Here is a 115,343-nt window from a genome sequence, read left to right as displayed (position 1 = left end):
CATCAGCGGCGAAGTGTTCCAGCTGCCGGCTGGCGCCCTGGGCGTGGCCGCTGGTATCGAACACCGCACCGTGGAAGGTGAAGACCTGCCGGGCGAATTCCAGCGCTCGGGCTTCTCGACCGACCTGGCCGGCAACCCGACCAGCGGCCGCTACACCGTGCGCGAAGCCTACGCCGAGCTGAACATCCCGATCCTGAAGAACAAGCCGTTCATCGAATCGCTGAATGTCAACCTGGCTACCCGTTACTCGGACTACAGCAACTTCGGTTCGACCAACAACAGCAAGGCCAGCCTGACCTACCGTCCGGTCAAGGACGTGCTGTTCCGCGGCACCTGGGCTGAAGGCTTCCGCGCACCGACCGTGGGCGACACCTTCGGCGGCGGCCAGCAGAGCTTCGACAGCTACCTCGATCCTTGCGACACCGTCTTCGGCGATGCAGCGCGCAACACCACCGTGCTGGGCCGCTGCAACGCGGGCCTGGGCGGCGTGTCCGGCACCCCGGCAGGCTTCCGCCAGAAGACCCAGACCGGCGCCAACATCACCTCCAGCTCGAGTGTGCAGAGCTCGGTGCCGTTCAACGTCGGCGCCGGCAATGCATCGCTGCAGCCTGAAACCGCGGTCACCCGCACCCTGGGCATGGTGTTCAACCCATCCTTCGTGCCTGGCTTCTCGGCCGCGGTCGACTGGTACAGCATCCAGATCGACAACCGCATCGTCGGCGTGTCGTCGAACTACATCCTGGGCGAGTGCTACAACCAGGGCCAGGCCAACTTCTGCGGCCTGATCAAGCGTGACGCCACCGGCATGGTCATCGACCTCCAGCGCGGCAACGCCAACCTGGGCCAGATCAAGACCGAGGGCGTGGACGTCGAACTGCGCTATCGCCTGCCACGCTTCTCGTGGGGCCAGGTCAACCTGAAGAGCGAAACCACCTACCTCGACGAGTACTCGACCAAGAGCAGCGCCACCGCGCAGTGGATCGATTTTTCGGGTGACTACGACTTCCACCGCTGGAAGTCGAACTTCACCACCGATTGGTCGCTGGGCAACTTCAGCGCCACCTGGGGCGTGCGTTACCTGAGCGACGTCACCGACAGCTGCCTGAGCATCCCGAACCGCTGGCAGTGCAACGAGCTGACCACCCGCCGTCCGGGTGCCACGTCCGACGGCGCCAACCGCCTGTCCTCGCTGGTGTTCCACGACATCAGCCTGGGCTACAAGCTGCCATGGAACGCCAACGTCCGCGTCGGCGTGAACAATGCCTTCGACAAGAAGCCACGCTTCACCGTGCTGGGCGCCGCATCGTCGACTTATGTCGATGCCGACCTGCCAATCGATCGCTTCATCTACGCACGCTACAACCAGGCCTTCTGATTTCCTACTACGATCAGATGATCTGACGCAATTAAATTGCGTATAAAACCCGCCCGGCGCAAGCCGGGCGGGTTTTTTTCTTGATTTGCGACAGTTACATTAGTCAATAGTGAAATTGTAGCGTGCGCGTAAGTACACAATTTTGCAACAATTGGGAGAGTATTGACGCTGATTACATTGACAGGTATGCATGCCGGATGATCTTATTGCTGACTTGAAAGTAACTTCGATTGCGAAATTGACTACCTTCAAAGGTCGAACAGACCCCTTCCCAAGTGGCAGTGCCGCCGAGCGGTACGGCCGAGTTTTCACCCTAGGAGTTTAGCAACATGATGGAAAAAATCTTGTCCCGGTCGGTCCGCGCGATCTGCCTGGGCGGCATGACCCTCGGTATGACCGCCGCTATCGCCCAAGAAGCTTCGGCGCCGCTGCAGCGCGTCGAAGTGACCGGCTCGCGTATCCGCCAGGTCGACCTGGAAACGGCCCAGCCGATCCAGGTCCTGAACCAGGAACAGATCCAGAAAACCGGCCTCGTCACCGTCGGCGACATCCTGAACAACCTGTCGTCGGCCGGCGCGCCCGACTTCAGCCGCAGCGGCTCGCTGACCTCGAACACCGAAGCCGGCGGCCAGTACGTCAGCCTGCGCAACCTCGGTTCGAACCGCCTGCTGGTGCTGGTGGACGGCAAGCGCTGGACCCAGACCGTTGCCGGCTACACCGATCTGTCGACCATCCCGTCGGCCATGATCGAGCGCATGGAAATCCTGAAGGATGGCGCTTCGTCGATCTACGGCTCGGACGCGATCGCAGGCGTGGTCAACATCATCCTGAAGAAGAACATGGAAGGCGGCCAGCTGAGCCTGTACACCGGCGCCTTCGAAGAAGGTGACGGCCGTAACAAGGACTTCTCGCTGACCTACGGCGCCGGCAACGACAAGGCGTCGCTGATGTTCGGCCTGGCCCACACCACCCAGGGCCGCGTCGACACCCAGACCCGCGAGATCACCGCGACCTCCTACGGTCCGGCCCACCTGACCGACGGCTTCGGCACCTCCCCATGGGGCCGTATCCGTCAACTGACCCCAGGCGGCAGCCCGACCGGCTTCAACCAGATCATCAACCACACCGGCAGCTACGACGGCAAGGGCACCAGCTCGCCATCGCGCAACCCGAACAGCTACCACCCGTACGCCGGCGCCGTCGCCGACACGTACAACTCGTCCCAGGACATGGACCTGCTGTCGCCGAACAAGCTCGACACCCTGTTCGTCAAGGGCGAGATCGCCCTGCCGAAGGACATGCGCCTGAAGACCACCGCGATGTACTCGCAGCGTGAGTCGACCCGCCAGATCGCCGGCTATCCGCTGCAATCGGCAAGCCAGGCCAAGTACCCGGTCTACATCGACAAGGACAGCTACTTCAACCCGTACGGCAACCAGGTTGCCGGCGCCGGCCTTGGCCAGGACCTGTACTTCTACCGCCGCACCATCGAGCTGCCGCGCATCACCGAGAACGAAAACCGCACCCTGCACATCGACGCCACCCTGGAAGGCGAGTTCACCTTCCGCGACCTGGCCTGGAACTGGGACGTCGGCTACAACCACAACAAGGTGTCGGGCGTCTCGCGCGACAGCGGCAACATCAACCTGCTGACCCTGAAGCGCGCCCTCGGCCCGTCGTTCATGAACGCGTCCGGCCAGGTCCAGTGCGGCACCGCGGCCTCGCCGATCGCCTTCGCGGATTGCACCCCGTTCGACATCCTGGGCGGCCCATCGGCCTCGACCCCGGAAGCGCTGAAGTACATCAACACCTCGGGCGCCAAGACCTACGGCTCGACCATCAACAGCGCCACCGCCAACATCGGCGGCGAACTGTGGCAGCTGCCGGCAGGCGCACTCGGCCTGGCAGTCGGTATCGAACACCGCGAAGTCAAGGGTTCGGACGTGCCTGACCAGTTCTCGCAGTCGGGTTACTCGACCAACCTGTCGGGCCTGCCGACCTACGGCCGCTACACCGTGCGCGAAGCCTACGGCGAGCTGAACATCCCAGTGCTGAAGAACCAGCCTTTCGCTGAACTGCTGAGCTTCAACCTGGCGACCCGCCACTCGGACTACAGCAACTTCGGCGTGACCAACAACAGCAAGGCCAGCTTCATGTACAAGCCGGTCAAGGACGTGCTGGTCCGCGGTACCTGGGCCGAAGGCTTCCGTGCCCCGACCCTGGACGACCTGGCGGGCGGCGGTTCGCAGTCCTTCGACACCTTCCTGGATCCATGCGACACCCGCTTCGGCGAAGCGTCGCGCAATCCGGCAGTGGCGGCACGTTGCGCCAGCGGTTTCGCAGGCGTGCGCGGCACCCCAGCCAGCTACCGCCAGCTGCTGCAGGCAGGCACCCCGATCACCAGCACCAACGGCACCCAGTCGCTGGTGGCCTTCCAGTCGGGCGCCGGCAATTCCTTCCTGTCGCCGGAAACCGCGGTCACCAAGACCGCCGGCTTCGTGTACAGCCCGTCGTTCGTGCCTGGCCTGAGCGTGGGCCTGGACTGGTACAACATCAAGATCGACAATCGCATCACCGCGATCGGCGCGACCTACGTGGCCAACCAGTGCTTCATCGAAGGCGTCAGCAACTTCTGCAGCTCGATCCAGCGTGACCCGGTCACCGGCCAGATCAACCAGCTGGCACGCGGCAACGCCAACCTGGGCGAGATGGAAACCGAAGGCCTGGACCTGGCGATCAACTACCGCTTCCCGCGTAGCGCCTACGGCCAGTTCGGCCTGCGCAGCGAAACCTCGTACACCGACAAGTTCCGCACCCGCAGCGGCGCCGACCAGGAATGGAACGAGTATGCAGGCGACTACTTCTACAACCGCGTGAAGTCGAACAACACCATCGACTGGACCAAGGGCAACTGGAGCGCCAGCTGGGGCTTCCGTTACTTCAGCCCGGTCAAGGACCAGTGCTGGGACGTCGACCTGGGCGTGGAATGCAACATGCCTACCGTCGAAACCGCCAGCTTCGGCACCGGCGCCAACAAGCTCGGCTCGGTCACCATCCATGACGTGAGCGTCGGCTACAAGACCTCGTGGAACGGCAACATCCGCGTCGGCGTGAACAACGCCTTCGACAAGAAGCCGCGTATCGCCTACAGCACCCAGGCGTCGGCTTCGGCGGTAGATGCCGACATGCTGCTGGACCGCTTCTTCTACGTCCGCTACAACCAGAACTTCTGATGATGTAGCGTGCAGGGCCCGAAAAGGGTCCGCATGACGACCATGCCCGCCAGGTTCGCCTGGCGGGCATTTTTCATTGGGGGCGGGTATCATGGCGGATTGCGCACTCAGCTGAAGAATGGAATGGCAATCAAATTCAAGAACGACAAGGACATCGCGAAACTGCGCGTGGCCGGCCGCCTCGCCGCCGACGTGCTGGCGATGATCAAGGAACACGTGGTGCCCGGGGTATCCACCGAAGAACTCGACCGCCGCTGCAACGAATACATCCGCAAGGTGCAGAAGGCAACCCCGGCCAACGTCGGCTACCACGGCTTCCCGAAGACCCTGTGCACCTCGATCAACGGCGTGGTCTGCCACGGCATCCCGAGCGAGAAGGAAGTGCTGCAGAATGGCGACATCGTCAACATCGACGTCACCGTGATCAAGGAAGGCTGGCACGGCGACACCAGCCGCATGTACTTCGCCGGCACCCCGCGTCCCGAGGCACAAAAGCTGGTCGACACCACCTACCAGGCCATGATGGCCGGCATCCGCCAGGTCCGCCCCGGCGCGCGCCTGGGCGACGTCGGCAACGCGATCCAGAAGCTGGCCGAAGCCGCCGGCTACTCGGTGGTACGCGAATACTGCGGCCACGGCATCGGCCGCGTCTACCACGAAGACCCGCAGGTGCTGCACTACGGCCGCCCGAACACCGGCCTGCTGCTCAAGGAAGGCATGACCTTCACCATCGAGCCCATGATCAACATGGGCGGCGCCGACGTCGACCAGCTCGACGACGGCTGGACTGTCGTCACCACCGACGGCTCGCTGTCGGCCCAGTGGGAGCACATGGTGGCGGTAACCAAAAACGGCGTCGAGATCCTCACCCCCTGGCCAGACGCCTGATCCCCCCACTTCGTAACTTCGGGGTCAGGTCTGACATTCAGACACGAGCTCTGCCGTGAGCGGCAAATCAATGCCGCACGGCCAGTGAAATCAATACTTAATTAGCGAGACCGGCCTTGTACGGATGAGGCCGTGTCCAAATGTCAGACCTGACCCTGAAGTTGGGGCGAAAAAAAACCCGGCCGGAGCCGGGTTTTTTTATGCTGGAACGCTTAGAACGAGTACTTTGCCGACAGGCTGAAGTAACGGCCGTAAGGGTTGTGCAGGCCGGCGTTGTAGCCGCTGGCGCCGATCGCGCCGTAGCGTGGATCGTACGGTGCCGCTTCGTCGAACAGGTTCTGGATGTTCGCGGTCAGCGACAGGTTCTTGATACCGGTGTAGGTGTAACCCACGCCGATACGGACCCATTCCTTGACTGCGCAATCCGGGAACGCCTTCAGGTAGCCGGCGATCGCACCGCTGGCGCTCGGGAAGTTCGCGGTGGTGGTGCTGTTCACCAGTGGCGCGTAGTGGCAGAACGGCATCGCGTAGGTCACGTCCTTGTCGAACTTGCGGCGCAGCGAGACTTCGCCGGTGTAGTTCATGTTGGCGCTGAAGGCGTGGGCGCCGCGGGTCAGCGAGACCGACATATTGGTCTTCCAGCGCGGGACATCCAGGCCGCTCGACAGGTTCCAGTCCACCAGGCCGGCGTTGTAGCCAGCGATGTTGTGCTCTGGATCGCCCTTTTCCTGCGCCAGGTAGTAGGCGTGGACGTAGGTCGAGACCAGCTTGGCGCTGAAGTTGCCCATCGAACCCAGGTTCTTGCGGAACGACGCTTCGAGATCGACGCCGCGGGTTTCCATTGCACCCTGGTTGATCCAAGGCTCGCGCACGGCCAGCAGCGGACCGGTGCCCGGGATCGGACGACCTTGTGCATCGAGCACGAAGTTGGCTGGGTTCTGGTCGCGCACGATCAGGCCTGGGTTGTTGTCTTCGTTACGCAGTGCGTCGAAGGCCGAGCCCAGGGCCACTTCGTCTTCCTTGCGGATCTTGAAGAAGTCCAGGCCGAAGTCCCAGTTCGTGGTCGGCGAGAACAGGATGCCGAACGAGTAGGATTTCGAGGTTTCCGGCTTCAGGTCCGGATTGGCGCCACCGGTGCCCGATGCCGACTTGCTGCAGTCAACTTCGCTGGCGCCTGGTTTCGGGGTCTTCTCGTCCTGCTCGCAACGCTTCGGATCGAACAGGCCGCTCAGGAAGAACTGGGCGCCGCCCGGGGTCACTTGCGACAGGGCCGGTGCGCGGAAGCCTTCGGCGTAGGTGCCGCGGAATGCCAGGGTGCTGGTGGCGGTCCACTTGGCGCCGACCTTCGGCACGAAGTTGGTTTTCATGCCTTCGTACTTGTCCCAGCGGCCGGCGAAGTCCATCTCGAAGTTCTTGTAGAACGGCGTACGGAATTCCACGAAGCCCGATTTGACGTCGCGCTCGCCGTCGATGATGACGTTGGCCAGGCCGAAGATGTTACCGGCTGCCAGTTCGGCGTCCGGACGCATCTTCAGGGTTTCGCGGCGGAACTCGGTACCGATCGCCATGCCGATTTCACCGCCCGGCAGCTTGCCGAAGGTGGTCGATGCCTTGGCGTCGATCTGGGCGATGCGCGAGCGGTCGTCGCTGCGGGTGCTGCGGAACAGGTTTGGATCGGCAGCGACCGATGCGATGGTGGCGCCCTGGTTGATCTTGCGCAGGGTTGGCAGGTGCAGGCGGCCGTTGTAGCCGTCTTCCTTGCGTGCTTCGTTCAGCAGCAGCGCGGTTTCCCAATCCCAGTTGAAGTTCGAGCCCGACAGGCCGGTCAGCAGGCGACCGGTCTGGTTGATGGTCTCGGTGCCGCTCGGGGCGTTCTCGAAGCGGTAGGCAACCGAAGCGCGCGCGGTCGGGAACGGGTTGTCCGGGTGGCCGATCGGCAGGATGGTCTGGTACGACGGCGCCACGCCGGCGGCGGTGAAGTTGGTGGTCACGCCGGTGCTGATGGCGATCGGCGACGAGGTGTACTGGCGCTCGGTGCGGGCGTAGGCCACTTCGGCGAACGCGCGGACGTTGTCGCCCAGCTTGATCACGCCACGGGTCAGGAAGCTGCCGTCCTTGCCCTTGCTGGTGCCTTCCAGGTTCTGGCTGGTGTCGTAGTTACAGAAGGTGCGGCCGAAGAACACGCTGGTGGCGGTGAAGCCCATCGACGCGTCGCCGGTCAGGCGGCGTTCTGCCGGGCAGTTGTCCAGCGGAGCGCGGAAGCGGTCGGCGGCGTTGGCCGGGGTCGCGGTGAACGAACCCGAACCTGGGGCGCTTTCGCGGTAGAACAGCGGTGCGCGCGAGATGTTGCTGCCGTATGGGCTGGCGTAGCGGTTCTGCAGGCGCTTGTATTCGTCGAACTTGATGTCGCGCACTTCGTCGCGCTGGGTGCGGCTGCGGTCCGAGACGTCGGCCGTGAAGAACACGTTGTAGCCGTCGGCTTCGACGTCGCCCAGGCCGGTGAAGAAGGTCGCGCCCTTGCGCGCGAATTCGCCGTCGTCGTTGGCGCTGGCGCGCACGCTCAGCTCCGAGCCGCGGAAGGCCGACTTGGTGATGAAGTTGATGACGCCGCCGATCGCGTCGGAGCCGTACACGGCCGATGCGCCATCCTTCAGGATCTCGACGCGCTCGAGCGCGTTGATCGGGATCTGGTTCAGGTCATACAGGGTCGAATTGCCGTTGTTCGGGTCGGCGTAGGCCGATGGCGCCATGCGGCGGCCGTTCAACAGGATCAGGGTCGAGGTCGACGACAGGCCGCGCAGCGACGCGGTCGAGACGCCGCGCGAGAAGCCGCCGTCATTGGTGTCGAGGTTGTTGTCGGTACCCATGGCCGGCACCAGGCGGATCAGCTCGGTAACGGTGGCGGCGCCGGACTCGCGGATTTCCTTGGCGGTGATGGTCTGGATCGGCTGGGTGCCTTCCTTGTCCGTACGCTTCAGGTTCGAACCGGTCACGTAGACGGTGGCCGCTGGTTCCGAAGCGGCATTTTGCGCGATGGCGAACGGTGCGATGCCGACTGCCAGGGCAACTGCGACAACACTGTGTTTCAGGAGTGGTTTATTCACGTTTTCTCGTCCCTACGGATTTATAGTTTTTGCTCAATGCAGATGATATGCACTTGGTGCATACGAAATAAAGTCTCGCAGAGACTTGCATGGAAGAAAACAGTTTTCGTAAAGATTCGCAAAAAAACTTGATGTCTGTTGTTTTTCCTCAACGCAAAATATTCTTCTGCCCTTTCCGCATATGGCTATGTAAAAAACGATGCTGCGGTGCATTTTTAACGAATGAATGTACTTACGCCTCAAATGGGTGCAGAAGCACGCCCGTGCTGCATTTGCGACCAACGCGGGACAATATCAACGAAACCGATGCCTTCTGTAGCAAGTTGCGGCCATTCGCACGACCGGCACGCCGTGCTTGCGTTACTGGCGCCCCGCGCAGGCGAAAAAAAACGCCTCGCGAAGAGGCGTTTTTCCGTTGCGCCAGCTGCCGCGGTATTACTTCGCGTTCATCAGCGCGACGGTGGTGTCGAGCATGCGGTTCGAGAAGCCCCACTCGTTGTCGTACCACGACGACACTTTCACCAGGCGGCCCGACACCTTGGTCAGGGTCGAATCGAAGTTCGACGAGGCCGGGTTGTGGTTGAAGTCGATCGAGACCAGCGGCTCGGTCTGGTACGTCAGGATGCCTTTCAGCGCGCCTTCCGAGGCGGTCTTGAGGATGGCGTTGACTTCGTCCACCGTGGTGTCGCGCTTGGCGATGAAGGACAGGTCGACCAGCGACACATTGATGGTCGGCACGCGGATCGCGAAGCCGTCCAGCTTGCCGTTCAGCTCGGGCAGAACCAGGCCGACCGCGGCGGCGGCGCCGGTCTTGGTCGGGATCATGCTCATGGTGGCCGAACGGGCGCGGCGCAGGTCTTCGTGCATCACGTCCGACAGCACCTGGTCGTTGGTGTAGGCGTGCACGGTGGTCATCAGGCCGGTTTCCAGGCCGATCGCATCGTTCAGCGGCTTGACCAGCGGGGCCAGGCAGTTGGTGGTGCAGGAGGCGTTCGAGATCACGGTGTCGGTCGACTTGAGCACGTCCTGGTTCACGCCGAACACGATGGTGGCGTCGACATCCTTGCCGCCAGGTGCCGAGATGATGACTTTCTTGGCGCCGCCCTTCAGGTGGGCCGAGGCCTTTTCTTTGGTGGTGAAGAAGCCGGTGCATTCCAGCACGACGTCCACGCCGAGCTCGCCCCATGGGATCTCGGCCGGGTTGCGGGTCGCGAACACGCGGATCTTGTCGCCGTTGACGATCATGTTGTCGCCCTCGACCGTGACGGTGCCCGGGAACTTGCCGTGGGCAGTGTCGTAGCGGGTCAGGTGGGCGTTCGATTCGGCGTTGCCGAGGTCGTTGATCGCCACGATCTGGATGTCTTGCTGTTTGCCGCCTTCGTAGAAAGCGCGCAGGATATTGCGGCCGATGCGGCCATAACCGTTGATTGCAACTTTGATCGTCATTGCTTTGGCTCCTGATTAGAAAAAAACTTTTTTCGTACCCTAGAAATAAAACGGGCCGCCATGAGGCAGCCCGCAGAAAATCTTAAGCCGCGATGACGACCTTGGCTTTCGCCACCACGTTCTCGACGGTGAAGCCGAAGTGCTTGAACAGCACCGGCGCCGGCGCCGATTCGCCGAAGGTGTCGATACCGACCACGGCGCCTTCCAGGCCCACATACTTGTACCAGAAGTCGGTCACGCCGGCTTCGATCGCCACGCGCGGCACGCCGCGGGTCAGCACGCTTGCTTTGTAGCTGGCATCCTGGCGATCGAACACGTCGGTCGATGGCATCGAGACCACGCGCGCGGCCACGCCTTCGCTGCCCAGGGCATCGGCGGCCTTCATCGCCAGTTCGACTTCCGAACCGGTGGCGATCAGGATGACCTTCGCGTCCGCCGCGTCGCGCAGCACGTAGCCGCCCTTGGCGACGTTGGCGATGGTGGCCGCGTCGCGTTCCATGTACGGCAGGTTCTGGCGCGAGAAGATCAGGGTCGACGGGCCGTCGCGGCGCTGCACTGCCGCGCCCCAGGCCACTTGCGATTCGACGGTGTCGCATGGACGCCAGTTGTCCAGGTTCGGGATCAGGCGCAGCGACGACACGTGCTCGACCGACTGGTGGGTCGGGCCGTCTTCGCCCAGGCCGATCGAGTCGTGGGTGAACACGAACAGCGAGCGGATCTTCATCAGCGCCGCCATGCGCAGGGCGTTGCGGCTGTAGTCCGAGAAGGTCAGGAAGGTCGCGCCGAACGGCAGGAAGCCGCCGTGCAGGGCGACGCCGTTCTGGATCGCGGCCATGCCGAATTCGCGCACGCCGTAGTTGATGTGGTTGCCCGGGATGCCCGAACGAACCGCGACCGATTCCTTCCAGTTGGTCAGGTTCGAGCCGGTCAGGTCGGCCGAGCCGCCCAGGAATTCCGGCAGGCTTGGCGCCAGCGCCTGGATCGCATTTTGCGACGCCTTGCGGGTCGCGATGGTTTCCTTCTTGTCGACGCAGGCTGCGATGGCAGCGTCCAGCACGTCGCTGAAGTTGCCTGGCAGGTCGCCCTTCATGCGGCGCTCGAATTCGGCGGCCAGCTCAGGGTGCTTGCCGCGGTAGCCGGCGAACAGGGTGTTCCATTCGGCTTCAAGCTGCGCGCCGCGTGCTTTCGCGTCCCAGGCTTCGTACAGCTCGGCCGGGATGTCGAACGGAATCGGGTCCCACACCAGGTGCTGGCGCACGGCTGCGATTTCCTTGTCGCCCAGCGGGGCGCCGTGGACCTTGTCGCCGCCTTCCAGGTTCGGCGCGCCCTTGCCGATGATGGTCTTGCAGCAGATCAGGGTCGGACGATCCGAACCCTTGGCCGCTTCGATCGCCGCCGAGACGGCGCCGACGTTGTGGCCGTCGACGTGCGGGATCACGTTCCAGCCGTAGGCTTCGAAACGCTTCTGGGTGTCGTCGGTGAACCAGCCTTCGACCCGGCCGTCGATCGAGATGCCGTTGTCGTCGTATAGCCAGATCAGTTTGTTCAGGCGCAGGGTGCCGGCCAGCGAGGCGACTTCGTGCGAGATACCTTCCATCAGGCAGCCGTCGCCCAGGAAGGCGTAGGTGTAGTGGTCCACCACGTCGAACCCGGGGCGGTTGAATTCATAGCCCATCAGCCATTCTGCCAGCGCCATGCCGACCGAGTTCGCGATGCCCTGGCCCAGCGGGCCGGTGGTGGTTTCCACGCCCGGGGTGATGCCCACTTCCGGGTGGCCGGCAGTCTTCGAGTGCAGCTGGCGGAAGTCGCGCAGGTCATCCATCGACAGGTCGTAGCCGGCCAGGTGCAGCATGGCGTAGTGCAGCATCGAGCCATGGCCGTTCGAGAGCAGGAAGCGGTCGCGGTTGAACCAGCCTGGATTGGCCGGGTTGTGGCGGTAATGCTTGTCCCACAGCGCGACGCCGATCTCGGCCATGCCCATCGGCATGCCCGGGTGGCCGGAGTTGGCTTTCTGGACAGCGTCCATCGCCAGCGCGCGGATCGCGTTGGCCATCAGGGTAGTGGTTTGGGTAGATTTCATGGGTGACTATGAATGCGATGGTATGGATGGGGAAGCGGTGGCGATGAAAGGCCGTAACCCGGTATTTTACCAGAGCAGCACCCTGCCGAATTAAAATGCAGGGTTTACAGCCTCCCCCTTTGTCTCCAGGAACCGCATGCCCCGCTTCTACTGCCCTGCCCCGCTCGCTACCGGCGCGACCGTCGACCTGCCCGAATCCGTCGCCCACCACCTGCACGTTGTAAGAATGCAACCGGGTGCGGCGCTGACCCTGTTCGACGGGCGCGGCGGCCAGTATGCGGCGGTGCTGGCCGACATCGGCAAGAAGCGCGCGAGCGCCACCGTGCTGGCCCATGAAGCGGTGGAAGTCGAACTGCCCTACGCCGTCACCCTGGCCCAGGGCCTGCCGGAAGGCGCGAAGATGGACTGGATCATCGAGAAGGCGGTGGAGCTGGGCGTGGCGGCGCTGCAGCCGCTGGCGGCCCAGCGCAGCGTGGTGCGGCTGTCCGGCGAGCGCGCCGAGAAGCGCCACGCGCACTGGCTGGGCGTCATCGAAGCGGCTTCGGAGCAGTGCGGGCGCAACCGGCTGGCGCAACTGGCGCCGGTGAGCGACTTCCAGCGCTGGCTGGCGGCGGCGAGCGCCGCGCCGCAGCCGCGCATCCTGCTCAGCCCGCGCGCCACCACGTCCCTGGCCGCGTGGGCGAAGGACGGCGGCCCGCGGGCGCTGACCCTGATGGTCGGGCCGGAAGGCGGCTTCACCCGCGAAGAAGAGGAGGCCGCCCTGGCCGCCGGCGCACTGGCCCTGTCGGTCGGCCCGCGCGTACTGCGCACCGAAACGGCGGCGCTGGCAGCACTGGCCATGCTGGGTGGGGCATGGGACGGCATGTAATTTTTTACCAACCGGTCAAAATCCGGCATCCCTCCCTGCCGGCCACGGACCGCGTAAAACGCCCTCGCATTTCATGCGACATGCATATTTGTAAATACGTTGTTGTATGTATGCCACCCTCCGTCAAACTTAACATTGACACAATGCCGCTCAGAATGTTCTGATCGTTCCACGTTTTCCCGAGAGAAAAATTACTTTACCCATGCGATGAGCCCTTCATCGCGAGGAGGGTGATCTTTTGTCCGGCGAAACACCTGTTGTGAGCTGACCGGGCTTTCTGGCGTCCAGCTGTCTTGTTGTCGCATTGCTCTGATTTAAAGAAGAAATTTATCCAATAGATTTGATCGGGAGAATATGTTGCATACAGTAAAACAAACCTCGAGGGTGGCCATGCTGCGCCGTTCCGCTATTTCGGTGGCAGTCGGCATGTGCTTCGTTGGTGCCGCACTGGCAGCCGAAACCGGTGGCCTGCGTATCTCGGTGACCAATCCCCAAGGCAAACCAGTTGCTGGCGCGACCGTGAAAGTCAGTTCGCCAAGCAGCCTGGTGACCAAGACAGCCGTGACCGAAGCCGATGGCTCGGTCCGTATCGCCGGCCTCGATCCAGCCACCGACTATAAAGTCGAAGTGGTCGCACCTGGCCTGCCAACCTACACCGCCACCGACGTGGCCGTGGTCAGTAACCAGAACCCGAGCCTGACCTACTCGCTCGGCGCCGCTGCGAACGGCGCCCAGCAGGTCGTCGTCACCGGCTCGCGCCTGGTGCGCGTGGATACCACCTCGGCCACCGTCGGCACCGTGCTTAACCTGGGCGTGGTGGAATCGCTGCCGACCGGCCGTAACTACCAGAGCTACCTGCAGCTGGTGCCTGGCGTGAAGCCTTCGTCGGGCGGCAACCCGTCCTCGAAATCGGGCGTGAACTATTCCGACATCGGCGGCGCCACCGGCACCTCGTCCGACAACGTGTACATCCTCGACGGCGTCGACGTGACCGACCCGAGCACCGGCACCTTCGGTTCGAACATCAACTCCGAGATCATCCAGGAACAACAGATCCTGACCGGCGGCATCCCAGCCGAATACGCGGGCGGTTCGGGCCTGGTCTCGAAGGTCATCACCAAGTCGGGCTCCAACGAGTTCCACGGCTCGGTGAACTACTACTTCCAGAACGACAACCTGGTCGCCGACAACAAGCACAACACCGCGTCCGGCTTCTCGACCTACGATGCGGCCGTCACCCTGGGTGGCCCGATCATCAAGGACAAGCTGTGGTTCTTCGGCTCGTACCAGAAGAAAGCCCGCGAGACCGACGTGGTCAACGCCGGCACCGGCGCCTTCATGCGCCAGGTCAACCGCGACGACAAGCTGGGCTTCATGAAACTGACCTGGCAGGCCACCGAGAACGACCGCCTGGTCGCCTCGTTCTTCAATGACCCGACCACCACCACCGGCACCACCCTGGCCACCACGCTGAACAACCGTGACCAGAGCCGCAAGCAAGGCGGCGACAACTACAACATCCAGTACTCGCGCGACATGGATAACCTGCGCGTGAGCGCGTATGCGTTCCGCCACATCGGCGAACTGTCCGATTTCGCGGCGGACCAGAGCACCCGCAACAACGTCGCTTTCCGCAACAACCCGGGCGCGACGCTGGAACAGCGTAACCTGGGCGGCTTCGGCGTCGACACGATTTCGGAGCGCAACCGCGACGAAGTCGGCATCAACGCCGAGTACTTCTGGGAGACCGCCAACGCGGGCACCCATACCATCAAGTCCGGCTTCCTGGTCTCGAAGAACGAGTACTACGAAGATGCCCAGTACACCGGTACCGAGCGCGCGCAATACACCTCGATCGCCGCCGCAAACAACGGCGTGACCTTCGCCGAGTTCCTCGGCTCCGGCTGGACCGGCTCGCGCGCCATGGCTGCAGCCGACGTACCGCGCGTGATCACCGCCATCAACGGCTCCTCGGCTGCCGAGCGCGCTTACTACCTTGGCCTGCTGGACACCAACCGCGACGGCGTGATCAGCGATCCGGAAGTGCGCGCAGTGCGCTTCAACAGCACCACCGGCAACCCGGGCGGCCAGGTCAACCAGTACCGCGTCGTCGAAACCCAGGCTGCGCCCTACAGTGTGGAAGCAACCGGCAAGGCCTTCTTCCTGCAGGACACCTGGACCAAGGACAAGTTGACCATCGGCGCCGGCGTGCGTGCCGAAGAATGGGTGCACAAGGATTCGAAGGGCAACCAGTCGGCCAAGTTCGAATGGAAATTCGCACCGCGCCTGAACGTGGTGTATGACCCGACCGGCGAAGGCCGCACCAAGATCTGGGGCTTCCTGGGCCGCTACTACGACCCGATCCGCACCAACATGTCGGACTTCGCGGGTAACCTGACCGGCCCGATCCAAGAAGAGCAAGTCCGCCTGGGCGACCGCTGGCTGACCTTCCGCACCCGTGGCGGCGAGAAGACCCCGGATGCGATCTTCGCACCGTCGACCAAGACCCCGTTCACCGACGAGTTCATGCTCGGCTACGCAACCAACCTGGGCCGCGACTACACCGCCTCGATCGCCTACACCAAGCGCCGCACCCGCGACATCCTGGAAGACTACGACCTGCACCTGTACTCGGATCCGACCAATACGCCAAGCATGGAAGGCTATGCCGCGCCGACGTCCTTCCTGTACCTGCCGTACTCGTACTTCGGTTTCCCATCGCAACCGAACGCGAACTACGTGCTGGGCACGCTGGCCGGCGGCAAGCGCGACTACCAGGGCGTCGAGATCAGCCTGACCAAGGCCAAGCGCGACAACTGGATGGGTTCGGCGTCCTACACCTGGAACCAGGCCAAGGGCAATTCGAACTCGGATAGTAACGCCGACTTCCAGGGCGACTGGCTGGCACTGGACCCACGCGCACCGAACGCCTACGGCCCACAGCCAGGCGACATCAAGCACCAGCTCAAGGGCTATGCCACCTACTACTTCAACAATGGCCTGGAGCTGAGCGCCGTGGCGAACTGGAACAGCGGCATGCGCTACACCCGTGCACAGCTGATTTCCGGCCGCTACCTGCCGGAGATGGACGATGCCTACGTGGTCGGCAATACGCTGGACACCTGGATCAAGCCAGGCGTGATCGGCGCAGAAGTCGGCCCATCGCACTACACCTTCGACATGCGCCTGAAGTACACCTACAAGCTGGCAGGCAGCCAGAAGGTGGAGTTCTTCCTCGACGTCTTCAACGTCCTCGACAAGCAGTCGGGCACGTCGGCGATGGCTCTGACGGCAGGCAATGGCGTGTACAAGTTCGGCGAATCGAATGCCTTCGTCGAACCACGCCGCCTGTACGTCGGCGCGCGTTACTCGTTCTAAACCAGCAGCTTGCACTAGCTGAAACCGGCCCCGCAAGGGGCCGGTTTTTTATTGTCCGTCGAAACACCGTAGGGTGGGCGGGGCGAGGCAGCCTACGCATTATCCATATTCCCGCCGCACCAAACAACAAGCCCCGGTGCAGGAAAAACCTGCCCGGGGCTTCTTTTCAACCCAGCGGCATCGCTGCCGCTGCGCATGTCACATCAGCTTAGAACGTGTAGTTCACGCCCAGGCTGAAGAAGCGGCCGACCGCGCCTGGCTGGTGCAGCGAGGCGTTGTACGAAGTGCCGGCGCCCGAGTTGCCGTAGGTGGCGACGTCGTACGGTGCTTCCTTGTCGAACAGGTTCAGGATCGCACCGCGCAGGGTCAGGTTCTGGGTCAGCTTGTACTGGACGTTCAGGTTCGTCGAGGTGAACGAGGACACGTTGCAGTACTGGGCTGGCTGGATCAGGCCTGCGAAGTACAGGCGGCCGCCGACGTGTTCCGCCGTGGTCGCGCAGTCGGTTTCACCCAGTGCCGGGTCGATGGTCGAGAAGCCGCTCGTGTAGTTCACGGTGGCGGTCACGTCCAGCGGGCCCCGGTTGTAGCCGAGGGTGAACTGGCCTCGCTGCTTCGGATTACCGGTGGCGCCGCCGACCGACGACGGGCCCTGGGTGCCTGCCAGCTGGTACTCGCTGCCGGCGACCGCGGTCTTGTAGCCGAAGGTGTGCGCGGCCGACAGGGCTGCCGACACGGTGCCCATGTCGTTGGCCAGGCGCCAGCGGTAACGCACGTCCGCTTCGATGCCGTGGGTCTCGGTGCTGCCGGCATTGATGTACGGCGACTCCGCGTACAGGATCGGACCCGCGCGTGGCGTGCCGACGACCGTACCGGTGCCGACTCCGGTGGCGATGTCGATCGGCGCGACCGGACCGCGCACCCAGTTCGGCACGAAGCTCGGATCGTTACCGGCACGGGTCACGACCAGGTTCTCGATCTTGATCTTGTAGTAGTCGAGGGTCATGTTCAGGCCGCGCATCGGTTCATAGATGATGCCCAGCGTGTACGACTTCGACTTTTCCGGTTCCAGGTTCGGGTTGGTGGTCTGCAGGTACGGCGGTGCGAAGCTGCACGCGGTCGGCACGTTGCCGGCGGTGGTGCGGCTGCCGTTCGGGCAGTTGATCGGGTCGGCGATCGAGTTGAAGGTGAAGGACGAGCCGGCATTGCCCACCTCGGCCGGGTTCGGCGCGCGGAAGCCACGGGCGAACGTACCGCGCAGGCCGAAGTTCGACACCGGGGTCCACTTGAAGTTGGCGGCCGGGGTGAACGAATTGCCGTAGGTGTCGTAGTGGTCATAACGGCTCGACACGCCCAGTTCGACGTTCTTGATCGGGGTCGCGCGCAGTTCGGCGAAGATTGCCGTATTGGTTTCGTCGCCGATGGTGAAGGCCGAGGTGTTGTTTACGGCGCCGATCGCGGTCAGCGAGGATGGCGGCGCGTTCTGCTCACGCTTGTGCCAGTGCGCGCCGGCTGCGAAGGACAGCGGGCCTGCGCCGAAGGACGGCAGGATCTCGCGCGAACCGACCAGGTCGGCATAGCTCAGGGTCGATTCCAGGCTGTTGTTGAATTGCGGCGCGACGGCGTCGACCAGCGATGGTGCGTTACCGCCCAGCACGTTCCAGCTGCCGTTGCGGATTGCGGTGTACAGGTTCTGGCGGTTGATGTTGCCGCTGTAGTCTGCGTCAACCTTGACCTTGGTCCAGCCGGCGGCGGCGCTCACGTCCCAGCCATAGGCGGAGCCGGTCAGGTCGGCCGAGACACGCGAGGCGGTCGACTTGTTGTCGGTGCGCAGGGTTGGGCCGATGTCGGCAATGTAGCCGTACAGGCGGGCGTTCTGGGCGAACGGGTTGGTGAAGCCGCTGCCGACGCGTGCGCCCGGTGCGAACAGGGTGCTCGGGATCGCGCCGACGGCCGGGGTGACCTGGCCGTTGCGCACCACGTTGAAGCCGTTGAAGGCGGTCGGGTTGTAGGCTTGCGGGGCGGCGTTGCGGTTGTTTTCGCTCTGGCGCTGGAAGAGCGAGCCCTTCAGTGCCAGTTCCCAGTTGTCGTTCAGCTTCTTGGTCATGCCGACCAGCAGGTTGACGTTCTCGGTCGCCGGCTGGATGTTCGATTCGCGGTCGTTGACCTGGCAGCCGCCTGCGCGGTACAGCTGGAAGTTACACTTGGTCGGGTCCAGGAACACGTAGTTGGCCGGATTGTCGACGTTCGACACGCCGGCCGGATTGGCCGGGTTCGACGGGTTGTACAGGAACGGGGTGTTGGTCGGGGTCAGGAAGCTGTTGACCGCGGTTGGCACACCCAGGTTGATGTTGTTGCCGCCGCGTGCGCGCCAGTCGCGGTTCGCATAGCCGAACTGCTCGCGCTGGTAGACCTTGATGTTGTCCTGCTTGCGGGTTTCCAGGGTGACGAAGGCGTTGTAGCCGTCCGCATCGATGTCGCCGATGCCGCTGCTGATCGACGCGCGGCGGGTCTTGCCGCCGCCGTGCTGGGTGTCGCCGTACTCGGCGCTCAGGCGGGTGCCGGTCAGGTTTTTCTTGAGCTTGATGTTGATCACGCCGGCGATCGCGTCCGAACCGTACAGCGACGAGGCGCCGGACTTCAGGACTTCGATCGAGTCGATCGCGTCGAACGGGATCGAGGACACGTCGACGAACTGGCGCTGGGCGTCGTCCGACAGCGGGTAGCCGGCCATGCGGTGGCCGTCGATCAGCACCAGGGTGGCGCCGACGGTCAGGCCGCGCAGCGAAATGCCCGATGCGCCGTTGGCGAATGCGCCGGCGAAGCCGGTGCCCAGGGTACCTGCGCCGTTGGCGGCGAGGTCGGTCAGCAGTTCGGCGACCGAGGTCTTGCCGCTCTTCTGGATGTCGGCCGAGGTCAGCACCTGCACCGGGGTCGGGGTTTCGGTGTTGGTCCGGCTGATCAGCGAGCCGGTCACGACCACCCGCTGAGGCGCAGCTGCGGCTTCAGTCGTTTGGGCGAAGGCCGGTGCGGTACCGACCAGGGCGCCGCTTGCAACGATCGCGGCAACCGCGAACGGCAGCGACTTCAATTTGAACGTCATGGATACTTCTCCTTCTGGGCTCTTCTTGGGGTTATTTTTGCCACCGTGCGGCGCTGGTGGCGCCGCTCGGCAATCTCCTGCAAACCGCCCGGCCGGCGCGCCTCGCCTGCTGCGCGTGGTCGGAAGGCATTCATTTACTATTTGCAACAAAACGTCTGTATGTCTCAGCTTTTCGAGGGCGGCATGCTACCGGACCTCATCAGCTAGTATGCATAGCCTCAAATAACAGGAATGTTGAAAGAATTGTTATTTGATGAACGCATAAAACCATAGGGGGCGGAAAAGTGTCAAATGAACGCGCGGCGGGCCAAGATGGAAATACAACATATTTATCTATGGAATCAAATACATACGTCTAGCCAGGCGAACTCATCGATGATGAATTGCAATATTTACGATACATGGTAAATACGCGCGGGTTAGCGCGAGAAGCATATCTATTGACCGTAATTAAGTGCATCAACGCTGCGATGTCTGCATGTGTCAAATCCGTGCTTTTGCGCGACAGAATGGCTTACAGGACACACTTTGAGAATTTGTCACTGCCCCCCTTGCTCGTTGCAAACATACAACGTTGACTTGATAGTTAGTCAGATGCCGGTTCAACCGAGGATGCCGAGCGAGGCCTCGCCGGCTTCTTCCACCAGGGCGACCGCGCGTGCGTTGCGCACGTTCAGCACGGCCACCGTCAAGGTGGTGCCCTTCAAGCATTTCGGCTGACGGTCCCGGCGGCGGCGCGGCCGACAATATCGCCGGCCGAGTTCGAGGCGGCGATGGCGCTGCCGCGCGCCGCTTCCCCCTGGCAGGGGGCCGTTTTTTGTGCGGTTTGCGCAACGGCGGCTCCATGAAAAAAGCCGCCCGAAGGCGGCTTTTGCAAGCTCAAATCCTGAAGAACTTAGAACTCGTACTGCGCCATGAAGCGGAAGGTACGTGCATTCTGGATGCCCAGGGGTTGCAGGTAGGTCGGGCTTGGGGTGCCCAGCGCGGTCTCGCCGCCTTCTTCCACCGAGGTCACGCCGCGGTCATTGAAGACGTTGAGGACGTCGACCTGGAAGGTCGTGCCCTTCATCCACTTCGGCTGGTAGGTTGCCTGCAGGCCCAGTTCACGGGTCCACTCCAGGCGGCCCAGGGTGCCGCGTGGGTTAGGCTTGCCGGCGCAGTAGAACGACGCTGCGCCGTACAGGATCGACACTTCATCCAGGGTACCGTTGTAGTAGCCCAGGCAGTTCAGCGGACGGCCGCTCTGCAGGATGAAGTTGGCGCCGACGCGCCATTCCGGCAGCACCTGGTAGGCGCCAAACAGCTTGACGGTGTGGCGACGGTCGTTCGGCAGGTAGCCGCTCGCGCCTTCCATCAGGCCTGGGTAATCCCAGTCCTGGCTGATGCCCGAGTCATCCTGGCCGATGTCCGACTTGACGTAGCCTTCGGTGTTGCCCTTGCTCTTGGCCCAGACGTAGGAACCCTGCAGGTTCCAGACGCCGTCCCAGGCGCGCTCGAAGGTCGCTTCCACCGCGTTGTACTTGCGCTGTGGCTTGTCGAAGCCCAGTGCTTTCGACGGGATGGTGATGGTGGTCAGGCCCTTGCCGTCTTCCAGGTCGACGTTGGCGGTCAGGTCGCCGCCCGGGTTGTACAGGAAGCAGTGGTCGATGGCGCCGCCGATCGCAGCTGCCTGCGAAGCGTTGAAGCCATTGCCCAGTGCCCACTGTTCAGCGCCAGGGCCGTTACACATATCGTCCATCACCTTCTGCAGCTTGCGATGGGTGTACTTCAGGCCGACGGTCCAGCGGTTCGCCAGCGCCTGCTGCATGCCGACGATGAATTCATCCTGGTACATCGGCTTGATGTTCGGGTCCACCACCGAGCGTGGGTCGCCGGCTTCGCCGTTCGAGCTCGTTGCGCGGCTGCCCAGCATGGCGCCACGGCCCGGACGCTGGAAGGCGTCGCTGCTGTTGCTGCCGGTGTAGGCATAGAACTCGCGGTAGTCGAGTTCGGCGCCCGACAGGCGGACGTTGGTGTTCGACATCACCGGGATGTAGTAGCGGCCGGCGTTGGCGAAGACCTTGGTCTGCTGGTCGCCACGCACGTCCCAGCTCACGCCAAGGCGTGGAGCGATCGTGTTGGTGACCTTGATGAAGGTCTTGTCTTCGGCGTTCAGGTTCTCGAAGGACTCGCTGCGCACACCGATGTTGGCCACCAGGTTCTTGGTGACCTGCCAGTTGTCTTCCAGGTAGAAGGCCGAGTTCTTGGTGGTGAAGGCGCCGCCGTTTTCGAAGTGGCGCACTTCCACGTACGACTGCGGCGCGCCGGTGTTGTTCACGTAACCGTTCGACAGGCGGCTGCCCACGCCCAGGTTGCGGATCCAGACCCGTTCGCCACCCGAGGTGAAGGTGCCGTCGACGACCTTGTATTCCTCATGGTCCATGCCGAAGCGGATGCCGTGGTCGCCCAGGCTGTACTCGGCGTCGATGCGCAGTGCGCGGCGTTCGTCGTTCGCGTTCGGGTCGGTGATGTTGACCGTGGTCGCGCAGCCCAGCACCAGGGCCGGGGTCACGCGGTTGTCGGTGGTGTACGGGCACTGGGCCGACTGGATGTTCGACTTGCGGTTGTAGCGGCCAAGGCCCGCCAGTGCCGAGACGGTGAAGTCGTCGGTCAGCCAGGTGGTGTACTTGGCGATGTAGTTCTCGCCGCCGCTGGTGTATTCGTCGGTGCCGCGGTCGGCGCCGCGCGCGGTCTGGTAAGGACGCAGCGACGCGTAGTTCTGGACCTTGTCCTTGCTCTTGTCGCTGAACGCGGTCAGTTCCAGCAGGTTCGAGTCGTTGATGTTCCAGTCCATCTTCAACAGGTAGCGCGGGGTGTTGTTCTTGACAACTTCCTGGGTGTTGTTGAAGTAGGATTCGCGCTTGATGTCGGCGCCCTGGATCAGGCCGAAGACGAACAGCTTGTCCTGGATGACCGGACCGCCTGCCCACAGGTTGCCCTGCAGGTCATCGGTGCCGCCCGGACGCTCGAGCAGGTTCCAGCGGCCGCTGGTCGGGCTCTTTTCGGCGTACACCGACTTGGCCTGGAGCGATTCCGGCGACCAGATGACGTTGGCGCCGCCTTTCCATTCATTGGTGCCGCGCTTGGTCGTCACCGACAGCACGCCACCCAGCGAACGGCCATATTCCGGGCCGTAGCCGCCGGTCTTGACCTGTTGCTGTGCGATGCCTTCGAACGGCACCTGGTTGAACGCCACGCCGTTGAGCGAGTTGGTGACGTTGAAACCATTGATGTAGTAAACGTTTTCCGCCGGCGATGCGCCGCCCAGCGAAGGCACGTTGCCCGAACGCAGGGCGGTCTGGCCGATCCGGGTATCGCCACGGGTCGCGCCCGGGGCCAAGAGGGCCACGGCGGTCACGTCGCGGGTCACCGGGATACGGTCGATCGCCGCTTCAGTGAGGACCATGCTCGATTCCGGCGACTTGACGTCGATCCGGTTCAGGCGGCCGGTCACGACGACGGTGTTGGTGCTCGCCTCGAAGTTGGCCGAGCTGCCCTGGCCGGCGGCGACGGCGACTTCGCGCACGTCTTCCGAGCCATCCGGACGCTTGGCGCGCACGGTGTAGGTACCTGGCGGCAGCATGGTCAGCTGGTAGTCGCCGTTCTTGTTGACGGTCAGGGTACGGGTCAGGCCGATCGACTTGTTCTCGATGGTGATCACGGTACCAGCTGCGGCGCGGCCGACGATATCGCCGGCCGAGTTCGATGCGGCAAAGGCGACGCCTGGTGCGACGACGCTACCGACCGATGCGGCGAATGCGATGGTGAGCGCACGTGCCAACACTGTCTTTCTCAACATGTTCTATTCCTTTTGTTAGCAGGCCCGAGAAACGGCCCGCTGTGGTTTTGTTATACATCTCCAGCTGCAAAGCTTCCCGCCCGTGGGCGCTGCCAGCAATCCAACACTTTTCCAAGAAAATAATGTTGAACGAATGCAATGACATCATGCATATTTATTCATGTCAATGCGCACCGCATCGTATGTACGCCGAGATGCAACACCTTGATTTCATTACCCTTTTTTAATACTTACTTTGGTGCAATGCAGCACTGGCATGATGCGCGCCCGCACCATAATGATGCATAACTTTCAATATTCCTCATGCATACAATTTGCCGCACTGCAGCATGAAATATGGCGGCGCCCCCAGTCGGCAAACCTTTCCCTGGATGACTTAGGTAAAATAGCGGTCTTGCATTTCCCGCCCTTCCCCTTGTTGCCTCACTAGCGACCACTGCCAATCCATGCTCCGAATCAACGAACTCAAACTCCCCCTCGACCACCCGGAAACCGCCCTGCGCGCCGCCGTCCTGGCCCGCCTCGGCATCCCTGACGCCGACCTGATCGACATGTCCGTCTTCAAGCGCAGCTACGATGCGCGCAAGAAGTCGGCGATCATGCTGATCTACTCGATCGACGCCGAAGTGCGCAACGAAGCCGCCGTGCTGGCGCGCCATGCGAAGGACCAGTACATCGGCCCTTCTCCCGATACCGGCTACAAGTTCGTCGACGCCGCCCCGCCGGCGGCCGGCACGCCGCGCCCGATCGTGGTCGGCACCGGCCCCTGCGGCCTGTTCGTGGCGCTGATCCTGGCCCAGATGGGCCTGAACCCGCTGGTGCTCGAGCGCGGCAAGGTGGTGCGCGAGCGCACCGTCGACACCTTCGGCTTCTGGCGCAAGCGCAAACTCGATACCGAGTCGAACGTGCAGTTCGGCGAAGGCGGCGCCGGCACCTTCTCGGACGGCAAGCTGTACAGCCAGATCAAGGACAAGAAGCACTACGGCCGCAAGGTCCTCACCGAGTTCGTGAAGTCTGGCGCGCCGGAAGAGATCATGTACGTCAGCAAGCCGCACATCGGCACCTTCCGCCTGGTCAAGATGGTCGAGCAGATGCGCGCCGAGATCACCGCGCTGGGCGGCGAGATCCGCTTCCAGACCCGGGTCGAAGACATCATGGTCAGCGAGGAAAACGGCGTGCGCCAGGTCACCGGCGTGCGCCTGGCCGGCGGCGAGGAAATCGCCACCCGCCACCTGGCCATCGCCATCGGCCACAGCGCGCGCGACACCTTCCAGATGCTCTACGAGCGCGGCGTGTATGTGGAAGCCAAGCCGTTCTCGATCGGATTCCGGGTCGAGCACCCGCAGTCGCTGATCGACGTCTGCCGCTTCGGCCCGAACGCCGGCAACAAGCTGCTGGGCGCGGCCGACTACAAGATCGTGCACCACGCCTCCAACGGCCGCTCCGTGTACAGCTTCTGCATGTGCCCGGGCGGCACCGTGGTGGCCGCATCGAGCGAAGAGGGGCGCGTGGTCACCAACGGCATGAGCCAGTACTCGCGCGCCGAGCGCAACGCCAACAGCGCGATCGTGGTCGAGATCACGCCGGCCGACTTCCCCAGCCAGCACCCGCTGGCCGGCATCGACCTGCAGCGCGAGCTCGAGTCGCGCGCCTACGTACTGGGCGGCAGCAACTATGACGCGCCGGGCCAGCTGATGGGCGACTTCGTCGCGGGCAGGCCGTCGACCGCCTTCGGTTCCGTCACGCCGTCCTTCAAGCCGGCCGTGCACCTGACCGACCTGGCGCCGTCCCTGCCCGACTACGCGATCACGGCGCTGCGCGAAGCCTTCGTCGCCTTCGACAAGCAGATCAAGGGCTACTTCAAGGAAGACGCGGTGCTGACCGGCGTCGAGACCCGCACCTCGTCGCCGATCCGCATCAAGCGCAACGACGACGACTACCAGAGCCTGAACACGCGCGGCCTGTTCCCGGCCGGCGAAGGCGCGGGCTACGCCGGCGGCATCATGTCGGCGGCGGTGGACGGCATCCGCGTGGCCGAAGCGATGGCGCTGGCGATGGCCGCCAGGTGAAGGCGGCCGGGCTGGTGGCGCAGGGGCCGCTGGGGCCGGGCCTGGCGATCCTGGCCTCGATGGTGTCGGTGAACGCCGGCGCCGCCTGGGCCAAGGGGCTGTTCCCGCTGGTGGGCAGCGAAGGCGTGACCGCGGTACGGGTCGGCCTGGCCGCCGTGCTGATGCTGGCCATCGTGCGGCCCTGGCGCAGCCTGCCCACGCGCCGCGATGCGATCAACCTGGCCATCTATGGCCTCATGCTCGGCTGCATGAACCTGCTGATCTACGGCGCCTTCGCCCGCATCCCGATCGGGGTGGCGGTGGCCATCGAAGTGGTGGGCCCGCTGGCGGTGGTGGTGCTGTCCTCGCGCCGCGCGCGCGACTTCGCCTGGGTGCTGCTGGCCGCCTTCGGTTTGTGGCTGCTCGCGCCTGTGCATGCGGGCGTGCCGCCGCTCGACCCGGCGGGGGTGGCCTATGCGCTCGGCGCGGCCTTCTGCTGGGCCATGTACATCGTGTTCGGCAAGCGTGTCTCGTCCCTCGGCGGCGGCCAGGCGGTGGCCTGGGGCATGCTGGCCGCCAGCCTGTTCACCGTGCCGATCGGCGTGGCGACGGCCGGCAGCGGCCTGCTGGCGCCCTCGGTGCTGGCGGGCGGACTGGCGGTGGCGGTGCTCTCCAGCGCCCTGCCCTATTCGCTCGAGATGGCGGCGCTGGCGCGCCTGCCGCAGCGCGTGTTCGGCATCCTGGTGAGCGCCGGCCCGGCCTTCGCGGCGCTGGCCGGCTACCTGGTGCTGGGCGAGCGGCTGACCGGCCAGCAGTGGCTGGCGATCGTGCTGGTGGTGCTGGCCTGCGGTGGGGCGGCAGCGACGGCAAAACGGTAGGGTGGCCGGCTGCGCCCGCCACCCTACTAGATCCAGCCGGCTTTCTTGAAGCGCCGGTACAGGTAGAAGCACACGCCGCCCATGGTGGCCAGCGCCAGCGGGTAGCCGTACTTCCACTTCAGCTCCGGCATGAACTCGAAGTTCATCCCCCATATCCCCGCAAAGGCCGTGAACACGGCGAAGATCGCCGCATACGCCGCCAGCTTCTTGCTGATGTCGTTCTCTTCGATCGCCACCATCGACAGCGTCACCTGGATCGCGGTATTGATGGTGTCGCGCACGGCGTCGAGCCGGCCGATGATGCGCAGCAGGTGGTCGTGGACGTCGCGGAAGTAGTCCTGGGTTTCCAGCACCACGCCGGGCACGCGCCCGCCGTGCAGGCGGCCGATCGCGTCCATCAGGGGAATCACGGCGTGGCGCAGCACCTGCAACTTGCGCTTGAGGGCGTACAGGCGTTCGACGTTGGCGCGCTGGGCGCCGACCTGGCCGAAGATATGGTCCTCGATCGATTCGAGTTCGGATTCGAGCATGTCGACCACCGGGAAATAGCGGTCGACCACGGCGTCGACCAGCGCATACAGCACGAAGCCCGAGCCTTTGCGCAGCTGGTGCGGTTCGCGCTCGGCGCGGGCGCGCACGCCAAGGAAACCCTGGTTGGCGTCGCGCCGCACCGACAGCACGTAGTTGGGGCCGGCGAAGATGGCCAGTTCGCCGGCAGTGAGTTCGTCGCCATTGAGTTCGACGATGTGCACGATCACGAACACGCAGTCGCCGTACTCCTCCATCTTGGGGCGCTGGTGGCCGCGCGCCGCGTCTTCCACCGCCAGCTCGTGCAGGTTGAATTCCTCCTGCATGGTGCGGATCTCATCCCCGTCCGGGTCGCGCAGCGCGACCCAGACGAAGGTCTCCGGCAGTTTCAGGTACTCGCTGATATCGACGACGGGGATATCGGACAGCTTCTTGCCTTCCTGGTAGGCGACACAATTAATCAGCATGGATGACAGGGTAAGGGACGCACGAGGCGCCAGCTTACACCATCGGCCCTACTCGTCCCGCGCGCCGTCGATCCCGAGCTCGACGATCTTGCGCGTAATGGTATTGCGGCCGATCCCGAGCCGCATCGCGGCATCGTTCTTGCGCCCGTGGGTGTGCTTGAGCGCTGTGCGGATCAGGGCCGTCTCGAATTCGCGCCCGAGCTTGTCCATCACGTCCATCTCGCCGGCGCTGAGCATGCCGGCAGCCTGCAGCGCGAGCAGGCCGATCCAGCCTTCGGGCGAGGCCGGCCCCGCCGGTACGCCCAGCGCGATCGGGGCGGCGGCGGGACTGGCGGCGGCAGCCGGCATCCCGGCCAGGGCCGCGTCCTGCAGGGTCGCCATCACCGGCTGTCCATGCGTCAGTTCGCGCGGCAGGTCCTTGACCTCGACGGTCTGGCCGGGCGCCATCACGGTGATCCAGTTGCACAGGTTTTCCAGCTGGCGCACGTTGCCCGGCAACTCCAGCCCCGACAGGCAGCGCACTGCTTCCTCGCTCAGGCGTTTCGGTTCCACGCCCAATTGGCGTGCGCTCTGCACCAGGAAGTGGCGCGCCAAAATGGGGATGTCGTCGCCGCGCTCGCGCAGGGAGGGCAGGCGCAGGCGGATCACGTTGAGGCGGTGGTACAAGTCTTCGCGAAACAGGCCGTCGCGCACGCGCTGTTCCAGGTTCTGGTGGGTGGCGGCGATCACGCGCACATTGGCCTTCACCGGCTGGTGCCCGCCGACGCGGTAGAAGTGGCCGTCCGACAGCACCCGCAGCAACCGGGTTTGCAAATCAAACGGCATGTCCCCGATTTCATCCAGGAACAGGGTGCCGTTCTCGGCCTGCTCGAAGCGGCCGCGCCGCATCGCCTGGGCGCCGGTAAACGCCCCGCGTTCGTGGCCGAACAGTTCCGACTCCAGCAAGTCCTTCGGGATCGCCGCCGTGTTCAGGGCGATGAAGGGCTGCTGCGCGCGCGGGCTGTGCTTGTGCAGGGCGCGCGCCACCAGCTCCTTGCCGGTGCCCGATTCGCCGGTGATGAGCACCGTCACGTTCGACTGCGACAGGCGGCCGATGGCGCGGAACACTTCCTGCATGGCCGGCGCCTGGCCGAGGATCTCGGGTGTCTCGGCGGGCGCCGCTTCGACGCTCGCTTCGCGCAGGCTCTCTTCCAGCGCGCGCCGGATCAGGGCGACGGCCTTGTCGATGTCAAACGGCTTGGCCAGGTAGTCGAAGGCGCCGCCCTGGAACGAGGCGACCGCCGAATCGAGGTCGGAGAAGGCGGTGATGATGATGACCGGCAGGCCGGGATGGCGCGCCTTGACGGCGGCCAGCAGGTCGATGCCGGATTCGCCCGGCATGCGGATGTCCGATACCAGCACCTGCGGCGTGTCGGTTTCGAAGGCGGCGATGGCGTCGCGCGCGTTGGCGAAGCTGCGGGTCTCGAGGCTTTCGCGCGCCAGGGCTTTTTCCAGCACCCAGCGGATCGATGCGTCGTCGTCGACAATCCAGATTGGTTTCATGTATTCGTGGTTCCCGTCTTTCGCGCAGGTCGATGTAATGGGGACTCACGGCGGCTGCTACTGCCCGGCTTATGGCAGGGGCAGCAGGATCCGGAAATCCGTCAGTCCAGGCCGGCTTTCGCACTCGATCACACCCAGGTGCTGTTGCACGAAGGTCTGCGCCAGCGTCAGCCCGAGCCCGCTGCCGCCTTCACGCCCGGATACGAGCGGATAGAAGATGCGGTCGCGGATCTCGGGCGCGATGCCCGGTCCATTGTCGATGATATGCAAGTCTAATGCCAGCCCATAACGGACCTTGGCCAGGGTGACCTGGCGCGCCACGCGGGTGCGCAGCACGATCTCGGCGTCGCCCGCCGCGATGCGCAGTTTCAGGGCCTGGGCGGCGTTGTGGGCGATGTTCAGCACCACCTGGATCAGCTGTTCCATGTCGCCCCTGAACTCGGGAATCGAGGCGTCGTAGTCGCGCCGGATGGTGAGACCGGTCGGGAATTCGGCCAGGATCAGGCTGCGCACGCGCTCGCACACTTCGTGGATGTTGACGTCGCCGACGATGTGGGGCTTGCGGTGCGGCGCCAGCAGGCGGTCGACCAGGGTCTGCAGGCGGTCGGCTTCCTTGATGATGACTTGCGTGTATTCCGACAGCTCGAGCAGGTGGTGGGGAGGCAGTTCGAGTTCGAGAAGCTGGGCCGCGCCGCGGATGCCGCCCAGCGGGTTCTTGATCTCGTGCGCCATGTTGCGGATCAGTTCCTTGTTGGCCTGGCTCTGGTCGAGGATGCGCTCCTCGCGGTCGAGTTTCAATTGCTGGACGTTCTCGCGCAGCTCGATCAGCAGTTCGCCGCCCTCGCCCAGCGCGCTGACGCTGCTGATCACGTGCAGCGGCTCGCGCCCGGGGCGCTGCAGGCTCAGGTCCTGGCGCAGGTCGGCGTACTGGTGCGCCAGCGCCTGCGCGCACAGGGCCGACAATTCGGCGCCGTTGGCGAACAGCTCGGGCAGGCGGCTGCGCTGCAGCGACTTGAGCGACAGTTCGAGCAGGTTCTCGGCGGCCGGGTTGGCGTAGCGGACCGCGATGTCCGGGCCCACCAGCAGCACGGCCGTGGCCAGCAGCTCGAGGCCGGCGAAGCGCGCAGGCGCGCCGGCAGGAGCGATGGATGGAGCGCCGAATCCCGTCATCGGACGTTCGTGATCTCGCGCCGCAGCGCTTCGATGTTGCGCTCGGTGCGGCCGATCTCGTCGCGCATGCCGGCCACGCGTTCCTGGTACTTGGCGTAGTTGCGCTCATTGCCCTGGCGTTCCGGCTCGCCGCCCTTGAAGTCGCCGCGCAGCTGCGCCAGCTTCTTCTCTTCCTCGCGCAGCTCCTCGTTGAGGATGGCGCGGCGGTCGTCGTCGCGCGCGCGCTGCTGGGTCGCATCGACGCGCGGGAAGCTGGCCGGGCTCACGGTGGGCGCAGGCCCTGCCGACGGCGGGCGCACGGCGGGAATCGGCGCCGACGCCCGTACCGGCGCGGGCGACGAGAAGCCTTCGAGCAGCTTGCAGCCGCGGCGGTTCTGGTCGGTGAATTCGACCCGGTTCTGCTCGTCCACGCATTTGTAGATGGCGCCCTGGGCCTGGGCCCCGGTGTGGAGCGCGGGGACCAGCAGGAAGGCGGCGGCAAGCACGGCGGCGAAGCGGCGCGCGGCAAAGCGGAATGAAGTAATTGTCGTTCCCATCAGTAATCAACCTGCACAATAAACGAGCATGCATTGTAGTCCGGCCCGACTATACATCAAGCATGAAAAAAGGCGGGGAAAGCCCTCGCTTTCCCCGCCTTTGTCACAGCGCAATGCACCCATTGATGCCTGAGTGCAAACGCTTGTTGTCGTTCAGATCAGCACGAATAGTACATGTCGAATTCGGCCGGGTGCGGGGTCATGCGCATGCGCTGCACTTCGGTCATCTTCAGTTCGATGTAGGCATCGATCATGGCGTCGCTGAACACGCCGCCACGGGTCAGGAACTCGCGGTCCTTGTCCAGGGCGTCCAGCGCTTCTTCCAGCGACGAGCACACGGTCGGGATCAGCTTGTCTTCTTCCGGCGGCAGGTGGTACAGGTCTTTCGTTGCCGCTTCGCCCGGGTGGATCTTGTTCTGGATACCGTCCAGGCCGGCCATCAGCAGCGCGGCGAAGCACAGGTAGACGTTGGCCAGTGGATCCGGGAAACGGGTCTCGATGCGGCGGCCTTTCGGGTTCGCCACGTGCGGAATGCGGATCGAGGCCGAACGGTTGCGCGCCGAGTAGGCCAGCTTGACCGGGGCTTCGTAGCCCGGCACCAGGCGCTTGTACGAGTTGGTGCCCGGGTTGGTGATGGCGTTCAGGGCGCGTGCATGCTTGATGATGCCGCCGATGTAGAACAGCGCGGTTTCCGACAGGCCGGCATAGCCGTCGCCGGCGAACAGGTTCTTGCCGTCTTTCCAGACCGACTGGTGCACGTGCATGCCCGAGCCGTTGTCGCCGTTGATCGGCTTGGGCATGAAGGTCGCGGTCTTGCCGTAGCTGTGGGCCACGTTCCAGATCACGTACTTCATGTTCTGGGTCCAGTCGGCGCGCTCGACCAGGGTCGAGAACCTGGTGCCGATTTCGTTCTGGCCGGCGCCGGCCACTTCGTGGTGGTGCACTTCGACCGGGATGCCCATCGATTCGAGGATCAGCGACATTTCCGAGCGCATGTCCTGGAAGGAATCGACCGGTGGCACCGGGAAGTAGCCGCCCTTGACGGTCGGACGGTGTCCGCTGTTGCCGCCTTCGATTTCCTTGTCGGTCGCCCACGAGGATTCATCCGAGTCGATCTTGACGAAGCAGCCCGACATGTCGATCTTCCAGCGGATCGAGTCGAAGATGAAGAATTCCGGTTCCGGGCCGAAGAAGGCGGTGTCGCCGATGCCGGTCGACTTCAGGTAGGCTTCGGCGCGCTTGGCGATCGAGCGCGGGTCGCGGTCGTAACCCTTGCCGTCCGACGGTTCGATCACGTCGCACTGCATGAACAGGGTGGTTTCTTCCATGAATGGATCGAGGTTGGCGGTCAGCGGATCCGGCAGCAGCAGCATGTCCGACGCTTCGATGCCCTTCCAGCCGGCGATCGACGAACCGTCGAAGGCGTGGCCCGACTCGAATTTGTCTTCGTCGAAGTGCGAGACAGGAACGGTCACGTGATGTTCTTTGCCGCGCGTGTCGGCGAAGCGGAAATCAACGAACTTGACTTCGTTGTCTTTAATCATTTGCACTACGTCTGCAGCCGTCTTTGCCATGCGTATCTCTCCTGATTGAAAAGGGGGTGTCGGGGGAAGCTCGGGGCATTCGCCGGCGCGACATCTTGCTGTACTTCAAAGCATGAACCATGCCAGTGCTTCGTTATGAGTAAATGCACAATGCTTCTTTGGAAATCGCTCGGTGAGGTCCTACAATCATTTCATCCAGCGATCCAAGGTGGATGCACCGTTGCACCAACTTGGTGCGGATTCGACAAGGATGCACCACCGCAGCGCAGGATACACCGAACCAAGTTGGTGCACTGATCTTCTCGCCAATTTTACTTATTCACCGGACCATGCCATGACCACCACCGACACCATCCTCGCCAGTGCGCGCCAGCGCGCGCCGGGCCAGCCCTATGCCGGCGCCGTCACGCCCGAAGAAGCCTTCACGCTGCTGCAGGGCGATGCGCGCGTGAAGCTGGTCGATGTGCGAACCAATGCCGAGCGCGACTGGGTCGGCCGGGTGGCAATTCCCGAAGCCCAGCACGCCGCGGTGCAGTGGGCCACCTACCCGGGTGGGGCGCCGAATCCCGCATTCGGTGCGCAGCTGGCCCAGGTGGCTCAGCCGGACGAGGTGCTGCTGTTCCTGTGCCGCTCGGGCGTGCGCTCGCGCCACAGCGCCCGCGTGGCCACCGAACTCGGGTATATCCAAAGCTACGACATCCTCGAAGGCTTCGAAGGCGACCGCGACCTGGAAGGCCACCGCAAGACCCTCGGCGGCTGGTGCAAGGCCGGCCTGCCCTGGATTGGCGCCTGAGGTTTTGACCGAGCTCTTCATCAACCTCGGCCTGGGCGCCCTGCTGGGCCTGGTGGGCGGCCTGCTGGGCATTGGCGGCGGCCTGATCGCCATTCCCGTGCTGGGCATGTTGTATGGCATGGACCAGCACCTGGCCCAGGGCACGGCGCTGGTGATGATCACGCCCAATGTACTGATCGGCTTTTACCGCTACCACCAGAAGCATGCGGTCGACCTGCGCGCGGTCAGCGCCATGGCCGTGTTTTCGATGGCCGCCACCTGGATCGCCGCTAAATTTGCCACCAGCCTGGATCCGCGCACCCTGCACGTGGCGTTCGCGCTGTTCCTGGTGGCGCTGGCCCTGTATTTCGGCCTGCGCCGCGGCCCCGCCACCCCGCACCCTGCAGCGGCGAAAAAGATGCCGCGCGCCGCCCTGCCCCTGCTCGGCATTGCCTGCGGCCTGATGTCGGGGGTGTTCACGATCGGCGGCGGGCTGGTGATCGTGCCGGCCCTGATCAGCCTGTTCGGCATGCAGCAGACCCGCGCCCAGGGCATGGCGCTGGCGCTGGTGGTGCCCAGTTCCGTCGTGGCGCTGTTCGGCTATGCCCAGGGCGGGCACGTGGACTGGGCCACCGGCGTACCGCTGGCGCTGGGCGGCGTCGCCACCGTGTCCCTCGGCGTGATGCTGGCGCACCGGTTTTCGCCGCTGCGCCTGCGCTTGCTGTTTTGCGCGGTCCTGCTGGGCACCGCGGCGATGATGCTGATCTCGTCGACCTGAGTCAATGCGCCGGCATCACCATTACCTGCACGCCTGACGCCGCGCCCGGCGCGCGGTACACGCGCTGGGTCGCCTTGACGAAGTCTTCCGGTTTCGCTTTCGGGATGTGGACGAAACTCTGCGGGTTCAGGTCGATCAGCGGGAACCACGAGCTTTGCACCTGCACCATGATGCGGTGGCCGCGGCGGAAGGTGTGGCTGACTTCGCCGATGTCGAAACGCAGCGCTTCCTGCTTGCCCGGCGTGAAGGGCTCCGGCTTCTCGTAGCTGTTCCGGAACTTGCCGCGCAGCGGGTTGCCGCGTACCAGTTGCTGGAAGCCGCCCAGCTTGGTCGCCGGCGGGCCGGTGTCGTTGCCCTTGCGTTCCATGGCGGGCGTCGGGTACTCGGCCGGATAGACGTCGATCAGCTTTACCACCCAGTCGGCGTCGGTGCCGGTGGTGGAGACGAACAGCTTCGGCTCCACCTTGCCGGCGATGGTCACGTCTTCTTCCAGCACCTCGCTCTGGTAGACCAGCACGTCGGGACGGGTGGCGGCGAAGCGCTGGTCCGAGACCATGTATTCGCGCGGCACGCCAGTGGCAGCGTAGCCGATGAAGGGCACCGGTTTGCGCGGGTCGGCCACGTATTCGTCGTAGCCTGCCCCAGTGCTGGCCGGCTGCTGCCAGCCGAGCGTGCCGTTGGCGCCGAAGTACAGCGTGCGCGCCTTGGCCGGCGCCGGCGGCCACGCCGCATACGTGCGCCACACATTGGTGCCGGTTTCAAACGCGGTGACGTTCGCCACCGCGCGCGCCGGCTTGACGCCCTTCAGGTGCTGCTCGAAGAAGGGGAACTGGATCTCCTTGCGGAAGTACTCGCTCGTCTTGGCGTCGAAACCCACGTGGCCCAGGCGCGCGCCGTCGCTGCGCGCCCAGCCGCCGTGCACCCACGGGCCCATCACCAGCGCATTCGGCGTGGCCGGATTGTGCTTGCCCACCGCCTGGTAGATTGCGAACGGGCCGGCTGGGTCTTCGGCGTCGAACCAGCCTCCCACCGTCAGCACGGCCGCCTTCACGTTCTTCATGTGCGGCGTGATCGCGCGCGAGCGCCAGAATTCGTCGTAGGTATCGTGTTCGATGGTGGGCTCGAGCAGCTCGCGTTGCTCCGCGCTCATGCTGGCCAGGATGTTCGGCAAGCTCAAGCGTTTCAGGAAGAAGTCGTAGGCGTCGGCTTCGCCGTACTCGAAGCGCGAACGCTCCTTGTTGCCGATGGTCGGGTTCTTCTGCGGCAGGAAGGACGAGTAGAAATCGAAGTTCGCCGACAGCATGAAGGCGCCGCCGTGGTAGGAGTCGTCGCCCATGTACAGGTCAGCGATCGGCGCTTGCGGCGAGGCGGCCTTGATCGCCGGGTGCGAGTCGATGATGCTGGCCGCGGTGTAGAAGCCCGGGTAGCTGATGCCCCAGATGCCGACCCGGCCGTTATTGTTCGGGACGTGCTTGAGCAGCCATTCGACGGTGTCGTGCATGTCTGCGCTCTCCTGCCCTTCGCCCTTGCCGCGCTTGGCGTTCAGGTGCGGGGTCATCTCCTGCCAGGCGCCCTCGGACATGTAGCGCCCGCGCACGTCCTGGGTCACGAAGATGTAGCCCGACTCTTCCAGTTCGCGCGAGCTGCTGATCGCTTCGGGGAACCAGTCCACGCCGTAGCGCTGCTCGCCTTGCGCATACACGCCCGCGCTGTAGGGCGTGCGCGTGACCAGGAAGGGATAAGGCCTGGCGGCGTCCTTGGGCACGTACACCGTGGTGAACAGCTTCACGCCGTCGCGCATCGGGATGCGGTACTCGTACTTGGTGTAGGCTTCGCGCGCGCTGCGCTTTTGCGCGGGAGCCTCAGGCGCGGCGGCGGCTTGGGCGGCATGCGCGCCGGCGCTGCAGGCCAGCAGCGCACCCAGCGCAAGGACGGACAGGGAGTGAGGAATCATGGCTTCTTCGGGATTCTGGACAAAGAGCGCCAGTGTAATCCGTTCCGAAGCAAGTTTGTTATTTCGCCAAGCTGGCGGTAGCGACGCCGTGCTGGTCGATCGTGCCGCGCACCCGCTCGCGCACGAAGTTGATGTGGCTGCGCAGGCGGTACAGTTCTTCCGCATAGGCCAGCGGGATCGAGATGTGGTTGACGCTGTCCTCGATCCCGTCGAGGCGCTGCATCAGGCCCGCGCGCGCCGCCTCGCGTTCTTCCGGCGCGATCGCCTCCAGCGCCTGCTCCACCTTGCGCAATTCGCCGTACCAGCGGTAGACCCGCGAGCGCACCCGCCACACGTAGATCGGCGGCACGATTTTCGACAGCGGTATCAACAGGGCCGCCAGCGCCACCGCCACCACCCACAGGCGCTCGAACAGGTTGGCCAGCCAGAAGCGCATGTAGCGCTGCATGAAGGGCGGGCCGTCGCGGTAGTAGCGGGCCGCCTCGCGCGCCACCGGGATCTCGGTGTACTTCGGCGACGGGAACTGGCCCTGCTGCTGGAACCAGCCGGCCTTGCCGTGGATCTCGCCGGCCGACTTGACCAAGAGGCCCACCAGCGCCGGGTGCAGGTCTTCGCGCGCCACCAGGGTGGCGGTAGGGGCGATCAGGTGGTAGTCCTGGGCCGGGATGTCGCGCCCGAGGTCGACGATCCCGCGCGGCAGCACCACATGGGTCAGGAACGGCAGGCGGCGCGTGTAGGCGTCGGCCTGGCTGAAGTTGAACAGCTTGATGCCGGGGGTCTGCAGCAGCATCTGGATCAGCGGCGCTTCCGGCGCCGAGCTGAATACCAGGCCGTCGATGGTCCCGGCCAGCAGCGCCATCGTGGCCGGCGTGTTTTCCAGCGCGCCGATCTTCAGTTCATTGGACTCGATGCCGTTGGCGTCCAGCACCTGGCGGAACAGGCGCGGCACGCCGGTGCCTTCCGGCCCCAGGTTGATGCGTTTGCCTTTGAGGTCCGTGAAGTGGGTGACCTTGGCCGACTCGCGCAGGAACAGCCAGACCGGCTCCGTAAACAGGCTGCCGAGCGACACCAGCCCGGCCTGCGCGGCTTGCGCGTCTTCGGTCGAGCCGCTTTGCACGAACGCGATGTCGGCCTTGCCGTCGAGGAGGCGCTGCAGGTTTTCGTGCGAGCCCAGCGAAGGCTGGAGGGTGAGCGCGATCTCGTCGCGCGCCAGCAGGGACGCGTACTGGCGCCCGAACTCCTGGTAGGCGCTGTTGAACTGGCCGGTGGCCATGGTGAGGCGCCGCGGCGGCGCCGGGTCGACCCACAGGTAGGCCAGCACCGCCACCGCCACCACCGCCAGCAGCGTCGGCCCGGACGCCACCAAGAGGTCGCGCAGGGACACGAAGCTGAACTGGCGCACTTTTGAAACCGCGCGCTTGACCGCCTTGGTACTTCCCTTTATCGGACGCACTGTCGCTGGGCGGCGATGCTGCCCGGAGGCGGTTCGATCATCGGCATCAGGCTCGGCGCCAGCGTGACCAGCAGCTGCACCGGCAGCGCGCTGGTGAAGTCGTAGTTACCCGACTGCGGGCCGTGCACGTAGGCGGTCATGCTGCCGAAGAAGCGCTCGCCGATGTTGAAGACGAAGGTCGCCGACCGGTTCACGTAGCGCGACTCGATCACGCGCCCACCGCGCGCATAGACTTCGAAGCGCTGGTCGCCGGTGCCGGTCTTGCCGCCCAGGGCGATGATGCTGCCATCGGCCTGCTTGAAGGCGGTCTTGACGCGCTTGGCGGTACCGTCCGAGACCACGCCCTGGATGGCGTCGGCCACGGCGCGCGCGACTTCCGGCGCCAGTACCTGCTCCTTGCCGCCGCCCTTGCTGCGCTTGACCAGGGTCTCGTACGGCGTGTCCTTGGCGAAGTGCAGCGAATCGATGCGCTCGACCGGTTTGCGCACGCCGCCATTGACGATGATGCCCATCAGCTCGGCCAGCGAAGCCGGACGGTCGGCCGAGGCGCCCAGGGTGGTGGCGTAGGACGGCACCAGCGAATCGAAGGGGTAGCCCATCTTCTTCCACTGCGCGTGGATCTTGAGGAAGGCTTCGACTTCGAGCAGGCCGGCGATGCGGTTGTCCTGGGCGTGCTTGCGGTGGGTCTTGAACAGCCACGAATACACTTCCTGGCGCTCCTTGACGCTGGCATTGGTCACTTCGGTCCAGCCGGCCTTGGGGTGGGTGCGCAGGTAGCTCACCAGCCACAGTTCCAGCGGGTGGACCGAGGCCACGTAGCCGCGGTCGGCCAGCGACATATTGCGCGGGTCGTACATCTCGTACATCTTGGGGATGCGGTCCGGGTCCATGTCGGTGGACGAAGGCAGCGACTTGTCGATGAACTCGGCGAACTGCGCCAGCGTGGCGTTCGGCGCGATGGTGCGGTGCGCCGCGGCCAGCTTCGAGGCCATCGGACGCACGCCCGAGAACAGCAGCGCCTCGACCTCGGCCGGGGTCTTGTTCTTGTACTTGTTCCAGAACTTGGCCATGAAAACCTTGCCCTCGTTGTCGGCGAAGCGCGCCAGGTACATCTGGCGGCGCGGGTCGTCGGCATCGGCCAGCAGCTGGGCCGAGGAGCCCGGCAGCTGGAACATGTAGTAGCGCACCACATCGCGCATCATGCGCACGAACACCAGGTTGGTCGAATTGCGCAAGGCCTCGGTCACCGTCATGATCTTGCTGTTGTCGAGCTTGCTGAAGTTGCCGAAGGTGTGGATGCCGCCGCCGGTGAAGAAGGCTTCGCCCGGGTTGGCCGAATACTTGCGCTCCAGTGCGGCGGCCAGCATCGGCGCCAGGCCGCGGTCGCCACCCCGCGGCAGGGTGCGGAAGTATTCCAGCGCCCATTGCGACATGCGGTCCTTCGCGTCGACTTCGACGCCCATCAGGCCGATCTCGTCCATCGGTTCGAAGCGCTTGTGCAGCTGGTCGACGATGTCGAGGTAGGTCACCAGGGTGCGCAGCTTGGCGGTGGAGCCCAGGTCGAGCTTGGCGCCTTCGTTGATGTCGAGCGGCTGGTCGTAGTTGTCGGTCTGGACCCGCAGGTAGTTCACGTGCTCGCCGCGTTCCATCAGGGTGAAGCTGTAGACCACCTGGGACGGGTCGCCGTTGCCCAGCAGGCCCTTGCCGGTCAGGCCGGCCTCCTTCGCGTGCTCAGCGTCGGTCAGCTTGCGCAGCGCATCGGTGACCGCCGCCTGCACCTGGGCGTCGAGGGTGGAGACCACCGACAGGTCGAGGCGGTCGAGGTTGTACAGGCGCGAGTCGCCCACCAGGTAGCCGAGGTGGTTGCGCACCGCGTTGGCGGCCTTGCGCGACACGAAGGCGTCGGCGCCCGGCGCGGCCACGCCCGAACCCTGGGCCGGGTGCAGCTTGGCTGTCAAGGCGGCGTCGCGCAGCTGCGGCGAGATCACGCCCACTTGCGCCAGCACCCGCAGGTGGCTGTTGGTCAGGGTTTCCAGGTCTTGCTCGCCGTCGCCCAGGTAGTAGGCGGGGCGGCGCTGCGCGATCATCAGCGACAGCGCTTCCTTGTAGGCGGTGACGGCGTCCGGGTTGTCCATCGGGCCGCGCAGCATGGTGCTGAGCTGGCCGAAGTCGCGGCCGTACCAGACCCACATGCCGTCGCCAATGCCATTGACTTCGCCGTAGCCCGGCTTGGCCGACAGCGGCACGGTGTTGAGGTAGTCGAGCACGATCTGGCGCCGCGCCTTGGTGGTGTCTTCGCCGTCCTGGTAGGCGCGCAGGGTGGCCGAGGCCATCTGGATGAGTTTATCCTGCAGCGAGCCGGTTCGCCCTTCGGGCGAGTGGCGGTACTTTTCGATTTGCGTCGCCAGCGTGCTGCCGCCGGCCACGCGCCCGCCGCCGCCCAGGCCCACGCTGCTCAGGGTCTTGTCGAACACGGCTTTCGAGAAGCGGTCCCACTCGACCGCCGGGTTGCGGTGCGGGTAGGCCGGGTCGAGCAGTTCGCGGTTTTCGATGAACAGCAGGCTTTGCACCAGCAGCGGCGGCGCATCGTCGAACTTGTGATAGAAGCGTTCGGGGAAGCGCGAGGCGAACAGCGGCTGGGCGCGGCAATCGAGGATCTCGAGGCCGACCTTGGTCTTCTCGTGATAGGTGGCGTACAGGCCGCGGTCGGCCATCTCGGCCATTTTCGGCGAGATGCGGGCCTGGGCGTCGATCAGGTAGCCGCGCGACTCCAGCTTCTGCAGGTAGGCCGGCATGCTGGCATAGCCGAGCCGGGTGTCGTAGGGGCTCGCTTGCGGGAAGCGGATCGACTTGCTCGGGCCCTTCTCCATGCGGTAGGTGAGGTCGGCGGCCATGCCGGCGAAGACCTTGGCCTGCAGGCGCGAGCTGCGCACTTCGAGCGCGCCCCAGCCGCCCAGCAGCACGAGCAGGATCAGCAGGATGACGTAGAACCAGATCCGGAAGCGGCGCTTGCGCGGCGCCGGGCTCGGCTTGCCTTCGGGTGTGCCTTCGCTGTCGGGCGGTTCCGGCGGGGGCACGGGTGCGCCGCCGGGCGCGCCGCCGACGGCGGCCAGGTGCGGATAGGCCTCGTACAGGGGCACGTCGTTCCCGGCCGCGGACGCGAGCACGGGTGCGCCGCCAGCCATGGCTGGGGCATTGCGGCCGCGCCACTTACCTACTGCGCGGAATACATTACTGGGCCGTCCGAGACGGCGAATACTTTCCATGATGGCTCAACCGGTTTGAATCATTGCTCGCTCAATCCCCGCAACCTGCCCGCCATCCTTGCTGCTTGTCCGTTCGAGTGATGAGGTCCTCGTCAGTACTGCAAAAATGCGCGGCGCAAACTCACTCAGGATTGCACCTCTCACAGGTATCATTCCACCACATCAATACGACACGCGCGAGACGGCGTTTGACAATTTTGATTCGTGCGAAGTATTTTCGCAAAAAAACAACGGCAGAGTTAGAAGCGCGGCGTGTAGTCCTACAAAGTCGATATTTTCGCGACAAGTCCGGACGGTTCTGCCCGCATAACGCCGCATGCGCCATGCGCGTTGACCCAGCCCGTTTCAGGCCCGCACGGCCGGCGCCGCAGCGCTTCCACGCAGATCTTCCAGCGCGCCGAGGCAGTAGTACTGGAACCATAGTCCGGCGAACAGGAAGATCATGATGTACAGCCACAGCGACAGCATCGCCAGGAAGGGGAACAGCACCACCGACAGCAGCGCCCCGCCCATCCACGCGATGCCCGGCAGCGCGCCGGCCAGGCCGGAGGCGAAGCCGATGCCCAGCAGCGCGCCGCGGTGGCGGCGTTTGAGTTCCTGCCGTTCTTCCGCGCTGGCGTGGGCGGCCAGCGCGTCGTAGCTCATCACGCGCGAGGTCACCCAAGCCCACAGGCAGGCCTGCACCAGCCAGGCCAGCGGCGGCACCGCGTACAGCGGCAGGGTGAACAGCCACAGCACCGCGAACACCGCCGTGCTGCCGAGGTTGATAGCCACGCTCCCCAGGAAGGAGCCGCCCTGCTTCTTCTCCAGCAGCGGGTACTGGGTGGCGCCGACATGGCGCTCGATCGCCGGCATCGCGATGGCGCCCATGAACAGCAGCGCCGAGCCGATCATCAGCGGCAGCAGCACGGCGATCGCCAGCAGCGGCACCACCATCACCTTGAGCATGCCCAGCCCCAGCATCGCCAGCAGGCTGCTGCTCGACTGGAAGATGCCGTAGTCGGCGAAAGACGCGTGCAGCCAGTCCAGCAGCGGCTGCAGGCCGGTCCACAGCAGCGCGCCCCACAGCAGCAGCGACAGCACCAGCGGCGCGCCGGACAGCAGCAGCATGCGGCGCGAGAACTGGGCGCGCAGCGCGCGCCGGTAGGCCAGGCCGACGCCCCTCATGGGCGTTCCCTGTGGCGGGCTGGTGAGAAGGGGGACATCGCGGCTCCTTGTCTGGATTCCAATATTGCCATTCTACGCATTCGGCCCCGTTGGCGCGGCACGGGGCGATGCACTACAATCGCCGTTCAACTTGAACAACAGGGAAGACCATGTCCACCACTACTACTGATTCCGGCCTGCAATACGAAGATACCATCGAAGGCACGGGCGCCGAGGCGAAAGCCGGCCAGCACGTCACCGTCCACTACACCGGCTGGCTGCGCAACGACGACGGCAGCACCGGCTCCAAGTTCGATTCGAGCAAGGACCGCAATGACCCGTTCCAGTTCTCGCTGGGCGCGGGCCACGTGATCCGCGGCTGGGACGAAGGCGTGCAGGGCATGAAAGTCGGCGGCCAGCGCCGCCTGACCATCCCGGCCAGCCTGGGCTACGGCGCGCGCGGCGCCGGCGGCGCCATTCCGCCGAACGCCACCCTGATCTTCGACGTCGAACTGCTGGCGGTCTAGGAAAAACAGGCGGCGCCAATCGCGGCGCCGCCTGAGCATCCCCTCTAAAGTTCCCCGCATTTGGGCGTCAACGCCCGCCTCCTGCGCTAAGATGGCCGCATTGGCACCTTGCCATATTGCCAACGCAACCACACACAGGAGTATTCATGAGCTTGCAGGAACAGTTCGCCCAGGCCCAGGCCGAATCCAAGAATCTGCCGGAACGCCCGGACAACATGACCTTGCTGAAGATGTACGCGCTCTTCAAGCAGGGTTCGAGCGGCGACGCCACCGGCGAGCGTCCCGGCATGACCGATTTCGTCAACCGCGCCAAGTTCGACGCCTGGGCCGCGCTGGCCGGCACCTCGCAGGACGAGGCGATGCAGCAGTACGTCGACCTGGTCGAAGAACTCAAGGGCTAATAACCCTGACGGCCGCCCCGCGGGCGGCCCCTGCCCGGCCCGTACCTCAGGCCGGCACGAACACCTTGCGCATCTTTTCCGCCACCTTCGCTTCGATCGCCGACGCAAACGCGGCCATGAAGAATCCCAGGCGGATCCGCATCGCGGCGCGCTGGCCCTCGAGCGTCAGCGCCCCTTCCACGCCGCTGCGCTCGAAGCGCAGCACGTCGCCATCCCACTGGCAGGCCAGGCCGTATTCGGCGGCCATCCGTTGCGCGACCTGCTGGGCGGCGCTGCGCGCCTGTTCCGGGCTGAGGCTGTGTTCCTGGACGATGCTAATTTCCGACATGCTCGCTAATCCTTCCTGATCCAATGCAAAACAGCCCGCCATGATGCCAGTTCGTGGCGAACTCGGCCAGTGCAGCACATGGAATCGGCCTCGGCCCAGACAATTGACGCGACTCAATGTCTACTGCTCAGGTCGCGCGACCATGGAGATGCCGCCCGACATTTCGCAAGGAGCCGTCATGGAACCAGGTGCCCTCTTGCCGGCCGAACTGGACACGCCCACGCGTGACCAGACGCCGGTCCGCTTCATTCCCACGCCCAGCGCGCCCTACCAGCAGCAGCATCGCATCGCCCGGCTGCTCGAGCAGCCGGCCGAGCCCGGCGGCGAGCCGCAGGCCGTGGCCGCGGCAGAGGCCGACGACGAGGGGGCCGACGCGCCGCCGCTGCCGCATGCCTTCGGCGCACGCGTGCTGATGTGGAAGCAGGACCCCTCGGTGGGCGAGATCGGCACCCGCCGCGCCTACCTGCCCGGCCCGGTGCTGGCGGGCCCGCGCGACGCCCGCATCGCGCCCGGCTCGCCCGGCATCGACGCGGTGGAACCGAACGCCTTCGGCGACTTCGTCACCCAGCCCGACACGCCCCAGTTCGACGCGGTGCACACCTTCGCCGTGGTGCGCCAGACGCTGACCATGTACCAGCGCGCGCTCTTGGTGGCCGGCCTCCAGATGCCGCTGCCCTGGCAATGGAACACCAGCATGGACACGCGCCCGCTGGCGGTGTTCCCGTATGGCTTGCCGAACGTGATGAATGCCTTCTACAGCCGCACCCAGGGCTGCCTGAAGTTCGGCGATTTCGTCCCTGCGGGCGAGGAGGCGCGCGTGTACACCTGCCGTTCGTTCGATATCGTGGCCCACGAGACCGCCCACGCGGTGCTGGACGGCCTGAAACCCCAGTGGCTGCTGGCCGACGCCCCGCCCCAGACCGGCGGCCTGCACGAAGCCTTCGGCGACCTGACCGCGATCTTCCTGGCCCTGTCGCAGCTCGACCAGTGCGAGGCGGTGGTGGCCCAGACCAAGGCCCACCTGCACGACAAGACCTTCTTGTCCGACATCGCCGAGCAGTTCGGGCTGGCGCTGGGCGGCAGCACAGGGCTGCGCAACGCCGACAACGACCTGACCCTGGGCCAGGCCGGCACCCAGGTGCACGCGATCTCGCAGGTGTTCACCGGCGCCATGTACGACGTGCTGGCCGACATGTTCGCCTACGAGCGCAATCCCCTGCTGGACGACGACGCGGCCGTGCTGCACCGGGTCGCGGCCTACCTGCGCGGCCTGCTGCTGCGCGCCCTGATCGCCGCCCCGGACAGCGCCGCCAGCTACGTGGATGTGGTCAACGAGATGCTGCGCATCGTCGCGGAAGACGGCCGGCCGGCGCCGTATGCGGCCTTCATCCGCAACCAGTTCGCGCGCCGCGACGTGGTCGAACAGCCGCAGTCCGCCGCCGGCGCCGCGCCCGCCGCCGGGCCGCTGGCGCCGAAGGTGTGCGACAAGCCGGGCGCGCGCCAGGACCGGCGCGCTTGCTGCGGCACCATGAACCTGCCCGAATACCACCGGGTGGACAAAGTGCTCGACGGCGAGGCCCGCGCGCTGGCGCGCTGGTGCGCGGCCAACGGCCGGATGGGCGAATGCGTGGTGCCGGTCGTGGCGGAACCCGCAGCGGCGGACCGATCATGAAAATCAGCGCCCGCGCCTGCGGCGGCTTCGCCGGCCTGGCCGAAGCCTACGACCTCGACACCGCCGCCCACCCGGTCGGCGGCGAGCTGGAGCACCTGCTGGACCGGCTCGATTTCTTCTCGGCCGCACCGAGCTGCCCGGTCGGCGCCGACTTGCCGCGCTGGGAAATCACGGTCGAGGATGGCCAGCGCTGCCACACCGTTTTCCTGCGCGAAGACGGCAGCGGCGGCGACTGGCAAGCCCTGCTCGACCGCCTGCGCAGCAGCGCCTGAACGGCTGCCCGCAAAATGGCGTCGCCCTCCTGTGCGACGCCATTCATCACATTTGCTTATATATATTGTGTCTAAGGCCAATTTGTAGGAAAACCCGAATTGCCCTAAAATACAGTGCTTTGCCATGTCCGGCCGGCCCACTGCGCGCCCGGCGACGCGACACCTCACTAATAGGACTGTTATGACCCACGTTGTCACCGAATCGTGCATCCGCTGCCGGTATACCGATTGCGTCGATGTATGCCCGGTAGATTGTTTCCGGGAAGGCCCGAATTTCCTCACCATCGACCCTGACGAGTGCATCGATTGCGCCGTCTGCGTGGCGGAATGCCCGGTGAACGCCATCTACGCGGAAGAAGACGTGCCGTCCGACCAGCAGCAGTTCATCAAGATCAATGCCGACCTGTCGCGCTTCTGGCCGTCGATCACCAAGACCAAGCCGGCCCTGCCGGATGCGGAAGAGTGGAAAGACGTCAAGGACAAGCTGGACCAGCTGGCCCGCTGAAGCCCCATGGCCGGGTCCGCCAGGGCCCGGCCACAGCGCAGGTTCGTCAATCATGGCACACTAGCGGCCATCGCCCCACCACATCAAAAAAACCACAGGATTTAAGCGCATGACTATCAGTGCCTCCCACGAAGCGGGCAGCATCGCTCCCAACAGCTCGTTCGCCGGTGCGATCGAAGCCGATGCCGTGATCATCGGCGCCGGCCCGGTCGGCCTGTTCCAGGTCTTCGAACTCGGCCTCCTCGAAATCAAGGCCCATGTCATCGATTCGCTGCCGGCCGTCGGCGGCCAGTGCGTGGAACTGTATCCGGACAAGCCGATCTACGACATCCCGGCGGTGCCGGTGTGCACCGGCCAGGAACTGACCGACAACCTGCTCAAGCAGATCGAGCCCTTCGAGCCGACCTTCCACCTGGGCCAGGAAGTCACCACCGTGCAGCGCCGCGAAGACGGCCGCTTCAATGTCGAGACTTCGCTGGGCACCCAGTTCATCACCAAGACCATCTTCATCGCTGCCGGCGTCGGTTCCTTCCAGGCGCGCACGATCAAGGTCGACGGCATCGAGAAATTCGAGAACAGCCAGCTGTTCTACCGGGTCAAGGATCCGGCCATTTTCGAAGGCAAGAACCTGGTCATCTGCGGCGGCGGCGACTCGGCGCTGGACTGGGCCCTGAACTTCGTCGGCAAGGCCGAATCGGTCGTGCTGCTGCACCGCCGCGAAGACTTCCGCGCAGCCCCGGCCTCGGTGGCCAAGATGAAGGCCCTGTGCGACGAATACGAGATGCAGCTGATCACCGGCCAGGTCACCGGCTTCGACGAAGCCGATGGCAAGCTGACCGAAGTGAAAGTCACCGGCGCCGACGGCGTCACCCGCCGCGTGCCGCTGGACATGCTGATGGTGTTCTTCGGCCTGTCGCCCAAGCTCGGCCCGATCGCCGAATGGGGCCTGGACATCGAGCGCAAGCAGCTCAAAGTGGTCGACACTGAAAAGTTCGAGACCAATGTCCCGGGCATCTTCGCGGTGGGCGACATCAACACCTACCCGGGCAAGAAGAAGCTGATCCTGTCGGGCTTCCACGAAGCCGCGCTGGCCGCCTTCGGCGCCGCGCCCTACATCTTCCCGGACAAGAAGATCCACATGCAGTACACGACGACCTCGCCGAAGCTGCACAAGATCCTCGGCGTCGAGACCCCGGTCTTCGACTGATTTTTTTTACCGGCTGGTAAAAAAATGCCGCCCGGCGCAAGCCCGGCGGCATTTTTCATTCGGGCAGGCGAGGCGCTGTTCTGTAACCGGATTGCGACGAACACGGAACCGGCAGCAAGACTTTCGGACTATGTGGGGAGCCTCACCGAACGGTGGTGCGCAAATATGCTACAAGTAATCCGTGAGCGTTAGGCCACCAAGGGAAAGTGAAAACGACTGTTTCCACAAGTAAATGACTATCCCCTATAATTACCTGCAGTTACGCGCATAACGATTGCGACGCGCCTAGTCTACCCGAAGGAAAAATTTATGCTTTACCAACTGCACGAGATGCAACGCTCCTTCCTGACCCCACTGATGCAGTGGGCCGATGCGTCTTCCAAGCTGTTCTCGAACCCGGTTTCCCCGTTCGCGCACACCCCATTTTCCCAGCGTATCGCCGCAGGCTACGAACTGATGTACCGCCTGGGCAAGGATTACGAAAAGCCGGCCTTCGGCATCAAGACCGTGCGCATCAACGATGCCGAGGTCGGCATCAATGAACAGACCGCGGTCGAAAAACCGTTCTGCAAGCTCCTGCATTTCAAGAAAGACCTGACCGAGCAGGCCATCGCCGAACTCAAGCAGCCGACCGTGCTGGTCGTGGCGCCGCTGTCCGGCCACCACGCCACCCTGCTGCGCGACACCGTGCGCGCCCTGCTGGTCGAACACGACGTCTTCATCACCGACTGGACCGATGCGCGCATGGTGCCGCTGAAAGACGGCGCTTTCCACCTCGACGACTACATTTTCTACGTCCAGGACTTCATCCGCCACCTGGGCCCGGACGTGCACGTGATCTCGGTGTGCCAGCCGACCGTGCCGGTGCTGGCCGCGATCTCGCTGATGGCCTCGGCCAACGACCCGAAGCTGCCGAAGACCATGACCATGATGGGCGGACCGATCGACCCGCGCAAGTCGCCCACCGCCGTGAACGACCTGGCGGTGGAGAAGCCGTTCTCGTGGTTCGAGAACACCGTGATCTACTCGGTGCCGGGCAACTACCCGGGCTTCGGGCGCAAGGTGTATCCCGGCTTCCTGCAGCACGCCGGCTTCATCGCCATGAACCCGGGCCGCCACGCCCAAAGCCACCGCGAGTTCTACTCGCACCTGGTGCAGGGCGACGACGATTCGGCCGAAGCGCACCGCCAGTTCTACGATGAATACAACGCCGTGCTCGACATGCCGGCCGAGTACTACCTCGACACCATCAAGACCGTGTTCCAGGAACACCGCCTGCCCAAGGGCACCTGGGAAGTCGGCGGCAAGCTGGTGCGCCCGCAAGACATCAAGACGGTGGCCCTGTTCACCGTCGAAGGCGAGCTCGACGACATCTCCGGCGCCGGCCAGACCCGCGCGGCGCACGACCTGTGCAGCGGCATTCCCGCTGACATGCACCTGGACTTCGTTGCGCCGAAATGCGGGCACTACGGGATCTTCTCGGGGCGCCGCTGGCGCGAGATCATCTGCCCGAAGATCGGCGAGTTCATTCGGGCGCATGCTTGAATGATGTGAGGTGATGTGAAAAACGCCAGGGCTTGCTCTGGCGTCTTTTGTTTGGGCTGTCGATACGCGACGAACTTAGGTCCGGCCTGCGCCGGGACGACGGTTCATCCGCAGTCGGTACTCTCAGCACGTCGTTCCGGCGCAGGCCGGAACCCAAGTTCCCATGTGTACCAACAGCGCACGATCACTGCCCCACCAATACCTCCGTCACCACCCCCGTCGCAATCGCCACCAGCGCATAATCGCTCCCCGCCTGCACCCACTGGTGCCCGCGCGGCGGTTCGCTCAGGCGGTGCGCCTGCCAGTTTTCCACGACATAGTGATGCGTGCGGTACCTTGGCGGCAGCTGCTCGCCGCGCTTGAGCTGGCCGCTGGCTTCCACGCTGCGGTAGCGGCCGGCCTTGGCGACCTGCTTGGCCTGGACGGCGCGGGCTTCCTGTTCGCCGCGCTGCTGCACCTGTGCCGCGGCGCCACCGGCCAGCACCGCGGCGACGAGGGCCGGGACAAAGTATTTGTTCATGTGAGCTCCTGGGTTGGGCGTCGATGAGCCAGTACACCATGCACGCCTCGCCCGGTCTGTTCGCTCACCCACGCACATTGCGGCACCGCCTCCGCGTTTTGGCGGATAATGTCGGCTTTTACCGCACCCGCGCGCCGTGACCAAGACCCTCGCCGACCAGATCGAAGACCTGCTGCCGCAGACGCAATGCACGAAGTGCGGCTATCCCGCATGCCGTCCGTATGCGGAAGCGATCGCCAGCGGCGAAGCCGAGATCAACCAGTGCCCGCCGGGCGGCATCGAAGGCGTGCGCCGGCTGTCCTCGGTCACCGGGCGCCCGGTCATCCCGATCAACCCGGCCAATGGCATCGAGCGCCCGCGCCCGGTTGCCTTCATCGACGAAGCCCTGTGCATCGGCTGCACGCTGTGCATCCAGGCCTGCCCGGTCGACGCCATCCTGGGTGCGGCCAAGCAGATGCACACGATCCTGCCCACCCTGTGCACCGGCTGCGACCTGTGCGTGGCGCCCTGCCCGGTCGACTGCATCTCGATGCTGCCAGTGACGAACGAGACCGGCTGGGACGCGTGGTCGCAGGAAGCGGCCGACGCGGCGCGCGCGCGCCACGACTTCCGCAGCGAGCGCCTGCGCCGCGAGCGCGAAGAGAACGACGCGCGCCTGGCCGCCAAGGCGCTGGAGAAGATGCGCGAAGTGACGCTCGAGCCGACCAACACGCCGGAAGAGCTGGCCGAGAAGGAGCGCAAGCGCGCCATCATCGCAGCGGCCATCGAACGCGCGCGCCAGAAGGCCGCAGGCAATCCGCCAGACAAACAGTAAGCCCATGAATCCCGCCAAACGCCTCGAGATCTTCACGCGCTTTCGCGCCGCCAACCCGCACCCGACCACCGAACTCGAATTCAGCACGCCGTTCGAATTGCTGATCGCGGTACTGCTGTCGGCGCAGTCGACCGACGTCGGCGTGAACAAGGCCACGCGCCGGCTCTACCCGGTGGCCAATACGCCGCAAGCCATCCTCGACATGGGCGTGGACGAACTCAAGACCTATATCTCGACCATCGGCCTGTACAACAACAAGGCCAAGAACGTGATCGCCACCTGCCAGATCCTGGTGGAGCAGCATGGGGGCGAGGTGCCGCGTGCGCGCGAGGCGCTCGAAGCCCTGCCGGGGGTGGGCCGCAAGACCGCCAACGTGGTCCTCAACACCGCTTTCGGGGAGGCGGCGATGGCGGTCGACACCCACATCTTCCGGGTATCGAACCGCACCAATATCGCGCCGGGCAAGAACGTCGACATCGTCGAGCAGAAGCTGCTCAAGTTCGTGCCGAAGGAGTTCCTGGTCGATGCCCACCACTGGCTGATCCTGCACGGCCGCTACACCTGCGTGGCGCGCAAACCCAAGTGCTGGAACTGCCTCATTAGCGACCTGTGCGAGTACCGCGAGAAGACGCCGGCGCCCGCCGGCGTGCTGGACCCCGCGGTGCAGGCGGCCGTCCAAGTGGCCGAGCTGGGGTAAGGGCGCAAAAAAACGCACCGGGACGCGGTGCGTTTTCTATTGTGCGTAGGGTGGTCGGCTCTGCCGACCGCGCGTTCAATTCCCCGATGCGCAGTAGCCACGCATGCCGGAGCCGGACGCGCGGTCGGCGAAGCCGACCACCCTACGCAGTCAACCTCGCCGGCGCACGCGCCGGAATCGCCTTGCGCGCCTCGCGCGCGTCTTCCAGCTTGAACACAGCCACCACGTCGTTGAGCGCCTGCGTCTGGTCGCGCAGCGATTGCGCAGCCGCCGCCGCTTCCTCCACCAGCGCCGCATTCTGCTGGGTGACGCTGTCCATCTCGCTCACCGCCATGTTGACCTGGGCGATGCCGGCGCCCTGCTCCGCGCTGGCGGTGCTGATCTCGCCGATGATGTCCATCACGCGGCGCACGCTGGTAACGATCTCGCCCATCGTGGCGCCGGTTTCGCCCACCAGGCGGTTGCCGGCGTCGACCCGCAGCACCGAGTCATTGATCAGTTCCTTGATCTCCTTGGCGGCGGTGGCGGAACGCTGCGCCAGGTTGCGCACTTCGCTCGCCACCACGGCAAAGCCGCGGCCCTGCTCGCCCGCGCGCGCCGCTTCCACCGCGGCGTTCAATGCCAGGATGTTGGTCTGGAACGCGATGCTGTCGATGACACTGATGATGTCGACGATCTTGCGCGAAGACTCGGTGATCGAGGCCATGGTGCCGACCACCTGCTCGACCATGTGACCGCCCTTGGCCGCCACGTCGCAGGCCGAGATGGCCAGCTGGTTGGCCTGGCGTGCGCTCTCGGCGTTCTGCTGCACGGTCGCGGTGATTTCTTCCATCGACGACGCGGTTTCCTCGATCGCGCCGGCCTGCTGCTCGGTGCGGCTCGACAGGTCCAGGTTGCCGCGTGCGATTTCGTCCGACGCCACGGCGATGGTCTCGGCGCCGCCGCGCACCTGCGCCACGATGTTCTGCAGGCTGCCGGTCATGTCCTTCAGGGCCTGCAGCAGCTGGCCGGTCTCGTCGTTCGAGCGCACATCGATGGTGGTGCGCAGGTCGCCCGCCGCCACGCTCTGCGCGGCCTGCACGGCGTCTTCGAGCGGACGCGTGATCGAGCGCGACACCAGCACGCCGGCCACCACGGCCACGACCGCGCCCAGCAGCATCAGGGTGGTGCTGAGCAGCGTGGCGCGCTTGCCGACCACCTCGGCATCGGCGACGGTGCCCTTGGCTTCCCGGCTCATCGCATCCTCCGCCTTGTCCAGCAACTCGGCCGGCGCCCGGTCCAGGCCCTTGACGGCGGTGTCGCCGGCGGCCGGGTCGAAGCCGGCGGCGGTGAACTCGCCGAAGCCGCGCCGGTAGCCTTCACCCATCTTCGCGTGCGCCTGGCCGAACTGGCCCAGCAGCTCACGGGTTTCCCCGGCAGGCAGGACGGCGACCAGGTCCGCGACTTCCTTCGCGACTTCCGCCTCGCTCTTCTGGAAGGCGTTCCAGTACCTGGTGCGCTGTTCCTCGTCCTTGCCGCGCAACAGGGTGTTTTTCCATTCCTGGGTTTGCAGGCGGAAGCGCGACAGCAGGGCTTCCACCTGCTGCGCGTGGCCGGCCTCGACCAGGGCGACGTTGTAGGTGTCGACCGCATGGTTCATCTGGCTCATGCCAAAGAAGCCGGCACAGGCGACGACCAGGGTGACGGCGGCAAATCCAAGGGGTAGCTTACGGCTGAGTTTCATGGCTGGTCTCACAAGAGCGGAAAGAATGGCGTGCACGCGCAGGGTTGCTGCTGTGCACAATCCACCATCAGTCTACGATTCTTGTAACCAATCGGCAAAAATTTGAGCTAACACAAGAGCGATTCATCCCGTTTGTGTAGCTCAACAGCAACGAGCGCACCCGCCGGGTGCGCCACTCTTACAGCAGACTTACAGGATGACCATATTGTCGCGGTGGACCAGTTCCGGCCCCTCGACGTAACCGAGGATGCGTTCGATCTCGACCGACGAATGGCGCATGATGCGCCGCACTTCGCTGCTGGTGTAGTTGGTGAGCCCGCGCGCCAGTGGCTGGCCCGCTTCGTCGATGCAGGTGATCACCTGCCCGCGCCCGAACTCGCCGCGCACGGCGATGACGCCGATCGGCAGCAGCGATTTGCCCTCGCGCGTGAGCTTTTGCGCGGCGCCGGCGTCGATCACGACTTCGCCGGTGGTGTGCAGGTGGTCGATCATCCACTGGCGGCGCGCGGTGAGGCGGCCGGTGGGCGCGGTGAGCTGGGTGCCGATCGCCTCGCCCGCGGCCAGGCGCGTGAGCACGTCGTCTTCGCGGCCCCAGGCGATGATGGTGTGGGCGCCCGAGCGGGCCGCGCGGCGCGCCGCCAGCACCTTGGTCAGCATGCCGCCGCGCCCCAGGCTCGAGCCCGCGCCGCCGGCCATCGCTTCCAGTGCCGGGTCGCCGGCCTGGGCTTGCTGGATCAGGTGCGCCGCTGGGTCCTTGCGCGGGTCGGCGGAGAACAGGCCGCGCTGGTCGGTCAGGATCACCAGCGCATCGGCCTCGATCAGGTTGGCCACCAGCGCGCCGAGGGTGTCGTTGTCGCCGAACTTGATTTCGTCGGTGACCACGGTGTCGTTCTCGTTGATGATCGGGACCACGCCCAGGCGCAGCAGGGTGGTGAGGGTGGAGCGCGCGTTCAGGTAGCGCTCGCGGTCGGCCAGGTCGGCGTGGGTCAGCAGCACCTGGGCGGTCTTCACGTCGTGGGTGCGAAAACTGGTCTCGTAGATCTGCGCCAGGCCCATCTGGCCGACGGCGGCGCAGGCCTGCAGTTCGTGGATGTCGGTGGGGCGCGCCGCGAAACCCAGGCGCAACATGCCTTCGGCGATCGCGCCCGAAGACACCAGCACGACTTCCTTGCCCAGGCTGCGCAGCGCGGAAATTTGCGCGGCCCAGCGGGCGATGGCGGTGTGGTCCAGGCCCCTGCCGTCATTGGTGACGAGCGAGGAACCGACCTTGACGATGATGCGGGAGGCTTGCTGGAGCGTTGGGTTCATGGCGACAGGAATTTTCCTCGCGGCCGCAAAGCCAGCAGGGACATTCCCGCCACCAGTTCGACCGCGCAGACAGCTAATAATACCCCCTTCGGCAAACCGATCGCGAATGCCGCGACCAGGCGCCCGGCCGGCTGGGCCAGGAGGAACAATGCGGTAAGGTCGCCGAGGATGGGCTGGTCGCCCTGCCTGGCTGCCAGCAGCGCCAGCATCGCGGTAGCGAGGCGCACTCCGACGTAGATGGCGTAGAACTGGCTATAGCCGTTCACGCCAACCAGAAAAATGCCCATCGCCGACGCGATGCGGTCGGGATCGAGCACGGCCACCAGGGCCGCCAGCGAGCTGGCGGTGGCGACCAGTTGCAGGAGCTGGCTACGCAGCCGGCCGCGGCCGGTGTTGGACACTCCTGCGGCCAACTCAGTCTTCAAGAATCTTGAAGCGCGGGTCTTCCGGATCGATGGAAGAGATGCCGCGCGCTTCCTCGGTCATCGAGGTTTCTTCGGCGCGCTGCGCGCTGTGGCGCTTCTCTTCCAGGTGCAGGTAGATCGCGTTGATCAGTTCCTGGCAGCCTTCGCGGTTCAGTGCCGAGATCTCGAACACCGGCCCTTTCCAGGCCATGCGCTTGACGAAGTCTTTCACGCGCTTCTTGCGCTCGGCCTCGTCCAGCACGTCGAGCTTGTTGAGCACGATCCAGCGCGGCTTGTTCAGCAGCTCTTCGTCGTACTTTTCCAGCTCCTTGACCAGCGCCTTGGCTTCCTTGACCGGATCGACATCGGTCTCGAACGAGGACAGGTCGACGATGTGCAGCAGCAGGCCGGTACGGGCCAGGTGGCGCAGGAACTGGTGGCCCAGGCCCAGGCCTTCGGACGCGCCTTCGATCAGGCCCGGGATGTCGGCGATCACGAAGCTGCGCTCGTGCGACACGCGCACCACGCCCAGGTTCGGGTGCAGGGTCGTGAACGGGTAGTCGGCGATCTTCGGCTTGGCGTTCGACACCGCGGTAATGAAGGTGGACTTGCCGGCATTGGGCATGCCCAGCAGGCCGACGTCGGCCAGCACTTTCAGTTCCAGGCGCAGGGTGCGGCGCTCGCCTTCCTTGCCCTCGGTCTTCTGGCGCGGTGCGCGGTTGGTCGAGGTCTTGAAGTGGATATTGCCCCAGCCGCCCTCGCCGCCCTTGGCCAGCAGTTCGCTCTGGCCGTGTTCGGTCAGGTCGGCGACGATCTCGCCGTTGACGTCGTCGATGATCAGGGTGCCCACCGGCATGCGCAGGTAGACGTCTTCGGCGCCCTTGCCGTAGCAATCGGAGCCGCGGCCTGGTTCGCCGTCCTTGCCGTGGTGGGTCTTCGAATAGCGGAAGTCCACCAGGGTGTTGATATTGCGGTCGGCCACCACGTAGATCGAGCCGCCCTTACCGCCGTCACCGCCGTCCGGGCCGCCGAACGGGCGGAACTTCTCGCGCAGGAACGAGGCGCACCCGTTGCCGCCGTCGCCGGCGATGACTTCAATTCTTGCTTCGTCGATAAACTTCATGATGGTAACCGCTTAAAAACTAAAAAGGCCCTACCGTGGGCAGAGCCTTTCGATGGAAGGCTTGCGCCTTACAAAGAGCGCCGCTTGCGCGGCGCGATGCGTGACCTAAATGATTTAGGCTGCGACTGCTTCGCTGGCAACGACGGTCACGAACTGCTTCGAGCCCACGCCTTGCTTGACGAACTTGACGGTACCATCGACCAGCGCGAACAGGGTGTGATCCTTGCCGGTGCCGACGTTGGTGCCGGCGCGCACTGGGGTGCCGCGCTGACGAATGATGATGCCGCCGGCGTTGATCGCCTGGCCGCCGTAGACTTTCACGCCGAGGCGCTTGCTTTCTGAGTCACGGCCGTTGCGGGTAGTACCGCCGCCTTTTTTGTGTGCCATTTATTTACTCCTTGATGACTGACTGATGGACCAGGTCGGCGATTAGCCGTTGATCGACACCACTTGGATTTCGGTGAAGTTCTGGCGGTGGCCCTGACGCTTCTGGTAGTGCTTACGACGACGCATCTTGAAGATACGCACTTTGTCGTGACGACCGTGGGAAACCACTTTCACAAGAACCGTTGCACCTTCGACCAGTGGAGCACCAAACTTAATGCTATCGCCCGCGCCGAGGGCGAGGACCTGATCGATCGTGAGTTCGGAACCAATGTCAGCAGGTATCTGTTCTACTTTGAGTTTTTCACCAGCGACAACTTTATACTGCTTGCCACCGGTTTTTATGACCGCGTACATGATTGAAACCTCATCAAATGTTTAAAGAAATCCCGCCGGCGTCGAGACGCTGGACTGTTTAGAAGCCGGGGAACAGGGGATTATACATAAGTCGCTGCAGCGCGTCAAAAGCCCTTGACGTTTATCTTCAGCTGGTGTTGTGTTCTTGGCGGAATGCCAACATCAGTGCCGGTACGCCCCTGCCGTCCCTAACCGACGCACGAGTCAACAGTCGGACGCCTCACCCTGCATGTCGTATAATCACCACTTAACCAAATACTCACTGTTTATTGCAGAGTTCGCCTTGTCAGCCGCCACCCAACACGCACAGAACACCATCGCCCAATCGATCGCCACCGACATGGATTCCGTGAACACGGTGATCCGGCAGCGACTGCACTCGGAAGTGAGCCTGGTTAACCAGATCGCCGAGTACATCATCAGTGCAGGTGGCAAGCGGATCCGTCCGGTGCTGGTCCTGCTGCTGGCCAACGCCTACGGCTACCGCGGCACCGCCCACCACGAGCTGGCGGCGGTTGTCGAATTCATCCACACCGCCACCCTGCTGCACGACGACGTCGTCGACGAATCGTCGATGCGCCGCGGCCGCCAGACCGCCAACGCCCTGTTCGGCAATGCCGCTTCGGTGCTGGTGGGCGACTTCCTGTACTCGCGCTCGTTCCAGATGATGGTCAGCCTCGACAACATGCGCGTGATGCGCATCCTGTCCGACGCCACCAACGTGATCTCCGAAGGCGAAGTGCTGCAATTGCTGAACATGCACGACCCGGACGTCACGCACGAGAACTACCTCGCCGTGATCCAGTCCAAGACCGCCAAGCTGTTCGAAGCCGCGGCCGAGCTGGGCGCGCTGATCGCCGGCGCCAACGATGCGCAGATCGCCGCGGCCGGCGAATACGGCCGCTCGCTGGGCACCGCCTTCCAGCTGATCGACGACGTGCTGGACTACGCCGGCGACGCCGCCGAGATCGGCAAGAACCTGGGCGACGACCTGCGCGAAGGCAAACCCACCCTGCCGCTGATCTGGCTGATGGAAAACGGCACGCAAGCACAGCGCGAGCTGGTGCGCAACTGCATCGAGCATGGCGACGAAGAACAATTCGACGCGGTGCTGGCGGCCGTCACCTCGAGCGGCGCCCTCGACTACACCCGCCAGCAGGCCAACCAGGCCGCCCGCCGCGCCGCCGACGCCATCGCCGACCTGCCCGACAGCGTGTACAAAACCAGCCTGCTCCAGCTCTGCGGTTTCGCTGTTGACAGGAACCACTGAGTAAAATTATAGTTATTCCATCCCGAGGCGCTGGCATCTCGCGCCTCGAATCGTCGGGGTGTAGCTTAGCCCGGTAGAGCGCTACGTTCGGGACGTAGAGGCCGGAGGTTCGAATCCTCTCACCCCGACCATATCACTTCCTCAGCGGCCCAGCCCGCGCTCCAGCCGACTGCGGTCCAGCTTTCCGGTCCAGGCGGCGATCGCCATGCACGACACCCCCACGCTGACCAGGTTGCCCACCGGCCTGCACTTCATCAGCCGCTCCACACTGAACAGCAGCACCATGCCCTCGGCCGGCATCGCCGGCAGCATCGCCACGGCCGAGGTCACGGTCATGAAGGCCGATCCGTTCATGGGCGAGGCGGTTCGGGAGCACAGCAGGCCGATGGCGAACATGGCCGCGTAGTCGGCCGCGCCCAGCGGGATGTGGGCGACCTGCGCCAGGAAGGGCAGCGCGACGCCGAGGTAGACAGCGCTGCCGCCCAGGTTGAAGGCATACCCGGCCGGCACCAGTACCCGCACCGCCTCCGGCGCGCAGCCGGCCTCCACCAGCTTGTCGACCAGGCGCGGCATCGCCGCCAGCGACGAGGCCGTGCCTACCGCCAGCAGCAGCGCATCGGCGATGGCGCGCATGAAGCGCCACAGGCTGAAGCCGGTCAGGCGCGCCAGCGCGCCCAGTACCAGCGCCATGAACAGCGCGGTGCCGAGATAAATGCCGAGCAACAGGTCCATCGCGCGCGCCAGGCCTTCGATGCCATGCCGCCCCACGGTACTTGCCACGCCGGCAAAGGCGATCAGGGGCGCGATCCGGACGATGTGGCGCGCCAGGGCGAAGCCGGCGGTGGCGATCGACCCGATGCCGTCCGCCAGGCGCTGGCCCGCGTGGCCCGCGAGCGCGAGCGCGGTGCCGGCCGCCAGCGAAGCGGCGAGCAGCCACAGCATGAAAGCGCCCGCGCCCACCACCAGCGGGTTCGGCGCCACCGGCGCGCCGGCGGCCAGCACCAGCCCCTCGCCCGGCCGCAGCACAATCGCCACCGCCATCCCGGTGAGCAGGGCCAGCGCCGACACCATGGTGAAACACAGCAGGGCCTTGGCGCTGGCCATGCCCGGGTTCACCAGGTGGCGCAAGGAGGCCACGCCATGCGCCACCGCGCAGCACATTACCGGCAGCATCAGCCAGCGCAGGACCGTGATGAAGCTTTCGCCGACCGGACGCAGCTGGCGCGCCTGCTCCGGCCACGCCATCCCGGCACACAGTCCCAGCGCGATCGCCAGCAGCAGGTGCGTGGCGGGATTAGTCAGTATTTTTTTCATGGATATTGTCGCTTGCCTCGCAACAACAATATCCGAACATGCCCCGCGAAGATAGTCCGGCCACGCGAGTGGGCCCGCTCACGGCCGCGCTTCGCCGCGCGCCATGATGGCCGGGATGCTGTCCCACAGCGCGCAGCGGTGCGCCTTGCGGTAGGCGGCAAGCGGCCGCAGGCCCACGCTGCCTGGCAGGTAGGCCAAATAGGCGGCGCCCTCCTGCACCGCCGCCCAGCCGGGCCGGCCGGCGCGCACGAAGCGGCCCCAGTCGGCGCGCATGCGGCGCGCCAGGGCCTGCTGCGGCGGCGCCAGTTGCGCGGCCGCGCCGGCGAAGGGCCCCGCCGGCCACAGGTAGGGCAGCTCGGCCGCATGGGCGGCGCCGACATCGAAGCCGCCATCGGCGCCGGAGGCCGCGCCGCCGTCCTCGAACTGGTACAGGTAAACCGGGACGCGCGCCGCGCGCGCCAGCCGCAGCAGCGAACAGCCGCCGAAGCCGCGCATGCCGCTGTCGGTGATCACGGCGCTGGCCTTGTAGGCATGCTCGAAGCGCGCGCCGCTGCCCTGGCCCTCGTGGCGGTAGGCGCGCTCGACCCGGGCCGCATGCGCGGGGCCCACCAGGCGCTCGAGCCAGGCCAGGTACTGGTCGAGCCCGAAGCCGAAGAATTCGCGCGCGGCGATGCGTCCCTCGTCGCGGTTGGCGCCCAGCAGCAGCGGCACGCGGATCGGCTGCTGCCTACCCACCGTGGGCGCCGCAAACAAGCCGCCGACCAGGGCGGCGGCCGGCAGGCCGCGCAGGCAGGCCGCGTCGCGGCATCCGAGCCGCTGCACATAGTCGGCCGCGCGGGCGCGCGCCGTCTCCACGGTATCGGTGTCGCGCAGGCAGTCGTCGCTCGACACGATGGCCGCGCGCAGCATGGCGGCGATGGCGGGATCGCCCAGCAGCGGGCACAGCACGGTGGCGCCGGCCGACTCGCCGCCAAGCGTGATGCGGGCCGGGTCGCCGCCGAAGGCGCCGATCGAGGCATGCACCCAGCGCAGCGCGGCGGCGACGTCCTGCAGCGCGTAGTTGCCGCCCTCCCCCTCCAGCAGCGCGCTGTTGAGGAAGCCGAGCGCGCCGAGCCGGTAGTTGATGCTCACGACGATGATATCGGCCTCGGCGGCCAGCGCGCCGCCGTCATGGTCGGCGGCCCCGCCCTGGGTCGCCCCGCCGCCGTGCACATAGACGTAGACCGCGCGCGCCCTGGGCGCTTGCGCTGCCGGGCGCACCAGGTCCAGGTAGAGGCAGTCTTCGCTTTCGCGGCCATCGGCCAGGCCGGCGGCGCTTTGCGGGCAGCGCGGCGACTGCGCGAGCGGCGCGCGCACGCCGCGCCAGGCGGGGGCCGGCCCAGGGGCCGACCAGCGCGCCGGCGCCACCGCGTAGGGCAGGCCCGTGAAGCGCTCGACGCCCTGGTCCACCCTGCCCTGCACCACGCCCTGCGCGGTGCGCACCAGCGGCGCCGCATGGCCATCGGCCAGCGCGCACAGGCAGGCCAGCAGCCAGGCGCAGGCCGCCCTCATGGCGCGCCGCCCTCCGCACGCCAGTTGGCGCCGCGCGTGGACAGCGCGTGCGGCACATAATCTGGCTGGAATGCGCACTGCTCGCCGTAGCGCGCCTCGAACGCCGGGCAGCTGGCCGCCACCCCGGCAGGAGTCGGCCGCAGGCCCTGCTCGACCCAGGCGCGCAGCGCCTGCAGCAGCGCGGCGTACTGCGGCGTGGCCAGGCGGGTGTGCAGGGCTTCGCGGGTGTAGGTTTGCACCAGCAGCTGGCCCTTGCCCGCGGCGTCCACCCGCTCGCGCAGGCTGCTGTCGCCTTCCACGAACACCACCGGGTCGTCGATCGCGTGCATGCTCAGGGTCGGCGCCGCCAGGGCGCCGGAGACGCCGCTGTCGGCTTCCAGCGCCGCCACCGCCCTCAGTGCGGCCGCGTAGCGCTGCACGCCACGGTTCAGCGCCGCATCGTCATCCGAGCCGCGGTAGCGCACGCCGATATTGCCGAACGGGCTGGCGCCCTCCAGGTAATCCATGGTCAGCGCGCGCAGGCTCTGGGTCGACCAGGTCATGTGGCCGGGCAGCGACTGCTCGCTCAGGCCCGTCACGCCCAGGATGTTGGCCAGTGCGCGGCGCTGGCGCGGCGAGCGCTGGCCGGGCTCCAGGCCGACACCGGTGCATTCGCCGACCCGCTGCGCCACAGCGCCCGCATCCAGGCCCGCCGCACCCAGTCCCTGCCAGGGCGGATACGGCGCTTCGCCGGGCGCCGGCAGGTTGGCGCAGTAGTACTGGTAGACGCTGCGCAGGTGGGCCCGGAACTCGTAGGCCTCGGCCGCGCCGACCACGATGCCGCTGGTGAGCAGCACGCCGTCGTAGGCGCCCGGGGCCGCCAGGCGCGCCGCCTTCAGCGCCACCGCCGCTCCCCACGACTGCCCGTGCAGGAAGGTCAGGCGTGGGCGGCCGAAGCTGGCCCAGAAGGCGGCGCGCGCACGCTCGGTATCCTCGGCCGCCGCCTGCACGCCGAAGCCGCCGCGCCGGTAGGTGCTCGCGGTCCAGGCATAGCCCTCGGCCACCACCACGGCAAAGCGGCGCAGGTCGTCCACCTCGTCGTCCGGGCGCGGCGCGCCCAGGCGCGGCCCGCCGTGGCTGTGCACCACCAGGATGCCGTTCCAGGCGGCCGGGATCGCGGTCCAGGTGTAGGCCCCGTGCGCATCCTGGCCGGCATGGCAGCGCGTGCCGGCGGGCAGTTCGGCCGGGCAGGCGCGCACCTGCGCCGGCGCCGCAGCGGCGGCCAGCACCGCCCCGCTGGACAGCAGCAGGCCAGCCACGATCGACAAATGCGCCAGCATTTACAGGCTCTTGCTCAGGTTGATGTAGACGTAGCGGCCATAGGGTGCGTACATCCCGCCGTTGTAGCCGCCCGAGGACAGCGGCGGCAGCTTGTCGAACAGGTTGCGCGCGCCGACCTTGATCGTGCTGTTGTCGAGCAGCCCCCCGCCTTGCATGCGGTACTGCACGTAGCCGTTCCACAGGGTCTGCTTCTCCAGCTTCCAGGGACGGCCGTCGTTGGTCAGGAAGCCGGTTTCCATCACCGACCCGATGTGGTTCATCGACACCCCCACTTGCCAGCCGCGCAGCTTCCAGGTCACGTTGCCCGAGACCTTGACTTCCGGCTTGCCATACACCCCCACCTGGTTGGTCTCCAGGTCGTTGAGCGGCAGTGCGGCATTCAGGGTGCCGGCGGCGCGCGCGGCCAGCAGGTCGGCGATGCCGGTCAGGGGCGACCTGAGGTACTCGTCCAGGTAGGCCACGTTCAGGTTGGCGTCGAAGCTGCCGAAGCTGGCAGTGCGCTTGCGCCAGCTGAGGTTCATGTCGTAGCCGCTGATGGTCTGCGGCTGCAGGTTCAGGAAGGTGTCGCGGATGTCGGTGATGTTGCCGACCGGGCTCAAGCCGGTGCCGGCGAAGGCGGCGATATCGTCGACATTGGGCTCGGCGCGGATCACGCGCGGATCGCCGCTGCCGCCGCTCACGCGCGACAGGTAGTCGGCGGCGGTGACATTGGACAGGCCCAGGGTGCCGACGATGCCGGCCTGCTCGATGCGCCAGCGGTCCAGGGTGGCGGTCAGGCGGCCCATCGACTGCGGCAGGAAGGCAGCCTGCAGCACGATGCCGATATTCGAGGTGTTCGAGGTCTCGGGCCCGAGTTGCGGATTGCCCGAGATGAAGTAGCGCACGCCGACGCCGCGCCCGCAGTTGCTGAAGTTGACCAGGCGGCCGGCGCGGATGTCGGCCTCGCACTTGGTGTAGTCGGTGACCGAGCTGGCGCGGCCATAGGTGTAGTCGGCCGTGGTTTCCAGGTTGGGCGCCTTGAAGCCGCGCGAGAACGAGGCGCGCACGCGCACGCTCTCGACCAGGTCCCAGGCCATGGCGACCTTGGGCTTGGCCACGCTGCCGAAGTCGCTGTAGTGCTCGTAGCGGCCGGCCACCTGGAAGTTCAGCGAGCGCACCAGCGGCACCTGCATGCGCGGGGCGATCGCGGGAACGGCGAATTCCATGAAGGCGCCGCCGACCACGCGCGCGCCCTTCGAGGACGGGGTCACGTTGACGCCGGTGGCGCTCGATGGCTGGGTGATGCCGGTCACGGCGTCGAAGAAGGGCATCGAGCCGTTGACGTGGGGATCGCGCTGGTCTTCCTGGGTTTCACGCCGCACTTCCACGCCGAAGGCCATGCCGACGTCGCCGCCGGGCAGCGCGAACAGGTCGCCGCGCGAGAGCTTGAGGTCGGCCATCAGCAGCGAGGTGCGGTCGAAGCGCGTGACCCGGATTTTCGTGGCGTCGATCGCCGCCTGCGAACTCGGGCGGCAGTCGCCGCCGCCCGCGCCGTCCAGGCAGCTGCCGTTGAAGGGGTTGTAGGCGTCCGGGGTGGACAGCGCCAGCTGCTTGTAGAGGGCGTTCGAATCGACGCCGTCGGAGATGTCGCGCGCGGTGGCGAACGAATACAGCAGCGCCGAATCGACGTCGAAACCGGCCCGGCGCCCCTTCACCCCGACCAGGTAGCGGTACTGGTAGTTCTCCACGTCGACATGGTTGGGACCGTAGTCGTTGAAGCGGTAGTTGGAAAACACCAGCGGCAGGCCGGAGGCCGGCACGTTGACCAGGTTCGGCAGCCGGTTCGGGTTGGCCGAGCCGTCCGCAAACGTCACCGGCCCGAACGGGTTGTAGTAATTCGACGCCGGTACGCCCACCGCCACCAGCGAAGTCGGCTGGGTGGTCAGCGTGTGCGCCTGGGCGTGGTAGACGCTGGCCTCGCCGTACACGGTGGTGTTGTCGTCCAGGTCGTAGTGGCCGTTGACGTACAGGTTCTGGCGGTGCACTTCGGGCGCCACCGTGATGTAGTCGTTGGCCGCGTTGTTGTAGCGGAGGATGTTGGCGGCCTGGTTGCCGCCCTGCGGGTTGCTGCCGGTGCCCAGGCACAGGCCGTTGCCCAGCTGGGTGGCGCAGCCGGCGATGGTATTGGGCTGGATGTGGAAGGCGCCCGCGGTGGTGGTCAGGTTGGTCGTCCCCTGGCGGATCGGGCTGCGTATCGCCGCGGTGCCGCTGTACACCGAGCCGTTGATCCACGAGCTCTGGCCGCCGCGGCCATCCGGCGCGCCGCTGGTGGCCCAGTCGGTGCCGGCGAACAGCGGGCGCTTGTCCTGGTTGGCCGTGAACGGCATGTCGCTCGGGTTCTGGCGCGAGCGATTGAGCACGCTGGCGGCCACCGAGATGTTGCCGCGGCCTTCGCTGAAGTTCTTGCCCGCGAAGACATTGGTGTTGTTCTCGCGCCGGTTGGTGCTCTCGGCATGGCCGTACTGGGTCGACAGCGTGACGCCGTTGAAGTTGGTCTTCATGACGGTGTTGATCACGCCGGCCACCGCGTCCGAGCCGTAGATCGCGCCGGCGCCTTCCATCAGCACTTCCACGCTCTGCATGCCAGAAGCGGGGATCGCGCTCGAGTTGTAGCTGATCAGGGGCACGGTATTGTTGCCGTTGCTGGTCGGATGGGTCACCAGGCGGCGGCCATTGAGCAGCATGAGGGTGTCGCCCAGGCCGGCGTTGCGCAGGTCGACCGAGCTGACGTCGCCGCGCGCGGTGTTGCTGGTCTGGGCCTGGTTGGTCGGGTTGAAGAACACGTCGCCCACCTGCGGGATCTGGCGCAGCAGCTCGTCGCCGTCCACCGCGCCGGTGGCGGCGATTTCGTCGGCGGTGATCAGGGTCACCGGCAGCGCGGTGGTGATCTTGGCGCCCTTGATGCTGGTGCCCACCACCGTGACGATGTTGGCCGGGTCGGCCTTGGCCGTGCCCGCGGCATCCTGGGCATGGGCGATCGAGGCGCACAACAGCGCCGCGCCAACTGCAATGTGCCTGCGTTCGAGGTTCTTCATGTCAGCCTACCTTTTCTCGTTATAGTTTTCGTCTCCGGGGCCGGGACCGCGCCGCCGCGCCACCTGTGGTGTGCGCCCGAAAACATCGTATAGGCTTGTTCTGGCAATGTACAATATATCAATTATGATGATTCGATACTTAATAGATATCGACCTTCCATGGAACTGAGACATCTCCGCTATTTCATCGCCGTCGCCGAGGAAGGCCACTTCACGCGCGCGGCCGAGCGCCTGCACATGCAGCAGCCGCCCCTGAGCCAGCAGATCCGCGCGCTCGAGGCCGAACTGGGTTTTCCGCTATTCCTGCGCCATGCCAAAGGCGCGGCCCTGACCGCGGGCGGAGAAGCCTTCCTGGTCGAGGCGCGCGCGGTCCTGGCCGGCGTCGACGCCGGGGTGGTGCGCGCCGGCCTGGCCGCGCGCGGCGCGCAAGGCCTGCTGCGGCTGGGGTTCACCAGCTCGGCGGCCGCGCACGACCTGCTGCCCAGGATCGTGCGCGCCTACCGCGCGGCCTGGCCGGCCGTGATGCTGGAGTTCAGGGAAGAAAACGCGAGCGAACTGACGCGCGCGCTGGAGAGCGGCGACCTGCACGCCGGCTTCCTGCGCCAGCCGGTGCGCCATCCCTACGGGATCCGCTACGACGTGCTGGCGGAAGAAGAACTGCTGCTGGTGGTGCCCACCGGCTTTCCCGGCCTGCCGCCCTGCAAGCCCGCCAAGCTGCCGACCCTGTCGCTGGAAGCGCTGCGCGAGCAGTCCTTCGTGCTGCTGCGGCATAGCGGCAGCCTGGGCATGTACGCCAGCCTGGTGGCGGCGTGCGGGCGCGCCGGCTTCACCCCGCACGTGGCGGTCGAAGTCGAGCGCATGCTGACCGTCATTAGCCTGGTAGCGGCGGGCGCCGGGGTGTCGGCGGTGCCGGCCTCGATGACCGGCTTCCATGCCCGCAACGTCGTGTACTGCCGCATCGCCGAGCGTGACCGCAGCCTGACGGCGCCGCTCACGCTGGCCTACCGCGAACACGATGACGCGCCCACGCTGCGCAACTTCCTGGCCGAGGCGGCCCACATCGCGGGCGGCCCGGGCCAGGCCTAGTCCAGCGCCGCACAGGCGGCGCCGGGCGCCCCGGCCCGCTTCGGCGCGCCGAACAGGGGTTCGGCCGCACAGGCCGCAGCCCACATGCGTCCCTCGTCGTGGCCCACGCCCTGCACCCGGTGGAACTGGCTGTGCAGGCTGGCGCCTTCGCGCCGCGCCAGCGCGCGCAGGTGGCGCGCATGCTCCACGCCCCGTGCCAGCCGGGTGGCGCCGCCCAGCAGCGCCGCGCAACTGCCGTCGGGGCCGCCCTCGGCGGTGGCGGGCCGGGTGTCGTCGGTCCCCTGCAGGAAGCTGATGTCGCGGGCCGCGAAGCGCCGGAAGCGCTCCAGCGGCGCCTGGCCGTGCGGATAGCCGAAGCCGTCCGGGAAGCTGGCCGTGCCGTACTTGTAGGCGTCGTAGCCCGGGCAGGCGCCGGTGTCCGCGGTCCGCTCGCCGGTGAAGTACATGTAGGTGCCGGCATTGGCCACCACGTAGCGCAGCGACACGTTCTTGCGCAGGCTGTCGTGGACGGTATTGAAGGCGGCGTGGCGCGAGATCATCTGGGCGCCGGCGGAATGGCCCGCCACCACGATACGCCGCACTCCCGGGAAGGCCGCCGGGTCGGCGAACTTGCGCACCAGGTCGTCGATCACGGTGAACGAACTCAGGGCGCGGCCGTCGCCCGAATCGTAGCCGAGGCTCCAGCCGGCCTTGTGCCAGTACGGGGTGGCTGGCGCCACCTTGCCGGCCTTCGCATCGGCCTCGTTCCAGAACTGCGGCGCCACCAGCAGCACGGCGCCGCCATCCGCGCCGCTGCCGGCCAGCGCCGACTCGGCGGAAGCGAGCGAGCGGTCGGCATCGCGCAGGATCCCGTGCACGACGATCACCACGCGGGTGATGGCCGGCATCGCTGCGGCCAGCGGCTGGTTGCTGTAGTAGGACAGCCGGTAATGGCCATCCTGTCCAAGCGGCGTTTCCTGCAGGCTGGCCGCCTGCAGGGCGCCACCGGCAAGCAGTCCTCCGAGGCCGGTCAACAAGGTCCTGGCGATACGCATGGGGCTCCTCCCGTAGTTTTTCAGGCTCCCACGATAGCGCACCGGGCCCCTGGGCGGATGCGATTATTCGCATACTTAAAAAGTATCAGGATTGGGGCAACCGGATATTTTACATAGGCTATGCGTGGGCAGTATATTCGCTGCCACACCCACGTCGCCCCAGGACACCATGACTTTGCCACTGACCCGCCTCGCCATCGCCGCATGCCTCGCCTGCCTCCCACTGGCGGCCGGCGCCGCCGCGCCGCAGGACTTCTTCTACTGGGTCGGCCGCATCAACATGGCCTCGACCGTAATGACGGTCGAACAGGGCATCGTGCCGCCCGCACTGGCGGGCAAGGTGGCGCGCGGCGTGGCCCATTCGATCAGCCAGGGCGCCCGGCCGGGTGGCAAGCGTCCCGCCGACGTGCTGCAGATCGAAGCGCTCATCACCGAGCAGGCCGGCGCCGAGGCAAGCCTGATCCATTCGGGCCGCAGCCGCCAGGACATGCATGCGACGCTGCGCGCGGCCCAGCTGCGCAGCGAGCTGCTGGCCTTCGGCGACGCGGTGATGGCGGTGCGCGCGCGCCTGCTCGAGAGCGCGGCGAACAATGTCGACACCCTGGTGCCGGCCTACACCAATGGCGTGCAGGCGATGCCGACCAGCTATGCCCACTACCTGCTGGCCTTCGCCGACTCGTTCGCGCGCGACAGCGAACGGCTGCGCCAGGCCTACGCCCGGGTCAACCGCAGCGCGCTGGGCACCGCGGTGCTGGCCAACTCCAGCTGGCCGCTTGACCGCCAGCGCCTGGCCGGGCTGCTCGGCTTCGACGCCCTGGTGGTCAATGCCTACGACGCCGGCCAGCTCAGCGCCTACGACGTGCCGATCGAGGCGGCCAACCTCTTGGGCTCGAGCGCGATCCGGGTCGGCGCCTTCATGCAGGACGTGCACGTGCAATACCACCAGGCCCGCCCCTGGCTGCTGCTGGCGCCTGGCAAGACCTATACCAGCAGCGCCATGCCGCAAAAGGCCAATCCCGGCATGATCCAGAATGCGCGCGCGCTGGCGTCCGATGTGGTGGGGGCGGCGCAGATGGTCACGCTGCGCGCCCACAACGTCCCGTCGGGCATGGCCGACTACACGAACAGCCTGGACGAGGGCGGCGGCAAGGTGTTCGAACGGGGGCAGCAGATGATGCGGCGCTTCTCCGACGTGCTCGACGCCCTGCGGGTCGACGCCAAGCGGGCGCGCGAGGAACTCGACGCCGAATGGACCACCTCGATGGAACTGGCCGAAACGCTGCAGCGCAAGCACGGCGTGCCGTTCCGCACCGGCCACCACGTGGCTTCCGAGATCGTGCTGTACGCACGCGCGCACCAGTTCACGCCCGCCACTTTCCCCTACCGCGACGCGGTACGCATCTACGCCGAGGCCGGCCGCGCCCACGGGCTGGCCGACGTCAAGCTGCCGCTCGACGAGGCGGCGTTCCGGCGCGCGCTGTCGGCCGAGAACATGGTGCGCACCCGGGTCGGCATCGGCGGCCCCCAGCCCGAGGAAGTCCGGCGCATGCTGGGCAGCGCCAGGGAGGAACTGGCGCGCGACCGGCAGTGGACGGCGCAGGCGCGCGAACGGCTGCAGCGCAGCGCGGCGGCGCTGGACCAGGCCTTTGGCGCCTTGCTGGCGCGCTGAGGCACCCGCCGCGCATACCGGCAGCGGTTCCGACGTTGTAGCGAACGGGAAATTGCAATAGTATCCAGAGCACCGCGCTCCGCGCCACGTGTTCGTTCTCTATTGCCAGGATTTGATAACCATGCAGCGTCTCCCGTCTTCCCTCTTGCTGGCCGCCATGCTCGCCTCCAGCGCCATCGTCCCCGCCCAGGCCGCGACGGCCCCGGCCGCAGCGAAAACCGCGCTGAAAGTCGACTTCCAGAAATTCACCCTGCCCAACGGCATGGACGTGATCTTCCACGTCGACCGCTCCGACCCGGTGGTGGCCGTGAACCTGACCGCCCACGTGGGCTCGGCCCGCGAAAAGGCCGGCCGTACCGGCTTTGCCCACCTGTTCGAGCACCTGCTGTTCCTGGAATCGGAAAACCTGGGCAAGGGCGGCCTGGACAAGATGAGCGCGCGCATCGGCGGCTCGGGCGCCAACGGCTCGACCTCCACCGACCGCACCAACTACCTGCAGACGGTGCCGAAGGATGCATTGGAAAAAATGATCTGGGCCGAGGCGGACAAGCTGGGCTGGTTCATCAACACCGTCACCGATCCGGTGCTGGCCAAGGAAAAGCAAGTCGTCAAGAACGAGAAGCGCCAGGGCGTCGACAACGCGCCCTATGGCCACACCCGCTACGTCATCGACAAGGCCCTGTTCCCGGCCGACCACCCGTACAACTGGCAGGTGATCGGCTCGCTCGACGACCTGCAGAACGCGACCCTGGACGACGTGAAGGAATTCTTCCGCCTGTGGTACGTGCCGAACAATGTCACCCTGGTCATCGCCGGCGATTTCGACACCGTGCAGGCCCGCAAGTGGGTGGAGAAATACTTTGCCGAGATCAAGCGCGGCGAGAAGATTGCGTCGATGGCCAAGCGTCCCGGCGTGGTGAAGCAGACCGTCAAGCTGGCCCACGAAGACAATTTCGCCAAGTTGCCGGAACTGACCATGGCCTGGCCCACCGTGGAAGACCTGCACCCGGATTCCTATGCACTCGAAGTGCTGGCCGAATACCTGTCGCAGACCAAGCGCGCGCCCTTCTACCAGGTGCTGGTGGAAGACACCAAGCTGGCCCCGCGCGTCCAGATCCGCAACAATGCCGCCGAACTGGCGGGCAAGTTCGTGCTGACCGTGCGCGCCTTCGAAGGCAAGCCGCTGGACGACGTGGCCGGCGCGGTCGACCAGGCCTTCGCCAAGTTTGAAAAGGAAGGCATCTCGGAACGCGACCTGAACCGCATCAAGGCCGGCCTGGAAACCCGCTTCTACAGCTCGGTTTCCAGCGTGCTGGGCAAATCGGCCCTGCTGGCCGAATACAACTACCTGACCGGCAACCCGGGCTATGTCCAGGAAGGCATCAAGAAGACCCTGGCCGTCACCCCGGCCGACGTGCGCCGCGTGTACGACCGCTATATCAAGGGCAAGCCTTATGTGGCCACCAGTTTCGTCCCGAAAGGCAAGCTGGCGCTGGCGTTGAGCGGTTCCGCCAAGGCCGAAGTGGTCGAAGAGAAGCTGGTGCAGGGCGCGGAAGCGGCGGTGGACCCGAGCGCGAACGCCGAGTACACCAAGTCGCCGTCGAAGATCGACCGCAGCAAGGAGCCGGCCTACGGCGCCGCGCTCGCCGTCAAGACGCCACCGGTGTGGACCAGCACGCTGGCCAACGGCATGCGGGTGCACGGCATCGTCAACAATGAGGTGCCGCTGGTGCAGTTCGATATCGCCATCGACGGCGGCCAGCTGCAGGACACGCTCGACAAGGTCGGCGTGGCCAACCTGACGGCGCGCATGATGACGCAGGGCACCGCCACCAAGACGCCGCAGGAATTGGAAGAAGCGATCCAGCAACTGGGCGCCGCCATCGCGGTGACGGCGCGCACCGAAGACATCCGCATCAGCGTGACCACCCTGGCGCGAAATTACCAGGCGACCCTGGACCTGGTGCAGGAAATCCTGCTGCAGCCGCGCTGGGACGAGAAGGAATTCGCCCTGATCAAGCAAAGCGTGCTGAGCCAGATTCGCCAGATGGACGCCGATCCGAACGCGGTGGCCAGCAACAACTACCGCAAGCTCATCTACGGCAACGACGCCATCCGCTCGCGCAACATCCTCGGCACCGCCGAGACCGTGAATGCGATCGGCATCGACGACCTGAAGCGCTTCTACGGCGCCAACCTGTCGCCCTCGGTCGCCCGCATGCACGTGGTCGGCGCGCTGCCGAAAGCGGCGGTCGAGACCTCGCTCGCCAAGCTCGGCCAAGCGTGGAAAGCCAAGCCGGTCAGCCTGCCGGCAGCGACCGCAGCCAGCACCACCCCGCTCGCCGCCAAGGTCTATTTCGTCGACATCCCGGATGCGAAGCAGTCGGTGCTGCAGATCGGCTACCCGGCGCTGGCGGTGACGGATGCCGACTTCTACCCGGCTGCGGTCGCCAACTACATCCTGGGCGGCGGCGGCTTCGCTTCCCGCCTGACCCAGCAACTGCGAGAAGGCAAGGGCTACACCTACGGCATCAACTCGAACTTCTCGGGCACCCGGGTCGCGGGACCATTCACGATCGGCTCCGGCGTGCGCAGCAATGTCACGCTGGAATCGACCCAGCTGGTGAAACAGATCCTGCAAGACTACCCGGCCACCTACTCGGAAGCGGACCTGGAGACCACCCGCAACTTCCTGGTCAAGAGCAATGCGCGCGCCTTCGAGACGGCCGGCGCCAAGCTCGACATGCTGGATAACATCAGCAAATACGGCTGGCGCGCCGACTACGTCAAGGAGCGCGAACAGATCGTCAAGTCGATGACCCTGCCGCAGGTCCGCAGCTTGTCGCAGAAGTACCTGGACCCGTCGAAGATGGTGTGGCTGGTGGTGGGCGACGCCAAGACCCAGCTGCCGCGCATGAAGGAACTGGGCTTCGGTGAGCCGGTGCTGATCAACAAGTAAGCGAAAAGCACCGCACGAAGGGGGCGCGCGTCGATGATGCGCGCCCCTTTTGCCTTTATGATGACGCAGCAGGATCGTCCCACTTATCTCGAAAGGATGCCCATGACCGAACAACTCACCGTGGCCACGCCCGATGGCGGCTTCGCCTGCCACGTCGCCCGCCCCACCACCCCAGGACCTCACCCCGTCGTCATCGTGCTGCAGGAAATCTTCGGCGTGAACGATGGCATCCGCAGCATCGCCGCCGACTGGGCGGCCAAGGGCTATATCGCCGTCTGCCCCGACCTGTTCTGGCGCATCGAGCCCGGGGTCTACCTGTCGGAAGCGAAGGAAGGCGACTGGACCAAGGCCTTTGCCCTGTACCAGGCCTATGACCGCGACAAGGGCGTCGAGGACATTGCCCTGACGATCAACGCGGCGCGCGGCTTGCAGGACGCCAACGGCAAGGTCGGCGTCACCGGCTATTGCCTGGGCGGCTTGATGACCTACCTGAGCGCTGCCCGCACCGACGCCGACGCCTTCGCCGCCTACTACGGCGGCGGCACCGACGGCTACCTCGAGGAAGCCGAGAATATCGGCGCGCCCCTGCTCTATCACCTGGCCGAAGAAGACGAGTTCATCAGCAAGGATGCACAGGCGAAGATCCGCGCCGCGCTCGAGGGCAAGGACAAGGTCGAGCTGTACTCCTATCCCGGCTGCAACCATGCGTTCGCGCGTCCGGGCGGCAATCATTACGACGATGCGGCCGCCAAGCTCGCCGCCGGCCGCACCGAAGCTTTCTTCGCGCGCACCCTGCGCTAGGATTACGCACCGCCTCTGATCCACGACAGTCCGGCACCTTCCCGCCAGGCCTACTGTATCGCTTGCTACCACCCGCCGCGTCCGCTACGGACCGGCGGCCTAGCTTCCGATAGGGAAAGGAGTTTGCCATGGCAAGATTCGGCGTCGAAGCAATCCGCTACTTCAGTCATGCACGCGCCGCAGGCGTGAGCACCGCTGGAGACCTCACCTACACCTTCAACCGAAGTAACGGGTTCGATGCGAAGCTGCGCGGATCCGGCCACACCCGCGCCTTCTACTGGGCCAATACCGACTGCTGGGAAACCGACATCCGCGACACCGACCAGGGCGGCGACGACCGCAACTGGGTCGACGACGTCGACCTGTTCTGGCTCGAGACCCACGGCGGCCACGAAGCGGACGGCCGCGCGCGCATGCTCTACGACACCGCCCAGACCGAATGGCGCACCTGGTCCAACCGCTGGCAGCTGGGCGAGGACTGGAACAGCGAATGGGTGATGGCCTATTCCTGCGACACCGTGAATCGCGACCGCGTCGCCGGACTGTGGAACATCTTTGCGCGCCTGCACATCTACTGCGGCGCCTGGGACACCATGTGGGACGGCATCACCACCGACGAATGCGGCGAGGACGTGGCCGACAACCTGACGGACGGCGATACCGTGCATGCGGCCTGGCACAACGGCGTGTCCGACTGGTGGGTGGACAACCATCCGATCACGGTCTGCGTGGGCGACGCCGCCACCTGGAACGGCGGGAACATCCAGTGGAACCGCTCCTACCTGAACCGCGACCACCTGTGGGGACACGGCAACGTGGACGCGGACCTGGCGCCGGCCCAGCAGGCCTGCATCCTGTGGTACTGGACGGAGGGTTGAATCATGAACGAACAAGCCTTGATCGACAGCCTGGTGGCCTCCTGCCCGAACGGACTGCCCGGCCGCGCCGACGTGCTGGTGCTGCGCCAGTTCACCCAGGACGACGTGCGGGCGCGCGCGACGCGCTTCATCTCGCTGCTGCGCGAGACGGACGCCTGCTCGCGCGACCACGCCAGCTTTAGCACCCGCGACGACCGCAGCGTGGTGCAGCTCCCCGGCGGCGCCCGCGCCGTCATCTACCACGCCTCCGGCGCGCTGCAGTTCAGTGCCGGTATCGCACCGCTGGAAGCGCCTTTCGCCCGCGTCGAGGAACGCGAGGTACTTACCCGCCTCGTCACCGAGGCTGCCGCGCGCCTGAAAGTGAGCGAATGGGCGGGCGACGGCGGCGCCCTCGCCTTCGAGCGCCTGTGGCTGTCGAAAGCCCAAGGGGCGGACCCGAACGGGCGGGTGGCCGAGCCAGTGCTGTTCCGCGCCACCGGCGCCTGGCGCCACGCGATCGACGGCGTGCCGGTGCTGGGCGCGGCCTCGGTGGCCGTCACGCTGGCGGGAGAGAACCAGCTCGATGCGCTGCAGGTCAGGATCCGCCCCGGTATCGCGGAAACGCTCGACAGCGCCATCGTCACCTCGCCTGAAGCCGGCGCGCAGCAGATCGCGCGCAACCTCCTGAGCGTGCTGGGCAACGCCAAGGAAAGGCTGCCGGCCGACGCCGTGCAGGTCGATGCACTGCGCTTCGGCTACCTGGACCTGGGCAAGCGCAAGGCCCAGCGCGTGCTGGCGCCGGTCTACGTGGCGCAGGTACAGGTCAGGCACCGGCTCGAGAGCCAAGGCTATGTGTTCGCCGTGCCGGCCACCGAGCGCGCCTACCAGGAGCTGCCGCTGTTCGGGACCAGCCAGGTAGCGGCGCGGTCACGCGCGACGGCGGGGAAAGCCTGTCACGATAACCTGCGGTAACCGTTAGGCCGTTAGCCGAAAAACCGTCGTACCGGCGAAGGCCGGTACCTAATGTCGTTGCGTACCCACTGAGTTCAAACGCAGTCACTACGCACGCAAACTTGGGCACCGGCCTTCGCCGGTGCGACGGATTCACTGCTAGTGGGCCACGCTCAGGCTTTCGCGCACCACCACCAGCAACTGCCTGATCTCCGGTAAACAAGACCCGCAATTCCCCCCCGCCCGTACGCAGGCCGTCACCCCCGCCGCATCCGTCAAGCCATGCTCGGCGATCGCCTTGCAGATCGTATTGCGCCCCACGCCAAAGCACGAGCACACGGTCGGCCCCGGATCCGCTCCCTGCGCCGGCGCGCGCCCCGCGAGCAGGGTCGCGCGGTCCTTCACCGAGAGCACGCCTTCCGCAAACAGGCTGCCCAGCCAGGCCCGCGACGGCAGGTCCGGCCGGCGCGCCATGAACAAACACGCCTGCAAACGCCCATCGACCAGCAGGGCGCAGCGCAGCATGCCTTCGGTCTTGTCCTCGTATTCGATCCACTCGGATTCTTCGGTGGCGCGCAGCAGCGCCCTGGCACGCTCGGGCGTCACCGCTTCGCGCCCGGCCAGTTCGTAGCGCACGAAGCCGGCGCCGCAGACGCGCGTCCAGTTGGCCACCGCCTCCAGGTCCAGCTCGTCGCGGCTGAGCACGAAGCCGTGCCAGGCCACGCCGAAGGGTTCCACCCGCACCGGCGTGTGCTTGAATTCGGGCTCGCCCGAGACCGGATCGACTTCCGGGTTGACCACCGCCCCGACCCGCGCATCCGACGCGGTCTGGCCGTTCCAGTGGATCGGCACGAAGGCCGCGCCGCGCGCGATGCCGCCGCTGTGCGCCACCCGCGCCACCACGGCGCCCCAGCGGCTGGAGACGCGGGCCAGCTCCCCTTCCTTCACGCCGGCCAGCAGCGCGTCGTGCGGGTGCAGGTCGACGAAGGGCTCGGGCGAGTGCCCGGCCAGGCGCGGCGACTTGCCGGTGCGCGTCATGGTGTGCCACTGGTCGCGCAGTCGACCGGTGTTGAGCGCCAGCGGGAATTCGCCGCCGGTCTTGTGCACCGGAGCGCGCGGCGCGGTCGTCACAAAGCGCGCCTTGCCGCCGGGGTGGGAAAAGCGGCCATCGCCAAACAGGCGCGGCGTGCCTTCGCGGCCCCGCAGCACGGGCCATTGCACGGGCTCAAGCGCATCGTAGGCTTCGCGCCCCATGCCCACCAGGCCATCGAGGCGGAACGCCCGCGCCAGTTCGGCCTCGCTGCTCTTCCAGGCCGACAGGCGGGCGTGCTCGTCGAAGATCTCGTGCGCGCCTTCGTAGTCGAAGCCCTGGAAACCCATGCGCTGGGCGACCTGGCAGATCGCCTCCCAGTCGGCGCGCGCCTCACCGGGCGAAGGCAGGAAGCCGCGCTGGCGCGAGATGCAGCGTTCCGAATTGGTGACCGTGCCGTCCTTCTCGCCCCAGCCCAGCGCCGGCAGCAGCACGTGGCCAAACGCGGCGGTGTCGGTGGCGCCGCTCACGTCCGACACGACCACCAGCTCGCAGCGCGCCAGCGCGCGTTTCACCTGGTCGGCGTCCGGCAGGCTGACCACCGGGTTGGTGGCCATGATCCACACCGCCTTGACCGTGCCTGCCTCGATGGCGCGGAACAGGTCGACCGCCTTCAGGCCCGGCTTGTCGGCGATGCGCGGCGCATCCCAGAAGCCGCGCACGGCTTCGCGATGCGCGGGCTGGTCGAGCTCGAGGTGGGCCGCCAGCATATTGGCCAGGCCGCCCACTTCGCGGCCTCCCATTGCGTTCGGCTGCCCGGTCAGCGAGAACGGCCCCATGCCCGGCTGGCCGATGCGTCCCGTGAGCAGGTGGCAGTTGATGATGCTGTTGACCTTGTCCGTGCCGGCGGACGACTGGTTCACGCCCTGGGAGAAGGCGGTAACCACCTTGCCGGTGGCGGCAAAGGCTTCATAGAATTCGAGGAGCTTGCGTGGGTCGATGCCGCAGGTACGCGCGACAACATCGATGTCGGCGCAGCCGTCCGCCTCCAGTAGCGCCGCGTCGAGGCCGGCCGTGTGGGCGGCCACGAAGGCTTCATTGGCCGCCCCATGGCGTGCCAGGTAACTCAGCAGGCCATTGAACAGCCAGACGTCGGTGCCGGCCTTGACCGGCAGGTGCAGGTCGGCCAGTTCGCAGGTGGCGGTGCGGCGCGGGTCGATGGCGACGATGCGCAAGGAGGGCCGCAGTTCCTTGGCACGGGTGATGCGCTGGAACAGCGTCGGGTGGCACCAGGCCGTGTTGGAGCCGACCAGCACGATCATGTCGGCCAGCTCGAAGTCCTCATAGCAGCCTGGCACCAGGTCTTCGCCGAAGGCGCGCTTGTGGCCGGCCACGCTTGATGACATGCACAGGCGCGAGTTGGTGTCGATGTTGGCGCTGCCGACGTAGCCCTTCATGAACTTGTTGGCGACGTAGTAATCCTCGGTCAGCAGCTGGCCGGAGACATACATGGCCACCGCATCGGGCCCGTGTTCGGCGATGATGGCGGCGAAGCGCGACGCGACGGTGCCGATCGCCTCGTCCCAGCCGGCATCGCGCAGGTGGCCGCCCTCGCGGATGGCGGGCCGCAACAGGCGTCCGTCCAGGCCAAGCGTCTCGCCCAGCGCCGAACCCTTGACGCACAGGCGGCCGCGGCTCGCCATGTGGTCCGGGTCGCCCTCGATCAGGGCGCCGTCGGCCATCGGGGTCGCCTTGACGCCGCAGCCGACGCCGCAATACGGACAGGTGGTGCGCACGGCGGCGGCGATGGGGATGATCGAAGCCCCCATCACGCGGCCTCGCACAATGCCGGCCCGAACAGCAGGCGGTCGCGGATGGCCGAGATATCGGTGCCGCGCTGGATCAGGTCGAAATACCAGGGGCCGTCCGACACGTCGCCGTACAGCACGGCGCCGGTGATGCGGCCATCGGCGAGCACCAGGCGCTTGTACACGCCCGCATGGCGGTCGCGCAGCACCAGGTCTTCGCTGCCGGCCAGGCCCACGATGTCGCCGGCCGAGTACAGGTCGATGCCGGTCACTTTCAGCTTGGTGGCGGTGGCCTGCTGCACGTAGCGGCGGTGCCCGAGCCCGGCCAGGTGGGCCGCGCACACGCGCGCCTGGTCCCAGATCGGCGCCACCAGGCCGAAGGTGGCCTTGCGGTGCTGCACGCATTCGCCCACCGCGTACACGCGCGGATCATAGGTCTGCAGGGTGTCGTCGACCACGATGGCGCGCTCCACATGCAGGCCCGCTTCGCGCGCCAGCCCCACGTTGGGGCGCACGCCGGCCGCCATCACCACCAGGTCGGCCGCCACTTCCAGGCCGTCGGTGAAGCGCACCCGCTCCACCCGCTCCGCGCCCAGGATGGCTTCGGTCTGGACGCCGAGCAGGATGCGCAGGCCGCGCCGTTCCAGCGCCGCTTTCAGCAGCAGCGCCGCCGGCGGGTCGAGCTGCTGGTTCATCAGGCTGCTCGTCAGGTGCACCACCGTGACGTCCATGCCCTGGCGCAGCAGGCCGTTGGCCGCTTCCAGGCCGAGCAGGCCGCCACCGATCACGACCGCGCTGCCGCCGCAGCGCGCCGCCGCCAACATGACGTCGACGTCGTCGAGGTCGCGAAAGCCCACCACGCCCGCGAGCTGGGCGCCCGGCACCGGCACGATGAAGGGGGTGGAGCCGGTGGCCAGCAGCAGCCGGTCGTAGGCCACTTCCAGCCCGGCGCGCGAACGCACCAGGCGCCGGGTGCGGTCGATCGCCACCACCGGGTCGCCCGCATGCAGGGTAATGCCGTTATCTTCATACCAGGCGCGGGTATGCAGCACGATGTCGTCGGCCTGCTTGTCGCCGGCCAGCACCGGCGAGAGCAGGATGCGGTTGTAGTTCACGCGCGGTTCAAGGCCGAACACGGTGATGTCGTACATGCCGGGATCGAGCTTGAGCAGCTCTTCCACGGTGCGCATGCCGGCCATGCCGTTGCCGACCACGACCAGCTGCTGCTTTACGGAGCGATCCATACCTTTCCTCCTTCCACACGGGCCGGATAGCTTGCCACCGAGTGCTGCGGCGCTTCCAGGCATTCGCCGCTACCGAGGTCGAAATGCTGCTTGTAGATGGGCGAGGCCACCACGATGCGCTCGCCAATGCTGCCGACCAGGCCGCGCGAGAGCACGGCCGCTTGCGCATTCGGGTCGAAGTTATCGATGGCGAATACGCGCGGCTCCTCGGCGCCGATGCGGAACACGGCCACCTGGCGCCCGTTCAGCAGCGCGCAGACGCCGGTGTCGGGCACGATCTCGTCGATGCCGCAGACGGCGATCCAGTTGTCCAATTGAAGGTCTCGGTGCATGGCGTTCTCCAGGGGTAGGTGGTTCAGGCCGCGCTGGCGGCGATCGGGATCACGCGCGGGCGGCGTTCTTCCAGCCGGGCCGGGCGGATCTGCCCGCGCTCGGGCACGAAGACCACGTTGTCGTCCTTCGCTTCGCTGTTGACGAAGTGGCGGAAGCGCTGGCGCACCGCCGGATTGGTGACGGCTTCCTTCCATTCGCAGGCATAGGTGTCGACCACGTGCTGCATCTGCGCTTCGAGTTCGTCGCCGATTCCCAGCTTGTCGTCGATGACGACCTGCTTCAGGTAATCGAGCCCGCCCTCGAGGTTGTCGCGCCAGACGCTGGTGCGCTGCAGGCGGCCGGCGGTGCGCACGTAGAACATCAGGAAGCGGTCAATCAGCTTGACCACGGTGGCGTCGTCCAGGCCTGAGGCGATCAGTTCGGCGTGGCGCGGCTTCATGCCGCCGTTGCCGCACACGTAGAGGTTCCAGCCTTTTTCGGTGGCGATCAGGCCGACGTCCTTGCCCTGGGCCTCGGCGCATTCGCGGGTGCAGCCGGAGACGCCGAACTTGATCTTGTGCGGCGCGCGCAGGCCCTTGTAGCGGTTTTCCAGCGCGATCGCGAAGGCCAGGCTGTCGCCCACGCCATAGCGGCACCAGGTCGAGCCAACGCAGGACTTCACGGTGCGCAGCGACTTGCCGTAGGCGTGGCCCGATTCGAAACCGGCCGCGATCAGCTCTTCCCAGATATTCGGCAGCTGCTCCATGCGCGCACCGAACAGGTCGACGCGGGCCCCGCCCGTGATCTTGGTATACAGGCCGTACTTCTTGGCCACCTGCCCCACCGCGATCAGGCCGTCGGCCGTCACTTCGCCGCCGGGCATGCGCGGCACCACCGAGTAGGTGCCGTCCTTCTGGATGTTGCCCAGGAAGTAGTCGTTCGAGTCCTGCAGGCTGGCGTGTTCGGGTTTCAGCACGAAGTCGTTCCATGCCGACGCCAAAATGTTGGCCGCCACCGGCTTGCAGATGTCGCAGCCCAGGCCCTTGCCGTGGCGCGCGATCAGTTCGCCGAAACTCTTGATGCCTTCGACCCGCACGATGTGGTAGAGCTCCTGGCGCGAGCAGGCGAAGTGTTCGCACAGGTGGTCGTTCACCGCCACGCCCAGGCGGGTCAGCTCGGCGTTCATCACCTGGGTCACCAGGGGCACGCAGCCGCCGCAGGCGGTGCCGGCCGTGGTGCAGCTCTTCAGCGCGCCCACCGTTCCGGCGCCACCGGCCACCGCCTCGCACAGCGCGCCTTTCGACACGTCGTTGCAGGAGCAGATCTGGGCGCTGGCCGGCAGCGCGTCGACGCCCAGCATCGGGCGCACCGCGCTCTCGCCTTGCGGCAGGATCAGGAATTCCGGCGCTGCCGGCAGTTCCAGCTTGTTGAGCATCATCTGCAGCAGCGTGCCGTAACTCGAGGCGTCGCCGACCAGCACCGCGCCGGTGAGGTACTTGCCGCATTCGGACACGACGATCTTGCGGTATTCCTGCTTGCGCTCGTCCAGGAACTGGTAGCTGCGCGAACCAGGCAGCGCGCCATGCGCGTCGCCGATGCTGGCCACGTCCACGCCCATCAGTTTGAGCTTGGTGCTCATGTCGGCGCCGGTGAAGGCGGCCTCGCTGTTCAGGATGTGCTTGGCTGCCGTGCGCGCCATGTCGTAGCCCGGCGCCACCAGGCCAAACAGCTGGCCGCCCCAACAAGCGCATTCGCCCACCGCGTAGATGTGCGGGTCGGAGGTGAGGCACTTGTCGTCGATGGCGATGCCGCCGCGCGCGCCAAGGGCCAGGCCGGTGCCACGCGCCAGTTCGTCGCGCGGGCGGATGCCGGCCGAGAACACGATCATGTCGGCTTCCAGGAAGCTGCCGTCGGCGAACTGCATGCGGTGGGTGGCGGCCTCGCCGTCGACGATGGCCAGCGTGTTCTTTTGCGTGTGCACCTGCACGCCCAGTTCTTCGATCTTGTTGCGCAGCACGCGCGCGCCCGGCTCATCGACCTGCACCGCCATCAGGCGTGGCGCGAACTCCACCACGTGGGTCTGCAGGCCGAGGTCGCGCAGCGCCTTGGCGCACTCGAGGCCCAGCAGGCCGCCGCCGATCACGACGCCGGTGCGCGAGCGTGCCCCGCACTCGGCCATCTTCTCCAGGTCTTCGATGGTGCGGTAGACGAAGCAGTCCTGGCGATCCGCGCCCGGCACCGGCGGCACGAACGGGTAGGAGCCGGTGGCCAGCACCAGCTTGTCGTAGGCGAGCTTGCCGCCATCGGCCAGCGTGACCGTGCGCGCGGCGCGGTCGATCCCGGCCACGCGAGCGTTCAGGCGCAGGTCGAGCTTGTCGCGCTCGAAGAAGCCCGGCGCGACCAGCGACAGGTCGTCCGCGCTTTTCCCGGCGAAGAACTCCGACAGGTGGACCCGGTCATAGGCCGGCCGCGGTTCCTCGCCCAGGATCGTGACGCGGACATCCGGATTCCCGCTCGCTGCCAGGGTTTCGACAAATTTATGGCCCACCATTCCGTGGCCGACGACGACGATATGCATGATTGACTCCTTAAGCTGCAGAGACGGCCGGCGTTGCAGCCGCCGATGTCAGGGTGAAACGGGCGGCGATGGCGCACAGGCTGGCGACCAGCACCAGGCCACTGAGGATGCTCAGGGTCTGGGCGATGTCGCCGGTGCCTTTCATCAGGAAGCCGGCCGCCACCGCGCCGACGTTGCCGCCGGCGCCGACGATGCCGGCCACGCCGCCCAGGGCTTTCGGCGCCACGAAGGGCACCAGCGCGTAGGTGGCGCCGCAGGCCATGTGGGTGAACAGGCCGAAGCACAGCATCGCGATCACGGCATAGACCACGCCGTCCGCGTTGGCGAACCACAGCAGACCCAGGCCCTCGCCGATCATCAGCACGAACAGCACGGTGACGCGGCTGTTCAGGCTCCCCTTGTGTGCTGCGCGGTCCGACACCCAGCCGCCCAGGGCCCGGGCGAACAGCGCCAGCAGGCCGAAGCTGGCCGCGGCCAGGCCGGCGCTGCCCAGCGACAGGCCGAAGTGGTCGACGTAGTACACGGCCGCGATGTTATGGATGAAGATCTCGATGCCGAAGCAGGCGCCGTAGGTGACGAACAGCAGCCAGGCGCGGTGGTTGCGGCAGGCTTCGCGAAAGCTCGCCAGGCCGCCCTTGCTGCCTTCCGGCAGCAGGCCCGCCTTGCGCAGGTCCGAGAAATTCCCGGCCGGGCAGTCCTGGGTATAGCGCCAGTAGACGAAGGCCATGACGATCATCGCCACGCCCGGCACCACCAGCGCCAGGCGCCAGCCAAGGCTTTGCGAGACGCCCAGCATCGTCAAGGCGGTCAGCATCAGCGGCATCAGGGCCTGGGCCGCGCCGCCGCCGCTGTTGCCCCAGCCGGCTGCGGCCGCGTTGGCGGTGCCGACCACCTTGGGGCCGAACATGACCGAGGTGTGGTACTGGGTGATCACGAAGCTGGCGCCGACTGCGCCGATCCCGAGGCGGAACAGCAGGAAGCTTTCGTAGCTCTGCGACAGGGCCACGCCCAGCACCGGGATGGAACCGAGCAGCAGCAGGCCGGTATAGGCCATGCGCGGGCCGTAGCGGTCGCACAGGGGACCGATCAGCAAGCGCACGAAGATCGTGATGGCGACTGCCGCTATATTGATATTGGCGACCTGCTCCATCGAGAGCCCGAACTCGCCCTTGATCACCGGCATGAGCGGGGCGCAGGCGAACCAGGCGAAGAAACAGATGAAGAAGGCTACCCAGGTGAGGTGGAAGGCGCGCATCGGCGCCGTAGTGAACGAGAAGAGCTTGATGCTGTCTGCTTTGCTGGCCATGATTCTTCCTTAAGCAAAAACAAAACGGCGCCCGCATTCCAGCATGGTGCTGGAGCTGCGGACGCCGTTGTCCTTTGTTGCCGGTCCCTCGTTAGACCGACGAAATGAAGAGGATCGCCCTTGATCCTGTACCAGGGTAAATGCAAGACGCGTGCCACAGTGGCCGCAGGGGGAAACACACTGCGCCTGGTCCTGGCCGCGCTACATTGCGGTGCAACATGCCCACAAATGATGCGTTTATCCGCACCGTCTCAATCAGTGCGCATAAAGGAGGCGGCGTAGCCGGCCGGGTCGCTGCCGTCCCACACGCGCCCGCCCAGCAGCGTGGAACTGCGCAGCGGCGCATCGGGCAGGTCGACGCCGGCCATGGCGGCGGCGTCGCGATACAGGTCGAGCCGGTTGACTTCCTGGGCGATCGCGCGGTAGGACGGGTCGCTGCGCAGCAGGCCCCAGCGGCGCTGCTGGGTCAGGAACCACATGCCGTCGGACAGCCACGGGAAGGTGGCTTCGCCGCCGCCAAAGAAGCGCAGCCCATTGTGGCCGCGCGCGCCGTCGCCTGCGCCGCAGCGGCGGCCGGCCAGGCAGTACTGCAGCAGTTCCCGGTCGGCGTTGACGTAGGCGGGACTGGCCAGCACCTCGGCCGCGGCTTCGCGATTGGTGCGCGAAGAATCCAGCCAGCGCGCCGTGTCCAGCAGCGCCGCGATCATGGCGCGGCAGGTATGCGGGTTGGCCGCGGCGAAGGCGGCGCTGGCGCCCAGTACCTTGCCCGGATGGTTCGGCCAGATGGTCTGGCTCGACACGGCCAGCGCGCCGGCGCCTTCGCGCACCGCGCGCTGGCCCCAGGGTTCGCCCGCGCAGAAGCCGTCCATGTGGCCCGCGGCCAGGCTGGACACCATCTGCCCCGGCGGCACGGTGACGACATTGCAGTCCTCGAAAGGGTCGAGCCCCGCCGCCGCCAGCCAGTAATACAGGAACATCGCGTGGTTCCCGGTCGGGAAGGTGTGCCCGAAGGTGGGACGGCGCTTGTCGGCGCGCAGCAGCGCCGCCAGCGCGGCGCCGTCTTGCGCCTTGCCGGCCAGGGCCCGGGACAGTGTGATGCCCTGCCCGTTCTGGTTCAGGTTCATCAGCACCGCCATCTGGTGCGCCGGGGTGCCGATCCCCATCTGCAGGCCGTACAGCAGGCCAACCAGGACGTGGCCGGCGTCGATGCCGCCGCCCACCAGGCGGTCGCGCGTGCCGGTCCAGGACAGCTCGCGGCTCAGTTCAAAGCGGATGCCGTATTTTTCGTCGAAGCCCAGTACCGAGGCCATCACCACCGGGGCGCAGTCGGCCACCGGCATGAAGCCAATGCGCACGGTCGTTTTCTCCGGTCGGTCCGAGCCGGCGATCCACGCACCGCTGCTTTCCATGCCTGCCATATTGCTCCTTCGGGTACTCACTTGCATACGCGTCTGCCGGCATCAGCCGAGCAGGTCTTCCACATCGACCAGGCGCTGGGCGATCTCGGCCAGCTTCATGTTCTTGTTCATCGCCATGCTGCGCAGGCGCTGGTAGGCCTGGTCTTCGGTGAGGCGGTAGCGCTCCATCAGCAGGCCCTTGGCGCGGTCGACGATCTTGCGCTCGGCCAGCTTCTGGCGCGTGCCCTGCAGTTCGTCGAGCAGTTTCTGTTCGCGCCGGAAGCGCGCCAGCGCCACGTCCAGCACCGGCTTGACCCGTTCGGCGTGCAGGCCGGCCACGATGTACGCCGAGACCCCGGCGTCGATCGCCGCATCCATGCTGGCCTGGGCGTCGTCTTCGGTGAACAGCACGATCGGTCGGCGCTCGTCGCGGGTCGCGATCACGATGTGCTCGAGGATGTCGCGCGCGTCCGATTCGCTGTCGACGATGATCATGTCCGGCTGCAGTTGCAGGATCCGCTCCGGCAGGAACACGTCGGCCGGTAGCGAAGCGACCAGGTCGTAGCCCGACTCCAGCAGCCCGATCCGCAGCGCGGCGCTGCGGCGCGCCTGTTCCGCGAACGCGGCATCGCCTTCCGTCCCGCCCCCCGCGCCGGGGTGGGTGACGGGATTGACGACAACGATGCGCAAGGGGACGGAGGCAGGGCCGGGTGATTTCATGCCGTACTGTCATGCAAGAATTGAACCACCCTGCTGAGGGCGCGCTTGCCCTCGCCCCTTTCATTCACCGTGGCAACAATGAGACATTCGCGGCGTAAATATCTGCGATCACCTTTCTCTGTTAATTATTCACAGAACGCATCGATGGAATCACCAATCTAAAGTTTTCTTATGGCTCGAGCGTCTCTATACTGCAACGCAACATCACAGTATTCACAGGAGATCCACCATGGCCATCACCACCCGCCGCCTTTTCGCTTCCGCCGCCGCAGCCGTGCGCAGCTTCTCGATCGACCTCTACGCCGCCCATGGCGGCTGGGCGCCGGTCGTCCGGGGCTGAGCATGAATCTTTCCGAATCGCTCACCGTCGCGATCGTGCTGGGCGGCCTCGCCGTCCGCGTCGCGCTGACGCTGCGCGTCCACCGGAAGGCGCCCGCAGGCGCGTCTGACACTGCGCCGCAACAGCTGGTGTGACAGGCCGGGAACGGCCGTACGTACGTACGCCATCCCTGCCGCATGCTGTGGACACCCTGTCCGCATCGCTTTCCCCGGGCTTGAAATGCTGAGCTAAAATGCAATTCGCATTTTTGGCAAGTCATCTTCTTTCATCCGGTACCCATACATACGATGCGTTCACCAGCACTCACGTTCTTCGCAGCCGCCCTGTTCGCGCTGCCCGCGGCGGCTTCCACGCCGATCACCCTCGACCAGGCCATGGCCCACCCCGACTGGATCGGCACCCCGGCGGAAACCGCCTGGTGGAGCTGGGACAGCAAGGCGGTGTTCTACAAACAGAAGCGCACCGGTTCGCCGATCCGCGACACCTGGCAGGTGGCCCAGGGCGGCAAGCCGAAACTGGTGAACGACGCCGAGCTGGCGAAAATCGACGGCATGGACGTGGCCTACAACCCGTCCCAGACCCGGGTCCTGATGCTGCGTAACGGCGACCTGTTCGAACGCGACCTCAAGTCCGGCGCGCTGCTGCAGATCACGCGCGGCGCCACCCGGCTGGAGGCGCCGCAGTATTCGAGCGACGAGCGCAGCGTGCACTACCGCATCGGCACCGACTGGTACAGCTGGGAGCGCGCCACGAAAGTGGTGGGCCCGGTCGCGCTGCCGCGCGCGGCCAAGGATCCGGCCGTGAACGAGGCCGATCCGCTGCGCGACCAGCAGCTGCGCCTGATCGCCACCCTCAAGCGCCAGAAGGACGAGCGCGACGCCCTGCGCGAGCGCATGAACGAACAGCGCCGCAGCGACCCGTCGCTGCCGCCTGCCCCGATCTACTTCGGCGACAAGGTCAGCATCGAAAGCAGTGCGCTGTCGCCGGACGGCCGCTGGCTGGTGGTCGTCCTTGAAGCCAAGGGCGCCGACAAGGGCCGCGTCGGGAAGATGCCGCGCTACGTCACCGAATCGGGCTACGAGGAATTCGACGACCAGCGCACCCGCGTCGGCCGCAACCTGCCGCCGGCCCATGCACTGAAGCTGGTCGACCTGCGCACCAACAAGGTGCAGGACCTGTCCTTCGACGTGCTGCCGGGCGTGACCACCGACCCGCTGGCCGAGCTGCGCGCCGCCGCCAAGAAAGACCCGTTGAAGGGCAACCGCGCGGTGCGCGTGATCGACGGCGCCGACGCCATCGAATGGAGCGCCAACGGCGCCAACGTGGCCATCATGCTGCGCTCGGTCGACAACAAGGACCGCTGGATCGCCACCGTCGACTTCGCGGCAGCCAAACTCAAGCCGCTGCACCGCCTCACGGACGGCGCCTGGGTCAACTACGACAACAATGAATTCGGCTGGCTGCCGGACAACCGCACGCTGTGGTACCTGTCGGAAGAAAGCGGCTACTCGCACCTGTACACCCAGGACGCCGGCGGCGGCGCGGCCCGTTCCCTCACCTCCGGCAAGTGGGAAGCCTCGGACGTGCGCTGGTCGCACGACGGCGCCATCGCCTGGGTGATGTGCAACCGCGCGACCCCGGGCGACTACGAAGTGTGCGCCGTCAACGCCAAGGATGGCGCGATCCGCGAAGTGACGAACCTGGACGGCGTCGAGCGCTTCCGCCTGTCGCCGGACGAGCGCAAGCTGCTGGTGCACTACTCCGCCAGTTACACCCCGGTGCAGCTGGCCACGGTGGATGCCAAAGGCGGCGCTGCATCGAAGCTGACCGACACCCGCAGCCCTGAATTCAAGGCGCGCGAGTGGATCGAGCCGCAGTACGTGGCGGTGCCCTCGAGCGATGGCGGCGACCCGGTCTGGGCCAAGCTGTATCGCCCGGCCCAGCTCGACCCTGCGAAGAAGTATCCGGTGGTGATGTTCGTGCACGGCGCCGGCTACCTGCAGAACGTGTCGAAGCGCTACCCGAACTACTTCCGCGAGCAGATGTTCCACAACCTGCTGGTCCAGAAGGGCTACATCGTGCTCGACATGGACTACCGCGCCTCGAAAGGCTACGGCGCCAAGTGGCGCAGCGCGATCTACCGCCAGATGGGCCACCCGGAACTGGTCGACTACATCGACGGCGTGAACTACATGGTGGCCAAGCACCAGGGCGATGCGAAGAACGTCGGCGTATATGGCGGCAGCTACGGCGGCTTCATGACCTTCATGGCCCTGATGCGCGCACCGGAAACCTTCAAGTCGGGCGCCGCGCTGCGTCCGGTGACCGACTGGGTGACCTATAACCACGAGTACACCGCCAACATCCTCAACACGCCGGACATCGATCCGCAGGCCTACAAGATCTCGTCGCCGATCGAGTACGCCGACAAGCTGCAGGGCCACCTCCTGATCGCGCACGGCATGATCGACGATAACGTGTTCTACCAGGACTCGGTACGCATGGCCCAGCGCCTGATCGAACTGAAGAAAGACAACTGGGAACTGGCCAGCTACCCGCTGGAACGCCACGCCTACGTGCAGCCGGAAGCCTGGTACGACCAGTACCGCCGCATCTACCAGCTGTTCGAGCGCACGCTCAAGCAGTAACGCGGTATGATTGGACGAAAGGCGCTTGCGGGCGCCTTTTTTTATCCATGCACGCTTCCCGCCCCCGCCCATGACACTGCGCCGTTTTACTGCGATCGCCCTGCTGCCTGCAGCCGCCCTGTCGATGCTGCCGATGGCCGCGGCAGCCGCCCCACCCTTCCAGGCCTTGCCCGCCGGCGGCGCGCTCGATGGTGCGCGCGTCATCGAATCGCGCTACGGACCGGCGCCCGCGCCGGCGCGCGAGCAAGCCCAGGCCTCCGCCGCAGAGGACGCGCCGAAAGCCGCGCCGGTTGCCGCCATCCGTATCCCGGGCGCGCTGGCCACCCTGGTGCTCGAGTCGACCGGCGCCGCCACCGACAGCCGGGCGCCGCTGACCTTCGGCCAGGTATTCGGGCCGGGCGTGCTGCGTCCCGGCGAGCGCCTGCAGGCCATGTTGCCGGGCGCCGAACCCCTGCCGCTGCAGCTGGACGTCAAGGCGCTGCATCCTGACGGGTCGGTCCGGCACGCCGTCGTGTCGGGCGTGCTGCCGCAGCCGGCGCAGGGCAAGCCCATGGCATTCGGGCTGGCCAAGGCGGCGCCGCCGAAGGCCGGGAAAGCCGGCGAGGCTGGCCGGGACAGCCTGGCGGCTGCGCTGCGCGGCGGCGCCGACGCGAGCGTGCAGCTCACCCTGGGCGACAAGACCTATACCGCCAGCCTGGCCCGGCTGCTTGCGCAAGGCAAGCCGGCGTCCTGGCTGGACGGCCCGGTGGTGCACGAGTGGCATGCGGCGGCGCCCCTGTCCGGTCCCGGCGGCGAGGCCCATCCGCACCTGGCGGCCAGGTTCGCCCTGCGCTGGTACCCGGCGCTCGGCAATGCCCGGATCGACGTCACGATCGAGAATAACTGGGCCTACGAGCCCGCACCCCAGAATTTCACCTACGACGTGCGGCTGTCGGCCCGTGGCCAGGAACGCTATGCGAAACAGGGCCTGACGCATTTCCACCATGCGCGCTGGCGCAAGGTGTTCTGGCTGGGCGCTACCCCGGCCGTGCACCTGCGGCACGATACCCGCCAGCTGATCGCTTCCATGGCGGTGCCCAATTACGACCAATCGGTCACGGTCAGCGACAAGACCCTGTCGGGCATGTACGCGCAATGGAACGGCCCGAAGACCGAGCCCATGGGCGTCGGCCAGGCCCACAGGTCCATGCCGGCCACTGGCGGGCGGCCGGACATCGGGCTGATGCCGGCATGGTCGGTCATGTACCTGCTGAGCATGGACCGTCGCGCTGCCGAGATTACACTGGGCACCGCCAGCCTCGCCGGCAGCTGGTCCATCCATTACCGCGACCAGAAAACCGGCTTGCCTGTGAGCCTGCTCGATTATCCATACATGACGGTGCTTGGCAAGGCCAGCGACACCCGCAACCCCGCGACCGGCAAGAGCGAAGCCTTCCCCGCCTGTACCGCGCCGGGCGCCTGCCTTTCGCCCAACGCGCATGACATTCCCCACCAGCCCGCGTTCTCCTATCTCCCCTACCTGCTCACCGGCGACCATTACGACCTCGAGGAGCTGCAGTTCTGGGCCATGTACGACGTCTTCGCGTCGAATCCGGGCTACCGCGAAAACCGCCGTGGCTTGCTCAAGCCGGACCAGGTGCGGGGCCAGGCCTGGGCACTGCGAACACTTGGGGAAGCAGCCTATATCACGCCCGACCAGCATCCCCTCAAACGCCATTTCCTGCAAATCCTGGATTCGAACCTCGACTGGTATAACGCGGCCTATACGGACGATCCGCACGCTAACGCACTGGGTATCATCACCAATGGCTATGCGGTCGGCTATGCCAAGAAACGCGGCGTCGCGCCATGGCAGGACGACTTCTTTACCTCGGCGGTTGGCCACCTTGCGGAGCTAGGGTTCGGCAAGGCCCGCAAGCTGCTTGCATGGAAAGCGAAGTTCCCGATGCTGCGCATGACCGCCGAAGGCATGTGCTGGATCAATGCCTCGATGTATGCAATCAATGTCCGCGACAGCGCGTCGGCGCCGATCTACCCGAACATGGCCCAGGCCTACCGCGCAAGCACCTACGACAGCCTGTTTGCGCTTCCGTGCGCAGGCGCCGGGATGGCGGCGGCACTCAAGCTGCAGGTCGGCGAGATGGTGGGCTATTCGTCTGTCGAGACGGGCTTCCCGTCCAACATGCAGCCGGCCCTGGCCTATGCCGCCGACGCGCTGGGGGAACCGGGCAAGAAAGCCTGGCAGCAGTTCATGGCGCGCAGCGTCAAGCCCGACTACGGCCGCGGCCCGCAGTTCGCCATCGTGCCGCGTTAGGCCGTCCCCGGCTACGGCGCGAGGAAATCCAGCAAGGTAAGCGCCACCACCTTGGTGGCGCGGCGCAGGTCGTCCAGCTGCACGTGCTCGTCGGCCTTCTTGGCGTTCGATTCCGGCACCGTGCGCGGCCCGGCGCCGTACAGCACGGCCGGGATGCCGCGTTCGCCGTACAGGCGCGCGTCCGCATACAGCGGTGTGCCCTGGGCCGTGACTTCTTCGCCCATGATCGCGCGTCCGTGCCGCTGCAGGCTGGCCACCAGCCGCTCGGAACCCGGCAATGGGCGCAGCGCATGCGACAGCAGCAGGCGCCGGATCTCGAGGCGGATGCCCGGCAGGCCGGCCACCGCATCTTGAATCAGCGCGCGCACCTGCGCTTCCACCGCCGCCGGGTCTTCTTCGGGGATCATGCGGCGGTCCATCTTCATCACCACCTTGCCCGGCACCACATTGGTATTGGTGCCGCCGTCGATGCGCCCGACCAGCATGGTCGGTGAATCGATGCCCGGAACCGTCGACTTGATTTTCTTCAGTTCCGGCAGCTGGCCGTAGATCGCGTTGAGGATGCGGGTCGCCGCCTGCAGCGCGTCGACCGCCAGCTCCGGCATCGCGCCGTGCCCCGCCTTGCCGTGCACCGTGATTTCCAGCTGCAGGCAGGCGTTGTGGGCGGTGACGATGTTGTAGCTGAAGCCGGCCGCGATCACGTAGTCGGGACGGGTCAAGCCCTGCTCGAGCAGCCAGCCGGGGCCGAGCAGGCCGCCGAATTCCTCGTCGTAGGTAAAGTGCAGCTCGAGCGCCCCCCTGAGCGGGATGCCAAGCGCTTCCAGCGCGCGCACCGCGAACACATAGGTGGCGAAGTCGCTTTTCGAGACCGCCGTGGCGCGGCCGAACATGGCGCCGTCGTGGATCTCGGCGCCGTAGGGCGGGTGGGTCCAGCCTTCGCCCGGCGGCACCACGTCGCCGTGCGCGTTCAGCGCCAGCGTCGGCCCACCGGCGCCATATGGCCGGCGCACGATCAGGTTGGTGATGCTTTCCATGCCGTAGTCGCGCACCGCCTGTTCCGGTACCGCATGCTGCTCGGCGGTCCAGCCATACTGCGCCAGCATGGCGGCCACCGCCTCGGCATGCGGCGCGTTGTTCCCGGGCGGGGTATCGGTCGGGATGCGCACCACCTGCTGCAGGAAGCCCACTTGCTCGTCGAAGTGCTGGTCGATCCAGGCCAGCAGCTTTTCTTGGTTCTCTTGTGCCATCAGTGGGCTCCGGTTTTTGCGCCGGCTTCGAACCAGGCGCCGACCTGGGCCCGTTCGGCGTCGGTCATGTGGGTGAGATTCGCCAGCGGCATGGCTTTCATCTGCACGGTCTGCTGGTAGATGCGCATCGCGTTCTGGCTCACCAGCTCGGGGGTGTGCAGCATGACCCCGGCCGGCGCCGCGGCGAAGCCCGCCTGGGTCGGCACCTGCGCATGGCAGGACACGCAGCGCTGGTCGATGATGGTGCGGACCTGGGCGAAGCGCGCGGCATCGTCCTGGCCCGCCGCGGCGCTGGCCGGCACGGGCGCCTTCGGCGCGATAAGGAATGCCAGCAAGGCCAGCAGCGCGACGCCGGCCGCCGGGTACTTCCACTCGATGCGGCCCTTGTGGCGCAGGTTGAAGAAGTGGCGGATCAACACGCCCGCCGCCATGATCGCGCCCAGCACCGCCCACGAATATTCGTGGCGGTAGGTCATCGCATAGTGGTTGCTGATCATGATGAACAGCACCGGCAGCGTGAAGTAGTTGTTGTGGACGCTGCGCTGCTTGGCCTTGATGCCGTGCACCGGGTCGGGCTGCCGGCCCGCCATCATCGCGGCCACCATCTTGCGCTGGCCGGGGATGATCAGCATCGCCACGTTGGCCACCATCATGGTGCCGATCATCGCGCCCACGTGCAGGTAGGCCGCGCGCCCGCTGAGCAGGTGGGTCAGCACGTAGCTGCTCGCCACCAGGAAGGCGAAGATGGTGATGCCAAAGGCCAGGTCGTGCTTGCCCAGCGGTGACCTGCACAGCAGGTCGTAGACGATCCAGCCCAGCACCAGGCTGGCCAGGCCGATGCCCACCGCCTGCCAGCTGGTGAGGTCGGCGACGCTGCGGTCGACCATCATCGCCTGGGCATTGAGGTAGTAGACGATCACCAGCAGCGCGAAGCCGGAGATCCAGGTGGAATAGGCTTCCCACTTGAACCAGTGGAGTTCCTTCGGCAGCTCGGCCGGGGCCACCAGGTATTTCTGCGGGTTGTAGAAGCCGCCGCCGTGCACCGCCCACAGCTCGCCCGAGACGCCTTTTTTCGCCAGCTCCGAGCCCGGCGCCGGCGGACGGATCGTGTTGTCGAGCCAGACGAAATAGAAGGAAGCGCCAATCCAGGCGATGCCGGTGATGATGTGCAGCCAGCGCACCAGCAGGTTGAGCCATTCGAGGCCGTAGGGCGCGAGATATGCGAAGTCGTGCATGTGCCTTCCTGGTTGCGGTATCCCACGACAATAGCGTGATTTCAATTTCTGCAACATGAAAATTAGCGTATATTCGACATACGCCAATTGATATACCCAGCCGCCGCGATGTCCAGCCTGCCCCAGCACCTCGACCTGCACCTGATCCGCATCCTCTATTTGCTGCTGCTGGAGAAGAACGTCTCGCGCGTGGCGCTCAAGCTGAACCAGCCGCAGCCCTCGATCTCGGCCTCGCTGCGCAAGCTGCGCGAACTCACCGGCGACCCGCTGCTGGTGCGCGGGGCGCGCGGCATGGTGCCGACCCAGCACGGCGAGAGCCTGCTCAAGCCGGCCAAGCGCATCCTCGACGAGGCCGAGGGCCTGTTCATCAAGAAGTCGCCCTTCGTGCCGGAGGAAGCGACACGCACCTTCCACATCGCGGCGCCCGACTACCTCGACACCCAGTTCCTGCCGGGCGTGGTGGCGGCGCTGCGGCGCGGCTCGCCGGGCAGCAAGCTGGTGTTCCACAGCCTGGGGCCCGGCATGGACTACCTGCGCATGCTGTCGGACGGCGAGATGGACCTGGTGATCGCCAACTGGGACGAGCCGCCGGCCCACCTGCACATGTCCAAGCTGTTCGAGGACCCGATCACCTGCACCATGCGCGCCGACAGTCCGTATGCCAAGCGCACGGCGGTGGACGCGATGACGGTCGAGGACTACCTGTCCTTGCCGCACGTGGCGCCGTCGCAGATGCTGCCGGGCTACCACGGCGTGATCGACGCCTTCCTCGACAAGCAGGGCATGCAGCGCAAGGTGGCGGTCGAGTCGCCCTACTTTGGCGTGATTCCCTACATGCTGACCCAGAGCGACCTGGTGCTGACCACCGGCCGCCAGTTCATCCGCTTCTATGAACGCACGCTGCCGCTCAAGAGCTTCACGGTGCCGATCAAGTTCCCGCCGATGCGCTTCTACCAGCTGTGGCACCAGCGCGTGCACCAGTCGTCCGAGCACAAATGGCTGCGCGACCAAGTCAGCGCCGCCGCGCGCGCCCTCAGCGGCAAATAAGCCCGGACCAGCGCAATACCGGCTATGCGGCAGGACGTATATGCTGGAGGGCTTGCAGGATTTATCATCCACCGCTTGAATGAGGCGATGCATACCATGACCACCCTGCCGCACCTGAATACCTGCCCACCCGAGGCCTTTGTCGACACGCTGCGCGGCATCTACGAGCACTCGCCCTGGATCGCCGAACGCGCCGCCGCGGCGCGTCCCTTCGCCAGCCCCGCCGCGCTCAAGCAGGCCTTGCAGGCGGTGGTGATGGCGGCTTCGGAAGACGAGCAGCTCGCGCTGTTGCGGGTCCACCCCGAGCTGGCCGGCAAGGCGGCGATCGCGGGCGAACTCACGGCGGAAAGCACCGGCGAGCAGGCCGCATCGGGCCTGAACCTGTGCAGCGCCGAAGAGTACGCGACCCTGCATGCGCTCAACGCCCGGTACAAGGACAAGTTCGGCTTCCCCTTCATCCTGGCGGTCAAGGGCCCGACCGGGCGCGGGCTCACGCGCGCCGCCATCATCGCGAATTTCACCCGCCGGCTGAAGAACCTGCGCGGCGACGAGATGGCCGAGTGCCTGCGCCAGGTGCACCGCATCGCCGAGATCCGCCTCAATGAACTGCTGGGGGTGCGGCACCTGTTTGGCCCGCAGGTGATGGACTGGGCCGAGACCCTGGGCGCGATCAGCGACAGCGACGCCGACCTCACCTGCGCCTACATGACGCCGGCGCACCGGCGCACCGCGGCGCAGTTGGCGGACTGGATGCGCGCGGCCGGCATGGCGGTGCACGTCGACGCGGTCGGCAACGTGGTGGGGCGCTACGCGGCCGCGCAGCCGGAAGCGAAGACCCTCATCACCGGTTCACACTACGACACCGTGCGTAACGGCGGCAAGTACGACGGCAGGCTCGGCATCCTGCTGCCGATCGCCGTGGTGGCGCACCTGGACGCGCGCGGCGAACGCCTGCCCTTCCACCTGGAAGTCATCGGTTTTGCGGAAGAAGAAGGCGTGCGCTTTCGCAGCACGTTCCTGGGCAGCAGCGCCATTACCGGGCGCTTCAAGCCCGCGCTGCTGGACCAGCAGGACAGCGAGGGCGTCACGATCCGCGACGCGCTCGCCGCGGCCGGACACGACCCTTCCACCATCGGCGCCATCGCGCGCGACCCGGCATCGCTGCTGGGCTTCGTCGAAGTCCACATCGAGCAGGGACCGGTGCTGCTCGAACGCGGCCTGCCGGTGGGCGTGGTGACGGCGATCGCCGGCAGCTCGCGCTATGCGGTGGAACTGGCCGGCGTGGCCAGCCACGCCGGCACCACGCCGATGGGCATGCGGCGCGACGCCGCGGCCGCCGCGGCCGAGATCGTGCTGCTGGTGGAAGGCCGCTGCAGCGGGCGCGGCTCGCTGGTGGGCACCGTCGGCCAGCTCGAAGTGCCCGCCGGCTCGGTCAACGTGATTCCCGGCCTGTGCCGGCTGTCGCTCGACATCCGCGCAGCCGTCGATGCCGAGCGGCTGGCGGCGGTGGACGACATCCTGGCCGGCATCAGCGCCATTTGCACCCGGCGCGGCATTGAAGAAAAACTATGGAAGCTGGTGGAAGCCGACGCCGCGCCCTGCGCGCCCGCCTTGATGGACAGGCTGGGCCAGGCGATCGACAACGCCGGCCTGCCGCGCTTCGATGTGCTGTCGGGCGCCGGCCACGACGCCATGGAGATGGCGGCCATCACCGACGTGGCGATGCTGTTCACGCGCTGCGGCAACGGCGGCATCAGCCACAACCCGCTCGAGACCATGACGGCGGACGACGCCGAGGTCGCGGGCGAGGTGCTGCTCGGCTTCCTGCGAGACCTTGGCAGCCGCGCGTGAACCACATGTCGGTCCGCAGCCAGGTTTCACGTATCGTACTCGCGTCGCTGATGCTGGCGGCAGCCTCGCCCGGCAATGCGTGCAGCCCGCCTGCGCGGGTGGATGAGGCAGGATTCGTGCGGGCCCATGTCGGCCAATTGCCGCGCAACGCCAAAGGCCTGGTGTTCCTGCCGCCGTCCGGCATGCCGCGCGCCGCGGACTTCCGCGTCGAGGTGGCCGGTGACAGCCAGGCACTGAAGCTGCGCGTGCGCCGCATCGGCAACAGCCCCTGGGTGCGCGTCGAACCAGTGAACGGGTTCAGGCCGGGAGCCCGCTACCAGTTCCATTACCTGCCCGCGCATCGGCCCTGGCGCCACCCCGACACGCAGGCGGTCACGATCGACGCCCGCGCGGTCGATACGGCGGGCAGGTATGCCATCGAACCGGCGCCACGTGCCCTCCATCGCGTGGTCACGGTGCCGACGTCGATGGGATCGTGCACCAAGCCTGCGCCGGTGTTGCTCCATGCGTTTTCCCATGCGGTCCCTGCGGGATTGACGGCATACCGGGACGCACTGGAGTATGAGGTGCACGAACTTGCCGTGGAAGGCTCCAGGATCGAGCGCATGGATCCCCTGGCGCTCGAGTGGGGCCCGCAATCCAGGCCTTCCCTGCTTGGCTGGATGTCCTGGCCCGATCGCGCCAGGCATGGGCCGCGCGACGCCGTCATCGCGCCGTGCGGGAACCGGTGGAATCGGGTACGGATGCGTTCCTCCGTCGCTTTCCCCGAACTGGACGACCGGCGCCATGCGACTCGTGAAGTGGTTCTTGACTTCAGCCGCGGCGCAGGTGGCGAATGCGGCGAACTGGAAGCGCTGGTCCAGACGATGCATGCTGGCTCGCCCGAGGCCGTGCTGCGCGAGGCATGCCGTCTTTCCCTCGGGTGGGAGTTCAGTGCAGGGGAAATCAGCCTGGCCGGCATCCCCGTCGAGCACTGGGAACGCTCCCTTTCATTTCCCTATATCGAAATGGGACCGACCTGCGACCTGGTGGCGCTGGCCTACCTGTGGCGCAGTAGTGCCCGCGAACCGGCGCCAGCCGATGTGGACAAGATCGCCGCCGCGCTGCAAGCCGGATTCGCCATCTCCGACGCCGCCCGGCGTGAACGCATCGTCCATGCCCTCGCGTACCTGCTCGGCCAACTGCCGGATCGCTATCGCCGCACCATGGCGCCGCGCCTGGCGCAGCCCTTGCTGCCGCTGCTGGTCGAAGAATTCGGCGCGCCTCGCCCGCGGCGGCCGGACCGGCTCGCGCAGCTGATCGCCGCCGCCGGCCGCCCGCCAGATGACCTGCGCGCGCGGCTGGTGGCGATTGCGGCCGGCACGTCGACGGCGGCGCCCTACGCACAAGGCATCCTCGACGCCCTGCCCCGCTAGAGCCGTGGATTTCCCCCGACCTTGACGCATCCTGTCGAAGCTGGGCGTGCGCGACCGCGTGCGGGCGGTCCTGCGCGGCATCGAGCTGGCCCTGATCTAGGCCCTCAGCCCTTCGGCTTCCAGCGCAGGATCGCGAGGATCACCAGCGCGAACGCGGTGCTGAGCACGGCCGTCGCTTCGCGTCCCATGCCCGCGGCGATGCCGATGGCGGCCGTCATCCACACGCTGGCCGCCGTGGTGACGCCGCGGATGTCGTTCTTGTTGGAGTGCTTGAGGATGGCGCCGGCGCCGATGAAGCCGATGCCGGCGGTGATGCCCTGCACGATGCGCGACAGGTCGCCGATCTGCATCCCGGCCTGCAGCGGGATCAGGACGAACAGCGCCGCGCCCAGCGACACCAGCATGTGGGTGCGCAGGCCGGCGGAGGCACCGACCGTCTCGCGCTCATAGCCGAGCAGCCCGCCCAGGACGACCGCCACCAGCAGGCGGATGAAGACGCGCGTGATGTCCTCGGGACTGCCCAGGTCCGAGAATTCCTGTACCACGGTTGCCCAGCTGCGTTCCCACCACACATCGCACTCCTTCAATCTCTGAAGGCATGATCATGCCATTTATGCAAGGTGGGCGGCGTCCGGCTGGGTTTGCTTCAGTCCGCCCGTCCGGCCCGCGCCAGCATCGCGTGCAGCAGCACGTTGCAGCCGGCCTCGAGGTGGGCCGGCTGGGCGTCCTCGATTTCGTTGTGGCTGATGCCGTCCTTGCAGGGCACGAAGATCATGCCCGAGGGCGCCACCCGCGCGGCGTAGATCGCGTCGTGGCCGGCGCCGGAGACCACGTCCATGGTCGAGTAGCCCAGCTTGTCGGTCGCGGCGCGCACGGCCTCAACGCAGTCCGGGTGGAAGGGGCAAGGCGGATAATACGAAACGCGCTCCACCTCGATCCCCAGGCCGCTCTCGGTGCGCGTCCGGGCGACGAAGGCCAGCATTTCCTCGTGCATCGTGTTGAGCAGCGCCTCGTTCACATTGCGCAGGTCGATGCTGAACTTGACCCGGCCCGGGATCACGTTGCGGCTGTTCGGGAACACCTCCACCATGCCGACCGTGCCACGGCCGTAGGGCGGGTAGCGGTTGGCGATGCTCACCACCTCCTGCATGATGGCGGTGGCCACCTGCAGCGCGTCGCGGCGCAGGCCCATGGGGGTCGGGCCGGCATGCGCTTCCATCCCGGTCACGGTGCAGTCGTACCAGGACAGGCCCATCACGGCCGGCACCACGCCGATCACCTTGTCGGCGTCTTCCAGCACCGGGCCCTGTTCGATGTGGGTCTCGAAATAGGCGCCGATCGGGTGCTGGCCCGGCACCTGGTCGCCCAGGTAGCCGATGCGCGCCAATTCCTCGCGCACGCTCCTGCCTTCGGTATCGACGGCGGCGTAGGCCGTCTCCAGGCTGAAGGCGCCGCAGAACACGCCGGAGCCCATCATGACCGGCACGAAGCGCGAGCCTTCCTCGTTGGTCCAGAACGCGACCTCGATCGGGGCTTCGGTCTGGATGCCCTGGTCGTTCAGGGTGCGCACCACTTCCAGCCCTGCAAGCACGCCATAGTTGCCGTCGAACTTGCCGCCGGTGGGCTGGGTGTCCACGTGGCTGCCGGTGACGATGGGTGGCAAGGCCGGGTTGCGTCCTTCGCGCCGCATGAAGACGTTGCCGATCTGGTCGACAGTGATGGAAAGCCCAGCCTCGCGCGCCCACTTGACCACCAGGTCGCGTCCCTGCCGATCCAGGTCCGTCAGCGCCAGGCGCTTGACGCCGCCCTTCTCGGTGGCGCCGATCGCGGCCAGGTCCATCAGCGACTTCCACAGGCGCTCGCCATTGATACGTTCGTTCATTGCGCTTCCCTTCAGGCGGCGGTGGGGGTAAAGGCCGGGCGGTCGATGTGGCGCCCTGCCCCGGGTTCGGCGCGCAGCTCGCCGCGCTCGTAGACGACTTTGCCGGCGGCGACGGTATGGGTCGGGATGCCGCGCACGGTGCGGCCTTCGAATACATTGAAGCCGCCCTTCGAATGCTGCGTGGCGGCCGAGATGGTGCGGGTGCCGCTCGGGTCCCACACCACGATGTCGGCGTCCGCCCCCACCGCCACCACGCCCTTGCGCGGGTAGATGTTGAAGATCTGGGCCGCATTGGTCGAGGTGACGCGCACGAATTCCGACGGCGTGAGCAGGCCGGTGTTCACGCCCGCATCCCACACCACGGCCATGCGCTCTTCCACGCCGCCGCAGCCGTTCGGGATGCGCGTGAAGTCGTCCTTGCCGGCCGCTTTCTGTTCGGCGCAGAAGGTGCAGTGGTCGGTCGCGGTCGTGTGCAGGTTCCCGCCCTGCAGGCCCTGCCATAGCGCCTGCTGGTGGTGGGGGCTGCGAAACGGCGGGCTCATGACGTGCGCGCGCGCGAAAGCCGGGTCGGGGTTGCGGTACACGCTGTCGTCGATGACCAGGTGGCCGGCCAGCGCTTCGCCGTACACGCGCTGGCCCTTGGCGCGGGCGCGCGCAATCGCGTCCAGCGACTCGGCGCAGGACACGTGCACGATGTAAACCGGGGTGCCCAGCACATTGGCGATGGCGATGGCGCGGTTGGCCGCTTCGGCTTCCACTTCCGGTGGGCGCGACAGCGGGTGCGCTTCGGCGCCGCGGATGCCCTTGGCCAGCAGTTCCTGCTGCAGCTGGTAGACCAGTTCGCCGTTCTCGGCGTGCACGGTGGGGATGGCGCCCAGTTCCAGCGCGCGCCGGAAGCTCTTCACCAGGGTCTCGTCGTCGGCCATGATGGCGTTTTTATAGGCCATGAAGTGCTTGAAGCTGTTCACGCCATGGTCGCGCACCAGCACACCCATCTCTTCATGCACCGACTGGTCCCACCAGGTGACGGCCACGTGGAAGGTGTAGTCGCCGGCCGATTTTTCGGCCCAGCCGCGCCAGCTGCGGTAGGCCTCGAGCAAGGACTGCTTCGGGTCGGGGATCACGAAGTCCATGATGGTGGTGGTGCCGCCCGCCAGCCCGGCCGCGGTGCCGGTGAAGAAATCGTCGGCGGTGACGGTGCCCATGAAGGGCAGCTGCATGTGGGTATGGGTGTCGATCCCGCCCGGCATCACGTACTGGCCGCCGGCATCGATGATGGTGGCCCCAGGCGGGGCGTCGAGGTTCTCCCCCACCGCCACCACTTTGTCGCCCTCGCACAGCACGTCCGCGCGGAAGGCGCGATCGGCGTTCACGACGGTACCGCCACGTATCAGCGTAGTCATTTGTACTTCTCCCTCGTTATCAGGAATGCCGCGCCGCCAATGCCGGGACGCGGTGGCCTTTCATCATGGCGCCGTAGACGACGGCCGCGATGGCCACGCCGACGAACCACGCATAGGTGTAGATGGTTTTGAAGGTGTCGCCCACGTCCGGGAAGGACGCCGGGAAGGCGGCGTTCAGGAAGCCCGGGATATTCGGCGCCACGCCCGCGACAAAAGCCACGACGGCCGCCATGTTCCAGCCGTTCTTGTACGAATAGATGCCGTCGTCGCGGTACATCTGGGCCACATCGAGCTCGGTCTTGCGCACCAGGTAGTAGTCGACGATCAGGATGCCAGCGATGGGCCCGAGCAGGGCCGAGTAGCCGACCAGCCAGGTGAAGATGTAGTTCTGGGTCGATTCGAGGATCTTCCATGGCATCATCACCAGCGCCAGGCCGGCCGTGATGTAGCCGCCGCTGCGGTAGCTGATGGCGCGCGGCGCCAGCGCCGAGAAATCGTAGGCGGGGCCGACCAGGTTGGCCGCCAGGTTGACGCTGACGGTATCGACCAGCAGCACGATCAGGGCCACCAGCACGGCGATGCCCTCCATGCGGCTGGCCAGGTCGACCGGATCCCACAGCGCCTTGCCGTACAAGACCACGGTGGCCGAGGTGACGATCACGGCCAGCGCCGCCAATAACCCCATCGGCACCGGCAGGCCGACGCTCTGGCCGATGACCTGGTCGCGCTGGGTTTTCGCGAAGCGGGTGAAGTCCGGGATGTTCAGCGCCAGCGTGGCCCAGAAGCCGATCATGGCGGTGAGCGAGGGCCAGAACACCTGCCAGAACTGGCCTTCCTTCGGGCCGCCCGCCACGAACGCGGATGGACGGTCGAGCAGCGGGCCGAAGCCGCCGGCGCGCTCGTACACCCACCACAGCAGCACGAAGCAGATCGCGATTTTCAGGGGCGCGGTATAGGTTTCGAGCTTGCGGATCGATTCGATGCCGTGCACGATGAAGTAGAGCTGGATCGCCCAGAAGCCCAGGAAGCACAGCAGCTGCGCAATGTTGATGCCCAGGCCGGCGATGGGGTCGCCGCCGATCGGGGCGCCGTTCATCACGCCCAGCAAGGTGTAGATCATGCTGCCGCCGAACCAGGTCTGGATGCCGTACCAGCCGCAGGCGACAATCGCCCGCATCAGCGCCGGCAGCTTGGCGCCGCTGGTGCCGAACGAGGTGCGCGCCAGCACCGCATACGGGATGCCGTACTTGGTGCCGGCGTGGCCGATCAGGAGCATGGGCACCAGCACGATGGCGTTGGCCAGGAACACCGTCCACACGGCCTGCCAGCCCGACATGCCCGATTCGATCAGGCTGGCGGACAGCGTGTACGCCGGGATGCACATCACCATTCCGACCCACAGCGCCGCGAAGTGGTACCAGCGCCAGGTGCGCTGCGCGGCGGTGGTCGGGGCCAGGTCGGGGTTCCAGAGTTCGGCGCTTGCGTTCTGTTGCATGGTCACGTGGGACTCTCCTGGTCAAGGGCGGGTGGTGCAAGCGAGTGTAGCGCAATCGTCGGTACAAATGTGCCCCGTGGGGGCCCATGATTACGCCACCACTGGCTCGGCCCTCGGGTTGCGCGGATCCTGGGTCCAGTTCATGTAGGGCTTGCCGCTTTCCTGCGGCACCATGGTGATGCAGGCCTCCACCGGGCAGGTGATCTCGCACAGGTTGCAGCCCACGCATTCGGACTTGATCACCTCGTAGCGGCGCGCGCCCGCCTCGTCCACCATGCGCGCAATCGACTGGTGCGAGGTGTCTTCGCAGGCCACGTAGCATTTGCCGCACTTGATGCACTTGTCCTGGTCGATCTGGGCGATGACCTGGTAATTCATGTCCAGGTACTTCCAGTCCGTGGTGTTCGGCACCGCCTTGCGCGAGAACGCGGCGATGTTGGCGTAGCCCTGGGAATCCATCCAGCGCGACAAGCCGTCCTTCATCTCTTCGACGATGCGGAAACCGTGCAGCATCGCCGCCGTGCACACCTGCACGCTGCCGGCGCCCAGCGCGATGAATTCGGCCGCATCGCGCCAATTGCCGATGCCGCCGATGCCGGAGATCGGCAGGCCGCGCGTCGCCGGGTCGCGTGCGATCTCGGCCACCATGTTCAGGGCGATCGGCTTGACCGCCGAGCCGCAATAGCCGCCGTGGGTGCTGGCATTGCCCACCGCCGGGAAGGCCACCATGCGCTCCAGGTCGATGTGGGTGATCGAGTTGATGGTGTTGATCAAGGAGACCGCATCGGCCCCGCCGGCCAGCGCGGCCCGCGCCGGCGCCCGTACATCGGTGATGTTGGGCGTGAGCTTGACGATCACCGGCAGCCGCGTGTGCTTCTTGCACCAGGCGGTGACCATCTGCACGTAGTCCGGCACCTGCCCCACCGCCGCACCCATGCCGCGCTCGGGCATGCCGTGCGGGCAGCCGAAGTTCAGTTCGATGCCGTCGGCGCCGGTGGCTTCCACCAGCGGCAGGATCGCCGCCCACGGCGCTTCCTCGCAGGGCAGCATGAGCGAGACGATCATGGCGCGGTCCGGCCAGTCCTTCTTCACTTGCGTGATCTCGCGCAGGTTGATGTCCAGGCTGCGGTCGGTGATCAGCTCGATGTTGTTGAAGCCGAGGACTTCGCGGTCCTTGCCGTAGTGGGCCGAGTAGCGCGACGACACATTGACCGCCGGCGGGTCTTCGCCCAGTGTCTTCCAGACCACGCCGCCCCACCCCGCCTCGAAGGCGCGCACCACGTTGTAGGCCTTGTCGGTCGGCGGCGCGGAAGCGAGCCAGAAGGGGTTGGGCGACTTGATGCCGCAGAAATCGATGCTCAGGTCGGCCATGCTGCCTCCGTAGTGGCTTGGATGTCTTCGTGGATGGCCATCGCAGCCAGCTTGCCGTGCTGGACCGCCTGTACCGTCAGGTCCTGCCCCGGCGCGACGCAGTCGCCACCGGCATAGATGCCGGGCAGCGCGGTGCGGAAGCGCCCGTCGATCCAGATGCGCTCACCATCGCGCGCCAGTTCGCGCGCCAGCGGTTCGGCAAACCCGTCTTCGGACATGCCCTGGCCGATGGCCTTGAACACGGCGTCCGCTGCGATCTCGATGCAGCCGCCCGTGCGCAGCAGGCGCCCTTCTTCCATGCGGGTCTGTTCGAAACGCATGCCGGCGACCCGCCCCGCATCGTCCAGCAGTACTTCCAGCGGCGCGGCCCAGGTGCGGATGCGCACCTGGTTGGCCTTGGCGATTTCGATCTCGTGGCCGGTCGCGCTCATCGCTTCCAGGCCGCGGCGGTAGACCAGGGTGACGTCCTCGGCGCCGAGGCGCTTGATCTGCACCGCCATGTCGATGGCGGTATTGCCGGCGCCGATGACGATGGCGCGGCGCGGCACCGGCAGGCTGGCCAGGTCGCTGGCCTGGCGCAGCGCGGCGATGTAGTCCACCGCCGCCATCAGGCCAGGCGCATCCTCGCCGGTGAGCCCGAGCGAACGGCTGGCGCCCAGGCCGACCCCCAGGAACACCGCGTCGTAGCGGGTGTGCAGTTCGGCCAGGCTCAGGTTCTCGCCCAGCTTGCGCTCGTACTCGATATGGATGCCGCCGATCGACAGCAGGAAGTCCACTTCCTGCTGGGCGAAGTCGCCCGGCAGCTTGTACTTGGCGATGCCGTATTCATTCAGGCCGCCGGCTTTCGGGCGCGCCTCGTAGACCACCACGTCGTTGCCCAGCATGGCCAGGCGGTGGGCGCAGGACAGGCCGGCCGGGCCGGCGCCGACCACCGCGATCACCTTGCCGGTGGCGGGGGCTCGCTCGAACGGATGGCCTGCGAAGCGCGCGTTGTCGATCGCGTAGCGCTGCAACAGGCCAATGCGCACCGGCTCGCGTTCGGCCGGGTGGTTACGCACGCAGGCATCCTCGCACAGGATCTCGGTGGGGCACACCCGGGCGCAGCTGCCGCCAAAGATGTTGGCCTTCAGGATGCCGTGGGCGGCGCCATTGATGTTGTCGGTGTGGATGTTGCGGATGAAGCCTGCAACGTCGATGCCGGTGGGGCAGGCATTCATGCAGGGCGCGTCGTAGCAGTAGAGGCAGCGCGCCGCCTCGACCGCGGCCTGGCGCGCGGTGAGGGCCGGCGCCAGGTCGGTGAACTGCAGGGCGAGCTCGCTGCTGGAGCCTGCCGCGGGGGGCAGGTGCTGGAGTGATTCGATCATGGGCATCCCTTTTTATTATCCGTCGACTACACCGCGTACTACTTCATCTGCGGGAACGCGAACTCCGGACCGCTGCTGGCGGTATTCGGCCAGCGCTCCATCACCGCCTTGTGGCGGGTGTAGAAGCGCACCCCTTCCGGGCCATACGCGTGGTGGTCGCCGAACAGGCTGCGCTTCCAGCCGCCGAAGCTGTTGAAGGCCATCGGCACCGGCAGCGGCACGTTGACGCCCACCATGCCCACTTCGATCTGGCGCACGAACTCGCGCGCCACGCCGCCATCGCGGGTGAAGATGGCCACGCCATTGCCGTATTCGTTGGCGTTGATGAGTTCCACCGCGCTACCCACGTCCGGCAGGCGCACCACGCACAGCACCGGGCCGAAGATCTCCTCCTGGTAGATGCTCATGTTGGGCGTGACGTGGTCGAACAGGGTACCGCCGACAAAAAAGCCGTTCGGGCAGCCTTCCACCTGGTGGCCGCGGCCGTCCACCACCAGCGTGGCGCCCTGCTCCACGCCCTGGCCAATCAGGCGTTCGATGCGCTCCTTGGCCGCGCCCGTGATCACCGGGCCCATTTCGGCGCCATCCACGGTGCCGTCGTCGATTTTCAGCCTGGCGGTACGTTCGGCCAGCGCCGCCACCATGCGGTCCCCGGCGTCGCCGATGGCGACCGCCACCGAGATCGCCATGCAGCGCTCGCCGGCCGAGCCATAAGCGGCGCCGATAAGGGCGTCGACCGCCATGTCCATGTCGGCGTCCGGCATCACCACCATGTGGTTCTTGGCGCCGCCCAGCGCCTGCACGCGTTTTCCGGTGGCGGAGCCACGGGCGTAGATGTATTCGGCGATCGGGGTCGAGCCCACGAAACTGAGGGCCTGGACGTCCGGATGGTCGAGCAGCGCATCGACCGCCACCTTGTCGCCTTGCACCACGTTGAACACGCCGTCCGGCAGGCCGGCTTCTTTCAAGAGGCGCGCATGCAGGAGCGAGGCCGACGGGTCGCGCTCGGAGGGTTTCAGCACGAAGGTGTTCCCACACGCGATCGCGACCGGGAACATCCACATCGGCACCATGACCGGGAAGTTGAAGGGGGTGATGCCGGCCACCACGCCGAGCGGCTGGCGCATCGACCAGGCGTCGATGCCGCGCGCGATCTGGTCGGTGAACTCGCCCTTGAGCATGTGCGGGATGCCGACGGCGAATTCCACGATCTCGATGCCGCGCGCGACTTCTCCTTGCGCGTCGGCCAGGGTCTTGCCATGCTCGCGGGTGACCAGCGCGGCGAATTCGCCGGTGTGCTGCTGGCACAGCTGCAGGTACTTGAACAGCACGCGGGCGCGCGCCAGCGGCGGGGTGGCGGCCCAGGCCGGGAAAGCGGCCAGCGCGGCGGCGACTGCGGCATCGACCTCGCGCGGTTCGGCCAGCGCCACTTTGGCGCAGGGCTCGCCCCGTGCGGGGTTGAAGACGTCGGCCTGGCGCGTGCCCTCTGCGTGCACCTGCTGGCCGTCGATGAAGTGCGAAATGATGGTCATTGGTTCAGTCCAGGTTTTTCAATACGTTGGCCAGCTTGCCGAACAGTTCGTCGATGTGCTGCTTGTTCAGGACCAGCGGCGGCGACAGTGCGATGATGTCGCCGGTGACGCGAATCAGGATGCCGTCGGCGAAGGCCTGCTTGAAGGCCTGGAAGGCGCGCGCCCCCGGCTTGCCGGCGATGGGCGCCAGTTCGATGCCGGCCACCAGGCCGATCGAGCGCAGGTCGATCACGTGCGGCAGGCCGCGCAGCGAATGCAGCGCATCTTCGAAGTAGGCCTGCATCTCCTTGGCGTTTTCCAGCACGCCCTGCTCGCGGAAGACCTCGAGCGTGGCGATGGCGGCGGCGCAGGCCAGCGGGTGGCCCGAATAGGTGTAGCCGTGGAACAGTTCGATACCGGCCGGCGCATCCATGAAGGCGTCGTGGATGTGGGCCTTGGAGAACACGGCGCCCATCGGCACCACGCCATTGGTCAGGCCTTTCGCGGTGGTCATCATGTCCGGCTCGACGCCGAAGTAATCGCTGGCAAACGGCGTGGCCAGGCGCCCGAAGCCGGTGATGACTTCGTCGAAGATGAGCAGGATGCCGTGCTTGTCGCACAGTTCGCGCAGTCGCTTGAGGTAGCCCTTGGGCGGCACCAGCACGCCGGTGGAGCCGGCCACCGGCTCGACGATGACGGCGGCGATGGTGGAGGCGTCGTGCAGGGTCACCAGGCGTTCGAGTTCGTCGGCCAGCTCCACACCATGATCCGGTTCGCCGCGCGAGTAGGCGTTCTTTGCCAGGTTGTGGGTGTGCGGCAGGTGGTCCACGCCCGGCAGCAGCGGGCCGAAGCTCTTGCGGTTGTTGCCGATGCCGCCTACCGACAGGCCGCCGAAGCCCACGCCGTGGTAGCCGCGCTCGCGCCCGATCAGGCGGGTGCGCCCGCCCTCGCCGCGCGCCCTGTGGTAGGCCAGCGCCATCTTCAGCGCCGTGTCCACCGCTTCGGAACCGGAATTGGTATAGAACACGTGGCCGAACTTGTGGCCGGTGTAGTCCATCAGCTGCTCGGCCAGGTCGAACGCGGCCGGGTGGCCCATCTGGAAAGTGGGGGCGAAGTCGAGCTGGCCCACCATTTCGCTGACGGCCGCTGTGATGCGCGGCTGGGCGTGGCCGCAGGGCACGCACCAGAGGCCGGCGGTGCCGTCGAGCACGCTGTTGCCGTCCACATCCTTGTAATACATCCCCTCGGCCGACACCAGCAGGCGCGGATTGGCCTTGAAGTCGCGGTTATTTGTGAACGGCATCCAGAATGCGGACATCGAACCGGGCCTGTTTTCGTTCATGCGTCTCTCCCCGCCATGCGGCGAAAAATTTTTACCAGTTGGCAAAATATTGATTAATAATAGTCAGCAAGGCAACACCGGCACAGATACACCAAGGGCAGAAGCGACCAACCGTACAGGGAGCTTAACCTGTACAGTTCAAACTCCGGGAAGTGGAGCGACGGCAATGGATGAGGCGGTTTTGACAGGGGATGTTCCTTGCGAAAATCCGGCACCGGGTAGTGCCTGGCCCGTGCTGGCCATTGACCGGGCCAGGCGCGGCAGTCTGGTCGACCAGATCGTCGGGGCTATCTCGTCGATGGTAAACGAGCGTCAGTTGGGTAGCGGTACAAAAATGCCCTCGGTTAGACAATTCGCAAAGTGCAACGCCGTCAGCACCTTCACCGTGGTCGAAGCCTACGAACGCCTGCACCAGTTGGGGCTGCTGTCCTCGCGCCGCGGCTCGGGGTTTTTCGTGGCCCGCAGCCTGCCGCAGGCCCACATCGCTCCCGCCGCCCCACCCAGCCTGCAATCCGAAATCGACGCCCTCGCGCCCGACCTGTATTCGGGCCAGGGCGAGGCCCTGCCGGTGGGCGCCGGCTGGCTGCCGCCCGAGTGGTATGGGGAAAACACCATCCTCGACGCCGTGCGCCATGCGATGAAGATCCCGGCCAGCCGCCTGCGCGGCTACGGCCATCCGCTTGGCTTTCCCTCGCTGCGCCAGCACCTGGCCGCGAGCCTGTCGGGTGAGCTGTTCGCGGTCGAACCCGACCAGGTGCTGCTGACCCATGGCGCCACCCACGCGTTTGATCTCGTGCTGCGCACGCTCACCCGCCCCGGCGACGTGGTGCTGGTGGAAGATCCGGGCTACAGCAACCTGCTGTCGCTGGTGCGCCACCACGGCTGCATCCCGGTCGGCATCCCGCGCGGCGAGAACGGCCTGGACATGGAAGAACTGGCGCGCCAGGCCGCCGGGCGCCAGCCCAAGCTCATGTTCGTCAACACGGTGCTGCAGAATCCCCTCGGCACCTCGCTGTCGCAGGCCCAGGCGCACCGCCTGCTGGCGCTGGCCGAGCAGTACGATTTCTGGCTGGTGGAAGACGACATCTACCGCGAACTGGCCGCACCCGGCGATGCCTCGCTGGCCGCCATGGACGGGCTGCGCCGCGTGATCCGGGTCGGCAGCTTTTCCAAGACGCTCTCGCCAGTACTGCGGGTCGGCTCGCTGTGCGCTTCGCCCTCGCTGGTGCCGGAGCTGCTGCGGGTGAAGATGGTGGCCGGCCTGACCACGTCCGAGATCAACGAGCGCGCGGTGTTCCACGCCACCAGCGCGCGCGGCTACCGCCGCATGGTCGAGCGCCTGGCCGAGCAGCTGGCCGACGCGCGCGAGCGCACCATCGAGGCCCTGGGCAGCATCGGCATGGCGCCGCTGGCGCGGCCGCGCGGCGGCATGTTCGTCAGCGCCGGCTGGCCCGGGGCGCCGGCGCCCGGCCGCTCCGGCCGCGCTATCGCCGACGCCGCCCTCAAGGCCGGCATCCTGCTGGCCCCCGGCGAATTCTTTACCCAGCGCGAGCCAGGCAGCACCTGGTTCCGCTTCAACGCCGCCTATGCGGCCAACCCGCAACTGCTCGACTTCCTGCGCGCGCAGCGCTGAGGCCCACCCATGGACATCCATATCACCGACAGCGCCCGGCGGCGCGACAAGCTGGAAGGCGCCATCGTCGGCGCCGCCACCCGCCTGTTCGCCGAATGCGGCTACGAAGGCACCAGCATCGCTACCGTGGCGCAGCAGGCCGGCATCTCGAAGCAAAACCTGCTCTACTACTTCCCGACCAAGCCAAGCCTGTACAAGCGCGTGCTCGACGCCGTGCTGGACGACTGGCTCGAGCGCATGGCCCACCTGGCCAACGCCGGCGGCGAGCCGGCCGACGTGCTGCGCGCCTACGTCGCGGCCAAGCTGCGCTTCTCGCGCGAGCAGCCGTGGGCCTCGCGCGTGTATGCGATGGAAGTCATCGGCGGCGCCAAGTTCTATGGCGACCAGATCCGCGAGCGCGTGGTGCCGCTGCTGCGCCGCGACATCGAGGTATTCGAGCGCTGGATGGCCGACGGCCGCATCGCCCGCGTCGACGCCACCCACCTGCTGTTCGCGCTGTGGGCGATGACGCAGTCGTATGCCGATTTCTCGGCCCAGATGGCGCTGGTGCTGGACCGGCCCGAACTGACCGGCGGCGACTTCGAGGACGCCGAGCGGCTGATCGGCGACATGGTGGTGCGGGCGGTGGCCGCCGGTTGACGCCTGGGTAAACAGCAATGTTATCATTCCCGCCATGTCGAGCTACCCCACCCCCATCCTGACCACCGACCGGCTTACCCTGCGTCCGCTGACGATGCCCGACGCCGCCGACCTGTTCGCCGTGTTCGCCGATCCGCTGGTGGTGCGCTACTGGAGCGCCGAGCCCTGGACCTCGGTGTCGTTCGCGGAAACCGCGATCCGGCAGGCGCTGGACGCCTACCGCGACGGCAGCGAAGTGCGCTTCGGGATCGAACTGGCCGACACCGGGGTGCTGGCCGGCACCGTGAACCTGCACCACTTCTTCCCCCAGAACCGCCGCTGCGAGATCGGCTATGCGCTCGCCAGTGCTTACTGGGGCAAGGGCTACGCCACCGAAGCCCTGGAGGCTGCGCTCGACTACGGTTTCCACGAGCTGCGCCTGAACCGCGTCGAAGCCGACATCGACCCGCGCAACGCGGCCTCGGCCGCGGTGCTGGAACGGATGGGCTTTCGCAAGGAAGGCTATATGCCGGAGCGCTGGATCGTGCACGGCGAGATGGCCGACACCGTCAACTACGGTCTGCTGCGCAGCTACTGGGACGCGCGCGCCTAGGCGGGGGCTCTTCCGAAAGTGACAGCCGGGCCTCCCCGTTTATCCGCCCACGCTACCGCCAGGACCGGAATTTCAACCGTTTGTCGGATGGCCATGGCGCATTTCATGCGTGCGCCCTAGAGTGGCCTCATCAACTCAACAAAAGGACGCACCATGAAAACCTACCGTTTCGATTCCTTCGTCGCCGACATGCAGGACATGGGCCGCAAATGCAACCGCGCCGTCCGCAGCGGCGCCCGCAGCCTGGCCGCCCTGTCGTGGCCGGCCCTGCTGGCAGTGTCGATCGTCCTGGCCTGCCTGATCACCCTGGTGCCGCTGGTGCTCACGCTGTTTGTCGGCTTCCTGCTGCTCAAGGTCCTGGCCACGGCGCTGTTCGGCCGCCGCCCAGCGCAGATCGTGGAGTAAGCCATGACCGCCGCCCCGATCAACCGCGCACTCGACTTCGTGCGTGAAGCCGTCGCCGAAGCCAGCGCCATCTGGTGGGGCTTCTTCGACTGGCTGGCCCTGGTCGAGTGGCGCAAGCTGTACGTGACCTGGTTCCTGGTCTTCATCTTCGGCATCTCGTTCCAGCTGACCGAACCGGCCGTGTGGTTCATCCTGCTCTCGTTCGGCGTGAAAGTGCTGGCCGGCGGCAAGCGCCGCGCCGAACTCAAGGCCAAGGACGCCTCGGACAAGGCCAACGTCGCCACGCTCGAACGGCGCCTGATGGAAGCGCAGATGGCCACCCTGCAGGCCCAGGTCGAACCGCACTTCCTGTTCAATACCCTGGCCCTGATCGGCCAGCTGATCGAGACCGACCCGAAGGAAGCGGCGCGCGTGCACGCCCACCTGATCGAGTACCTGCGCTCTTCGCTGCCGCAGATGCGCGCCGGTGGCGGCGGCACTCTCGGCAAGCAGGTGGAACTGTCGCGGGCCTACCTGGCCATCATGCAGGCGCGCATGAAGGAACGCCTGGCGGTGCGCTTCGAGGTGCCCGATTTCCTCGGCAGCTCGCCCTTCCCGCCCATGATGCTGCAGACCCTGATCGAAAATTCGATCAAGCACGGCCTGGAACCCAAGGTGGCCGGCGGCACCGTCACCGTGAAGGCCCACGTCGAAGGCGCCACGCTGCACGTGGACGTGTGCGACGACGGGGTCGGCATCAACCTGCACGCCGACGAGGGCGTGGGCCTGGCCAACATCCGCGAGCGCCTCGCCCTGCTGTACGGGAAGGATGCGGAACTGGTGATCGAAATGCCACCCGGCGGCGGCGCCTGCGCCTCGATCCGCCTGCCCTATCGCATGACGGAGTTCGACTGATGACAGTCACGGCGCTGATCGCCGACGATGAAGCGCCGCTGCGCGAGCAGCTGCGCACCCGCCTGGCGCAGGCCTGGCCCGAGCTGCGCATCGTGGCGGAAGCGGCCAATGGTGTCGAGGCGCTGGAACTGGCGGCGCAGCACAAGCCGGACATCGCCTTCCTCGACATCCGCATGCCCGGCATGGGCGGCATCGACGCCGCCCGCCAGCTCTACAACCGCTGCCACATCGTGTTCGCCACCGCCTACGACCAGTACGCGCTGGATGCTTTCGAACAGGGCGCGATCGACTACCTGCTCAAGCCGGTGACGCCGGAGCGCCTCGCGACCACTTGCGAGCGCCTGAAGGCGCGCCTGCACCGCGCGCCGCAGGACATTGGCGCGCAGCTGGCCGAACTGGGCACCCTGCTCAAGCAGGGCGGCGCGGCCAAGCCGAACTACCTGCGCTGGATCCAGGCGCAGGTGGGCGGTAGCCTGCGCATGATCAGCACCCGCGAGATCCTGTTCTTCCAGGCCGACGACAAGTACACCTGCGTCCAAACCGCCACCGCCCAGCTGCTGATCCGCAAGACCCTCAAGGAGCTGGCGGACGAGCTGGACCCGGACGAGTTCTGGCGCATCCACCGCTCGACGCTGGTGCGGGTGGATGCGATCGCCGAAGTGTTCCGCGACCTGCGCGGACGGCAGATGGTGCGCCTGCGGGACTTCCCAGGCGAACTGGAAGTGAGCCGCAATCACGGCCACCTGTTCCAGCAGATGTAGGGTGGTCCGGGCCACGAAAGGCGGCTGCGCCGACCGCGCGTCCAGCTCGCGGCGGCATCGCCGCTACGTTCTAACCGAACAGCCCATCGTCCGAACCGTCGCCATCGAAAAAGCCGCCATTGCCATCAAGGCCGCTTTCATCGGCTAGCATGCTATTGCCGGTACCGATATCGCCCAGGCCCGCCTGTTCGGCCAGTGAACTGCCGGACAGGTCGCCGCCTGCAAATTCACTCCCCCCGCCCAGCAGGTGGCTGGCCCCGCCGTCATGGTCATGGAACAGGTTGTCCAGGCCGTGGAACAGGAAGCTGCCCGCCGCCACGCCAGCGGCCGTTGCGGCGATCGATCCCAACATCCCACCGCTACCGCCACCGCCGCCGCGCAGGAATCCCGGCAGGCCGCGGCTCATCGAGCCGGGGATGGCGTGTTGGTAGGACATGTGGTGGGGTTGTGGATGGCTCGCTTGGCCGCGGCTGCCCCAGCTATGCGGGTCGAGGAAGCCGCCGCTCTCCCGGCCCTGGTTCTGCAGCTGGCTTTCCAGCGCGGCGATCCGGGACTTGGCGCTACTGAGCGCTTGCTCCATCAGCAGGACGCGCTGCACCAGCAGGTAGGCGGCGTCGGGCTGCTGGGCGACGGCGCGCTGGATCAGGGCGTCGGCCTCGGGGTCTTTCTGGATGCCGCGGGCCTGGACCAGCTGGCCGAGGAAATCGTGCAGCATGTGTGAGTCGGATGGGTTCATGGGGGTGCTCCTCATCGAAACGTGGTCACATGTGCATGTTGTGTGGTTGGCGGGGATTTCAAGAGAAGACATAGTACCGAGCCGTCTGGCGGCTGACCGGGAATTAATGCAAATAGCAAACTCTCGTTAAGCTGGGCGGATAATTACCCCGTCTTGTTTTTCTAGTGCGGTCAATTTCATGAATTGCGCAACTCCGAAACCTATCATCTGCATGATCGTCGAGATGGCGACGATCATCGGAATTCCCCAGGCAAACACACTAAAAATGGGAAATGTATTGCGCAATGAGAGTCCGGCCAACATGAACGCGACAACAAGAATGGAAATCGCAGCGTCAAAGCTTTTCGGAACGCCTGGAATGTAAACTACTACGGACAGCTTCAGCGATTTTAACAGTCCAGTCCAGTTAATTGCACCTTCATGTTTACTGTAAAAGCGGAACAATGACTTTTTCGCCGTTTCATCCCACTTCAATTCCATTATCTCGATTCCCTTGGATACGTTTGAGTACCAGAGCACCAGCGACATCAGGCTTAACAACAGCTTTACTTCGAGCCCAATTGACGGCACCCACAACAGCGGCAGTATCAGACATAAAAGGAATCCGACGATCGCAAAAATAAAAGCGATGTTATACAGTATCAGGTGCGCGACCCTCTTTTGCCCCATCCTTGCTAGTATCAGCTGTGACGTCAATAAAGCGATGAGCATCATCGTGCCAACTCTTAGAAATGAGACCGCAGCCTCGTCCCCTGCGAGTTTGTCAGTAAGCGCCCATCCCCCTGCAACGCCGCCAGTAAGCATGAATGCTGATAATGATAAATGTGCAATGGAACTGTTCGCCATATTATCGCGACGCCTCTGCTATTGAATGTTTGATTTTGAACCCGTCATCCAGTTTATCAACGATTATCCCAGCAAGTATGTAGCCGCCAACTACTACCGCAACGACGGCAATGACGGGCGCAGCCGTCAGCCCTGCGATAGTCGCGCCGGCCGTCACCATCGCAATACCACTGGCCGCGAACACGCTGCCCATCACGGCAGTGAGACCTGCTTTTGCGATCGACACACCAGCGCGGCCCAAAAGTTCGGAGAGATCCTTGCTTCCCTTCTCGTCGAAATACACGGTATGCACGTCCACAAATAGATCAATCACGGTCCCAATAATTTGGATCTTCACTCCACCCTTGAAGTTTTCAGTGGCAGTGAGCATGATTCTGCGCGCGCCGTATCCTGCTTTGCCGCTTTTGGCGAATCCACCATCGATGAAGCTGCTTGCTTTTGATCCAAGAACGACATTCTGATGAACCGTTTTTGCCGTTTTTCCAGCCAGAGCGGCGGCGACTACTTTCGATACAGGCTTTCCCTTAAATATCGCCCTATACTGACCTTTCGCTTTTTTTTCGATGCGAACCATCATCAAGATCTTGTCCATCGATCGGATATGCTCCTGCAAGTACCCGGCACTCTCCTTAAACACAGTACTCGTCACAAAATCGTTACCCGAGATGGTGGAGGCAACAGCGCCCAGTGCTTTATAGAGATGAGAGTTTCCTTTTGTTTGCGCCGCTCCTGACAGCAGTTCGCTGGGCTTTCCGCTTACCGGTCCGGTTTCCAATTGCCGCAAGACGTCCGCGCGAATCTCGGCGGGGTGCACATCGGCGACTGCGACGTACTCCCTAACATCCGGTGGGTCGGAAGGATACGAATAGTCAAACCTGGTGCTGCTCATGTTCGCCAAAAGCGGTAGCTTTGGATTGAGTAGCGCAAAGATGTCGAGCTGGTTCTGGACAACGTTCAGCGGGCCAGCGGTCGTCGATGAGGCAGAAGCCTGTTCGCGCGTGGCCAGCGTTACCAACAGCGGCTCCGGCTTCTCCTTTGGGTCGGTCCCATAATTGGTCGGGTCCAGCTCGACGACATTGTATTGGCCTAAGACAGTTCCGCTAACCGAAAGGACGAGTGAGCCCTTGAACTCCCGGCCAACCCAGATATGGAACTTTTCTCCATCGGAGAATTCGACCTGCCTCAGTAATTTTTTCTCCCGTGGGCTGTAGAACTGCGACTTCGATACGACGGTGTACAGCGCCCCCTTCTTGAGATTGATGTCGAAGATCACATCGCGATGCTTGCGCAAAATGACCTTTACCTTGTCACTCGACCGCCAGCACTGAACGCTCTCCCCTGGCAAGTCGATGCACACCTCCTGCGCCGCCGCGTTCGACGTGTGATTTACTTTCTTTGCGCTCATTTCAAATCCTCATTTCCGTCGCGGCTGTTTCGCACCAAAAGGACCGAGCGGGGCATTCTTGAGAACTGCCTTGCCGTTACCGTCCAATACAGTTTGCTTCTCTGGACCCGAAGAAAATTTGAGTGTGATCGGCTCATCGGCAAGCGTGTTCCCATCGGCGTCCACGTACTCGATTTCGAGATCGCGCTTCAGATTCAATTCGGACACCTTCACAGCTAGATCCACACCGGTCACACTGACAGGCCCCGCAAGTTCCTTTTTGCTCGCTTTGAACTCCACATTCCCAGGCGCGTGCACCTCGATATTCCCGCCTTCCAGCTTGATATAGGCGCCTTGCGCCGTCAGAAGCACATGCTTCTTCGGAGCGGAAATAGAAACCGTTTTTGTCACGCTCGCCACGGTGATCTTCTTGTCGGCAGTAAGCGAAGTCGGTCCCGACTGGCTCTGGCTGCTGAGCTTCCCACTGGCCGCGTGCAACTTGATGCCCACCTCCTGGTTCGGCTTCGTTTTATTCGTGGCTTTGCCGTAGGTGAACAGGCTGATTCCCGAGGCCACGAGGGTCGAAAAGGCGCCCTGCGCGACCATGTTGATGTCCTGTCCCGCCACGATGCTGCTCGTCGTCCCCGCCGCCAGCACCGCATCCCCGGGTGTACAGGCGACGATGCCGGCGGGGCTCGACAGCTGCAGCTGCGGCTCGCTGTAGCCGCCGGCTTCGTGCCGCCCGCTTTCCTGCTGGTCTGCCCGGCCTTCGAGAACCGCGGCGCTGTGGCCCATCTGCTTGATCGCCGCAAGCTCCTCTGGCTCGGCCTCACCCTTCAACGCCGCGTTATGCTTTTTCGCCAGCGTCGCCACATCGATCTGCAGCTGATGGCTTTCCTCGATCTGCGCAACGGCCTCCCGCGAATCCAGCTGGCTCCCACTCCCCCCAGCCCGCTTATCCGCCGACAACAACATCCCCTGCCCCGCCCGCAGCGCCACGGCGTGCGCCGTCTTGAGCTCCGCCCCAAACCCCACCGTGTCCAGCCGCGCATTGTCGACCTGGTGCCGCAGGTGCCCCAGGTTGAGCTCCGCCGTCCCTTCATGCGCCTTCGCATGATGCTGCAGGGCGACGCGCGGCTGCCCCGCGCTGTCGTCGAACACCAGCTGGTTATACCCCCCGTCCCCCGACTGGCTGCCCTGCATGGCCTGCGACCTGATGCCGCTCAGGACCGCAGGGTGCGCATGCCCGCCGCTCTCGCCCGGGAACCACGGCGCCGCATTGCCGGTCGCCGCCCCTGCCCCCTGTGCGACCCCGTTGTGCTGGGCATCGACCGCCCCCCGGCCGTTGTACAGGCTGCCGATCACCACGGGCCGGTTGATATCGCCGTCCAGGAAGTCGACGAGCACTTCCTGCCCCACGCGCGGCACCATGCTGGCCCCCCAGTTGGCGCCGGCCAGCGGCGTCATCACCCGCACCCAGGTGCCGGCGCTGTCGTCGCCCGGTGCGCCGGTATGCCCTTCGGGAGTC

At 66.1% G+C, this 115,343-nt stretch carries 85 protein-coding genes and 1 tRNA gene (2 of these 86 cut by a window edge); 38 read left to right on the top strand and 48 right to left on the bottom strand.

What is annotated here, in order from left to right:
* The 3 genes from BM031_RS04230 to map form a co-directional block, all read left to right on the top strand.
* Positions 1-1,375 carry the 3' end of a TonB-dependent receptor domain-containing protein gene (locus BM031_RS04230; RefSeq protein WP_091871576.1) on the top strand. It extends 1,523 nt beyond the left edge of the window, so the window shows 1,375 of its 2,898 coding nt (coding positions 1,524-2,898); the start codon falls outside the window, past its left edge; the stop codon is at positions 1,373-1,375.
* Between the two features lie 344 nt (positions 1,376-1,719).
* Positions 1,720-4,608, top strand: a complete 2,889-nt coding sequence (locus BM031_RS04225) for a TonB-dependent receptor domain-containing protein (RefSeq protein WP_229408530.1) — start codon at positions 1,720-1,722, stop codon at positions 4,606-4,608.
* Positions 4,609-4,731: 123 nt separating this feature from the next.
* Positions 4,732-5,496, top strand: a complete 765-nt coding sequence (gene map, locus BM031_RS04220; RefSeq protein ID WP_091871571.1) for a type I methionyl aminopeptidase — start codon at positions 4,732-4,734, stop codon at positions 5,494-5,496.
* A gap of 212 nt (positions 5,497-5,708) precedes the next feature.
* Here map and BM031_RS04215 read toward each other — a convergent pair whose 3' ends face one another.
* The 3 genes from BM031_RS04215 to tkt form a co-directional block, all read right to left on the bottom strand.
* The gene (locus tag BM031_RS04215; protein ID WP_091871568.1) at positions 5,709-8,600 is read right to left on the bottom strand and encodes a TonB-dependent receptor; all 2,892 of its coding nucleotides are present in this window, start codon (positions 8,598-8,600) and stop codon (positions 5,709-5,711) included.
* A 435-nt stretch (positions 8,601-9,035) separates the two neighbouring features.
* The gene (gene gap, locus BM031_RS04210) at positions 9,036-10,046 is read right to left on the bottom strand and encodes a type I glyceraldehyde-3-phosphate dehydrogenase (protein WP_091871564.1); all 1,011 of its coding nucleotides are present in this window, start codon (positions 10,044-10,046) and stop codon (positions 9,036-9,038) included.
* A gap of 82 nt (positions 10,047-10,128) precedes the next feature.
* On the bottom strand, positions 10,129-12,126 hold the full coding sequence (gene tkt, locus BM031_RS04205) for a transketolase (RefSeq protein WP_091871561.1): 1,998 nt from the start codon (positions 12,124-12,126) through the stop codon (positions 10,129-10,131).
* A 136-nt stretch (positions 12,127-12,262) separates the two neighbouring features.
* Between tkt and BM031_RS04200 the strand changes: the two genes are divergently transcribed.
* Positions 12,263-12,994, top strand: a complete 732-nt coding sequence (locus tag BM031_RS04200; protein ID WP_091871559.1) for a 16S rRNA (uracil(1498)-N(3))-methyltransferase — start codon at positions 12,263-12,265, stop codon at positions 12,992-12,994.
* 426 nt (positions 12,995-13,420) lie between these two features.
* Positions 13,421-16,372 carry a TonB-dependent receptor gene (locus tag BM031_RS04195; protein WP_218147561.1) on the top strand — a complete coding sequence of 984 codons (2,952 nt, stop codon included), beginning with the start codon at positions 13,421-13,423 and terminating at the stop codon, positions 16,370-16,372.
* A gap of 208 nt (positions 16,373-16,580) precedes the next feature.
* Here the strand turns inward: BM031_RS04195 and BM031_RS04190 are convergent, their stop codons facing one another.
* Both BM031_RS04190 and BM031_RS04185 read right to left on the bottom strand, forming a co-directional pair.
* Positions 16,581-19,472: a TonB-dependent receptor gene (locus BM031_RS04190; RefSeq protein WP_091871555.1), complete on the bottom strand. Its 2,892-nt coding sequence runs from the start codon at positions 19,470-19,472 to the stop codon at positions 16,581-16,583.
* 895 nt (positions 19,473-20,367) lie between these two features.
* Positions 20,368-23,310, bottom strand: a complete 2,943-nt coding sequence (locus BM031_RS04185) for a TonB-dependent receptor (protein WP_091871552.1) — start codon at positions 23,308-23,310, stop codon at positions 20,368-20,370.
* 446 nt (positions 23,311-23,756) lie between these two features.
* Between BM031_RS04185 and BM031_RS04180 the strand changes: the two genes are divergently transcribed.
* Positions 23,757-25,379, top strand: a complete 1,623-nt coding sequence (locus BM031_RS04180) for an NAD(P)/FAD-dependent oxidoreductase (protein WP_091871550.1) — start codon at positions 23,757-23,759, stop codon at positions 25,377-25,379.
* A gap of 59 nt (positions 25,380-25,438) precedes the next feature.
* Positions 25,439-26,236 carry an EamA family transporter gene (locus tag BM031_RS04175; protein WP_091871806.1) on the top strand — a complete coding sequence of 266 codons (798 nt, stop codon included), beginning with the start codon at positions 25,439-25,441 and terminating at the stop codon, positions 26,234-26,236.
* Between the two features lie 26 nt (positions 26,237-26,262).
* Here BM031_RS04175 and corA read toward each other — a convergent pair whose 3' ends face one another.
* The 5 genes from corA to glnA all read right to left on the bottom strand — a co-directional run bounded on the left by corA (position 26,263) and on the right by glnA (position 32,053).
* On the bottom strand, positions 26,263-27,231 hold the full coding sequence (corA, locus tag BM031_RS04170) for a magnesium/cobalt transporter CorA (protein ID WP_091871547.1): 969 nt from the start codon (positions 27,229-27,231) through the stop codon (positions 26,263-26,265).
* A gap of 48 nt (positions 27,232-27,279) precedes the next feature.
* The gene (ntrC, locus tag BM031_RS04165; protein WP_091871544.1) at positions 27,280-28,773 is read right to left on the bottom strand and encodes a nitrogen regulation protein NR(I); all 1,494 of its coding nucleotides are present in this window, start codon (positions 28,771-28,773) and stop codon (positions 27,280-27,282) included.
* Between the two features lie 69 nt (positions 28,774-28,842).
* Positions 28,843-29,943 (bottom strand): nitrogen regulation protein NR(II), encoded by a 1,101-nt coding sequence (glnL, locus tag BM031_RS04160; protein WP_091871542.1) that lies wholly within the window; start codon positions 29,941-29,943, stop codon positions 28,843-28,845.
* Positions 29,940-30,479: a DUF4124 domain-containing protein gene (locus tag BM031_RS04155; RefSeq protein WP_091871539.1), complete on the bottom strand. Its 540-nt coding sequence runs from the start codon at positions 30,477-30,479 to the stop codon at positions 29,940-29,942. The genes glnL and BM031_RS04155 overlap by 4 nt, the downstream gene beginning before the upstream one ends.
* Before the next feature lie 158 nt (positions 30,480-30,637).
* A complete protein-coding gene (gene glnA, locus BM031_RS04150; protein WP_091871537.1) occupies positions 30,638-32,053 on the bottom strand; it encodes a type I glutamate--ammonia ligase in 1,416 nt (471 codons plus the stop codon).
* A gap of 304 nt (positions 32,054-32,357) precedes the next feature.
* On the opposite strand from glnA, the gene BM031_RS25740 reads away from it, so the two are divergent.
* Positions 32,358-32,816 carry a rhodanese-like domain-containing protein gene (locus BM031_RS25740; RefSeq protein WP_218147560.1) on the top strand — a complete coding sequence of 153 codons (459 nt, stop codon included), beginning with the start codon at positions 32,358-32,360 and terminating at the stop codon, positions 32,814-32,816.
* Positions 32,806-33,573 (top strand): sulfite exporter TauE/SafE family protein, encoded by a 768-nt coding sequence (locus BM031_RS04145; protein ID WP_218147559.1) that lies wholly within the window; start codon positions 32,806-32,808, stop codon positions 33,571-33,573. Before BM031_RS25740 ends, BM031_RS04145 begins: the two co-directional genes overlap by 11 nt.
* Before the next feature lies 1 nt (position 33,574).
* On the opposite strand, the gene BM031_RS04140 is transcribed toward BM031_RS04145, so the two are convergent.
* The 4 genes from BM031_RS04140 to BM031_RS04125 form a co-directional block, all read right to left on the bottom strand.
* Entirely contained in the window at positions 33,575-35,527 is a 1,953-nt protein-coding gene (locus tag BM031_RS04140) for a CocE/NonD family hydrolase (protein WP_091871532.1), read from the bottom strand.
* Between the two features lie 58 nt (positions 35,528-35,585).
* Positions 35,586-36,929 (bottom strand): TAXI family TRAP transporter solute-binding subunit, encoded by a 1,344-nt coding sequence (locus BM031_RS04135; protein WP_229408526.1) that lies wholly within the window; start codon positions 36,927-36,929, stop codon positions 35,586-35,588.
* A 38-nt stretch (positions 36,930-36,967) separates the two neighbouring features.
* Complete coding sequence (locus BM031_RS04130; protein WP_229408524.1) at positions 36,968-40,147, bottom strand: transglycosylase domain-containing protein; 3,180 nt, start codon at positions 40,145-40,147, stop codon at positions 36,968-36,970.
* Positions 40,148-40,591: 444 nt separating this feature from the next.
* The gene (locus BM031_RS04125; RefSeq protein WP_091871523.1) at positions 40,592-41,413 is read right to left on the bottom strand and encodes an EI24 domain-containing protein; all 822 of its coding nucleotides are present in this window, start codon (positions 41,411-41,413) and stop codon (positions 40,592-40,594) included.
* A 149-nt stretch (positions 41,414-41,562) separates the two neighbouring features.
* On the opposite strand from BM031_RS04125, the gene BM031_RS04120 reads away from it, so the two are divergent.
* Complete coding sequence (locus tag BM031_RS04120; protein WP_091871521.1) at positions 41,563-41,919, top strand: FKBP-type peptidyl-prolyl cis-trans isomerase; 357 nt, start codon at positions 41,563-41,565, stop codon at positions 41,917-41,919.
* A 146-nt stretch (positions 41,920-42,065) separates the two neighbouring features.
* Positions 42,066-42,320 (top strand): acyl-CoA-binding protein, encoded by a 255-nt coding sequence (locus BM031_RS04115; protein WP_091871518.1) that lies wholly within the window; start codon positions 42,066-42,068, stop codon positions 42,318-42,320.
* Between the two features lie 46 nt (positions 42,321-42,366).
* Here the strand turns inward: BM031_RS04115 and BM031_RS04110 are convergent, their stop codons facing one another.
* A complete protein-coding gene (locus BM031_RS04110; protein ID WP_091871514.1) occupies positions 42,367-42,648 on the bottom strand; it encodes a polyhydroxyalkanoic acid system family protein in 282 nt (93 codons plus the stop codon).
* Positions 42,649-42,826: 178 nt separating this feature from the next.
* Between BM031_RS04110 and BM031_RS04105 the strand changes: the two genes are divergently transcribed.
* The 5 genes from BM031_RS04105 to BM031_RS04085 all read left to right on the top strand — a co-directional run bounded on the left by BM031_RS04105 (position 42,827) and on the right by BM031_RS04085 (position 47,849).
* The gene (locus BM031_RS04105; protein WP_091871511.1) at positions 42,827-44,320 is read left to right on the top strand and encodes a gluzincin family metallopeptidase; all 1,494 of its coding nucleotides are present in this window, start codon (positions 42,827-42,829) and stop codon (positions 44,318-44,320) included.
* On the top strand, positions 44,317-44,592 hold the full coding sequence (locus tag BM031_RS04100; protein WP_091871508.1) for a protealysin inhibitor emfourin: 276 nt from the start codon (positions 44,317-44,319) through the stop codon (positions 44,590-44,592). The genes BM031_RS04105 and BM031_RS04100 overlap by 4 nt, the downstream gene beginning before the upstream one ends.
* Before the next feature lie 181 nt (positions 44,593-44,773).
* Positions 44,774-45,097, top strand: coding sequence for a ferredoxin FdxA (fdxA, locus tag BM031_RS04095; RefSeq protein ID WP_091871505.1), 324 nt, complete (start codon positions 44,774-44,776; stop codon positions 45,095-45,097).
* Positions 45,098-45,206: 109 nt separating this feature from the next.
* Positions 45,207-46,304, top strand: a complete 1,098-nt coding sequence (locus tag BM031_RS04090) for an NAD(P)/FAD-dependent oxidoreductase (protein WP_229408522.1) — start codon at positions 45,207-45,209, stop codon at positions 46,302-46,304.
* A gap of 309 nt (positions 46,305-46,613) precedes the next feature.
* Complete coding sequence (locus BM031_RS04085; protein ID WP_091871502.1) at positions 46,614-47,849, top strand: polyhydroxyalkanoate depolymerase; 1,236 nt, start codon at positions 46,614-46,616, stop codon at positions 47,847-47,849.
* Between the two features lie 184 nt (positions 47,850-48,033).
* Here BM031_RS04085 and BM031_RS04080 read toward each other — a convergent pair whose 3' ends face one another.
* Complete coding sequence (locus tag BM031_RS04080; RefSeq protein ID WP_091871500.1) at positions 48,034-48,369, bottom strand: RcnB family protein; 336 nt, start codon at positions 48,367-48,369, stop codon at positions 48,034-48,036.
* Positions 48,370-48,505: 136 nt separating this feature from the next.
* On the opposite strand from BM031_RS04080, the gene rsxB reads away from it, so the two are divergent.
* Together rsxB and nth are read left to right on the top strand one after the other, a co-directional pair.
* Positions 48,506-49,183 carry an electron transport complex subunit RsxB gene (gene rsxB, locus BM031_RS04075; RefSeq protein ID WP_091871497.1) on the top strand — a complete coding sequence of 226 codons (678 nt, stop codon included), beginning with the start codon at positions 48,506-48,508 and terminating at the stop codon, positions 49,181-49,183.
* 4 nt (positions 49,184-49,187) lie between these two features.
* Positions 49,188-49,880 carry an endonuclease III gene (gene nth, locus BM031_RS04070; protein ID WP_091871494.1) on the top strand — a complete coding sequence of 231 codons (693 nt, stop codon included), beginning with the start codon at positions 49,188-49,190 and terminating at the stop codon, positions 49,878-49,880.
* A 142-nt stretch (positions 49,881-50,022) separates the two neighbouring features.
* Here the strand turns inward: nth and BM031_RS26285 are convergent, their stop codons facing one another.
* The 6 genes from BM031_RS26285 to rplU form a co-directional block, all read right to left on the bottom strand.
* Positions 50,023-51,603, bottom strand: coding sequence for a methyl-accepting chemotaxis protein (locus tag BM031_RS26285; RefSeq protein WP_091871492.1), 1,581 nt, complete (start codon positions 51,601-51,603; stop codon positions 50,023-50,025).
* A gap of 189 nt (positions 51,604-51,792) precedes the next feature.
* The gene (proB, locus tag BM031_RS04060; protein ID WP_091871489.1) at positions 51,793-52,911 is read right to left on the bottom strand and encodes a glutamate 5-kinase; all 1,119 of its coding nucleotides are present in this window, start codon (positions 52,909-52,911) and stop codon (positions 51,793-51,795) included.
* On the bottom strand, positions 52,908-53,336 hold the full coding sequence (locus BM031_RS04055; RefSeq protein ID WP_229408520.1) for a hypothetical protein: 429 nt from the start codon (positions 53,334-53,336) through the stop codon (positions 52,908-52,910). Before BM031_RS04055 ends, proB begins: the two co-directional genes overlap by 4 nt.
* Positions 53,326-54,438, bottom strand: coding sequence for an Obg family GTPase CgtA (gene cgtA, locus BM031_RS04050; RefSeq protein ID WP_091871484.1), 1,113 nt, complete (start codon positions 54,436-54,438; stop codon positions 53,326-53,328). The genes BM031_RS04055 and cgtA overlap by 11 nt, the downstream gene beginning before the upstream one ends.
* 114 nt (positions 54,439-54,552) lie before the next feature.
* Entirely contained in the window at positions 54,553-54,825 is a 273-nt protein-coding gene (gene rpmA, locus BM031_RS04045) for a 50S ribosomal protein L27 (RefSeq protein ID WP_091871482.1), read from the bottom strand.
* A 42-nt stretch (positions 54,826-54,867) separates the two neighbouring features.
* Positions 54,868-55,179, bottom strand: a complete 312-nt coding sequence (rplU, locus tag BM031_RS04040; RefSeq protein ID WP_091871481.1) for a 50S ribosomal protein L21 — start codon at positions 55,177-55,179, stop codon at positions 54,868-54,870.
* Positions 55,180-55,462: 283 nt separating this feature from the next.
* Here rplU and ispB point away from each other — a divergent pair, with 283 nt between their 5' ends.
* Together ispB and BM031_RS04030 are read left to right on the top strand one after the other, a co-directional pair.
* A complete protein-coding gene (ispB, locus tag BM031_RS04035) occupies positions 55,463-56,449 on the top strand; it encodes an octaprenyl diphosphate synthase (protein WP_091871478.1) in 987 nt (328 codons plus the stop codon).
* Between the two features lie 54 nt (positions 56,450-56,503).
* Positions 56,504-56,580: transfer RNA gene (locus tag BM031_RS04030), tRNA-Pro, on the top strand.
* A 10-nt stretch (positions 56,581-56,590) separates the two neighbouring features.
* Here the strand turns inward: BM031_RS04030 and BM031_RS04025 are convergent.
* The 4 genes from BM031_RS04025 to BM031_RS04010 form a co-directional block, all read right to left on the bottom strand.
* Positions 56,591-57,763: a cation:dicarboxylate symporter family transporter gene (locus tag BM031_RS04025; RefSeq protein WP_091871476.1), complete on the bottom strand. Its 1,173-nt coding sequence runs from the start codon at positions 57,761-57,763 to the stop codon at positions 56,591-56,593.
* 78 nt (positions 57,764-57,841) lie between these two features.
* Positions 57,842-59,314: a carboxylesterase family protein gene (locus tag BM031_RS04020; RefSeq protein ID WP_091871474.1), complete on the bottom strand. Its 1,473-nt coding sequence runs from the start codon at positions 59,312-59,314 to the stop codon at positions 57,842-57,844.
* Positions 59,311-60,633, bottom strand: coding sequence for a DUF6351 family protein (locus BM031_RS04015; RefSeq protein ID WP_091871471.1), 1,323 nt, complete (start codon positions 60,631-60,633; stop codon positions 59,311-59,313). The genes BM031_RS04020 and BM031_RS04015 overlap by 4 nt, the downstream gene beginning before the upstream one ends.
* Entirely contained in the window at positions 60,634-63,708 is a 3,075-nt protein-coding gene (locus tag BM031_RS04010) for a TonB-dependent receptor domain-containing protein (RefSeq protein ID WP_091871469.1), read from the bottom strand.
* Positions 63,709-63,867: 159 nt separating this feature from the next.
* Between BM031_RS04010 and BM031_RS04005 the strand changes: the two genes are divergently transcribed.
* A complete protein-coding gene (locus BM031_RS04005; RefSeq protein ID WP_091871466.1) occupies positions 63,868-64,794 on the top strand; it encodes a LysR family transcriptional regulator in 927 nt (308 codons plus the stop codon).
* Here the strand turns inward: BM031_RS04005 and BM031_RS04000 are convergent.
* The gene (locus BM031_RS04000; RefSeq protein ID WP_091871463.1) at positions 64,791-65,828 is read right to left on the bottom strand and encodes an alpha/beta hydrolase family protein; all 1,038 of its coding nucleotides are present in this window, start codon (positions 65,826-65,828) and stop codon (positions 64,791-64,793) included. The genes BM031_RS04005 and BM031_RS04000 overlap by 4 nt on opposite strands.
* Positions 65,829-65,997: 169 nt before the next feature.
* Here BM031_RS04000 and BM031_RS03995 point away from each other — a divergent pair, with 169 nt between their 5' ends.
* The 5 genes from BM031_RS03995 (at position 65,998) to BM031_RS03975 (ending at position 73,086) form a co-directional block, all read left to right on the top strand.
* Entirely contained in the window at positions 65,998-67,497 is a 1,500-nt protein-coding gene (locus tag BM031_RS03995) for an argininosuccinate lyase (RefSeq protein WP_091871461.1), read from the top strand.
* A gap of 121 nt (positions 67,498-67,618) precedes the next feature.
* Positions 67,619-70,456, top strand: coding sequence for a M16 family metallopeptidase (locus BM031_RS03990; protein WP_218147558.1), 2,838 nt, complete (start codon positions 67,619-67,621; stop codon positions 70,454-70,456).
* 102 nt (positions 70,457-70,558) lie between these two features.
* Positions 70,559-71,257, top strand: a complete 699-nt coding sequence (locus tag BM031_RS03985) for a dienelactone hydrolase family protein (RefSeq protein ID WP_091871458.1) — start codon at positions 70,559-70,561, stop codon at positions 71,255-71,257.
* Positions 71,258-71,385: 128 nt separating this feature from the next.
* On the top strand, positions 71,386-72,135 hold the full coding sequence (locus BM031_RS03980; RefSeq protein WP_091871456.1) for a DUF6345 domain-containing protein: 750 nt from the start codon (positions 71,386-71,388) through the stop codon (positions 72,133-72,135).
* Between the two features lie 3 nt (positions 72,136-72,138).
* Complete coding sequence (locus BM031_RS03975; protein WP_091871453.1) at positions 72,139-73,086, top strand: hypothetical protein; 948 nt, start codon at positions 72,139-72,141, stop codon at positions 73,084-73,086.
* Positions 73,087-73,224: 138 nt separating this feature from the next.
* Here BM031_RS03975 and BM031_RS03970 read toward each other — a convergent pair whose 3' ends face one another.
* The 7 genes from BM031_RS03970 to BM031_RS03940 all read right to left on the bottom strand — a co-directional run bounded on the left by BM031_RS03970 (position 73,225) and on the right by BM031_RS03940 (position 83,460).
* Positions 73,225-75,924, bottom strand: a complete 2,700-nt coding sequence (locus tag BM031_RS03970; RefSeq protein ID WP_091871451.1) for a nitrate reductase — start codon at positions 75,922-75,924, stop codon at positions 73,225-73,227.
* The gene (locus BM031_RS03965) at positions 75,924-77,147 is read right to left on the bottom strand and encodes an NAD(P)/FAD-dependent oxidoreductase (RefSeq protein WP_091871448.1); all 1,224 of its coding nucleotides are present in this window, start codon (positions 77,145-77,147) and stop codon (positions 75,924-75,926) included. The genes BM031_RS03970 and BM031_RS03965 overlap by 1 nt, the downstream gene beginning before the upstream one ends.
* Complete coding sequence (gene nirD / locus BM031_RS03960) at positions 77,132-77,479, bottom strand: nitrite reductase small subunit NirD (RefSeq protein ID WP_091871445.1); 348 nt, start codon at positions 77,477-77,479, stop codon at positions 77,132-77,134. Before nirD ends, BM031_RS03965 begins: the two co-directional genes overlap by 16 nt.
* Positions 77,480-77,502: 23 nt before the next feature.
* A complete protein-coding gene (nirB, locus tag BM031_RS03955; protein ID WP_091871442.1) occupies positions 77,503-80,037 on the bottom strand; it encodes a nitrite reductase large subunit NirB in 2,535 nt (844 codons plus the stop codon).
* Between the two features lie 10 nt (positions 80,038-80,047).
* Positions 80,048-81,343, bottom strand: a complete 1,296-nt coding sequence (locus tag BM031_RS03950; protein ID WP_091871439.1) for an MFS transporter — start codon at positions 81,341-81,343, stop codon at positions 80,048-80,050.
* Between the two features lie 251 nt (positions 81,344-81,594).
* Positions 81,595-82,761, bottom strand: a complete 1,167-nt coding sequence (locus BM031_RS03945) for a CmpA/NrtA family ABC transporter substrate-binding protein (RefSeq protein WP_229408517.1) — start codon at positions 82,759-82,761, stop codon at positions 81,595-81,597.
* Positions 82,762-82,803: 42 nt separating this feature from the next.
* Positions 82,804-83,460 (bottom strand): ANTAR domain-containing response regulator, encoded by a 657-nt coding sequence (locus tag BM031_RS03940; RefSeq protein WP_091871434.1) that lies wholly within the window; start codon positions 83,458-83,460, stop codon positions 82,804-82,806.
* A gap of 342 nt (positions 83,461-83,802) precedes the next feature.
* On the opposite strand from BM031_RS03940, the gene BM031_RS26185 reads away from it, so the two are divergent.
* The 3 genes from BM031_RS26185 to BM031_RS03930 all read left to right on the top strand — a co-directional run bounded on the left by BM031_RS26185 (position 83,803) and on the right by BM031_RS03930 (position 88,762).
* Positions 83,803-83,934, top strand: coding sequence for a hypothetical protein (locus tag BM031_RS26185; protein ID WP_267873305.1), 132 nt, complete (start codon positions 83,803-83,805; stop codon positions 83,932-83,934).
* Between the two features lie 153 nt (positions 83,935-84,087).
* On the top strand, positions 84,088-86,448 hold the full coding sequence (locus BM031_RS03935) for a S9 family peptidase (protein WP_091871431.1): 2,361 nt from the start codon (positions 84,088-84,090) through the stop codon (positions 86,446-86,448).
* Positions 86,449-86,518: 70 nt separating this feature from the next.
* Complete coding sequence (locus tag BM031_RS03930) at positions 86,519-88,762, top strand: hypothetical protein (protein ID WP_091871427.1); 2,244 nt, start codon at positions 86,519-86,521, stop codon at positions 88,760-88,762.
* Positions 88,763-88,773: 11 nt separating this feature from the next.
* On the opposite strand, the gene BM031_RS03925 is transcribed toward BM031_RS03930, so the two are convergent.
* Complete coding sequence (locus BM031_RS03925; protein ID WP_091871424.1) at positions 88,774-90,009, bottom strand: M20/M25/M40 family metallo-hydrolase; 1,236 nt, start codon at positions 90,007-90,009, stop codon at positions 88,774-88,776.
* Entirely contained in the window at positions 90,009-91,244 is a 1,236-nt protein-coding gene (locus tag BM031_RS03920) for a urate hydroxylase PuuD (protein WP_091871422.1), read from the bottom strand. The genes BM031_RS03925 and BM031_RS03920 overlap by 1 nt, the downstream gene beginning before the upstream one ends.
* A 108-nt stretch (positions 91,245-91,352) precedes the next feature.
* On the opposite strand from BM031_RS03920, the gene BM031_RS03915 reads away from it, so the two are divergent.
* The 3 genes from BM031_RS03915 (at position 91,353) to BM031_RS03905 (ending at position 95,557) form a co-directional block, all read left to right on the top strand.
* A complete protein-coding gene (locus BM031_RS03915; RefSeq protein WP_091871419.1) occupies positions 91,353-92,291 on the top strand; it encodes a LysR substrate-binding domain-containing protein in 939 nt (312 codons plus the stop codon).
* Between the two features lie 96 nt (positions 92,292-92,387).
* Positions 92,388-94,142 carry an allantoate amidohydrolase gene (locus BM031_RS03910; RefSeq protein WP_091871803.1) on the top strand — a complete coding sequence of 585 codons (1,755 nt, stop codon included), beginning with the start codon at positions 92,388-92,390 and terminating at the stop codon, positions 94,140-94,142.
* Positions 94,139-95,557 carry a hypothetical protein gene (locus tag BM031_RS03905; RefSeq protein WP_091871417.1) on the top strand — a complete coding sequence of 473 codons (1,419 nt, stop codon included), beginning with the start codon at positions 94,139-94,141 and terminating at the stop codon, positions 95,555-95,557. The genes BM031_RS03910 and BM031_RS03905 overlap by 4 nt, the downstream gene beginning before the upstream one ends.
* A 104-nt stretch (positions 95,558-95,661) precedes the next feature.
* Here BM031_RS03905 and BM031_RS03900 read toward each other — a convergent pair whose 3' ends face one another.
* From BM031_RS03900 to aptA, 8 genes are all read right to left on the bottom strand, one after another.
* Positions 95,662-96,129, bottom strand: a complete 468-nt coding sequence (locus BM031_RS03900) for an MgtC/SapB family protein (RefSeq protein WP_091871414.1) — start codon at positions 96,127-96,129, stop codon at positions 95,662-95,664.
* Between the two features lie 74 nt (positions 96,130-96,203).
* Positions 96,204-97,439, bottom strand: a complete 1,236-nt coding sequence (locus tag BM031_RS03895; protein WP_091871411.1) for a Zn-dependent hydrolase — start codon at positions 97,437-97,439, stop codon at positions 96,204-96,206.
* An 11-nt stretch (positions 97,440-97,450) separates the two neighbouring features.
* Positions 97,451-98,842: a dihydropyrimidinase gene (gene hydA / locus BM031_RS03890; protein ID WP_091871409.1), complete on the bottom strand. Its 1,392-nt coding sequence runs from the start codon at positions 98,840-98,842 to the stop codon at positions 97,451-97,453.
* Positions 98,843-98,861: 19 nt separating this feature from the next.
* A complete protein-coding gene (locus BM031_RS03885) occupies positions 98,862-100,337 on the bottom strand; it encodes an NCS1 family nucleobase:cation symporter-1 (protein WP_091871799.1) in 1,476 nt (491 codons plus the stop codon).
* Between the two features lie 90 nt (positions 100,338-100,427).
* Entirely contained in the window at positions 100,428-101,708 is a 1,281-nt protein-coding gene (gene preA / locus BM031_RS03880; RefSeq protein WP_091871406.1) for an NAD-dependent dihydropyrimidine dehydrogenase subunit PreA, read from the bottom strand.
* Complete coding sequence (locus tag BM031_RS03875; protein ID WP_091871797.1) at positions 101,696-103,072, bottom strand: NAD(P)-dependent oxidoreductase; 1,377 nt, start codon at positions 103,070-103,072, stop codon at positions 101,696-101,698. The genes preA and BM031_RS03875 overlap by 13 nt, the downstream gene beginning before the upstream one ends.
* Before the next feature lie 38 nt (positions 103,073-103,110).
* Entirely contained in the window at positions 103,111-104,604 is a 1,494-nt protein-coding gene (locus BM031_RS03870) for a CoA-acylating methylmalonate-semialdehyde dehydrogenase (protein ID WP_091871403.1), read from the bottom strand.
* A gap of 4 nt (positions 104,605-104,608) precedes the next feature.
* Complete coding sequence (aptA, locus tag BM031_RS03865) at positions 104,609-105,925, bottom strand: omega-aminotransferase AptA (protein WP_091871401.1); 1,317 nt, start codon at positions 105,923-105,925, stop codon at positions 104,609-104,611.
* Positions 105,926-106,091: 166 nt separating this feature from the next.
* Between aptA and BM031_RS03860 the strand changes: the two genes are divergently transcribed.
* The 6 genes from BM031_RS03860 to BM031_RS03835 all read left to right on the top strand — a co-directional run bounded on the left by BM031_RS03860 (position 106,092) and on the right by BM031_RS03835 (position 110,849).
* Complete coding sequence (locus BM031_RS03860; protein WP_091871398.1) at positions 106,092-107,558, top strand: aminotransferase-like domain-containing protein; 1,467 nt, start codon at positions 106,092-106,094, stop codon at positions 107,556-107,558.
* A 9-nt stretch (positions 107,559-107,567) separates the two neighbouring features.
* Entirely contained in the window at positions 107,568-108,197 is a 630-nt protein-coding gene (locus BM031_RS03855) for a TetR/AcrR family transcriptional regulator (RefSeq protein WP_091871395.1), read from the top strand.
* A 34-nt stretch (positions 108,198-108,231) separates the two neighbouring features.
* Positions 108,232-108,789, top strand: coding sequence for a GNAT family N-acetyltransferase (locus tag BM031_RS03850; protein WP_091871393.1), 558 nt, complete (start codon positions 108,232-108,234; stop codon positions 108,787-108,789).
* 153 nt (positions 108,790-108,942) lie between these two features.
* Positions 108,943-109,194: a hypothetical protein gene (locus BM031_RS03845; RefSeq protein ID WP_229408515.1), complete on the top strand. Its 252-nt coding sequence runs from the start codon at positions 108,943-108,945 to the stop codon at positions 109,192-109,194.
* Between the two features lie 3 nt (positions 109,195-109,197).
* Positions 109,198-110,088, top strand: coding sequence for a sensor histidine kinase (locus BM031_RS03840; RefSeq protein ID WP_091871390.1), 891 nt, complete (start codon positions 109,198-109,200; stop codon positions 110,086-110,088).
* Positions 110,088-110,849: a LytR/AlgR family response regulator transcription factor gene (locus BM031_RS03835; protein ID WP_091871388.1), complete on the top strand. Its 762-nt coding sequence runs from the start codon at positions 110,088-110,090 to the stop codon at positions 110,847-110,849. The genes BM031_RS03840 and BM031_RS03835 overlap by 1 nt, the downstream gene beginning before the upstream one ends.
* A gap of 70 nt (positions 110,850-110,919) precedes the next feature.
* On the opposite strand, the gene BM031_RS03830 is transcribed toward BM031_RS03835, so the two are convergent.
* The 4 genes from BM031_RS03830 to BM031_RS03815 all read right to left on the bottom strand — a co-directional run.
* Positions 110,920-111,585 (bottom strand): DUF2076 family protein, encoded by a 666-nt coding sequence (locus BM031_RS03830; RefSeq protein WP_177207648.1) that lies wholly within the window; start codon positions 111,583-111,585, stop codon positions 110,920-110,922.
* Positions 111,586-111,711: 126 nt separating this feature from the next.
* Positions 111,712-112,431: a hypothetical protein gene (locus BM031_RS03825; RefSeq protein WP_143084507.1), complete on the bottom strand. Its 720-nt coding sequence runs from the start codon at positions 112,429-112,431 to the stop codon at positions 111,712-111,714.
* 1 nt (position 112,432) lies between these two features.
* Positions 112,433-113,836, bottom strand: coding sequence for a hypothetical protein (locus BM031_RS03820; RefSeq protein ID WP_091871380.1), 1,404 nt, complete (start codon positions 113,834-113,836; stop codon positions 112,433-112,435).
* 9 nt (positions 113,837-113,845) lie between these two features.
* Positions 113,846-115,343, bottom strand: partial view of a type VI secretion system Vgr family protein gene (locus BM031_RS03815; RefSeq protein ID WP_091871379.1) — the 3' portion only. The gene runs 1,430 nt beyond the window's last position; 1,498 of the gene's 2,928 nt are visible here — the last part of the coding sequence; its start codon lies off the right edge, out of view — the gene reads right to left on this strand; it ends in the stop codon at positions 113,846-113,848.

This window comes from Massilia yuzhufengensis, from assembly GCF_900112225.1.
In the GTDB taxonomy this organism is placed as follows: Bacteria; Pseudomonadota; Gammaproteobacteria; order Burkholderiales; family Burkholderiaceae_D; genus Telluria; species Telluria yuzhufengensis.
Note: the sequence above shows the minus strand (reverse complement) of the source record. Positions and strands in the feature narration are given on the sequence as shown.

Bases quoted from the DNA above. Each gene is read 5' to 3' on its own strand.
- map (WP_091871571.1), top strand. From the start codon at position 4,732: ATGGCAATCAAATTCAAGAACGACAAGGACATCGCGAAACTGCGCGTG.
- gap (WP_091871564.1), bottom strand. From the start codon at position 10,046: ATGACGATCAAAGTTGCAATCAACGGTTATGGCCGCATCGGCCGCAAT.
- tkt (WP_091871561.1), bottom strand. From the start codon at position 12,126: ATGAAATCTACCCAAACCACTACCCTGATGGCCAACGCGATCCGCGCG.
- BM031_RS04200 (WP_091871559.1), top strand. From the start codon at position 12,263: ATGCCCCGCTTCTACTGCCCTGCCCCGCTCGCTACCGGCGCGACCGTC.
- BM031_RS04195 (WP_218147561.1), top strand. From the start codon at position 13,421: ATGTGCTTCGTTGGTGCCGCACTGGCAGCCGAAACCGGTGGCCTGCGT.
- BM031_RS04190 (WP_091871555.1), bottom strand. From the start codon at position 19,472: ATGACGTTCAAATTGAAGTCGCTGCCGTTCGCGGTTGCCGCGATCGTT.
- BM031_RS04185 (WP_091871552.1), bottom strand. From the start codon at position 23,310: ATGTTGAGAAAGACAGTGTTGGCACGTGCGCTCACCATCGCATTCGCC.
- BM031_RS04180 (WP_091871550.1), top strand. From the start codon at position 23,757: ATGCTCCGAATCAACGAACTCAAACTCCCCCTCGACCACCCGGAAACC.
- BM031_RS04175 (WP_091871806.1), top strand. From the start codon at position 25,439: ATGGTGTCGGTGAACGCCGGCGCCGCCTGGGCCAAGGGGCTGTTCCCG.
- corA (WP_091871547.1), bottom strand. From the start codon at position 27,231: ATGCTGATTAATTGTGTCGCCTACCAGGAAGGCAAGAAGCTGTCCGAT.
- ntrC (WP_091871544.1), bottom strand. From the start codon at position 28,773: ATGAAACCAATCTGGATTGTCGACGACGACGCATCGATCCGCTGGGTG.
- glnL (WP_091871542.1), bottom strand. From the start codon at position 29,943: ATGACGGGATTCGGCGCTCCATCCATCGCTCCTGCCGGCGCGCCTGCG.
- BM031_RS04155 (WP_091871539.1), bottom strand. From the start codon at position 30,479: ATGGGAACGACAATTACTTCATTCCGCTTTGCCGCGCGCCGCTTCGCC.
- glnA (WP_091871537.1), bottom strand. From the start codon at position 32,053: ATGGCAAAGACGGCTGCAGACGTAGTGCAAATGATTAAAGACAACGAA.
- BM031_RS25740 (WP_218147560.1), top strand. From the start codon at position 32,358: ATGACCACCACCGACACCATCCTCGCCAGTGCGCGCCAGCGCGCGCCG.
- BM031_RS04140 (WP_091871532.1), bottom strand. From the start codon at position 35,527: ATGATTCCTCACTCCCTGTCCGTCCTTGCGCTGGGTGCGCTGCTGGCC.
- BM031_RS04125 (WP_091871523.1), bottom strand. From the start codon at position 41,413: ATGAGGGGCGTCGGCCTGGCCTACCGGCGCGCGCTGCGCGCCCAGTTC.
- BM031_RS04120 (WP_091871521.1), top strand. From the start codon at position 41,563: ATGTCCACCACTACTACTGATTCCGGCCTGCAATACGAAGATACCATC.
- BM031_RS04115 (WP_091871518.1), top strand. From the start codon at position 42,066: ATGAGCTTGCAGGAACAGTTCGCCCAGGCCCAGGCCGAATCCAAGAAT.
- BM031_RS04110 (WP_091871514.1), bottom strand. From the start codon at position 42,648: ATGTCGGAAATTAGCATCGTCCAGGAACACAGCCTCAGCCCGGAACAG.
- BM031_RS04105 (WP_091871511.1), top strand. From the start codon at position 42,827: ATGGAACCAGGTGCCCTCTTGCCGGCCGAACTGGACACGCCCACGCGT.
- BM031_RS04100 (WP_091871508.1), top strand. From the start codon at position 44,317: ATGAAAATCAGCGCCCGCGCCTGCGGCGGCTTCGCCGGCCTGGCCGAA.
- fdxA (WP_091871505.1), top strand. From the start codon at position 44,774: ATGACCCACGTTGTCACCGAATCGTGCATCCGCTGCCGGTATACCGAT.
- BM031_RS04090 (WP_229408522.1), top strand. From the start codon at position 45,207: ATGACTATCAGTGCCTCCCACGAAGCGGGCAGCATCGCTCCCAACAGC.
- BM031_RS04085 (WP_091871502.1), top strand. From the start codon at position 46,614: ATGCTTTACCAACTGCACGAGATGCAACGCTCCTTCCTGACCCCACTG.
- BM031_RS04080 (WP_091871500.1), bottom strand. From the start codon at position 48,369: ATGAACAAATACTTTGTCCCGGCCCTCGTCGCCGCGGTGCTGGCCGGT.
- nth (WP_091871494.1), top strand. From the start codon at position 49,188: ATGAATCCCGCCAAACGCCTCGAGATCTTCACGCGCTTTCGCGCCGCC.
- BM031_RS26285 (WP_091871492.1), bottom strand. From the start codon at position 51,603: ATGAAACTCAGCCGTAAGCTACCCCTTGGATTTGCCGCCGTCACCCTG.
- proB (WP_091871489.1), bottom strand. From the start codon at position 52,911: ATGAACCCAACGCTCCAGCAAGCCTCCCGCATCATCGTCAAGGTCGGT.
- cgtA (WP_091871484.1), bottom strand. From the start codon at position 54,438: ATGAAGTTTATCGACGAAGCAAGAATTGAAGTCATCGCCGGCGACGGC.
- rpmA (WP_091871482.1), bottom strand. From the start codon at position 54,825: ATGGCACACAAAAAAGGCGGCGGTACTACCCGCAACGGCCGTGACTCA.
- rplU (WP_091871481.1), bottom strand. From the start codon at position 55,179: ATGTACGCGGTCATAAAAACCGGTGGCAAGCAGTATAAAGTTGTCGCT.
- BM031_RS04025 (WP_091871476.1), bottom strand. From the start codon at position 57,763: ATGAAAAAAATACTGACTAATCCCGCCACGCACCTGCTGCTGGCGATC.
- BM031_RS04020 (WP_091871474.1), bottom strand. From the start codon at position 59,314: ATGAGGGCGGCCTGCGCCTGGCTGCTGGCCTGCCTGTGCGCGCTGGCC.
- BM031_RS04015 (WP_091871471.1), bottom strand. From the start codon at position 60,633: ATGCTGGCGCATTTGTCGATCGTGGCTGGCCTGCTGCTGTCCAGCGGG.
- BM031_RS04010 (WP_091871469.1), bottom strand. From the start codon at position 63,708: ATGAAGAACCTCGAACGCAGGCACATTGCAGTTGGCGCGGCGCTGTTG.
- BM031_RS04005 (WP_091871466.1), top strand. From the start codon at position 63,868: ATGGAACTGAGACATCTCCGCTATTTCATCGCCGTCGCCGAGGAAGGC.
- BM031_RS04000 (WP_091871463.1), bottom strand. From the start codon at position 65,828: ATGCGTATCGCCAGGACCTTGTTGACCGGCCTCGGAGGACTGCTTGCC.
- BM031_RS03995 (WP_091871461.1), top strand. From the start codon at position 65,998: ATGACTTTGCCACTGACCCGCCTCGCCATCGCCGCATGCCTCGCCTGC.
- BM031_RS03990 (WP_218147558.1), top strand. From the start codon at position 67,619: ATGCAGCGTCTCCCGTCTTCCCTCTTGCTGGCCGCCATGCTCGCCTCC.
- BM031_RS03985 (WP_091871458.1), top strand. From the start codon at position 70,559: ATGACCGAACAACTCACCGTGGCCACGCCCGATGGCGGCTTCGCCTGC.
- BM031_RS03980 (WP_091871456.1), top strand. From the start codon at position 71,386: ATGGCAAGATTCGGCGTCGAAGCAATCCGCTACTTCAGTCATGCACGC.
- BM031_RS03975 (WP_091871453.1), top strand. From the start codon at position 72,139: ATGAACGAACAAGCCTTGATCGACAGCCTGGTGGCCTCCTGCCCGAAC.
- BM031_RS03970 (WP_091871451.1), bottom strand. From the start codon at position 75,924: ATGGGGGCTTCGATCATCCCCATCGCCGCCGCCGTGCGCACCACCTGT.
- BM031_RS03965 (WP_091871448.1), bottom strand. From the start codon at position 77,147: ATGGATCGCTCCGTAAAGCAGCAGCTGGTCGTGGTCGGCAACGGCATG.
- nirD (WP_091871445.1), bottom strand. From the start codon at position 77,479: ATGCACCGAGACCTTCAATTGGACAACTGGATCGCCGTCTGCGGCATC.
- nirB (WP_091871442.1), bottom strand. From the start codon at position 80,037: ATGCATATCGTCGTCGTCGGCCACGGAATGGTGGGCCATAAATTTGTC.
- BM031_RS03950 (WP_091871439.1), bottom strand. From the start codon at position 81,343: ATGGCCAGCAAAGCAGACAGCATCAAGCTCTTCTCGTTCACTACGGCG.
- BM031_RS03945 (WP_229408517.1), bottom strand. From the start codon at position 82,761: ATGGCAGGCATGGAAAGCAGCGGTGCGTGGATCGCCGGCTCGGACCGA.
- BM031_RS03940 (WP_091871434.1), bottom strand. From the start codon at position 83,460: ATGAAATCACCCGGCCCTGCCTCCGTCCCCTTGCGCATCGTTGTCGTC.
- BM031_RS26185 (WP_267873305.1), top strand. From the start codon at position 83,803: ATGAATCTTTCCGAATCGCTCACCGTCGCGATCGTGCTGGGCGGCCTC.
- BM031_RS03935 (WP_091871431.1), top strand. From the start codon at position 84,088: ATGCGTTCACCAGCACTCACGTTCTTCGCAGCCGCCCTGTTCGCGCTG.
- BM031_RS03930 (WP_091871427.1), top strand. From the start codon at position 86,519: ATGACACTGCGCCGTTTTACTGCGATCGCCCTGCTGCCTGCAGCCGCC.
- BM031_RS03925 (WP_091871424.1), bottom strand. From the start codon at position 90,009: ATGGCACAAGAGAACCAAGAAAAGCTGCTGGCCTGGATCGACCAGCAC.
- BM031_RS03920 (WP_091871422.1), bottom strand. From the start codon at position 91,244: ATGCACGACTTCGCATATCTCGCGCCCTACGGCCTCGAATGGCTCAAC.
- BM031_RS03915 (WP_091871419.1), top strand. From the start codon at position 91,353: ATGTCCAGCCTGCCCCAGCACCTCGACCTGCACCTGATCCGCATCCTC.
- BM031_RS03910 (WP_091871803.1), top strand. From the start codon at position 92,388: ATGACCACCCTGCCGCACCTGAATACCTGCCCACCCGAGGCCTTTGTC.
- BM031_RS03895 (WP_091871411.1), bottom strand. From the start codon at position 97,439: ATGAACGAACGTATCAATGGCGAGCGCCTGTGGAAGTCGCTGATGGAC.
- hydA (WP_091871409.1), bottom strand. From the start codon at position 98,842: ATGACTACGCTGATACGTGGCGGTACCGTCGTGAACGCCGATCGCGCC.
- BM031_RS03885 (WP_091871799.1), bottom strand. From the start codon at position 100,337: ATGCAACAGAACGCAAGCGCCGAACTCTGGAACCCCGACCTGGCCCCG.
- preA (WP_091871406.1), bottom strand. From the start codon at position 101,708: ATGGCCGACCTGAGCATCGATTTCTGCGGCATCAAGTCGCCCAACCCC.
- BM031_RS03875 (WP_091871797.1), bottom strand. From the start codon at position 103,072: ATGATCGAATCACTCCAGCACCTGCCCCCCGCGGCAGGCTCCAGCAGC.
- BM031_RS03870 (WP_091871403.1), bottom strand. From the start codon at position 104,604: ATGACCATCATTTCGCACTTCATCGACGGCCAGCAGGTGCACGCAGAG.
- aptA (WP_091871401.1), bottom strand. From the start codon at position 105,925: ATGAACGAAAACAGGCCCGGTTCGATGTCCGCATTCTGGATGCCGTTC.
- BM031_RS03860 (WP_091871398.1), top strand. From the start codon at position 106,092: ATGGATGAGGCGGTTTTGACAGGGGATGTTCCTTGCGAAAATCCGGCA.
- BM031_RS03855 (WP_091871395.1), top strand. From the start codon at position 107,568: ATGGACATCCATATCACCGACAGCGCCCGGCGGCGCGACAAGCTGGAA.
- BM031_RS03850 (WP_091871393.1), top strand. From the start codon at position 108,232: ATGTCGAGCTACCCCACCCCCATCCTGACCACCGACCGGCTTACCCTG.
- BM031_RS03845 (WP_229408515.1), top strand. From the start codon at position 108,943: ATGAAAACCTACCGTTTCGATTCCTTCGTCGCCGACATGCAGGACATG.
- BM031_RS03840 (WP_091871390.1), top strand. From the start codon at position 109,198: ATGACCGCCGCCCCGATCAACCGCGCACTCGACTTCGTGCGTGAAGCC.
- BM031_RS03835 (WP_091871388.1), top strand. From the start codon at position 110,088: ATGACAGTCACGGCGCTGATCGCCGACGATGAAGCGCCGCTGCGCGAG.
- BM031_RS03830 (WP_177207648.1), bottom strand. From the start codon at position 111,585: ATGAACCCATCCGACTCACACATGCTGCACGATTTCCTCGGCCAGCTG.
- BM031_RS03825 (WP_143084507.1), bottom strand. From the start codon at position 112,431: ATGGCGAACAGTTCCATTGCACATTTATCATTATCAGCATTCATGCTT.
- BM031_RS03820 (WP_091871380.1), bottom strand. From the start codon at position 113,836: ATGAGCGCAAAGAAAGTAAATCACACGTCGAACGCGGCGGCGCAGGAG.